Source organism: Aggregatibacter actinomycetemcomitans (assembly GCF_003130205.1).
Taxonomy (GTDB): Bacteria; Pseudomonadota; Gammaproteobacteria; order Enterobacterales; family Pasteurellaceae; genus Aggregatibacter; species Aggregatibacter actinomycetemcomitans_A.
Window position 1 is genome coordinate 1 of sequence record NZ_NRDF01000003.1, and the last position, 115,343, is coordinate 115,343.

Annotated in this window: 105 protein-coding genes, 3 pseudogenes and 1 riboswitch; of the genes and pseudogenes, 58 read left to right on the plus strand and 50 right to left on the minus strand. The window is 45.1% G+C overall.

The features are described from left to right. The first annotated feature begins 1,194 nt into the window (after window positions 1-1,194). The 8 genes from modA (DK423_RS03580) (at window position 1,195) to pbpC (ending at window position 15,406) form a co-directional block, all read left to right on the plus strand. Window positions 1,195-1,932 (plus strand): molybdate ABC transporter substrate-binding protein, encoded by a 738-nt coding sequence (modA, locus tag DK423_RS03580; RefSeq protein ID WP_061886757.1) that lies wholly within the window; start codon window positions 1,195-1,197, stop codon window positions 1,930-1,932. Then, entirely contained in the window at window positions 1,907-2,704 is a 798-nt protein-coding gene (locus DK423_RS03585; RefSeq protein ID WP_061886320.1) for an ABC transporter permease, read from the plus strand. The genes modA (DK423_RS03580) and DK423_RS03585 overlap by 26 nt, the downstream gene beginning before the upstream one ends. Window positions 2,705-2,706: 2 nt before the next feature. Continuing rightward, window positions 2,707-3,321 (plus strand): ATP-binding cassette domain-containing protein, encoded by a 615-nt coding sequence (locus DK423_RS03590; protein WP_005558897.1) that lies wholly within the window; start codon window positions 2,707-2,709, stop codon window positions 3,319-3,321. After that, window positions 3,318-4,163 (plus strand): ModD protein, encoded by an 846-nt coding sequence (gene modD, locus DK423_RS03595; protein ID WP_005558899.1) that lies wholly within the window; start codon window positions 3,318-3,320, stop codon window positions 4,161-4,163. Before DK423_RS03590 ends, modD begins: the two co-directional genes overlap by 4 nt. Before the next feature lie 312 nt (window positions 4,164-4,475). Then, a complete protein-coding gene (gene tldD, locus DK423_RS03600; protein ID WP_005558901.1) occupies window positions 4,476-5,924 on the plus strand; it encodes a metalloprotease TldD in 1,449 nt (482 codons plus the stop codon). Window positions 5,925-5,974: 50 nt separating this feature from the next. After that, the gene (locus DK423_RS03605; RefSeq protein WP_109043874.1) at window positions 5,975-11,746 is read left to right on the plus strand and encodes an alpha-2-macroglobulin; all 5,772 of its coding nucleotides are present in this window, start codon (window positions 5,975-5,977) and stop codon (window positions 11,744-11,746) included. Between the two features lie 165 nt (window positions 11,747-11,911). Further along, window positions 11,912-12,928, plus strand: a complete 1,017-nt coding sequence (locus DK423_RS03610) for a YeiH family putative sulfate export transporter (protein ID WP_005558907.1) — start codon at window positions 11,912-11,914, stop codon at window positions 12,926-12,928. A 120-nt stretch (window positions 12,929-13,048) separates the two neighbouring features. Next, window positions 13,049-15,406: a penicillin-binding protein 1C gene (gene pbpC / locus DK423_RS03615; protein ID WP_109043875.1), complete on the plus strand. Its 2,358-nt coding sequence runs from the start codon at window positions 13,049-13,051 to the stop codon at window positions 15,404-15,406. A 109-nt stretch (window positions 15,407-15,515) separates the two neighbouring features. Here pbpC and DK423_RS03620 read toward each other — a convergent pair whose 3' ends face one another. From DK423_RS03620 to DK423_RS03630, 3 genes are all read right to left on the minus strand, one after another. Beyond that, window positions 15,516-16,190 carry a 3-keto-L-gulonate-6-phosphate decarboxylase UlaD gene (locus DK423_RS03620; protein WP_005558910.1) on the minus strand — a complete coding sequence of 225 codons (675 nt, stop codon included), beginning with the start codon at window positions 16,188-16,190 and terminating at the stop codon, window positions 15,516-15,518. A 76-nt stretch (window positions 16,191-16,266) separates the two neighbouring features. Then, entirely contained in the window at window positions 16,267-16,728 is a 462-nt protein-coding gene (locus DK423_RS03625; protein ID WP_005558912.1) for a PTS sugar transporter subunit IIA, read from the minus strand. 54 nt (window positions 16,729-16,782) lie between these two features. Then, window positions 16,783-18,555, minus strand: coding sequence for a PTS ascorbate-specific subunit IIBC (locus DK423_RS03630; RefSeq protein WP_005558914.1), 1,773 nt, complete (start codon window positions 18,553-18,555; stop codon window positions 16,783-16,785). A 346-nt stretch (window positions 18,556-18,901) separates the two neighbouring features. Here DK423_RS03630 and ulaG point away from each other — a divergent pair, with 346 nt between their 5' ends. From ulaG to araD, 4 genes are all read left to right on the plus strand, one after another. Continuing rightward, window positions 18,902-19,993 (plus strand): L-ascorbate 6-phosphate lactonase, encoded by a 1,092-nt coding sequence (gene ulaG, locus DK423_RS03635; RefSeq protein ID WP_005558916.1) that lies wholly within the window; start codon window positions 18,902-18,904, stop codon window positions 19,991-19,993. Window positions 19,994-20,084: 91 nt separating this feature from the next. Further along, complete coding sequence (gene ulaR, locus DK423_RS03640; protein ID WP_005558918.1) at window positions 20,085-20,834, plus strand: HTH-type transcriptional regulator UlaR; 750 nt, start codon at window positions 20,085-20,087, stop codon at window positions 20,832-20,834. Window positions 20,835-20,872: 38 nt separating this feature from the next. Continuing rightward, window positions 20,873-21,733, plus strand: coding sequence for an L-ribulose-5-phosphate 3-epimerase (locus DK423_RS03645; protein WP_005558920.1), 861 nt, complete (start codon window positions 20,873-20,875; stop codon window positions 21,731-21,733). Beyond that, a complete protein-coding gene (araD, locus tag DK423_RS03650; protein ID WP_005558922.1) occupies window positions 21,727-22,422 on the plus strand; it encodes an L-ribulose-5-phosphate 4-epimerase in 696 nt (231 codons plus the stop codon). The genes DK423_RS03645 and araD overlap by 7 nt, the downstream gene beginning before the upstream one ends. 82 nt (window positions 22,423-22,504) lie before the next feature. Here the strand turns inward: araD and DK423_RS03655 are convergent, their stop codons facing one another. Both DK423_RS03655 and DK423_RS03665 read right to left on the minus strand, forming a co-directional pair. Continuing rightward, window positions 22,505-23,719, minus strand: coding sequence for an aromatic amino acid transporter (locus DK423_RS03655; protein WP_005558923.1), 1,215 nt, complete (start codon window positions 23,717-23,719; stop codon window positions 22,505-22,507). A gap of 667 nt (window positions 23,720-24,386) precedes the next feature. Continuing rightward, window positions 24,387-24,650: a GrxA family glutaredoxin gene (locus tag DK423_RS03665; RefSeq protein WP_005558927.1), complete on the minus strand. Its 264-nt coding sequence runs from the start codon at window positions 24,648-24,650 to the stop codon at window positions 24,387-24,389. Window positions 24,651-24,777: 127 nt separating this feature from the next. Between DK423_RS03665 and nfsA the strand changes: the two genes are divergently transcribed. The 3 genes and pseudogenes from nfsA to DK423_RS03680 all read left to right on the plus strand — a co-directional run. Further along, on the plus strand, window positions 24,778-25,512 hold the full coding sequence (nfsA, locus tag DK423_RS03670; RefSeq protein WP_005558929.1) for an oxygen-insensitive NADPH nitroreductase: 735 nt from the start codon (window positions 24,778-24,780) through the stop codon (window positions 25,510-25,512). Window positions 25,513-25,518: 6 nt separating this feature from the next. Further along, window positions 25,519-26,418: an ATP-grasp domain-containing protein gene (locus tag DK423_RS03675; RefSeq protein ID WP_005558930.1), complete on the plus strand. Its 900-nt coding sequence runs from the start codon at window positions 25,519-25,521 to the stop codon at window positions 26,416-26,418. A 14-nt stretch (window positions 26,419-26,432) separates the two neighbouring features. Further along, window positions 26,433-26,698, plus strand: a pseudogene (locus tag DK423_RS03680) (YqiA/YcfP family alpha/beta fold hydrolase); the annotation flags it as partial. Window positions 26,699-26,732: 34 nt separating this feature from the next. Here DK423_RS03680 and DK423_RS03685 read toward each other — a convergent pair. Continuing rightward, window positions 26,733-27,338, minus strand: coding sequence for a hypothetical protein (locus DK423_RS03685; RefSeq protein ID WP_005558934.1), 606 nt, complete (start codon window positions 27,336-27,338; stop codon window positions 26,733-26,735). Window positions 27,339-27,441: 103 nt separating this feature from the next. Then, window positions 27,442-28,836, minus strand: a complete 1,395-nt coding sequence (gene fumC, locus DK423_RS03690; RefSeq protein WP_005558936.1) for a class II fumarate hydratase — start codon at window positions 28,834-28,836, stop codon at window positions 27,442-27,444. 209 nt (window positions 28,837-29,045) lie between these two features. On the opposite strand from fumC, the gene DK423_RS03695 reads away from it, so the two are divergent. From DK423_RS03695 to DK423_RS03730, 9 genes and pseudogenes are all read left to right on the plus strand, one after another. Next, complete coding sequence (locus DK423_RS03695) at window positions 29,046-29,498, plus strand: DNA polymerase III subunit chi (protein WP_005558938.1); 453 nt, start codon at window positions 29,046-29,048, stop codon at window positions 29,496-29,498. A gap of 81 nt (window positions 29,499-29,579) precedes the next feature. Further along, window positions 29,580-29,750, plus strand: coding sequence for a hypothetical protein (locus DK423_RS11105; protein WP_005558941.1), 171 nt, complete (start codon window positions 29,580-29,582; stop codon window positions 29,748-29,750). Further along, window positions 29,740-30,327 carry a zeta toxin family protein gene (locus DK423_RS03700; protein ID WP_005558943.1) on the plus strand — a complete coding sequence of 196 codons (588 nt, stop codon included), beginning with the start codon at window positions 29,740-29,742 and terminating at the stop codon, window positions 30,325-30,327. Before DK423_RS11105 ends, DK423_RS03700 begins: the two co-directional genes overlap by 11 nt. Next, window positions 30,323-30,508, plus strand: a pseudogene (locus tag DK423_RS03705) (ASCH domain-containing protein); the annotation flags it as partial. The gene DK423_RS03700 and the pseudogene DK423_RS03705, both read left to right, overlap by 5 nt. A gap of 34 nt (window positions 30,509-30,542) precedes the next feature. Continuing rightward, window positions 30,543-31,613 carry a hypothetical protein gene (locus DK423_RS03710; RefSeq protein ID WP_109043876.1) on the plus strand — a complete coding sequence of 357 codons (1,071 nt, stop codon included), beginning with the start codon at window positions 30,543-30,545 and terminating at the stop codon, window positions 31,611-31,613. A gap of 9 nt (window positions 31,614-31,622) precedes the next feature. Next, window positions 31,623-34,487 carry a valine--tRNA ligase gene (locus tag DK423_RS03715; protein WP_061886756.1) on the plus strand — a complete coding sequence of 955 codons (2,865 nt, stop codon included), beginning with the start codon at window positions 31,623-31,625 and terminating at the stop codon, window positions 34,485-34,487. A gap of 51 nt (window positions 34,488-34,538) precedes the next feature. Continuing rightward, window positions 34,539-34,964, plus strand: a complete 426-nt coding sequence (locus DK423_RS03720; RefSeq protein ID WP_005558950.1) for a very short patch repair endonuclease — start codon at window positions 34,539-34,541, stop codon at window positions 34,962-34,964. Beyond that, complete coding sequence (locus DK423_RS03725; RefSeq protein WP_005558952.1) at window positions 34,945-36,024, plus strand: DNA cytosine methyltransferase; 1,080 nt, start codon at window positions 34,945-34,947, stop codon at window positions 36,022-36,024. The genes DK423_RS03720 and DK423_RS03725 overlap by 20 nt, the downstream gene beginning before the upstream one ends. Next, on the plus strand, window positions 36,021-37,097 hold the full coding sequence (locus DK423_RS03730; protein WP_005558954.1) for an HpaII family restriction endonuclease: 1,077 nt from the start codon (window positions 36,021-36,023) through the stop codon (window positions 37,095-37,097). The genes DK423_RS03725 and DK423_RS03730 overlap by 4 nt, the downstream gene beginning before the upstream one ends. Here DK423_RS03730 and DK423_RS03735 read toward each other — a convergent pair. The 6 genes from DK423_RS03735 to DK423_RS03760 all read right to left on the minus strand — a co-directional run bounded on the left by DK423_RS03735 (window position 37,092) and on the right by DK423_RS03760 (window position 41,397). Next, a complete protein-coding gene (locus DK423_RS03735; RefSeq protein ID WP_005558956.1) occupies window positions 37,092-37,283 on the minus strand; it encodes a hypothetical protein in 192 nt (63 codons plus the stop codon). The two genes, DK423_RS03730 and DK423_RS03735, sit on opposite strands and share 6 nt — an antisense overlap. Window positions 37,284-37,465: 182 nt before the next feature. Beyond that, window positions 37,466-37,852 carry a HipA domain-containing protein gene (locus DK423_RS11280; protein WP_316245598.1) on the minus strand — a complete coding sequence of 129 codons (387 nt, stop codon included), beginning with the start codon at window positions 37,850-37,852 and terminating at the stop codon, window positions 37,466-37,468. A gap of 152 nt (window positions 37,853-38,004) precedes the next feature. Then, the gene (locus DK423_RS03745; RefSeq protein WP_233114996.1) at window positions 38,005-38,196 is read right to left on the minus strand and encodes a HipA N-terminal domain-containing protein; all 192 of its coding nucleotides are present in this window, start codon (window positions 38,194-38,196) and stop codon (window positions 38,005-38,007) included. A 115-nt stretch (window positions 38,197-38,311) separates the two neighbouring features. Further along, complete coding sequence (locus tag DK423_RS03750; RefSeq protein ID WP_005558967.1) at window positions 38,312-38,593, minus strand: helix-turn-helix domain-containing protein; 282 nt, start codon at window positions 38,591-38,593, stop codon at window positions 38,312-38,314. A 116-nt stretch (window positions 38,594-38,709) separates the two neighbouring features. Beyond that, complete coding sequence (locus DK423_RS03755) at window positions 38,710-40,227, minus strand: DHA2 family efflux MFS transporter permease subunit (RefSeq protein ID WP_005558968.1); 1,518 nt, start codon at window positions 40,225-40,227, stop codon at window positions 38,710-38,712. Between the two features lie 9 nt (window positions 40,228-40,236). Beyond that, window positions 40,237-41,397, minus strand: coding sequence for an EmrA/EmrK family multidrug efflux transporter periplasmic adaptor subunit (locus DK423_RS03760; RefSeq protein WP_005558970.1), 1,161 nt, complete (start codon window positions 41,395-41,397; stop codon window positions 40,237-40,239). 185 nt (window positions 41,398-41,582) lie between these two features. Between DK423_RS03760 and DK423_RS03765 the strand changes: the two genes are divergently transcribed. Further along, window positions 41,583-42,065, plus strand: a complete 483-nt coding sequence (locus DK423_RS03765; protein WP_005558972.1) for a Dps family protein — start codon at window positions 41,583-41,585, stop codon at window positions 42,063-42,065. Between the two features lie 115 nt (window positions 42,066-42,180). Here DK423_RS03765 and rnb read toward each other — a convergent pair whose 3' ends face one another. The 9 genes from rnb to prfB form a co-directional block, all read right to left on the minus strand. Next, window positions 42,181-44,160 (minus strand): exoribonuclease II, encoded by a 1,980-nt coding sequence (rnb, locus tag DK423_RS03770; protein WP_061886468.1) that lies wholly within the window; start codon window positions 44,158-44,160, stop codon window positions 42,181-42,183. Between the two features lie 71 nt (window positions 44,161-44,231). Continuing rightward, window positions 44,232-45,020, minus strand: a complete 789-nt coding sequence (locus DK423_RS03775; protein ID WP_005558978.1) for an enoyl-ACP reductase FabI — start codon at window positions 45,018-45,020, stop codon at window positions 44,232-44,234. A 66-nt stretch (window positions 45,021-45,086) separates the two neighbouring features. Further along, entirely contained in the window at window positions 45,087-45,221 is a 135-nt protein-coding gene (locus DK423_RS11645; protein WP_005558981.1) for a helix-turn-helix domain-containing protein, read from the minus strand. Continuing rightward, window positions 45,190-45,399, minus strand: a complete 210-nt coding sequence (locus DK423_RS03780) for a hypothetical protein (RefSeq protein WP_005558983.1) — start codon at window positions 45,397-45,399, stop codon at window positions 45,190-45,192. Before DK423_RS03780 ends, DK423_RS11645 begins: the two co-directional genes overlap by 32 nt. Window positions 45,400-45,501: 102 nt before the next feature. Next, window positions 45,502-46,257: a Nif3-like dinuclear metal center hexameric protein gene (locus DK423_RS03785; RefSeq protein WP_005558985.1), complete on the minus strand. Its 756-nt coding sequence runs from the start codon at window positions 46,255-46,257 to the stop codon at window positions 45,502-45,504. Between the two features lie 224 nt (window positions 46,258-46,481). Next, a complete protein-coding gene (locus DK423_RS03790) occupies window positions 46,482-47,090 on the minus strand; it encodes a 7-carboxy-7-deazaguanine synthase QueE (RefSeq protein ID WP_269822091.1) in 609 nt (202 codons plus the stop codon). A 26-nt stretch (window positions 47,091-47,116) separates the two neighbouring features. Next, window positions 47,117-47,542, minus strand: coding sequence for a 6-carboxytetrahydropterin synthase QueD (gene queD / locus DK423_RS03795; RefSeq protein ID WP_005558989.1), 426 nt, complete (start codon window positions 47,540-47,542; stop codon window positions 47,117-47,119). Between the two features lie 105 nt (window positions 47,543-47,647). Next, a riboswitch (PreQ1 riboswitch) is annotated at window positions 47,648-47,692 on the minus strand. A gap of 40 nt (window positions 47,693-47,732) precedes the next feature. Beyond that, on the minus strand, window positions 47,733-49,241 hold the full coding sequence (gene lysS / locus DK423_RS03800) for a lysine--tRNA ligase (RefSeq protein ID WP_005558990.1): 1,509 nt from the start codon (window positions 49,239-49,241) through the stop codon (window positions 47,733-47,735). 210 nt (window positions 49,242-49,451) lie between these two features. Continuing rightward, a protein-coding gene (gene prfB / locus DK423_RS03805) for a peptide chain release factor 2 (RefSeq protein WP_187371776.1) occupies window positions 49,452-50,550 on the minus strand; the annotation gives its coding sequence in 2 pieces (ribosomal slippage) (window positions 49,452-50,474 and window positions 50,476-50,550; 1,098 coding nt in all). A gap of 169 nt (window positions 50,551-50,719) precedes the next feature. On the opposite strand from prfB, the gene dsbC reads away from it, so the two are divergent. From dsbC to hypE, 12 genes are all read left to right on the plus strand, one after another. Then, a complete protein-coding gene (dsbC, locus tag DK423_RS03815) occupies window positions 50,720-51,403 on the plus strand; it encodes a bifunctional protein-disulfide isomerase/oxidoreductase DsbC (protein WP_005557153.1) in 684 nt (227 codons plus the stop codon). 12 nt (window positions 51,404-51,415) lie between these two features. After that, window positions 51,416-53,137 (plus strand): single-stranded-DNA-specific exonuclease RecJ, encoded by a 1,722-nt coding sequence (recJ, locus tag DK423_RS03820; protein ID WP_005557155.1) that lies wholly within the window; start codon window positions 51,416-51,418, stop codon window positions 53,135-53,137. A gap of 8 nt (window positions 53,138-53,145) precedes the next feature. After that, window positions 53,146-53,817, plus strand: coding sequence for a thiol:disulfide interchange protein DsbA/DsbL (locus tag DK423_RS03825; RefSeq protein ID WP_032996647.1), 672 nt, complete (start codon window positions 53,146-53,148; stop codon window positions 53,815-53,817). 16 nt (window positions 53,818-53,833) lie between these two features. After that, entirely contained in the window at window positions 53,834-54,526 is a 693-nt protein-coding gene (locus tag DK423_RS03830) for a 5'-methylthioadenosine/adenosylhomocysteine nucleosidase (protein WP_005557159.1), read from the plus strand. A gap of 182 nt (window positions 54,527-54,708) precedes the next feature. Next, window positions 54,709-55,404, plus strand: a complete 696-nt coding sequence (locus DK423_RS03835) for a DUF4198 domain-containing protein (protein WP_005557160.1) — start codon at window positions 54,709-54,711, stop codon at window positions 55,402-55,404. A 6-nt stretch (window positions 55,405-55,410) separates the two neighbouring features. After that, a complete protein-coding gene (locus DK423_RS03840; protein WP_005557163.1) occupies window positions 55,411-55,914 on the plus strand; it encodes a hypothetical protein in 504 nt (167 codons plus the stop codon). Next, entirely contained in the window at window positions 55,914-56,558 is a 645-nt protein-coding gene (gene cbiM / locus DK423_RS03845) for a cobalt transporter CbiM (protein ID WP_005557165.1), read from the plus strand. The genes DK423_RS03840 and cbiM overlap by 1 nt, the downstream gene beginning before the upstream one ends. 5 nt (window positions 56,559-56,563) lie before the next feature. Continuing rightward, window positions 56,564-57,229: a CbiQ family ECF transporter T component gene (locus DK423_RS03850; RefSeq protein WP_005557167.1), complete on the plus strand. Its 666-nt coding sequence runs from the start codon at window positions 56,564-56,566 to the stop codon at window positions 57,227-57,229. Then, window positions 57,226-57,849 (plus strand): energy-coupling factor ABC transporter ATP-binding protein, encoded by a 624-nt coding sequence (locus tag DK423_RS03855; protein WP_005557170.1) that lies wholly within the window; start codon window positions 57,226-57,228, stop codon window positions 57,847-57,849. Before DK423_RS03850 ends, DK423_RS03855 begins: the two co-directional genes overlap by 4 nt. A 79-nt stretch (window positions 57,850-57,928) precedes the next feature. Further along, window positions 57,929-58,741: a hydrogenase nickel incorporation protein HypB gene (hypB, locus tag DK423_RS03860; RefSeq protein WP_005557172.1), complete on the plus strand. Its 813-nt coding sequence runs from the start codon at window positions 57,929-57,931 to the stop codon at window positions 58,739-58,741. A gap of 26 nt (window positions 58,742-58,767) precedes the next feature. Further along, window positions 58,768-59,880 (plus strand): hydrogenase formation protein HypD, encoded by a 1,113-nt coding sequence (gene hypD / locus DK423_RS03865; RefSeq protein ID WP_005557174.1) that lies wholly within the window; start codon window positions 58,768-58,770, stop codon window positions 59,878-59,880. Further along, window positions 59,880-60,893: a hydrogenase expression/formation protein HypE gene (hypE, locus tag DK423_RS03870; RefSeq protein WP_005557176.1), complete on the plus strand. Its 1,014-nt coding sequence runs from the start codon at window positions 59,880-59,882 to the stop codon at window positions 60,891-60,893. Before hypD ends, hypE begins: the two co-directional genes overlap by 1 nt. A 328-nt stretch (window positions 60,894-61,221) precedes the next feature. Here the strand turns inward: hypE and DK423_RS03880 are convergent. The 4 genes and pseudogenes from DK423_RS03880 to lptF form a co-directional block, all read right to left on the minus strand. Beyond that, a pseudogene (locus DK423_RS03880) lies at window positions 61,222-62,033 on the minus strand (shikimate 5-dehydrogenase). A 150-nt stretch (window positions 62,034-62,183) separates the two neighbouring features. Then, a complete protein-coding gene (metF, locus tag DK423_RS03885) occupies window positions 62,184-63,068 on the minus strand; it encodes a methylenetetrahydrofolate reductase (RefSeq protein WP_005557182.1) in 885 nt (294 codons plus the stop codon). Window positions 63,069-63,242: 174 nt separating this feature from the next. Then, window positions 63,243-64,310 (minus strand): LPS export ABC transporter permease LptG, encoded by a 1,068-nt coding sequence (gene lptG / locus DK423_RS03890; RefSeq protein ID WP_005557184.1) that lies wholly within the window; start codon window positions 64,308-64,310, stop codon window positions 63,243-63,245. A 4-nt stretch (window positions 64,311-64,314) separates the two neighbouring features. Then, on the minus strand, window positions 64,315-65,421 hold the full coding sequence (lptF, locus tag DK423_RS03895; RefSeq protein WP_218015650.1) for an LPS export ABC transporter permease LptF: 1,107 nt from the start codon (window positions 65,419-65,421) through the stop codon (window positions 64,315-64,317). A 148-nt stretch (window positions 65,422-65,569) separates the two neighbouring features. Between lptF and DK423_RS03900 the strand changes: the two genes are divergently transcribed. Next, the gene (locus DK423_RS03900) at window positions 65,570-67,060 is read left to right on the plus strand and encodes a leucyl aminopeptidase (RefSeq protein WP_109043877.1); all 1,491 of its coding nucleotides are present in this window, start codon (window positions 65,570-65,572) and stop codon (window positions 67,058-67,060) included. A 144-nt stretch (window positions 67,061-67,204) separates the two neighbouring features. On the opposite strand, the gene modC is transcribed toward DK423_RS03900, so the two are convergent. The 3 genes from modC to modA (DK423_RS03915) form a co-directional block, all read right to left on the minus strand. Then, window positions 67,205-68,266 (minus strand): molybdenum ABC transporter ATP-binding protein ModC, encoded by a 1,062-nt coding sequence (modC, locus tag DK423_RS03905; RefSeq protein ID WP_005557192.1) that lies wholly within the window; start codon window positions 68,264-68,266, stop codon window positions 67,205-67,207. Next, window positions 68,253-68,981: a molybdate ABC transporter permease subunit gene (gene modB, locus DK423_RS03910; protein ID WP_005538273.1), complete on the minus strand. Its 729-nt coding sequence runs from the start codon at window positions 68,979-68,981 to the stop codon at window positions 68,253-68,255. The genes modC and modB overlap by 14 nt, the downstream gene beginning before the upstream one ends. A 78-nt stretch (window positions 68,982-69,059) precedes the next feature. Beyond that, complete coding sequence (gene modA, locus DK423_RS03915; protein ID WP_005557194.1) at window positions 69,060-69,824, minus strand: molybdate ABC transporter substrate-binding protein; 765 nt, start codon at window positions 69,822-69,824, stop codon at window positions 69,060-69,062. Between the two features lie 228 nt (window positions 69,825-70,052). Here modA (DK423_RS03915) and DK423_RS03920 point away from each other — a divergent pair, with 228 nt between their 5' ends. Next, a complete protein-coding gene (locus DK423_RS03920) occupies window positions 70,053-70,832 on the plus strand; it encodes a TOBE domain-containing protein (RefSeq protein WP_005557197.1) in 780 nt (259 codons plus the stop codon). A gap of 218 nt (window positions 70,833-71,050) precedes the next feature. Beyond that, window positions 71,051-72,394: a DASS family sodium-coupled anion symporter gene (locus DK423_RS03925; RefSeq protein WP_005557201.1), complete on the plus strand. Its 1,344-nt coding sequence runs from the start codon at window positions 71,051-71,053 to the stop codon at window positions 72,392-72,394. 66 nt (window positions 72,395-72,460) lie between these two features. Here DK423_RS03925 and yfbR read toward each other — a convergent pair whose 3' ends face one another. The 6 genes from yfbR to DK423_RS03955 form a co-directional block, all read right to left on the minus strand. Beyond that, window positions 72,461-73,057, minus strand: coding sequence for a 5'-deoxynucleotidase (yfbR, locus tag DK423_RS03930; RefSeq protein WP_005557202.1), 597 nt, complete (start codon window positions 73,055-73,057; stop codon window positions 72,461-72,463). An 8-nt stretch (window positions 73,058-73,065) separates the two neighbouring features. After that, window positions 73,066-74,094: an outer membrane-stress sensor serine endopeptidase DegS gene (gene degS, locus DK423_RS03935; protein ID WP_005557204.1), complete on the minus strand. Its 1,029-nt coding sequence runs from the start codon at window positions 74,092-74,094 to the stop codon at window positions 73,066-73,068. 8 nt (window positions 74,095-74,102) lie between these two features. Next, the gene (ribD, locus tag DK423_RS03940) at window positions 74,103-75,227 is read right to left on the minus strand and encodes a bifunctional diaminohydroxyphosphoribosylaminopyrimidine deaminase/5-amino-6-(5-phosphoribosylamino)uracil reductase RibD (protein WP_005557206.1); all 1,125 of its coding nucleotides are present in this window, start codon (window positions 75,225-75,227) and stop codon (window positions 74,103-74,105) included. Continuing rightward, window positions 75,227-75,679 carry a transcriptional regulator NrdR gene (gene nrdR / locus DK423_RS03945; protein ID WP_005538258.1) on the minus strand — a complete coding sequence of 151 codons (453 nt, stop codon included), beginning with the start codon at window positions 75,677-75,679 and terminating at the stop codon, window positions 75,227-75,229. The genes ribD and nrdR overlap by 1 nt, the downstream gene beginning before the upstream one ends. Before the next feature lie 117 nt (window positions 75,680-75,796). Beyond that, window positions 75,797-76,885 carry a 23S rRNA (cytidine(2498)-2'-O)-methyltransferase RlmM gene (gene rlmM, locus DK423_RS03950; protein ID WP_032996650.1) on the minus strand — a complete coding sequence of 363 codons (1,089 nt, stop codon included), beginning with the start codon at window positions 76,883-76,885 and terminating at the stop codon, window positions 75,797-75,799. Beyond that, window positions 76,878-77,783: a transcriptional regulator GcvA gene (locus tag DK423_RS03955; protein WP_005557211.1), complete on the minus strand. Its 906-nt coding sequence runs from the start codon at window positions 77,781-77,783 to the stop codon at window positions 76,878-76,880. The genes rlmM and DK423_RS03955 overlap by 8 nt, the downstream gene beginning before the upstream one ends. A gap of 461 nt (window positions 77,784-78,244) precedes the next feature. On the opposite strand from DK423_RS03955, the gene DK423_RS03960 reads away from it, so the two are divergent. Next, a complete protein-coding gene (locus tag DK423_RS03960) occupies window positions 78,245-79,264 on the plus strand; it encodes a branched-chain amino acid aminotransferase (protein WP_061886216.1) in 1,020 nt (339 codons plus the stop codon). A gap of 366 nt (window positions 79,265-79,630) precedes the next feature. Then, window positions 79,631-80,371, plus strand: coding sequence for a hypothetical protein (locus tag DK423_RS03965; protein WP_005557214.1), 741 nt, complete (start codon window positions 79,631-79,633; stop codon window positions 80,369-80,371). Between the two features lie 148 nt (window positions 80,372-80,519). Here the strand turns inward: DK423_RS03965 and mdh are convergent, their stop codons facing one another. Further along, complete coding sequence (gene mdh, locus DK423_RS03970; RefSeq protein ID WP_109043878.1) at window positions 80,520-81,455, minus strand: malate dehydrogenase; 936 nt, start codon at window positions 81,453-81,455, stop codon at window positions 80,520-80,522. Window positions 81,456-81,710: 255 nt separating this feature from the next. On the opposite strand from mdh, the gene argR reads away from it, so the two are divergent. The 10 genes from argR to DK423_RS04020 all read left to right on the plus strand — a co-directional run bounded on the left by argR (window position 81,711) and on the right by DK423_RS04020 (window position 91,139). After that, entirely contained in the window at window positions 81,711-82,178 is a 468-nt protein-coding gene (argR, locus tag DK423_RS03975) for a transcriptional regulator ArgR (protein WP_005557218.1), read from the plus strand. A 23-nt stretch (window positions 82,179-82,201) separates the two neighbouring features. Then, entirely contained in the window at window positions 82,202-83,089 is an 888-nt protein-coding gene (locus DK423_RS03980; protein ID WP_005557220.1) for a TIGR01777 family oxidoreductase, read from the plus strand. A gap of 189 nt (window positions 83,090-83,278) precedes the next feature. Continuing rightward, complete coding sequence (rsxA, locus tag DK423_RS03985) at window positions 83,279-83,860, plus strand: electron transport complex subunit RsxA (RefSeq protein ID WP_005538237.1); 582 nt, start codon at window positions 83,279-83,281, stop codon at window positions 83,858-83,860. After that, a complete protein-coding gene (gene rsxB, locus DK423_RS03990; RefSeq protein WP_005557222.1) occupies window positions 83,860-84,450 on the plus strand; it encodes an electron transport complex subunit RsxB in 591 nt (196 codons plus the stop codon). The genes rsxA and rsxB overlap by 1 nt, the downstream gene beginning before the upstream one ends. Beyond that, a complete protein-coding gene (gene rsxC, locus DK423_RS03995) occupies window positions 84,451-86,463 on the plus strand; it encodes an electron transport complex subunit RsxC (protein WP_109043879.1) in 2,013 nt (670 codons plus the stop codon). It begins immediately after the preceding gene. Window positions 86,464-86,473: 10 nt separating this feature from the next. Then, the gene (gene rsxD / locus DK423_RS04000) at window positions 86,474-87,553 is read left to right on the plus strand and encodes an electron transport complex subunit RsxD (RefSeq protein ID WP_005557227.1); all 1,080 of its coding nucleotides are present in this window, start codon (window positions 86,474-86,476) and stop codon (window positions 87,551-87,553) included. Between the two features lie 9 nt (window positions 87,554-87,562). Next, a complete protein-coding gene (rsxG, locus tag DK423_RS04005) occupies window positions 87,563-88,174 on the plus strand; it encodes an electron transport complex subunit RsxG (RefSeq protein WP_005557229.1) in 612 nt (203 codons plus the stop codon). After that, window positions 88,174-88,959: an electron transport complex subunit E gene (locus DK423_RS04010; RefSeq protein ID WP_032996662.1), complete on the plus strand. Its 786-nt coding sequence runs from the start codon at window positions 88,174-88,176 to the stop codon at window positions 88,957-88,959. The genes rsxG and DK423_RS04010 overlap by 1 nt, the downstream gene beginning before the upstream one ends. A 146-nt stretch (window positions 88,960-89,105) precedes the next feature. Then, window positions 89,106-89,741, plus strand: coding sequence for an endonuclease III (nth, locus tag DK423_RS04015; protein WP_109043880.1), 636 nt, complete (start codon window positions 89,106-89,108; stop codon window positions 89,739-89,741). A gap of 24 nt (window positions 89,742-89,765) precedes the next feature. After that, window positions 89,766-91,139 (plus strand): sodium-dependent transporter, encoded by a 1,374-nt coding sequence (locus DK423_RS04020; RefSeq protein ID WP_005576458.1) that lies wholly within the window; start codon window positions 89,766-89,768, stop codon window positions 91,137-91,139. A gap of 381 nt (window positions 91,140-91,520) precedes the next feature. Here the strand turns inward: DK423_RS04020 and znuB are convergent, their stop codons facing one another. Continuing rightward, window positions 91,521-92,306, minus strand: a complete 786-nt coding sequence (znuB, locus tag DK423_RS04025) for a zinc ABC transporter permease subunit ZnuB (RefSeq protein WP_005557237.1) — start codon at window positions 92,304-92,306, stop codon at window positions 91,521-91,523. A 12-nt stretch (window positions 92,307-92,318) separates the two neighbouring features. Beyond that, complete coding sequence (gene znuC, locus DK423_RS04030) at window positions 92,319-93,092, minus strand: zinc ABC transporter ATP-binding protein ZnuC (protein ID WP_005557238.1); 774 nt, start codon at window positions 93,090-93,092, stop codon at window positions 92,319-92,321. A gap of 187 nt (window positions 93,093-93,279) precedes the next feature. Here znuC and mepM point away from each other — a divergent pair, with 187 nt between their 5' ends. Continuing rightward, window positions 93,280-94,812, plus strand: a complete 1,533-nt coding sequence (gene mepM, locus DK423_RS04035; RefSeq protein ID WP_061886122.1) for a murein DD-endopeptidase MepM — start codon at window positions 93,280-93,282, stop codon at window positions 94,810-94,812. A 119-nt stretch (window positions 94,813-94,931) separates the two neighbouring features. Here mepM and DK423_RS04040 read toward each other — a convergent pair whose 3' ends face one another. The 4 genes from DK423_RS04040 to DK423_RS04055 are packed head-to-tail and all read right to left on the minus strand — an operon-like array spanning window position 94,932 to window position 98,557. Further along, on the minus strand, window positions 94,932-95,690 hold the full coding sequence (locus DK423_RS04040; protein ID WP_005557241.1) for an iron ABC transporter ATP-binding protein: 759 nt from the start codon (window positions 95,688-95,690) through the stop codon (window positions 94,932-94,934). Window positions 95,691-95,701: 11 nt separating this feature from the next. Continuing rightward, the gene (locus tag DK423_RS04045) at window positions 95,702-96,643 is read right to left on the minus strand and encodes an iron chelate uptake ABC transporter family permease subunit (protein ID WP_109043881.1); all 942 of its coding nucleotides are present in this window, start codon (window positions 96,641-96,643) and stop codon (window positions 95,702-95,704) included. Beyond that, a complete protein-coding gene (locus tag DK423_RS04050; protein ID WP_061886121.1) occupies window positions 96,633-97,598 on the minus strand; it encodes an ABC transporter permease in 966 nt (321 codons plus the stop codon). The genes DK423_RS04045 and DK423_RS04050 overlap by 11 nt, the downstream gene beginning before the upstream one ends. 59 nt (window positions 97,599-97,657) lie before the next feature. Further along, window positions 97,658-98,557: a siderophore ABC transporter substrate-binding protein gene (locus DK423_RS04055; RefSeq protein WP_005557247.1), complete on the minus strand. Its 900-nt coding sequence runs from the start codon at window positions 98,555-98,557 to the stop codon at window positions 97,658-97,660. A 225-nt stretch (window positions 98,558-98,782) separates the two neighbouring features. Here DK423_RS04055 and cpdB point away from each other — a divergent pair, with 225 nt between their 5' ends. After that, window positions 98,783-100,759 carry a 2',3'-cyclic-nucleotide 2'-phosphodiesterase gene (gene cpdB / locus DK423_RS04060; RefSeq protein WP_005557249.1) on the plus strand — a complete coding sequence of 659 codons (1,977 nt, stop codon included), beginning with the start codon at window positions 98,783-98,785 and terminating at the stop codon, window positions 100,757-100,759. Between the two features lie 78 nt (window positions 100,760-100,837). On the opposite strand, the gene fdhE is transcribed toward cpdB, so the two are convergent. Beyond that, window positions 100,838-101,755: a formate dehydrogenase accessory protein FdhE gene (gene fdhE / locus DK423_RS04065; RefSeq protein ID WP_005557251.1), complete on the minus strand. Its 918-nt coding sequence runs from the start codon at window positions 101,753-101,755 to the stop codon at window positions 100,838-100,840. A 373-nt stretch (window positions 101,756-102,128) separates the two neighbouring features. On the opposite strand from fdhE, the gene DK423_RS04070 reads away from it, so the two are divergent. The 3 genes from DK423_RS04070 (at window position 102,129) to qseC (ending at window position 104,779) form a co-directional block, all read left to right on the plus strand. Then, on the plus strand, window positions 102,129-102,545 hold the full coding sequence (locus DK423_RS04070) for a YgiW/YdeI family stress tolerance OB fold protein (protein WP_005557254.1): 417 nt from the start codon (window positions 102,129-102,131) through the stop codon (window positions 102,543-102,545). 199 nt (window positions 102,546-102,744) lie between these two features. Continuing rightward, complete coding sequence (locus DK423_RS04075; RefSeq protein ID WP_005557257.1) at window positions 102,745-103,425, plus strand: response regulator; 681 nt, start codon at window positions 102,745-102,747, stop codon at window positions 103,423-103,425. Further along, a complete protein-coding gene (qseC, locus tag DK423_RS04080) occupies window positions 103,385-104,779 on the plus strand; it encodes a quorum sensing histidine kinase QseC (protein ID WP_050542437.1) in 1,395 nt (464 codons plus the stop codon). Before DK423_RS04075 ends, qseC begins: the two co-directional genes overlap by 41 nt. Before the next feature lie 87 nt (window positions 104,780-104,866). On the opposite strand, the gene ggt is transcribed toward qseC, so the two are convergent. The 4 genes from ggt to DK423_RS04100 form a co-directional block, all read right to left on the minus strand. Further along, entirely contained in the window at window positions 104,867-106,636 is a 1,770-nt protein-coding gene (gene ggt, locus DK423_RS04085) for a gamma-glutamyltransferase (protein ID WP_005557260.1), read from the minus strand. A 233-nt stretch (window positions 106,637-106,869) separates the two neighbouring features. Further along, window positions 106,870-107,115 (minus strand): YgjV family protein, encoded by a 246-nt coding sequence (locus DK423_RS04090; protein ID WP_005557262.1) that lies wholly within the window; start codon window positions 107,113-107,115, stop codon window positions 106,870-106,872. Window positions 107,116-107,308: 193 nt separating this feature from the next. Further along, entirely contained in the window at window positions 107,309-108,646 is a 1,338-nt protein-coding gene (argG, locus tag DK423_RS04095; protein ID WP_005557264.1) for an argininosuccinate synthase, read from the minus strand. An 88-nt stretch (window positions 108,647-108,734) separates the two neighbouring features. After that, a complete protein-coding gene (locus DK423_RS04100; protein ID WP_005557266.1) occupies window positions 108,735-109,562 on the minus strand; it encodes a Rossmann-fold NAD(P)-binding domain-containing protein in 828 nt (275 codons plus the stop codon). Between the two features lie 364 nt (window positions 109,563-109,926). On the opposite strand from DK423_RS04100, the gene prfC reads away from it, so the two are divergent. Further along, window positions 109,927-111,510 (plus strand): peptide chain release factor 3, encoded by a 1,584-nt coding sequence (prfC, locus tag DK423_RS04105; RefSeq protein ID WP_005557269.1) that lies wholly within the window; start codon window positions 109,927-109,929, stop codon window positions 111,508-111,510. 75 nt (window positions 111,511-111,585) lie between these two features. Here the strand turns inward: prfC and DK423_RS04110 are convergent, their stop codons facing one another. The 3 genes from DK423_RS04110 to glnE all read right to left on the minus strand — a co-directional run bounded on the left by DK423_RS04110 (window position 111,586) and on the right by glnE (window position 115,189). Next, window positions 111,586-111,885 carry a HigA family addiction module antitoxin gene (locus DK423_RS04110; protein ID WP_005557271.1) on the minus strand — a complete coding sequence of 100 codons (300 nt, stop codon included), beginning with the start codon at window positions 111,883-111,885 and terminating at the stop codon, window positions 111,586-111,588. 9 nt (window positions 111,886-111,894) lie between these two features. Further along, a complete protein-coding gene (locus DK423_RS04115) occupies window positions 111,895-112,173 on the minus strand; it encodes a type II toxin-antitoxin system RelE/ParE family toxin (protein ID WP_032996652.1) in 279 nt (92 codons plus the stop codon). A gap of 82 nt (window positions 112,174-112,255) precedes the next feature. Continuing rightward, window positions 112,256-115,189 carry a bifunctional [glutamate--ammonia ligase]-adenylyl-L-tyrosine phosphorylase/[glutamate--ammonia-ligase] adenylyltransferase gene (gene glnE, locus DK423_RS04120; protein WP_061885820.1) on the minus strand — a complete coding sequence of 978 codons (2,934 nt, stop codon included), beginning with the start codon at window positions 115,187-115,189 and terminating at the stop codon, window positions 112,256-112,258. Window positions 115,190-115,343 lie beyond the last annotated feature (154 nt).

Sequence of the window (115,343 nt, forward strand, 5' to 3'; positions counted from 1 at the left end):
TTTTGTTTCCTATTTTAACCCCGTTTTCTAATAGGTTTCTTTCAATATACTTTCTCCATATCTTTATTTTTTGTTTCAATATAATTTAGAATTATAATTTCCACTATATTAAAATTCATAAGGTATCTTATCTAAATCAAAAGTTAGGTATTTACTCGCATTTTTTCGTTTATCTTTTTTATTCACCCCTTCTATTTGATTCCTTAGCCGCTCTTTATCTGTTTCAGAATAAAAATATATTATAATATCTCTTGAATTCGAGCTCTTTGTAAACTGCCTCTTTGTATTAAATAACTTTTTCTAATATAGTGTTTTTTTATCATATTTCAAAATAACAATGTGAATATGAGTCTTGATAACAGGAATAGTAAAACTTCTTATCAGGAAAATTTATTCTAAATAGTTTAATTCACTGATTTCACGAGTAGACTTATAGCTATCTTTTCTTGAAAAAATAATTTTAGCCGTTTTTCGACGATCTTGCTTATACCTAACTATACTTATTTTATACCAAGATCGATAGTCGTTTCTCTTAAATTAACCACATCACTATTTTTATCATATAAAGGCGACTCATTATTTCTTGTAATATATTTAGAATTATTTTTCATAATTTTATCATTTTTAGCTATACCAGTTATTTTAACAACAATATGATTCGAGTTTCTTAGGTTAATATTGGGCTAAAATTTTTGCTTTCTGGATATTATATAAATGTGATTATTCTTTGTCTCTTTATGTTTTTACTTGGTGTTATTCTTTTAATTATAACCGCAGTAAGATTTTCTTTATCGTGCCTTAATTAAAGTATAATTGCAATATTATTTTATTAATACTAATAAGGTATTTTGTCAAATTCTACGTTAGTTTCTAATAATAATTGTCTCATTTCATCTAACTTTCATTCTTCCACTGGAATATTTGATTTGATTGCAAGTCGGAATAAATTTCCTAAACTATTTAGATTATTTCTGGCTTGCTGAAGTTTAGAAAATTTTTGTTTTAAAAAAATAGGGATAATGGATAAATCATTAAAGAATATAAAATCATCAAAATTTACGCACCATTGCGCGTCAGACTTTGAAAGCACATGATAAAACACCAAAAAAATCCACCGCACTTAAAAAATCATCGCTATAATTAAATTTATATAACCAATGTGCTATATTTACTTTCTTTGTAATGGAGGATGAAATGAAAAAATTAGCAATAGTAGCAGCGGTGATGATGACCGCATTTTCTGCGCAAGCGGCGGAATTATATTTGTATGCCGGCGCGGGGTTGAAAGATCCGGTTGAGAAAATTGTGCAACAGTTTGAAAAAGACACGGGCAACAAAGTAACGGTGGAATATGGTGGTTCGGGGCAGATTCTGGCGCGTTATAACACGGTGAAAAGCGGTGATTTGTTTTTGCCCGGTTCGGCAGATTATGTTGAAAAACTTACACAGGCAGGGGAAACCAAAGCCACCGCGCCGGTGGTGTTGCATATTCCGGTGATGGCAATTCGTCGGGATAAAAGCGCCAGCATTGATTCTTTTAAAGCCTTGGCGGAAAGCAAGTTACGTTTAGGCATTGGTGATAGCAAAGCGATGGCGTTGGGCAAAGGCGCGGAGAAGATCTTTGAATTGTCGGGCTATCAACAACAGTTGAATGATAAGGTTGTGGTGAGAGCCGCGACGGTAAAACAGTTGATGTTATATTTATTGAATGGGGACGTGGATGCGGCGGTTGTCGGACGTTCAGGAGCATGGAAAGTGCGCGATAAAGTCACCATTTTGCCTAATCCGCAAGGCACACTGGAAGAAAAAGTGACGGTGGCTTTGCTTTCTTCTTCGAAGCATACGGCGGAAGCGCAACAATTATTTGATCTTTTTAAATCCGAGCAAGGTGTGAAATATTTTGTTGATGAAGGCTTCTTACCTGTTAAATAAAAGCCTTGGTTTAAAGTTAGCACTGATTCCGTTGATGATTTTATTATTGATCGTGGTAGGTTCGGTGCTTTATTTAATGGCGCAGCTGGATTTTCATTTTTTCAAACAGGTGCTCTTTGATGCGGAGCTTCATTTTGCGTTGGGAATGTCATTGGGATCGTCTTTAATTTCTCTGTTTCTCGCGTTTTGTCTTGCTGTGCCGAGTGCGTGGTTGATGAGTCAAGTGCGGTTACCTTTGCAGAAAGTTATTGATACCTTTCTTGATTTACCCATGGTTTTGCCGCCTTTGGTCACCGGGTTAAGTTTATTGCTTCTATTTAATTCACAAGGCATTTTGAGTCAGTGGATTCCTTCGATCAGCCAATGGATTTTCAGCCCCGTTGGCATTGTGGTGGCGCAAACGTATATCGCGTCGTCTATTTTATTGCGCGGCACAAGAGGCATTTTTTCGTCTTTTGATCAAGGTTATCGGTTTGCAGCATATAGCTTGGGATTATCGCCTTTCAAAACCTTATGGAAAATTGAATTACCTATGTGCTGGAAGCCGTTATTAGGCAGTGTGATTTTGGCATGGTCGCGGGCGATCGGGGAATTTGGTGCCACGCTAATGCTTGCCGGTGCAACCCGATTTAAAACGGAAACTTTGCCGATGGCGGTATACTTGAATATTTCCAGCGGTGATTTTGAAATTGCTATTGGCGCATCATTGTGGCTACTGTTTATTTCTGCTTGTTTGTTGATGCTTCTACGAATTGTAAATCGAAATGTGTAATGATGCTGAAGATTGAACATTTATCTGCCGGTATTCTGCAAAATATTTCCCTGTCAGTGCAGGCGGGCGAATGTGTCGCCATTGTGGGGGAATCGGGCAGCGGCAAAACCACGTTGTTAAACGCCATTGCCAGTTATATGGATTATTCCGGCACCATCAGATTAGCCAATCAATCGCTGGATAACTTGGCGCCATGGCAACGAAATTGTCGTTATTTAAATCAACGACTCTATTTGTTTCCCCATAAAACCGTTAGCGGCAATTTAACGCTGGCGAACCCCCATACGTCATTTGAAGTGCAAATGGCATTATTGGAAAAATTAAAAATTGCCCATTTAATCGATCGCTATCCTGGTCAGTTATCCGGTGGTGAACAGCAACGGGCTGCGTTTGCCCGGGTATTAATCAATCCGCCGAATTTGTTACTGCTCGATGAACCTTTTTCTTCCCTGGATTGGCAAACCCGCGTCCATATTTGGCGAATGTTAAACACATTAAGGCGGGAATATCAAATAACCACGCTTTTGGTGACGCACGAACTCAAAGAAGCAGAGTATTTAGCAAACCGAACAATTTCGCTTAAGCAAGGACAATTCCCTGATAAGGACAACCCATGATTTACTTTTCAGACAAAGAATTTAATGATTTTTTATTGGAAGATATTTATCGCGGTGATCTCACCACCCATGCTTTGGGGCTGGATGACGTTTCTGCAAGAATATTATTTAAACGTAAAAACACAGGGATTGTAGCGGGGATGGCGATTGCGGAAAAACTGTTACGTAAGCTAGATGTTCAAGTAAAGGTTCATGTTGCGGACGGCGAGAATGTGACCGCCGGTACATTACTGTTAAGCGCCGATGGAAGAGCCGATAAATTACATCAGGCGTGGAAAGTAGTTCAACTGGTGCTGGAATGGTCTTGTGGCGTGGCGCAATATACCGCCGAAATGATTGCCAATGCGAAAGCAATCAACCCACAGGCGGTCGTGGCATGTACCCGTAAAAGCATTCCGAATACGCGTAAACTGGCAACTGCTGCGGTGCTTGCCGCCGGCGGACATATTCATCGCCAGGGGCTAAGCGAAACCTTACTTGTGTTTACCAACCATCGTAATTTGCTGGATAATCCGACCGATTATCAAGAAATCGTTTCCCGCTTGAGACGAGAAGCCCCGGAAAATAAAATCACATTGGAAGCCGATGATTTCCCGCAATTTGAACAAATGCTTGCAGCAGAACCGGATATTATTCAGTTGGATAAATGGTCGCCTGAACAGGTTCTACAGGCATTGGTTTTGGTTAAAGAACTGGGCAAAAAAACGCTGCTCTCCGTTGCCGGCGGTGTGAATAAAAACAACGTGGCAGATTATGCCAAGTTAGGGATAAATTTATTTATCACCTCCGCGCCTTACTATGCCCCGCCGGAAGATATTAAAGTGGTGATTGAACGGAGATAAATAAAAACACCCTTAAACATGACCGCACTTTTATTTTAAAATAGTTAAAAAACACAACGCAGAAATTCTTAAAAAACATTATTAAAAGTGCGGTTAAAAAACACATTAAATTTTCACCGCACTTTTTATTCCCCCTCTGCAATTCAACAAAATAGAATTTATACCCTTAAATAAATTGCGGATAACCCTCTCTTTTTTCTTTGGAAAATATCGGATTTATTGCCATTTTCAGGTAACTTTCCTTTTCGGTTTTGGCGGAAAATACGTTATAATCCCGACCAATTTTTTATCGATAAAATGACCGAGATTTCTATGTTAAAAAAAGTGACCGAAAGTTTATTGGCGCAGAGCCATTTGACGCTTGCGGATTTGCCGAATGTGTTTGATACCTTAGCGCAGCGCAATGTGGATTATGTGGATTTGTATTTTCAGCTCAGTCAGGACGAGAACTGGGTGCTGGAAGACGAGATTATTAAGGAAGGCGGGTTTCATATTGATCGCGGCGTGGGCGTGCGTGCGGTGAGTGGTGAGAAAACCGGTTTTGCCTATTCCGATCAAATTAATTTAGCCAATTTGCAGCAATGTGCGCAGGCAGTGCGCGGGATTGCGCAACCTTCTCAATGTAATTTTATTCTGCCGGTGAAGTTTAACCCGGTGGACGCGCCTTTGCGTTATCAGCCGATTAACCCGTTGCACAGTTTAAGCCAGGAACAAAAAATCGAGCTCTTGCATTTGGTGGACAAAACCGCCCGTGTGGCGGATCCGCGCGTGGTGCAGGTGAATGCCGGTTTAAGCATGGTGTATGAAGAAATGCTGGTGGCGGCGACCGACGGCACGTTGGCGGCGGATATTCGTCCGCTGATTCGTTTGTCCGTTTCCGTGTTGGTGGAACAAGACGGTAAGCGTGAACGGGGCGGCGCAGGTGCGGGCGGGCGTTTCGCTTTGGATTGGTTCTTTGAAAACTATAACGGCGAGCAAAGAGCGGTTTATTTTGCCAAAGAAGCGGTGCGCCAGGCGTTGGTGAATTTAAGTGCGATGGCAGCGCCGGCAGGGTTAATGCCGGTGGTGTTGGGCGCAGGTTGGCCCGGCGTGTTGTTGCATGAAGCGGTTGGACACGGCTTGGAAGGCGATTTTAATCGCAAAGAAAGCTCTTTGTTTAGCGGCAAAATCGGTGAATTGGTGACATCACCACTGTGTACCATTGTGGACGACGGCACGTTAATGGATCGTCGCGGTTCCGTTACGGTGGACGATGAAGGCGTGCCTAGCCAACATAACGTTTTGATTAAAGATGGTATTTTGCAGAAATATATGCAGGATAAAATGAATGCCCGCTTGATGGGCGTGCAGCCGACGGGGAACGGTCGCCGTGAATCTTATGCCCATTTGCCGATGCCGCGCATGACCAACACTTATATGCTGGCGGGCAAAGATAAATTTGAGGATTTGGTGGCATCGGTAGAACACGGGATTTTTGCACCGCACTTTGGTGGCGGGCAAGTGGATATTACCTCCGGCAAGTTCGTGTTTTCCACCTCCGAAGCCTATTTGATCGAAAAAGGCAAAATCACCAAGCCGGTGAAAGGGGCAACCCTTATCGGCAGCGGCATCGAAGTGATGCAAAATGTGTCTATGGTTGCTGATGAAGTGGAATTGGATCATGGTGTGGGCACTTGCGGTAAGGAAGGTCAAAGCGTACCGGTAGGCGTGGGGCAACCGGCGTTGAAAATCGATCAGATTACCGTGGGCGGCACAAACTAACAGACGTGAAATTGATTAGCAGAATATTATTTTAGGAACGGAGAAGTCCTATGCAGGGAAAAATAAAATTTTCAGTACTTAGCGCACTCGTGCTGGCTGCCACAGCAGGCGGCGCTTATTGGTATCAACACCAAAAAACTGATGGCAGCAATGCGATTAAAGTGAAATTTAATCCTATTGAGCAAACGTCTTACAGTCAATCCGGTGAAGGGCAAACGACAAATACAATTTACCCGTTGAACGTGGAATTTAGCGGCGCGGCAGCACCTATTGACAAAGTAAAAAGCGAAATCACCCAAGGTATAAAAATGGAACCTGTCATTGAGGGGAAATGGATTTGGTCAAGCGACTATTTGCTTAGCTTTACCCCGACACAGGACTGGCCGACAGGGCAAGAATATAAAATTACCTTGGATAAGAAAGTATTAAATCCAAGTTTGACTTACGCCAAATCCGTTACGGATACCCATTCCGTGAAAACTCAGCCTTTTAGTGTGGTGGAATCCGAATCGGAGTTTTATCAGGATCCGAATTTATCCCATATTCGCCATGCGTTGACCCATTTGGTATTTTCCAATCCGGTAGATCCGAAAGACTTGGAAAAAGCGGTTGAAGTGAATTTGGTGCATAAAAATCAAGATCAGTCGCTGAATTTGATTAACCCGCTGAAGTTTAAAATTCGTTATTCCGATAATAGGCTGGAAGCTTGGATTAGGTCCGATGAACTTTCTTTATCCACCCAGCCGAATCAATTCGTACAGACCAAAATCAGCCGGGCATTACGCGCGAAAACCGGAGTGAATACTTTAGAAAGAGAAATTACCAAACTGGTGCAGGTGCCGTCGAAATACAGTCTGCAAAATTCCTACAACAGCTTCAAAATCGTTAACAATCAGAAAAATGAAGCAGATCAGGTACTAACTTTCAACTTTAATTATGGGGTGAAAGGGAAAGACATTGCCGATAATTTAAGCGCGGTGTTACTGCCTGAACCGCTGGAAGGTAAAAGCTGGGAAGTGGAAAAATTAACTGAGGCCGTAGTGAAGGGCGGTGAACGCATTCAACCTGAACTTATTCCAAGCGAACGTCCGTATGCCAACAATCAATCCTTCCGTTTTAATATTCCGGAAGGGCGTTGTCTTTATTTGCAGTTGGATAATAAATTCACCGCATTGGGTGGTTACCAATTGAAAAAAGCTATCGGTAGCCTGGAATGTGTGCCAAATTATCCGACGTATGTGAGCTTTGTGGGCAAAGGTTCCTTATTGTCTCAATATGGCGATGGCAAAGTTACACTTGCTGTGCGCAATACAGACCGTGTGCGATTGGATATTGGTCGTGTGCAAGCGGAACAATTGCGCCATGTGGCAAATTTGAACAGCAACAATTTCCAAAAACCGGATTTGGGCAACTTGAAATTTGACGATATAGCAACCTTTAAAACGGAAACCCTGACCGTTGCCAATCGCGATCCGCGCAAATCCGATTATCTCAGCGTGGATTTATCACAAAGAGGCTTACCGAAGCAAGGGATCTTCTGGGTGAAGGCAAGTGCGGTCAATGCTAAGGATAAATCTGAAGGCGGTGGTTTAAAAGACAGTCGTGATGGCGATGGCTACTATTTTGATGTTGATCCGGATTCACAAAAAAGTGATTATCGTTTAATCATCTTGACAGATTTAGGTATCATCGCCAAAAAAGCGGCGGACGGCACACAATCCGTATTTGTACAATCAATTGCAAGCGGAGCGCCGGTTTCAAGTGCTCTGGTGAAAGTGATTTCCCGTAATAACACTATTATCGCCAGCCAATACACTAACAGGCTTGGCGTTGCCCAACTCCCTTCTTTAGAGAATTATAAGCAGGAGCTTGAGCCGGTGATGTATTTGGTGACACGCGGGCAAGATCAGTCATTCTTGCCGATTGATAAATCCGACCGTACATTAGATTTCTCCCGGTTTGCTATTCACGGCCAGGAAATGTCACAGGAACAAAATGCTATTAAAACGTTCCTGTTTAATGATCGTGGCATTTATCGTCCGGGCGAGTCTGTCTATATTGGCATGATCAGTAAGGCTTTGGATTGGAAAAAATCCTTAGCCAATGTGCCGTTGACACTGGAAATCACCTCGCCATCCGGCAAAACCCAGTGGCAAAAGAATATTCGTGTGAGCGAAAGCGGGTTTAATGAGCTGACTTACCCGTTATCGGATAGTGCGGAAACCGGCGAATGGCTGGCACATATTTATATTGGCCAGCAACAGGAAAAAATTGATGTAGGTTCCATGACATTCCAAGTGCAGGAATTTGAACCGGATACCTTAAGAATAAATACGATGTTTGATAACAGCCAACAGCTCGGCTGGGTTTCACCACAAGATTTGAATGCTACCGTGCATTTAACCAATTTATTCGGCACACCGGCACAAAAACGCAGAGTGGCAGCGAATATTATGTTGCACGCTATTTTCCCAAGTTTTCCGCAGTATAAAAATTATCAATTCTATGATAATCAACGTAACAAAAATGCAATCCTGTTAGAAACTGAATTGCAGGATCAAACGACAGATAATAACGGTAATGCGATTTTTGCCTTGAATTTGGAGCATGAAGCGGAAAATACCGTACAAATGTTGTATTTCACTGCGGACGGTTATGAAAATAATAGCGGTCGCGGTGTCTCTAAAGTGCAATCGATATTGGTTTCTGCGCAACCTTGGTTAGTGGGCTACAGCAGCGCGCAAGACTTAAATTATTTAAGAGAAAAGCGCGAGAGCAAGGTAAATTTAATCGCCATTAATCCAAGCTTGCAAAAAACCTCAGTGCGAGGGTTAAGTGCGGTGTTAATGGAACGTAAATATGTTTCCGTGCTAACCGAGCAACGTTCCGGTGCCTATAAATATGAATCCAAAATGGTAGAAAGCCAGCTGGATGAAAAACCGCTTAATATCGATCAGAACGGTTCGGATTTTGCTTTGAATACCGAGCGTAGCGGCGATTTCGTGTTAGTGATTAATAATCAATACGGCGAAACCGTCAATCGCATTCCTTATACGGTTATCGGTAACAGCAACGTTACGGTTGCCATGGATAAAAACACCGAACTTAAGTTGAATCTGAACAAAAAACAATTTATGCCGGGTGAAGAAATCGAAGTGGCAATTAACGCGCCTTATGCGGGCAGCGGTTTAATCACTATCGAACGCGAGCGTGTGTATACTCATAAATGGTTTAAATCCACAACCAATCGTTCGGTACAACAAATCAGAATCCCGGAGAATTTTGAAGGCAGCGGTTACATTAATGTGCAATTCTCCCGCGATATGCAATCTGATGACATTTTCACCAGCCCGCTAAGTTATGGTGTGGCACCATTTAGTGTTAATGTCGATAACCACCGTTTGAATGTAAATCTGAGTGCGCCGCAACAAGTGAAATCCGGTGAGAAAGTCAAATTTACGTTATCTACTGATAGACCAAGTAAAGCCGTGATTTATGCGGTGAACGAAGGCATTTTGCAGGTGGCGGGGCATAGACAGGAAGATCCGTTACAATTCTTCTTCCCGAAATATGCGTTGCAAGTGGAAACCTTGCAAATTCTGGATTTGATTTTGCCGGAATTCCGTAAAGTGTTGCAGTTTGCGCAAACCGGTGGTGACGCCGAAGAAACTGCAGCACTAGAAAAGGCCATCGCAGCGAATACCAATCCGTTTAAACGTAAAACCGACAAACCGGCGGTGTTCTGGTCGAATATTATCGATGTGGACGGCACAAAAACTGTGAATTATCAAGTGCCGCAAGGTTTTAACGGCAATCTTAAAGTGATGGCGATTGCTGTGACAAACGATGGTTTGCAAATGAATATCGGTCAAACGGAAACCTTAGTGCGTGATGATATGGTGTTGTCACCAACCGCCCCGATTACTTTAGCGCCGAACGACGAAACCAAAGTGAGTCTGACTGTTTCCAATAACACGAAAAGCAAGCAAAACGTTCTGGTTCAACTCAATGTGGCGCCGCAATTCCAAGTGTTGAGTAATGCGCAAACCGCGATTATGTTGGAACCGATGAGCGAAGGTGTAGTGAATTTCCAATTGAAAGCTACGGACCTGCTTGGCAGCGGTATTTTATACTTCACTGCCGCGTATTTGAATGAACAGCAACAACCAGCGCAGGTTGAGCGAAAATACGGTATTTCCGTTCGTCCGTTAACGGCAAAGCAGCAGTTCATCAAAGTGGGTGAAGTGGCGGCAAACCAACAGGCTCAAAGCGGCTTTCCGAATGTGTTATTCCCGCAACTACGCGAGCAAAGCGCGCTGATTTCGCCTGCACCGTTAGCCTTGGCGCAAGGCATAAGCAGTTATTTAGGCAATTACGACAATTTATGCACGGAGCAGATTATCAGCGCCGCTATGCCGAATTTGTTATTTACCAATAATCCTGAATATCAAAGCTTGCTGGGGATCTTGTCGCAAGTGGGAGATAACACTGCGACACAAAGTAGCAAACAGCAAATTCAGAGTAATCTGAACCGCGTCTTTAGTTTGTTACCGGCACGTCAAACTGTTAACGAAGGTTTTGGCTTGTGGTCGGGATTAGATGAGGATGACGGATTCTTAACCGCTTATGTGGCGCATTTTCTAATTGAAGCGCAAGAACACGGTGTGCAATTGCCGGCGGCCTGGATCACGCCAAATGGCTTGTTTAATAAATCCATCACAGCGTTAGAGCGTTTAAGCCGCCCTGAAAGTGAAGATGATTTAGCCATGTTGCGCCAGCGCGCTTATGCCACTTATCTATTAGCACGTTTAGGGCAAGTGCCAAGTGACAGTTTGCTGTCTATTCGCAGCCTATTGGAACAAAATTTCAAAGCGGAAGAATGGCGATTCGATTTAACCGTAGCTTGGCTGGCAGGCGCTTATCAGTTGGTGAAACAGGAAGAAGATGCGGATAATCTAATTAGCAATGTGATGGCGAAATTCAATAATCCGCAGCCTAAAAACACGTGGTTCTACCGAGATTATTTGGATCCGTTGATTGAGAAGGGGGCGGTTTTGTATGTATTAGCGCGTCATTTCCCTGAGCAGGCGGAACAATTATCCGACACCCTATTAAGTAGCATCGTGCAGGATTTAAACGACAATCGTTATAATACCTTGTCTTCCGCTATGGTGTTGTTGGCGTTAGATGCTTATAGTAAGCAACACGCCGAACAAGTTGCAAACCTGCAGATTCAGCAGGACGGGCAAAATATTGGCAGCGTGCAGGGTGCTTTTGTGTTGGCCAATATCAATGCGGATAACGCGCAATTAAATTTTGTCAACCAAGGCACGCAAAAAGCCTGGTATACCATTAGTCAATCCGGTTATGTGCAGCAGGCGCCTGCTGAAGCTATTAAAAACGGCGTAGAAATCGACCGCACTTATTTAGATCAAGAAGGCAAACCGGTGACTTCCGTGAAACTTGGCGATGTGATTAATGTACAAGTTAAGGTGCGTTCATTACAAAATGAACTGGATAATATGGTGATTACTGATCTCTATCCGGCCGGTTTTGAAGTGGTGAACAGTAATGGTGATGAAACCGTGAATGTCAAAGAAGGTGACATAATTTATATGTTTAACTTCATTCATCGCGATTTGCGTGAAGATCGTATGTTGAGTTACGGTTCAGTGGGTGACACTACTACGGTGATTAACTACCAATTAAAAGCCGTAAACACGGGTAAATTCCAAATTCCTCGCGCCTATACGGAAAATATGTATAACCGCACGGTGAACGCACAGTCTGCCGATAAAGGTTATATTGAAGTTATACAATAACTGTTTGAAAAATAAAAACTCTCCTTCAGTTCGACGGAGAGTTTTTTATTTTCTGCAATAAGCCATACTTCTAGTTTTATGCATTAAAGTGCGGTGAGAATCAACTGCATTTTTTTATTTTCTCGGCGTATAATGAAGCCTCTTTTCCCTTTTATAACATATAAGATGAAAAATCGAACATTATACTTAGGGCTAATTTGTGTCGCTTTTTTAGCACTTATAGCCGAAAAAATAAGCCAAACGACATTTGCTCTTCAGTTACATTTAAGTGCATTAATCATCGCAATTTTGCTGGGGATGATATTTGGCAATAGCGTTTATAAAGGATACGAGCAGCACCTTGAAAAAGGCATTTTATTTGCAAAAGGACAAATTTTACGGATAGGGATTGTATTGTATGGCTTTCGGCTTACTTTGCATGACATTGCGCAGGTCGGTGTAAACGCGATTTTAACGGATGCTCTGATGTTACTCTCTACATTTTTTCTGACCTGCTCCATCGGGATCCGTTACCTTAAAATGGATAAGCAACTTGTTTATCTCACAGCTTCCGGTTGTAGTATTTGTGGCGCTGCTGCAGTGATGGCGGCAGCGCCGGTCACCAAAGCGGAATCTCATAAAGTTTCGGTCGCAATTGCTGTGGTGGTGATTTTTGGTACACTTTCCATTTTTCTTTATCCGTCTTTATATTCTTGGGTAAATGTATTGGTTACCCCGCACCAGTTTGGCATTTATGTGGGTTCCAGTGTGCATGAGGTAGCTCAGGTGTATGCCATAGGTGGCAATATTAGTCCCGTTGTAGCGAACACGGCAGTCATCACCAAAATGATTCGGGTAATGATGCTGGCGCCCTTCTTGCTGGGATTGTCTTGGTTGCTTAACAAAGATTCTCAAGGCGGGGAACAACGTAAAATTACTATTCCATGGTTTGCCCTTTGGTTTATTGCGGTTGCAGTATTCAATTCTTTCAATTTATTGCCGGATTTTTTAGTGAAACTTTTAGTCGAACTGGATGCTTTTTTACTTGTTGCTGCGATGGCGGCATTAGGATTAACTACGCACCTCGGCGCAATTAAACAGGCAGGATTAAAACCATTAATTCTCGGCACATTGATTTATATTTGGTTAATCGTCGGCGGCTTCCTTTTGAACTATGAAGCAGATCTCTTTTTCTCGTTGTAGGAAAAGTGATTTGGTTGTGGGTTGTTTAATTCAAAAGTACATTATTATTTTTAATATTTTATTAAAGTATATCAAGAATATACCACACTTTTCTTAGTGTTTTTATCCATAATTGATTTTATGTCACAGATATCCCGTAAAAGTCTTTATTTTGTTCTATGCGGCTTATTGCTTACATGCATAGGGGGGCGTTTTTTACCTCACATTCCGTTAAAACAGCGTTTCCCTTATTCCATCGCAGTATATGACGAACAGCAGAATCTGTTACGCCTGACCACGGCAAAAGATCAGAAATATCGTCTTTGGACGCCGTTGGAAGAACTTTCGCCGCAATTGGTAGATGCGGTGTTATTTCAGGAAGACGAATGGTTTTATTATCATTTCGGGGTCAATCCTTACGGTTTATTGCGCGGAGCGACACAAACCTATTTATTCGGCGGCTCACCACAAGGCGGTTCGACCATTACCATGCAACTGGCGCGGATATTGTGGAAGATTGATAGCCGCACCATCGGCGGAAAAATCGAGCAGATTCTGCGCGCCATTCAGCTGGAATTACAGTATTCCAAACGGGAAATTCTGGAAGCCTATTTCAATTTTGCTCCTTATGGACGAAACATTGAAGGGGCGGGTACGGCGAGCCTGATTTATTTTAACCGGGCCAGTAAGAACCTGAACTTGGCGGAAGCCATGACTTTGGCGATTTTGCCGAAAAATCCGAACGCTTACATTCAGCAAAACAATCAGCAACTTAATGCGCAGCTTTTTAATGCGCGTAATAAACTCTATGCTCGCTGGGTGGAAAGTCATCCTAAAGATCGTCAATGGCAGTCGCATTTTAAATTAAATTATCCGTTACGCCCCCTTGAAAAACTCCCGTTTTTTGCACCGCATTTTACCGATCAAGTATTGCAACAATACGCTGAAAGCGAGGCGATTCAAAACGGACGAATCGTTACCGGCTTAAACAGCGGTTTACAGCGTTTGGTGGAGCGTATTAGTCTGCGTTATCTGCAACAGCAAAAGCCGTATGGCGTGAACAATCTTGCCGTTCTGCTGGTGAACAATCGCACCATGCAAATTAAGGCGCTGGTGGGTTCCGGCGATTATTTTAATCAACATATCAGCGGGCAGATTAACGGCACGCTGGCAAAGCGATCTTACGGTTCCACGTTAAAACCGTTTATTTATGGCTTGGCGTTTGATCAGGGTTTGGTACATCCCAAAACAATTTTAAAAGACCTGCCGACCACCTTCGCCGATTATCAACCGGAAAATTATGAAGGCAATTTTCTGGGCCCGGTGAGCGTCACGCAGGCGTTGCTGCAAAGTCGTAATATTCCGGCGGTGGACATGGCGCAACGGTTGAAATATCCCGATCTTTACGATTTGCTTAAACAGGCAAAAATCACCTTGCCGAAGGAAAAAGCACACTACGGGTTGTCATTAGTGCTGGGCGGTGCGGAGCTTTCCATGCAACAACTGGCGGGGCTATATGCCGCTCTTGCCAATGGCGGGCAATGGCGACCGTTACACACGTTAAAAAGCGCGCTCGCAACGCAAAGCGCCACCTTATTAAGCCCCGAAAGCAGCTATATGTTGGGCGATATTTTATCGCAGAACATTCGCACCGATATTTACAACAAAGCCATCAAAACCAAACTGCCCATTTACTGGAAAACCGGCACGTCGAATGGCTTGCGAGATGCCTGGACGGCGGGCTATTTCGGTAATTACACGCTGGTAGTGTGGCTCGGCAATTTTAACAATAAAAGTAACCCGCACTTTATCGGTCGCCGCCTTGCCGCACCGTTATTTTTACAACTGGCGGACGGCATCATTGCGCAATACCCGAACATGAAAAATCCGCTTAGTCGTGACAAATTGAAATTAACGGAAGTCCCTGTGTGTGCCGCCGACGGCAATCTGCCGAACAAATATTGTCAGCAGCTCACGAAAACCTTGTTTATCCCGGGTAAGTCGCCTATTCAGGTGAGCAATACCTATCAACAATTACGCGTGCGCAAAGGCACAGACGTCCTGGCTTGCGCAACGGATCCGAATGCGCAAACGGAGCAAAAAATTTATGAAATCTGGGGCAGTGACTATCAAAAAATGTTTGCGCAGGCGGGCATCATAAAACGCAATCCCATCGTCAACGTCGAATGCCCTTACGAGCAACAAAACCAATCCTTGCAACAAATTACGTATAATCCACTGAAGATGACATCGCCACTGGAAAACCGCACTTACTACATCAATATGAACAGCCCGGAAAACCACATTCCGCTGACCGCCACAACCTCCGGCGAAGTTCAACACCTTTATTGGTTTGTGAATAACGTCTACTTAGGCGAAAGCCCCGCATCCAAAGCCTTCTTATGGCAACCCGCCAAAAGCGGCACCTACCAAATCACCGTCGCCGATGAACAAGGACACAGAACCGGTGTGAGCGTGGTGGTGAGTGTGGTGAGGTAGGGGGAAAATAAGGAAGAGGGGAAGCGATAAACGTTAAAATTCGCTGTAAAAATAGACCGCACTTGACGTTGCTCGATCAAAGTGCGGTCATTTTTTTCAGTGTTTTTAATTACCAGTATTGATTGATTTGTTCGCGAATGGCTTCGGCGGTGGCTTTGCCGTTTTCGCCTACTAATGCGCGGCCTGCGATGAAGGCTTTGGCGTTTTTGATGTCTTTGAATAAATGAATGTCTTTTGGCACGATGCCGCCGGTGATGGAGAGTTCAAGCCCTAAAGCCGATAATTGTTTCATGAGTTCTAAGTCTTCCGCTGTCCAACTTTTGCCGGCGAGTTCGGCATCCCGTGAGCGGTGGTAAATGGCTTGTGTCACACCCAACGCAACCCAGTCTTTAGCATCATCTAATGTCCAGTTGCCGTAAATTTCAATTTGGATTTCTTTTTTCACTTTGAGATTCGGGTGTTCTGCATTGAATTCATCGGCAACTTTTTTGCATGCCGCTTTAGTGGCAGGGTGGGCAGCGGCGGAGACGGTGAGCCAGTCGGCACCGGCTTCAAATGCCATTTTGGCTAGAATTGCGCCGCCGTCGGTGGTTTTCAGATCGCACACGATGATATGGTCCGGGTGTAATGCGCGTAGGGTGGAAACTGCTTTCATACCTTCAGCGCAGGCAAGAATCGTGCCTACTTCAATGATTTCCACTAAATTTTCCGCTTGTTTGGCATCTGAGACAGCTTTTTCCAGATTGAGTGAATCTAAGGCGATTTGAAGTAATGGTTTATTCATTTTTGTTTTCCTCTGTTAATTTTCATTCATAAAAGTGCGGTTGATTTTGGCGATGTTTTTCAACCTTGAAGTTAGGTTACGCATTTAATGCGGCATCAATAATGGCGAGAACTTCTTCCGTGGTTTTGCAATCCAGGAATTTTTGGATATTCACGCCGTCATCGCTGTCGGGATCGTCGAAAATTTGAGTGATTTCCATGATGCCTTCCATGTGGGAATTGGAATCGCTACCGGCAAGGGTGAGTAGCACGGAAATGGATTCGCCGTCGAGATCTACCGGCGTGCTTAATGTGGTTAAGCCGAATGCGGTTTTGATTACGCCTTCTTCCGGGCGGGCGTGCGGCATAGCAAGCCCCGGGGCAAGAACGATATAAGGTCCGAACTTTTTGATGTTGTTTACAATATTGTCGTAATAACGCGGTTCGATGGCACCTGAAGCGACTAGTAAATCTGTACCGATTTTAATGGCTTCTTCCCAGTTGGATGCAGATTGGTCGAGTCTGATGGAATTATTTTCGATAAGGGATTCTTTTAGCATGACGTTACTCCTTTTGAGGCCTAACTTCCCCTACCTTGCAGGGGAAGTCAGTGATTAGGCAGAATGATGTTTATTGATTAATTCGACCAATTCATCGCCGAAAGAGCCGGGGTTAAGCATATTTTGCACGCCGAGTACGGCTTTGCCTTCGCCCACTTCAATTTCGCCGGCTAAGTGTTTGGATGCAACGATAATATCTACTTCGTTGAGTTTACCTTTGTAGTCGGTCACTGCGCAGGAATCCATAATATTCGGAATGCCACGTTTGTCCAGATAACCTTTGATCTTCATTTTCATCATCATGGAAGAACCTTGACCGGAACCACATACGGCTAAGATACGAATCGGGCGCTCGCCGCTTTGTTCGGCAGGTTGAGCTTCACGTTGTATTTCGGTGACAGGTTCGTCGTCTAAGTTGTAACCGTCCATTTGCTCTAAGGTTCTGCCTGCAGCAGTTGCAGCGGCTTCATCAGCACGCAATTTTTTAGAGGCAAAGAACATATAAACCAGGGAGAGTGCGACGATAATAAAGAAGAAGAATCGGATGCTCACAATACCTTGCAAAACAGGCGGGAATAATAACGCCCAGTCTGCCATACCCATCCAGCCATTAAAGGTAGTGCCTTGGGTTGCGAAGAGTTGAATAACCCAGGCGGAACCCAATACTTCAATGATCCCCATCACAAAACAGATTTTCATGACCGCTTTCCAACCGCCGAAGTGGTTGGCGAAGACGCCGATGGTGGCGTTAGAGAAGAACATCGGGATAAAGCCCGGAATGATTAAAATCGGTGCGCTGAAGCCGAGCAGGATACCTACCGCCACGAATTGACCGATGGCACCCCACATGAAACCGAATACCATGGCGTTCGGGGAGAAAGCGTAAATCGCCGCGCAGTCAATGGCGAGTACCGCATTTGGAATCACCCGTTCGGAAATCCCTTTAAAGGCTTCCGATAACTCGGCGACGAACATACGCACACCCATAACGATAATTTGAATGGCAACGGCGAATTTTAAACCGGTTTCTAAAATGTAAATTGACCAGTGGGTTTTGCCCGCCATGGTCTGCAGATTATCCAATCCGAAGGAAAGTAAAATAATGCCGAAGAATACGGACATAACAATGGCTGTGGCAGAGATGCTGTCGTGGAAAATGTGTAACCATTTCGGTAAATCCATGTGATCCACGTTGTTGTTTTTGTCACCCAGTTTCGGTGCGATTTTAGTGGCAATCCATGAGGCGACCTGTTGTTGGTGACCAATGGAGAAGCCGGCACCGCCGGTAACGGATTGGGTGGCTTTATACATAATATTGGAGGAAATACCCCAATATAACGCCATGATGACTGCTGTATAAATAATGGTTTCCCACATAGAGGCGCCGATGATCATATAGAACACCGCAACCAAACCCGCCTGCTGGAACATGATATGGCCGGTAAGCATGATGGTACGAATACCGGTAAAGCGTCGGAATACCACTAATAAAATGTTCAATGCCAGCGCCAATAATACGGCATAGCCGACCCAACCGTAGTTATCGCCCATGGTTTGGATGGTCGCTTGCATACTGGTGTAAGGGTCAATGACCGCACCGGTTAAATTATGGAACTTCGCCAGATTTTCAATAATTGGTTTAAAACCGGCAACCAAGGTCGCTGCTCCCACTTGTACCAACATAAAGCCTACGATGGTTTTAATCGTGCCTTTGATAATGGTTGCCGTGTCTTTTCTTAACAGAATATAACCGATACAGGCTACGATACCGAGCAGTAAGGGCGCTTTAGATAGGATCTGTTCGTTGATCCACATGAAGATTTCCATGGTAATGCTCCTTGAAATGTAGAGTTAATATAAATATTCATGCGTAAACTTCGTTTGTTGGCGGCGGATAATAAATATTTATAATGATTTTTCAAAGATTTTTTTTGATAAAATGTGAGCGATGTCACGATTTATTTTATTGAAATACTTATGTGTGATTAAAAATTTAGAATCAAGAGTTGGCGTTGTTATCTAAGGTTAAAACGTTAGCTAAGTCTGGAATTTAATAAATTTTTAACATATTTTAATAGAAAAATTTAAAAAAAAGATTCCATTAATGAAAATGATTGTTTATGATTATAAATGATTAAATTATTCTACTAAACCTAAAACAAGGAGTTATTGTATGGCTAAAGTTAATGAAATTACCCGTGAAAGCTGGATCCTTTCTACTTTTCCTGAATGGGGCACTTGGTTAAATGAAGAAATTGAGAACGAAGTCGTTCCCGAGGGCAATTTTGCCATGTGGTGGTTAGGTTGCGTCGGTGTGTGGATAAAAACTCCCGCGGGCGCCAATATTTGCATGGACTTATGGTGCAATCGTGGTAAGAGTACTAAAAAAGTAAAAGATATGGTGCGCGGTCACCAAATGGCGAACATGGCGGGCGTGCGTAAATTACAACCGAACCTGCGTGCCCAGCCAATGGTTTTGGATCCGTTTGCCATTAACGAAGTGGATTTCATTTTAGCTTCCCATTATCACAGCGATCATATTGATGTAAACGTCGCGGCAGCAATCGTGAATAACCCGAAATTGGATCATGTGAAATTTGTTGGTCCATGGCATTGCGCTGAATTATGGAAAAATTGGGGTGTACCGGAAGAACGCATCATTATCGTTAAACCGGGTGATATGGTGAAATTAAAAGATGTTGAAATTTATGCCTTGGATTCTTTCGACCGCACTTGCCTGGTGACATTGCCGGTGGAAGGTGCGGAAGAGAGAGGTGGCGAATTAAAAGGGCTTTGCCCGTCTGATGAAGAAATGGGGCGTAAAGCGGTGAACTATGTGTTCAAAACACCAGGTGGTAATATTTACCATGGTGCAGATTCGCATTATTCCATTCAATTTGCCAAGCACGGTAAAGATTTCGATATTGATGTGGCATTGAATAACTATGGTGAAAATCCGGTGGGTATTGCCGATAAAATGACTTCAATTGATTTACTCCGTATGGCAGAATGTTTGCGCACCAATGTTATCATTCCTGTTCATCACGACATTTGGACCAACTTTATGGCGAGTACCGATGAAATTCTTGCGCTCTGGCGTATGCGTAAAGATCGTTTGCAATATAAATTCCATCCGTTTATCTGGGAAGTCGGTGGTAAATATGTGTACCCGCGTGATAAAGATTTGATTGAATATCATCATCCGCGCGGTTTTGATGATTGCTTTGAGCAGGAACCGAACATTCAGTTTAAATCCATGCTTTAGGTTAAATAAAATATTGCCGTCGCTTTTTAGCGGCGGCAATTCTCAGGCGGTTCATTAGGTTATGGATGTAGGAAATGAAAAGGAAAACATAATGAACGAACGTTATCGTCATAATCAAATATTAGATTTACTGAAAGAGCGAACCCTTCTTTCGACCAACGAAATTATCGATACCTTTAACATCTCGCCGGCAACAGCACGTCGCGATATTAATAAATTAAATGCGCAAGGGTTGCTTAGGAAAGTCCGCAACGGCGCCGAATACCTTGCCCTTAACGGTAAAAAATATGCACAGCCCCGTGTTGTTAATAATGCCGAAGAAAAACAACGCATTGCCGAAGCCGCAGCAAAACTTTGTGAAAATGGGCAAAGTGTCGTACTGACTTGCGGCACCACCATGCAAATGCTGGCGGATAGCCTGTGCGGACGCAATGTACAGATCATTACCAACTATTTGCCTTTGGCTAATTTCCTCATTGAACATAATCATGACGATGTCGTCATTATGGGCGGTCAATACAATAAAAATAAAGCGGTGACTCTATCCCTGAACTCCACTAACGAACCGGCTTATGCCGCCAATATTATGTTTACCAGTGGCAAAGGCATGACCACAGACGGCTTATACAAAACGGATATGATTATCGCTAATTCGGAACAGCATATTTTATCCAAGGTCAGCAAACTGGTTGCGTTGGTTGACAGCTCAAAGCTCGGACGTGAAGTAGGCATGTTGTTTAGCGAATTGAAAGATATTGATTTACTGGTGACTGGAAAAGAAGCCGATCCAAAGATTATTCAAGAATTAAGAGACAAAGGATTAGAGGTTATTCTTGCCTGATGTGGCGTACTGCTGATCCATAAGTAAAGGAGTGTATTGTGAGAAAACATAAATTGGGTATTTATGAAAAAGCCCTGCCGAAAAATATTAGCTGGCAGGATCGCCTGTCCATCGCCAAAGCCTGCGGTTTTGATTTTGTCGAAATTTCTATCGATGAAAGCGATGAGCGTTTGGCGCGTTTGGATTGGAGCGAAAAAGAACGCATTCAGTTGGTGCAAGCCATTATCAAAACCGGCGTCACTATTCCTTCCATGTGCCTTTCCGGGCATCGTCGTTTCCCTTTCGGCAGTCGTGACGAAGCAACCCGCGCTAAAGCTCATGAAATCATGGAAAAAGCCATTAAATTAGCCGTCGATTTAGGCATTCGTACCATTCAGTTGGCGGGTTATGACGTATATTACGAAGAGCAGGACGCAGGCACTATTCAACGCTTCCAAGAGGGCTTGCAATGGGCGGTGGAACTGGCGGCAAGTAATCAAGTGACTATGGCGGTGGAAATTATGGATACGCAATTTATGAGCTCCATCAGTCGCTGGAAAAAATGGGATGACATTATCAAATCGCCGTGGTTCACCGTGTATCCCGATCTCGGCAATTTAAGTGCGTGGAACGATAACGTGGCGGAAGAATTGAAGCTGGGCATCGACAAAATCTCCGCCATTCACCTGAAAGACACTTACAAAGTCACCGACACCTGCAAAGGACAATTCCGTGACGTACCGTTCGGTGAGGGGTGTGTGGATTTTGCCGCCTGTTTCAGAACATTGGCAGAATTGAATTATCGCGGTGCATTCTTAATTGAAATGTGGACGGAAAAAGCGGAAGAACCGATTGCGGAAATTATTAACGCCCGTCGTTGGATTGAACAAAAAATGAAAGAAGGTGGTTTTCCATGTTAGAAGCACTTAAAGAAAAAGTCTTAAAAGCGAATATGGCGTTACCGAAATACAATTTGGTGACTTTCACTTGGGGCAACGTTTCCGCCATTGAGCGCGAAAAAAATCTGGTAGTGATTAAACCATCCGGCGTGGAATACGATGTCATGACCGCCGAAGACATGGTGGTGGTGGATTTATTCACCGGCAAAGTGGTTGAAGGCAGCAAAAAACCGTCTTCCGACACGCCGACCCACTTGGAATTGTATCGCGAGTTCCCGACCATCGGCGGCATCGTGCACACCCATTCCCGCCACGCCACCATCTGGTCACAAGCCGGCGAAGATCTTATCGCCGCAGGCACCACCCATGCCGACTATTTCTACGGTGCCATTCCTTGCACCCGCAAAATGACCCCGGCGGAAATTCAAGGCGAATATGAATTAGAAACCGGCAAAGTTATCGTGGAAACCTTCCGCAAACGCGGTATCGAGCCGAAAGATGTCCCTGCCGTATTGGTGCATTCCCACGGCCCATTCGCCTGGGGAACGGACGCCGACAACGCCGTGCATAACGCGGTGGTGCTGGAAGAAATCGGCTACATGAACCTGTTCAGCCGCCAACTCCGCCCGAATCTACAACCGATGCAACAAGAATTGCTGGATAAACATTATCTGCGTAAGCACGGTAAAAACGCTTATTACGGGCAGTAATACGCCTCATTAAAATCCATCTTAAAAACCGACCGCACTTTGATCTTCCCGAGCAAAGTGCGGTCGGTTTTTTCAGTGTTTTTTACCCCACCACAAACGGCAAGTAGCCCGCGCGGATGGCGAAGGGGATGGAGGTGATAATCACGCCTAAGACCAAAACCACCATCAGCGTTAAATTGCCGCCCCAGACTTTGTATGGCAGGTTCGGGTGGATTTTACGTGCTTTCCAGACGAGGGCGACCGGTAGGACGACGGCGTAGAAAGCGAACATTTGTCCGGCGTAGCCTAAGGCTAAAATGAAGCCTTGCGGGTAGAACAGGGCGAAGATGATAGGCGGAACGAATGTGAATAAACCCAGAGAAATGCGTCCTGCGTGAACATTAAATGAACGTTTCAGCAAGTCTTCGATACATTCCAATAAGCCGATGCCGACGCCTAAAAATGAGGTGATTAGCGCCAGGGTTGAGAAGATTTTTACTGCGTTTGCGATGATGCTGCTTTGCGTAATGGTTAAGGTGGCGGTGACCAAACCGTTCAGCGTAGCATCCTGTTGTAAGATTTGTAAAAACGCGTTTTGGGTCAGCAAGCCGTGGGTGGAAAGTTGCCATAACATGTAGGCGAATAAGGTGATACCCGAGCCGACCAAAATGGAGATTCTCAGGGCTTTCACATTGCCGCCGAGGTATTTGTTCAGGCTTGGAATGGAGCCGTGGAAGCCGAATGCGGTGAAAAATACCGGACCGGCGGAAATGATGAGGGCGTTATCAATGGGCATTGCCATGAGATTATCGAATTTGATCGCCGGCAACATGAGTGCCAATACCACGATGAATGTGCCGAGCATGGTGAAAAATAATAAGCGGTTGATTTTATCGACGCTGTGCGTACCGATGACGATAAATGCGCCGAAGAAAAGTGTAAAAATTAATACGGCGATTTTGCCGGTGGTGTCGCCGTCGGCGATGGTCGGCAGTGTGTCAGCCAATAAGGAGCCGCCGCCACTGATGTAAGCGGCGATGAGGGCGTATAAGAAAATGATTAATACGGCGGTGGCGATAATGCGTCCCGGGCGACCGAAATATTGTTCGGCAAGGGTGCCGATGCTGGCGTCGCTCGGTGCGGTTTGGTAAAGTTCTACGAATAACAGCGCGGTAAAGGTAAGTAATCCCCACAAGCCTAATAATAAAAGTAAAGTGAAACTAAATCCGATGCCGGCGGAGGTGAGCGGCATTGCCAGCATGCCCGCGCCAATCATGGTTCCTGCCACTAGCAGCGTACTGCCTATGGTTTTGTTCATAGATTTTCCTTGTTGTGTATTTAAAAGTTGACGAAGATTGTATTTTAAATTTTACATTCTGTAAAACAAAGATCGTGATATAAGTCACAAAATCTTAATCTTAGGTGAAATTTATTAAACATTTTCATTCCACTGTAAGGATTTTGTCATGATATTATCTAATTGTTTTCAGGATTTATACACATCACCACCACGCCTATTTTATTCCCCGGGCAAATCACCAAATGTAGATTATAGCCAAATCAGTTATTGCATCTCTGAATCTTATGTAACGAATTATTTACAGTTAGGCTAGGATAGCCTCACCGTTATCGTGCCGAAATGGTGTGATGGCAGTTACCGGGGGATCAGGATAAATTCCGTATACCAGGGATTTTTCGTGATGTTTATCTGTTGGAACGGGACGCGCAGTATTTGCAGGATTTTTTCATTAAAATGGAACTGAAGGAGGATTTCAACGAAGCGAAAATCTCGGTGGAGTGTGACTTTTCCGACGGCGCGGCGCGTGAGGTTCCGTGACAATTATTTGACCCGCGGCAGCGTTTGGCGGCGGAAAATCATTGTTCGGGATTTGAGCAAATTATTCTAGCGGAGTAGACTGTACTATTGTTTTATCATACAGAAAAATCTAAATGTTTTTCTCACCGCACTTTTTTATTAAGCGAAATTAATCAATATCGCCAAACTGCTCGTTCATTAAGGCTTCAAAATCGGTGCAACCGCCGATGGGGTTGTCATCAATCAGAATCTGCGGCACGGTTTGTACCGGCTTGCCGATGATCTTGGCAATGTCTTCTTTGCTCATGCCTTGTTCAATAGTGTCGATGTAACGATAATCAAAATTTTCCACGGCATTTTTTAATTTTTCCGCTAAGGTTTTGGCGCGAACGCAATAAGGGCAACTTAGGCGACCATAAATTGTAACGAACATAATGTTTCCTTTTTGAGTGAATTTGTGCTGATTTTAAGGATTCGCGAAAAAAGAATAAAGTGTTTTTCGGCATTATTGTAATTGGTGTAAGATATGGCGAGTTTAATGTGCTACACAAGGAATTTTTATGTCTGAGAAAAAATATACCTCCGAAACCTTAGATTGTATTTTAGCCCACCGTTCTATTCGTCGTTTTACCAATGAACCCGTTGATGACAAAATTATTGAGCGTTTGGTCAACGCGGCGCGTTTTGCTTCTACCTCCAATCATTTGCAATGTGTTTCCATCGTGCGTATTACTGATCCGGCAATTCGTGAACAAATGATGGTGTATAGCTCCAATCAGGAATATGTGAAATCCGCCCCGGAATTTTGGGTGTTTTGCGTCGATTTTAATAAGCACAAACAAATTTGCCCGACGGCGCAGCTGGATTATGCGGAAGTGTTGCTGATCGGCGCGGTGGATACCGGCATTATGTCGCAAAACGTGCTGTTGGCGGCGGAAAGTCTGGGATTAGGCGGGGTGTATATCGGTTCCTTGCGTAATGAAATGGAAGCGGTGGGCAAATTGCTGAATCTGCCGGAACATTGTCTGCCGATAGTGGGAATGTGTTTGGGTTATCCCGATCAGGATCCGCCGAGCAAACCGCGCTTACCGAGAGAGACCCTGTTCTTTGAAAACCGCTATCAGCCGTTGGATACCGCCAAACTTGACGAATATAACGCAACGGTCGCCGACTATTATCGTCAGCGCAGCAACATTGACATGGATTGGTCGCGCAATGTGATTAAAAGTCTGGATAAACCGGTTCGTCCGAACGTGTTGACTTATTTGCAGCAACAGGGCTTCGTGAAAAAATAATTCTATATGAAATTCTTAATGTTGTGTCGTGAGCCACGTTTATATAGTTGCCAACGGCTCAAGGATGCGGCGGAGGAAAACGGGCATCAAATGGATATTTTGGATCCCAATCGTTGTTTGATAAAACTCCAAAAAAATCCACCGCACTTTGCGTTGTACTATCAAACGGACGCGGAAAGTGAGGCGCAGCTTTTGCCACATTATGACGCGGTGTTACCCCGCTTCGGCACCACCAGTACGCTTATGGGCTGTCGCGTGTTGCATTATTTCCAAGCGCGGGGCGTTCCTTGTTTGAATAACGCTGATGCCTTCCGTAATGCCCGTGATAAATGGCTCAGCCTGCAAATGTTATTGCAACAAGGCGTTGCCGTGCCGGATTCCTTACTTGCCGGCATTGAAGTGAATGCCAATCATGCGGTGCAACATATCGGTGCGCCGACCATTTTGAAAACCCTGAGTGGTTCGCAGGGCATCGGCGTGATTCTGGCGGAGCGGGCACAAAGTGCGGTCAGTATTTTGGAAACTCTAAAACAGGCAGACGTGCCGGTGTTGTTGCAGGAATTTGTAACGGAAGCCGACGGCACGGATTTACGCTGTTTTGTGATTGGCGGGCGGGTGGTTGCCGCCATGCAACGGGTCGGGCAAAACGGTGAATTTCGCGCCAATTGTCATCGTGGCGCAACGGCGGAAAAGGTCATATTGACCGAGCAGGAAAAGCAGATCGCATTGCAAGCTGCCAAAGCCCTGGGGTTAGATGTTGCCGGTGTGGATTTGATTCGCTCGGCAAAAGGTCCGCTGGTGCTGGAAGTGAACGCCAGCCCGGGGCTTGAGATGATTGAGAAAACCAGCGGTATTAATATCGCGTTACAAATGATTTTATATTTAGAGCAGAAAATCCGTAATTAAGTCGGGGTAATAAAATGATTATTTATTTACACGGTTTTGATTCCGGTAATTTTGTAATCATGAAAAAGTGATGGAATTAAAATTTATTGACGACGATGTGCGTTTTGTTAATTACAGCACGTTGCACCCACGTCACGACATGACGTTTTTGCTCAATGAAGTGCATAAATTAGTGTCCGAATCCAAAGACGAAAATCCGCTCATTTGCGGTGTTGGTTTTGGGGGTTATTGGGTGAAACGTATCGGCTTTTTATGTGGCATTAAACAGGCGATTTTTAACCGAATTTATTCCTGTAGGGAAGCATAACAGGCCGTTAACCGAATTCCGGATTTTGATCCTGAAATTGAAAATTCGGCGGCAGTTGAGGGCTGGCGTCATCTTCGCCCAGCGGATCCACTTCCGGCGTGCGTTTAAACTTCTCCGGTGAGTTTGCATTTTTTTCTTTGCCCAGTAACTGCGGTTGTAATTGAATAAAGTTGCTGTTCGGCGACAACCAAATGCTAATCAGTGCTTGTGCAAATTGCGGCTCGAATTCATGATCCAAAATGGTGTCGTTTAAAATGAAATAGCTTTTTTCCGGCAGGGCGACAAAACGCAAAATGTCGTTAGGCGAGAAGTCGGGAAAAATCTGCTGCATTTGCTTCAACCACAAATCGCCTTGCGCTTTATCCACTTTGAGATGTTCCATTTCTTTCGCCAGGCTGATGGCGAAATTTTTGCCCTCAATAGGTTTTTCGTATTTAAAGGAAAGCATGAACGGCAACTGATTGGCTTCATAAGCCCCGTTTTCCGTTTCTAAATCGATGGTATAAACGAGGAACGGACCCCAGTTATAATCGGCGTTTCCGACATTAAGCCAGTGCGCCGAAAGTGCGGTAGGAAATAAAGTTAAAATGATTAACAGCGATTTTAATTTCATAAAAAGTCCGTCATAAAAATTTATGTGGGCGATTATAGCAAAAAAGACGAGAAATTGATCCCGTCTTTATTTATTATTAATGGCTTAATTCAAAGGGTAAGCCTTATTTTAAGCTGCCCACCATGTCTTCCGGACGCACCCATTTGTCGAAGTCTTCGGCAGAAACCAGACCGAGGTTAATGGCTTCTTCACGCAAGGTGGAACCGTTTTTGTGTGCGGTTTTTGCGATTTTCGCCGCATTTTCGTAACCGATATGGGTATTAAGTGCGGTCACCAACATCAATGAATTTTCAAGTTGTTGTTTAATGCGCGGATAGTTCGGTTCGATACCGCTTGCACAGTGTTTGTCGAAGGAAACGCAGGCGTCCGCCAATAATTGGGCGGATTGCAGGAAGTTGGCGATCATTACCGGGTTGAACACGTTCAATTGGAAATGACCTTGTGAACCCACGAACGCGATGGTGGTGTCGTTACCGAACACTTGTGCGCACACCATGGTCATGGCTTCGCATTGGGTCGGGTTCACTTTACCCGGCATGATGGAAGAGCCCGGTTCATTTTCCGGAATCAGGATTTCGCCGATACCGGAACGCGGACCTGATGCCAATAAACGAATGTCGTTGGCGATTTTGAACAGGCTCGTGGCTAATTGACGTAATGCGCCGTGTGTTTCCACGATGGCATCATGCGCCGCCAAGGCTTCAAATTTGTTTTCGGCGGTGATGAACGGCAAGCCGGTGAATTTCGCGATGTATTCCGCCACTTTCACGTCATAACCTTTAGGCGTATTCAAGCCTGTACCCACAGCCGTACCGCCGAGGGCTAATTGGCGCAAATGCGGCAGGGTGTTTTTCAACGCGATTAAACCGAAGTGCAATTGCGCCGCATAAGCGGAGAATTCCTGACCTAATGTGAGCGGGGTTGCGTCCATTAAATGCGTACGACCGATTTTCACCACATCTTTGAAAGCTTCGGATTTCGCCGCAAAGGTTTTTTGCAGACGTTCTACCGCAGGAATGGTGGTTTCCACCACTTTTTTATAAGCCGCAATGTGCATTGCTGTCGGGAAAGTATCGTTGGAGGATTGGGATTTATTCACATCATCATTTGGGTGAATAATGGATTTTTCACCTAATTTACCGCCGTGTAACACGTGTGCGCGGTTTGCCACCACTTCGTTCACGTTCATGTTGGATTGCGTACCGGAGCCGGTTTGCCAGATAACCAACGGGAATTGATCGTCTAATTTGTTGGCTAAAATTTCATCGCAGGCTTGCGCGATTAAATCGCGTTTTTCCGCAGGCAATACGCCGAGATCCGCATTGGCGAACGCCGCCGCTTTTTTCAAATAACCAAAGGCTTCGAGAATTTCATGTGGCATAGATGCCGCAGGACCGATTTTAAAATTATTGCGGGAACGTTCGGTTTGCGCAGCCCAATATTTGTCTGCCGGAACTTGAACTTCACCCATAGTGTCTTTTTCAATGCGAAATGCCATTGTGATTACCTCTTAATGATTAACAAGATTAGCCGAATTCTAGCATTGGTAAATGGATCTATGAACCGAAATTGTAAACAGAAAAATGGTTTTGTGACCTAGATCATAAAGTGCGGTCCGTTTGCAAAACGTTTCGGAAATTAACATTTTCTATTTGGGCTGATTTCCGCTAAAATCTTGCGATTCATTTTTCATATTTGGGGCTTTTTATGCCAAAAAACGCGCAATTTTACCTGCTTTCTGATGCCTCTCCCGCACTGTCGAATTTGTCGGCGGTGGAAAGCCTTGCCTGTAATTTGGCGGCATCTGCCTGGCGTTTGGGAAAACGGGTTCTGTTGGCGTGTGAAAACGAAGCCCAGGCGCTCAATATTGATGAAGCCCTTTGGCAACGGGAACCGGACGAATTTGTCCCGCACAACCTTTCCGGCGAAGCCACCACGTATGCTACGCCCATCGAAATCAGCTGGACAGGCAAACGTAACGCACAAAGCCGCGATTTGCTGATTAATTTACAACCGCAACTGCCGGAATTCATCAACAGCTTTAACCAAATTATCGATTTTGTACCTGCCGAAGAACAACAAAAAGCCCTGGCACGGGAGCGTTATAAACAGTTGAGACAATTGGGTTGGGAATTGAGTACGGAGCAGGCGGGAATATAAAATAAAGCGTGAAGTTATAGGATAGGCAAAAAACACTAAAAAAAATAACCGCACTTTTAATATGATAGAGAAGGTGGACGAATGACATCGCGTGAACAGTTACTAAAAAAGCAGCATGAATTAGATGTGCTAATGACGGCTTGGATGGCTGAAAAGAAAAAGAATGAAGTGGTTACTTTTCAACGTTCTAACGGGGATATTATTGAACATCATCCGGATGGAAAAATTCGTGTAATTGAGTATGCCAAATAATCTTGCAATTTTTTACTGCGGAACAAACGGTGCCGGTAAATCTACATTACGTGGTTTTGGGCATGATTCTGTGCAGATTGTTATTGATTCCGACAATATTGCCATGCAGTTAAACCCTGAAAATCCTCGTCTTGCCGATATTGAAGCTGGAAGAAAAGCGATTGAATTATTTAATTTTGCCATTAAGCAACATATTGATTTTTCAATGGAGTCAACACTTTCCGGAAAGTCTGTTTTACAACGTATGCGAAAAAGTAAAGAGAGCGGCTTTACGGTTCGACTTAATTATATTGGTGTGGATAGCCCCAAAATTAATATTGCGCGGGTAAGAGCCAGAGTAAAAACAGGCGGACATTTCATTGATGAAGAAACGATTAAGAGACGTTATTTAATTAGTCTGGAAAATTTAATTAACGCTGTATTGCTAAGCAATGAAACTATTATCTGGGATAATTCCGGCGAAAAACACAGAATGATTTTTCAGGTGTTAGACACAAAAGAAATCATTTTACTTTCAGAAAATATCCCTAACTGGTGTAATCGTCTTTTGGAACAACTTATCCGATTAGGATTTTAAAACAGGTGATATTTTGCGTGTGGGGCGGTTTGAAGATAATCAATATTTCTGCACCATTGAAGTATTAAGCGTTTTCCCGATTACCCTTGATGAATTGACGGAAGAGCATGCCAAGCAGGAAAATATGACGTTGGCGGAGTTGAAAGAGGTGATTCTGGGGATTTATCCGAGTTTTATATAATCAAATTTAATTTGGCAGTATAAAAGGAATTGTTATGAATAAAGTTGAATCAACAATTAAACAAGTTCTTGATAATGGTGATCTTATTATTAACAAAATAGATAAGAATCAATCAAGAGACTTTTTGTGTAAGAAATCTTCTTATGAGGATAAACTCTTTGAGAAAGACATAAAATCCTTAGTAGAAGGTGCATTAGTTAAATTTACTCCTAAAATTACAGAAACAGGAGCTTTTGCCAATGATATAGAACTTGCTGAGAAACGCTTAGAATCAACTATAAAGAAGATACTAGACGATGGTAACTTTATAATTAATAAAGTTAATGAGAAGCAAGGAAATGATTTCTTTTGCAAGAAGGATTCTTACAAGACCTCATTATCAGAGGAAGAGGCTAAAGAATTAAAAGAAGGAGATGCTGTTAGTTTTATTCCTAAATTTATTGATGATAAATGTTTTGCTAATGAATTAAAATTAATTAGAAAAAATGAAACTAAATCTTGTGTTGCAAAAGAAGAATTAGATACAAAAGCATTAACTGATATGTTTTTTGTAAATTTAGAATCAAGCTTAGAAAAAATTTATAGCGGATCTGATTTCGAAGATTTTACTTTCTTTGTGTTGAAATCTTTAGGGATTTCAGAAATTTATGCTGTTCCAAAGCATAATGCAGGAGGAAGAGCTGATGGTATATTTAAAGTATCAAGTGTATCTACAAATGGACATAAATTGGAGGTTATTTATGATTGTACTTTAAAACCTACATCTGTATGGGAGCAAGAAAAAATGATTCAAATTAATAATTATGAATCTCAAATCATAAGAAGCTCTACGAATATTAACTATAATTTTGGTTCTACATACAGTGGTAAAATAGTAAAGCAAACTATTTCATTTAATGAAAATGCAGATAAACAAATTTGGATCATAACTAAAGGTGAAACGAGATTAATAGAAGATAAGCAGTCTCCAGATATTTTAATTAAAGAAATTAGTATTTATGATTTAATGAAGCTAATGAGAGAGCGATATCTAGATTCAGCTTTCGTTAAATCTGATGAAATAGCTGATAATTTAAAAAATTTGGGCTCAAAATTAATTAAATAGAGAAAAACAATGACACAAAAATTCGAAATGGCAGACCGTTTTAATCCGTCTGCGGTAGAACAAGCCCTTTATCAACACTGGGAAGAAAGCGGTTATTTTAAACCATCGGAAGAGGTGAATGCGCCGAGTTATTCTATTGCCATTCCGCCGCCGAATGTGACGGGTAGCCTGCACATGGGGCACGCGTTTCAGCAAACCTTGATGGATACCTTAATTCGTTTTAACCGCATGGAAGGGCATAACACCCTCTGGCAAGCGGGAACCGACCATGCGGGCATTGCGACCCAAATGGTGGTGGAGCGCAAAATTGCGGCGGAAGAGGGCAAAACCCGTCATGATTATGGTCGTGAAGCCTTTATCGACAAAATTTGGGAGTGGAAAGCACAATCTGGCGGCACCATTAGCCAACAAATTCGCCGTTTGGGTAACTCCGTGGATTGGACGCGTGAGCGATTCACAATGGACGACGGTCTTTCCGACGCAGTGAAAGAAGTGTTTGTACGTTTGCACGAAGAAGGCTTGATTTATCGCGGCAAACGTTTGGTGAATTGGGATCCGAAATTGCACACCGCCATTTCCGATCTGGAAGTGGAAAATAAAGAATCCAAAGGCAGCCTGTGGCATTTCCGTTATCCGCTGGTGAACGGCGCGAAAACGGCGGACGGCAAAGATTATTTAGTGGTGGCGACTACCCGTCCGGAAACCATGTTGGGCGATACCGCCGTTGCCGTTCACCCGGAAGACGAACGTTATCAATCCTTAATCGGTAAAACTGTTGTACTGCCGTTGGCAAACCGTGAAATTCCGATTATTGCCGATGACTATGTGGATCGCGAGTTCGGTACAGGCGTGGTGAAAATTACCCCGGCGCATGATTTCAACGACTACGAAGTAGGCAAACGCCATCAGTTACCGATGGTCAACGTGTTGACGCTGAACGCGGATATTCGTGACGAAGCGGAAATTATTGGTACTTATGGTAAGCCGATGACAGGCTATGAAGCCATTATTCCTGCAGATTATCGAGGCTTGGAACGTTTCGCCGCGCGGAAGAAAATCGTGGCGGATTTTGAATCCCTTGGTCTTTTGGACGAAATCAAACCGCATGATTTGAAAGTGCCTTACGGCGATCGCGGCGGCGTGCCGATTGAGCCTATGCTGACCGACCAATGGTATGTTTCGGTGAAACCGCTCGCGGAAGTGGCGATTAAAGCGGTGGAAGACGGCGAAATTCAATTTGTGCCGAAACAATACGAGAACCTGTATTTCTCCTGGATGCGTGACATTCAGGATTGGTGTATTTCCCGCCAACTTTGGTGGGGACACCGCATTCCGGCGTGGTATGACGCGGAAGGCAACATTTATGTGGCGCGCAGTGAAGCGGAAGTGCGGTCAAAATATCAGTTAAATTCTGATGTGGAACTTAAGCAAGATGAAGACGTGCTGGACACCTGGTTCTCCTCCGGTTTATGGACGTTCTCCACCCTCGGTTGGCCGCAACAAACCAAAGAATTGAAAATGTTCCATTCCACGGATGTGCTGATTACCGGCTTTGACATTATTTTCTTCTGGGTGGCGCGCATGATTATGTTCACCATGCACTTCATCAAAGACGAAAACGGCAAATCGCAAGTGCCGTTCAAAACCGTGTATGTGACGGGCTTAATTCGTGACGAAAACGGGCAGAAAATGTCGAAATCCAAAGGTAACGTTATCGATCCATTAGACATGATTGACGGCATCAGCCTTGAGGATTTAGTGGCAAAACGCACGGGCAACATGATGCAACCGCAGTTTGCGGAAAAAATCGCCAAATCCACCCGCAAAGAATTTCCGGAAGGCATTGTGGCGCATGGCACCGACGCTTTACGTTTCACCCTCGCCGCCCTTGCAACGAACGGTCGCGACATTAACTGGGACATGAAACGTTTGGAAGGCTACCGCAATTTCTGCAACAAATTATGGAACGCCAGCCGCTTCGTGCTTACCAATGAAAAGCTGGATTTAAGCCAAGGCGAAATTGAATTTTCCGTCGCCGATCGCTGGATTCAATCTGAATTCAATCGCACTGTGGAAACTTTCCGCAACGCATTAAGCCAATTCCGCTTTGACTTATGTGCCAACGCGCTTTATGAATTCACTTGGAACCAATTCTGCGATTGGTATTTGGAACTCACTAAGCCGGTATTCGCAAACGGCAATCAAGCACAAATCCGCGCGGCAAGCCAAACCTTGGTGCTCGTGTTAGAAAAATTATTGCGTTTAGCGCACCCGGTGATCCCGTTCATTACCGAAGAAATTTGGCAGAAAGTGAAAGGTTTCGTCGGCATTGACGCCGACAGCATTATGTTGCAACCATTCCTGCAAGTGGACATGACGGCGTTTGATGCAGACGCAGAAGCGGAAATCGCGTGGCTGAAAGAGGTCATCGTCTCTGTGCGTAACATTCGCGCCGAATGCAACATTGCGCCGAGCAAAGGTTTAGATTTATTATTCCGTAATATTCCTGCGGGCGAGCAAAAAATACTGGAAAAACAGACCGCACTTTTACAATCTATGGCGAAGTTGGATAGTGTCGGCGTGCTTAAGGAAGGCGAACAAGCCCCGTTAGCGGTGGCAAAATTGGTCGGCAACACCGAAATCCTCGTACCGATGGCGGGTTTCATTAACAAAGACGCCGAACTCGCCCGTTTGACCAAAGAGATTGAAAAATATCAAAACGAAGTCAAACGCATCGAAAGCAAACTCAGCAACGATGCCTTTGTCGCTAAAGCCCCTGAGTCCGTCATCGCCAAAGAACGCGAAAAAATGGCTAAATATCAATCCGGATTGGAAAAAATCCGTGAGCAGTATAAGGCTATTGAGGCGTTGTAGTCAGTTTATACAGGATAGTTAAATTTACTTCCTGTTATAGGGATATCAACTATGGATAAATTAACTCCTGAACAGCGTAAAAAATGTATGAAGGCAAGTAGTAAGAGTAAGGGAACTAAGCCCGAGCTACTGTTAGCTAAGCATTTGTGGAATCTGGGATTAAGGTATCGTAAGAATGATAAAAATATTTTTGGCACTCCTGATCTGAGTTTTAAAAAGTATAAAATTGCCATTTTTATTGATGGTGAGTTTTGGCATGGAAAGGATTGGGAAATTCGAAAATATGATATTAAAAGTAACCAAGATTTTTGGATTGCGAAAATTGAGCACAATATGGAGAGAGATAGGAAAGTAAATGAGCATCTTATTTCTGAAGGTTGGGTAATATTTCGATTTTGGGGAAAGGATGTATTAAAAAATCCTGAAAAGTTTAGTTTGGAAATACAGAAAGCAATTTATGAAAGATGTGTTAGATAATAGCTTGGTGGAAGAACCTGCTGCACAATATAGCTTATTTGAACAAGATGCCATATTTAAGTCAGACATAAAGGAAAAATTTACCTTTATTGATTTATTTGCCGGTATTGGCGGTTTCCGAATAGCTATGCAAAATTTAGGGGGGAAATGTGTATTTTCCAGTGAATGGGATGAGCAGGCACAGAAAACGTATGAAGCTAATTTTGGTGATTTACCTTATGGTGATATTACGTTGGAAGAAACAAAAAGTGTTATTCCTAAAAAGTTTGATATTTTGTGTGCAGGTTTTCCTTGTCAAGCCTTTTCTATTGCAGGAAAACGTGGTGGATTTGAAGATACCAGGGGAACTTTATTTTTTGATGTAGCAGAGATTATTCGACGTCATCAACCTAAAGCATTTTTCTTGGAAAATGTAAAAGGATTAACGAATCATGATAAAGGTAGGACACTAAAAACTATTTTGAATGTATTAAGGGAAGATTTGGGGTATTTTGTCCCTAAGCCGGAAATTATTAATGCTAAGAATTTTGGTGTGCCACAAAATCGAGAAAGAATTTATATTGTAGGGTTTCATAAAAAAACTGGTATCAATAGTTTTAATTATCCTGAAGCTTTAAATAAAACCGTAACATTCGCAGATATCAGAGAAGAAAACCCGGTTCCTACTAAATATTATTTATCAACACAGTATATTGATACGTTAAGAAAACATAAAGAACGACATGAAAGTAAGGGTAATGGCTTTGGTTATGAAATTATTCCCGATGATGGAATAGCTAATGCGATTGTAGTAGGTGGTATGGGACGTGAACGCAATCTTGTGATTGATCCTAGGATTACAGATTTTACGCCAACTACAAATATTAAAGGAGAGGTCAACCGTGAAGGAATTCGTAAAATGACTCCGAGAGAATGGGCTAGATTACAAGGATTCCCTGATAGTTATGTTATTCCTGTTGCAGATGCTTCAGCGTATAAACAATTCGGTAATTCGGTGGCTGTACCTGCTGTTCAAGCTACTGGTCAGCAAATCTTAGAAAAGTTAGGAAATTTATTATGATGGAATCCTTTTCCGGTAATAGAGGCGAGTGGAGTGAGCCTTATGCTCTTTTTAAGCTGTTAGCCGATGGGCAGCTTTATTTAGGCGATGCTCAATTAAATAAACTTGGGATTGTAATGCCTATTTTATCTATCCTTCGAAAGGAAAAAAATTATAATGGTTCATATATAGTTGATAAAGAGCATAAAAATATTGTAGTTAAATATAATAATAGAAATTTAACAGTTCCGATCTCTAAATTTAAGGAACAAGCAGTATTTCTTTTATCAGAAATAAAAAACTCTTCAGGAAATAGAGCGTTTTCTATTCCTGGTATTGAAGAATTCTTGCAGTCTCTTGGGTTTACTCATCTTAGCGCAAGCTCTTTGTCAAAAAGCGATATACATATTGTTGTCCATGACTTAAGAACAGGTATTACTCCAACTTTAGGATTTAGTATTAAGTCTCAACTTGGAAGTCCTGCAACGCTATTAAATGCAAGTAAAGCTACTAACTTCATATTTAAGATAAATAATCTAAAAGAAAATAGTGTTAAAAATATTAATTCTATTGAAGGGATAAAAAATAGGGTAAAAGAAGTTTTCAACCAAGGTGGTAAGTTAGAGTTTATCAATGTTGAAAGTTGTAAATTTTCAAATAATCTTACATTAATAGATAGCAAATTACCTAATATTTTTGCTGAGATGGTAGTAGCTTATTACTCTACTAAATTAAATAAAATAGAAGGTGTAACAGAATATATTAATAAATTAAATCCATTAAATTATAATTTGAATTGTAATCATAATTATTACGAATATAAGATAAAACATTTTCTTAATGATGTAGCTTTAGGTATGCGTCCTGATGATGTTTGGTTAGGAAAATATGATGCTACAGGCGGGTATTTGGTTGTAAAAGAAGACGGAGAGCTTCTTTGTTATCATATTTATAGTAAGAATGCTTTTGAAGATTATTTATACTGTAATACAAAATTTGATACGCCTAGTTCATCAAGACATGATTTTGGTCATATTTATGAAAAAGATGGCGAGTTTTTTATTAAATTGAATATACAAATTAGATTTTTATAGTAAAAGTACGGTGAAAATCCATCGCACTTTTAGTTTATCTTTTTTATCTGCTTTTCTAATCCCGTTTAAAATCTCTTCTACGGTTTCTTTTGCTAATCCTGCGAGTTTGGCAGTGTTGAATATGTGGCTAAGTTGGATTTTACCCCATAAATAATGTTTATTTTCACCGTACCACGACATTGCCATTTTGACTTTTGTTTTTGCAGTCCGTTACGTTTAATTAGCGGATAAGCGGATATCACATTATAAAAAGGTGTCGGCCGATAACGATTTTCTTGTTCTAGAAACAGGCTAAAAATTTTTGCCGTGTTCATCAATGGTGCAGAGTAGCCAAAAAATGATTTGAGCTTGAAAAAATTGCTTCCGATCTATTTGGGCATAAGAAGAACCGTTGAGCAGCGACATAATCTGGAGAATGCCGGGGTCCCGTCATTTTCATATTTTCGAGCCGGGGCAATATTAAGTGCCTGGCACATATCCTCCTGTGGTAAGCGAATAAGCAAGTTTCCTTTTTCTGACCAACGACGATCAAAGCGTTCTACAATCAGCACCTTGGTGTCGCCGAAATGATGAATTTTGCTATTAGGTACAGGCAAGCCGAACGCTTTCATGATATTTAAATAAATCCATTCATTTTCACAACTGCTGGAAAGATCAAGTTGACCTTGGGCCACCATACCAATAGGAAGTTTAAAAATATGGCTGGTTGCTGTAGAGTGCAGAGGGTGATGCCATTGATTTTGGTAATACAGCAGTGCTGTCTTTTCCTGTACGCCGAAGAGATTCGGAAATCTTCGCTTTCCTCCATGCCAAGGAGAAAAGTGCGGTAGTTTTTCAACACGTTTTCCACTTCTTTATCATTTAATGGTTCCGTGTAAATTTGCCGAATGGAGCGACTTTCACCGTGCTAAGGTTGAATCGCCCCAACGCAATCCTGCCCAATAGCCGAAAGCAAATCAAAGGGGGATTTGGTCGAGGTCTGGAAACGTTGTTGAATGCGCGAACGAATTTGTTCATTGTCGGGCAAAAGGTTATCGAAGAAATTGTAAACCGGATCCCCTCGATAAACCCTATGGGATAAAGACAATGATAATGAAATTGGACGGGAGCGCGCAGAATCAAGCCATTTTGGGGCATATTGAAATTCCGTCGCGCTCTTCACCATTCGCCGACCGGCAAGTCATTCATTACGACTTTTAAGATAGTACTCTTCATTACCATGCCTCGTCATCATCATAAAATGCTGGTGTTGGTTCGCTGATTAAATTCTCCGTAACAGCGGATTTTTTGCGTGGTTGCACGATAAGTTCTAACTCTAATCCTGCCAAAATTTTAAATAATGTTTCTAATTTCGTGCGTTCCGGCTCATTTTCAAAAGCCGATATTCTGGCTTGGGTGGTGCCGGCAAGTTTGGCGACATCTGTTTGTGCGAGGTTGCCTTGATAGCGAAATTCCCGAATAACATGAGAAAGCATTTTTGCGGTGGTAATAACCATTTTTTTCTCCTTATACGCTATGAAGTATAGAGTTTGCTTTATATCTTCTAAAGTATAAATTATGATTTATATCTTATGCGATATAAAATAAAACGATCAAAGTTTCTACCGCACTTTTAATGACGGCCGCCAAAAGGCGGTTTGGCGAACCAAACTAAGATGAACAAGATAAGGAACATAATCGCAGACAGCCAAAAGATTTCGTTAGCACCGATAATAAAGCCTTGCGAAGTAATATTGCGGGCAAGTAGGGAAGAGGTTTGTTCTTCACTCATGCCGAAACGTTCCATCATGTGATAATACTGTTGTGCGATAGGGTTGTACGGCGTAATGGCTTCGGTGAGTTGGGTGTGATGAACGGCTTCACGGTTGTACCATAAAAACGTAGTGAGCGAGGTCCCCACAGAGCCGGCAAGCGTGCGCAAAAAGTTGAATAAACTTGAAGCCGACGCCATTTTATGTGCCGGTAAGTCCGATAACGTAATGGTTGTCAACGGCATAAAGAAACAGGCAACCGCCAAGCCCTGCACCGTTTGCGGTAATATCACATCAATGAATGTCATATTAGGTTCAAAGGTAACGGCGCGCCAATAAAAGGTGATGGCGTACACCACAAAACTGATGGTGACCAAAATTCGCATATCTATTTTATAACCGAATTTGCCGATGAGTGGAGACAGCAAAATCGGAAATAAACCCACCGGTGCGGAAGCCAGGCCTGCCCAAGTGCCGGTATAGCCGAACACTTGTTGAAGCAATAACGGGATTAGCACGACAGAGCCGAGGTAGATCAAAAATGCCAGGCTGGTGGATAAACAACCGACGGTAAAATTGCGTTGCTTAAACAAGGAAATATCCACCACAGGGTTGTCGTCCGTTAGCTCCCAAATCACCAACGCGGTTGAGGTAACGGTGGAAACTACGGCAAGAATAATGATTTCATTGGAATTGAACCAATCCTGTTCGCGCCCTTGATCCAGCATTAGTTGCAAACAGCCGACACCTAACACCAACAAGACTAAGCCCACGGTATCTATCGGTTGATGCTGAATTTTACTTTCCCGTGGGGCTAAAATTTTCCAGCTTAAACCAATCACGATTAAACCGATGGGCACGTTAATAAAGAAAATCCAGCCCCAATGTAGGTTGTCGCTAATCCAGCCGCCGAGAATCGGGCCGAAAATCGGCGCCACAACTACCGTCATCGCCCAAAATGCCAGCGCCATTCCGCGTTTTTCCGGCGGATAATTATTGAGCAGTAAACTTTGTGATAAAGGAATAATCGGGCCTGCCGCCAACCCTTGGAATATGCGGCATAAAATCAACATTTCCAAACTGTGGGAAATGCCGCATAGCCAAGACGCGAAGACAAAAAGTGCGGTGGAAATTAAGAATAATTTTACCTCGCCGAAGCGTTTAGCAAGCCAGCCGGTGATAGGAATGGAAATGGCGTTCGCCACCCCGAAAGATGTGATGACCCAAGTGCCTTGGCTGAATGACGCGCCGAGATCGCCCGCAATGGTGGGAATCGCTACATTGGCGATGGTGGAATCCAACACTTGCATGAATGTGGCGAGGGATAACGCCAAGGTGATTATGCCAAGGGCGACGCCTTCAATCGGTTTTTGCATCATTCCAAAACCTTAGTTGGTATTGTCTTTGATGATTTTTTCAATCAGATTTTCCACCGCACTTTGGTCGTAATCTAAGGTGTTGGTGGCGTAGAGCGGCGTGGTGCGTTTCTTCTGCGATAACATTTCACCGCTTGTGTCGGCAATATTCACCTCAACCAAGGTTGATAAGCCGATTCGCAAGGGGTAAAGGGCGAGTTGTTGTGCATCTAAGCTAATGCGTACCGGTACCCGTTGCACCACTTTGATCCAGTTGCCGGTGGCATTTTGTGCCGGTAATAAAGAAAATGCGCTGCCGGTGCCCATTTCAATGCCTTCCACTTTGCCGTCAAATTTCACATCATGACCATATAAGTCAAAAGACAATTTTACCGGCTGCCCGATTCGCATATCTTTTAGTTGGGTTTCTTTAAAATTGGCATCGACCCACATTTGGTCGCTGGCGATGACCGCCATTAATGCACCGCCCACAACGACTTTTTGCCCGACTTGCGTGCTTCGACGCGCCACATAACCGTCCACCGGGCTGACAATTTTGGTGCGTTGTAAATTTAGCCAAGCCTGTTTTAGCGAACTAATGGCTTTTTGAATTTCCGGTTGTTCTTTAAGCGGCACATTCAGAAGTAACGATTGATTAGCGGCAAGTTGATTTTTAACGGCTTTTAAATTGGCTTCTGCCGTAATCACCGCCTCTCTGGCGTGTTGTAGCGATTCTTTATCAATGGCGCCGCTTTTCCCGAGCATTTCGCGACGTGCTAAATCGCCCTGTGCTTTATTCAGCCCAATTTGGTTGGCTTGAACGGTAGCTTCAAGCTGTTTGACGGTATAACCCAGTTGTGAAATTTGACGTACGGCGCTTGCCAACGTGTTTTGTGCCTGGCTGAAACTCAGTTGATAATCGGCGTCATCAAGCTCCAGCAACACATCGCCGGCGTGCACGAAATCCATATTTTCCGCGTTAATTTGTCGCACGTTACCGGCAATTTGTGCGGAAATCATCACTTGATTGCCACTCACATAGGCATCTTCGGTGGTTTGGTAGTTTTTTACAAAAAAGAACCAATACAGTCCTGTCAGGAGGCTAATAAGAATCAAAATAAAAAAGAAAACACCTAATGCTTTTTGGCGTGTATTTTTTGATTTTTCAACTTGCGGTTGGCTGACTTCGCTCATTTATTGTCCTTAATTTAATATTATTTTTAAAATCTATCAATTCTATTTAGTGTAACAACTTGCTCTATTATGAACTTTTTTCTATACTCAGACCAATAAAATACTCGGTCTTGTGATTTAGATCGTTTATCTTTTTTATTACTTAATAAGATTAGCAAACCATAAAAAAGTAGAGGAGAAATATTATGTCAAAAACATTTATTGGTTTAGATACTGCTCAATCAGAAATGTTGGCTTCAAAGTTAAATGAATTATTAGCGACTTACCAAGTTTTTTACACCAACGTGCGTGGCTATCACTGGAATATTAAAGACGTCAATTTCTTTGAATTACATGCAAAATTTGAGGAAGTTTATACTGACCTTGTGGAAAAAGTAGATGGAGTTGCAGAACGTATTTTAACTTTGGGTTATACACCAAATAACGCATTCAGTCAGTATTTAACTCTCGCACGTATTAAAGAAGATATCGCTGTAAGCAGCGCAATTACTTGTTTAAAAGGCACGCTAGAAGGCTTTAAAGTGTTGCTTGCACAACAGCGGGAGATTTTAGCCCTTGCCGGCGAAGCCGGTGATGAAGGCACTGTTTCACAAATGAGTGATTACATAAAAGAGCAAGAAAAACTGGTTTGGATGTTCCAGGCAGCTTGTCAAGCTTGTGCAAGCTAATTAATTCGCTAAAAAAATAATCCTGCTTAAATAACGTTAAGCAGGATTTTTTTGATCAAAAGTGCGGTGATTTTTTTGAGTGTTTTGAAAACATCTTTAAGAATCACCGCACTTTTTACTTGATGACCATCCCCACAATGCTACGCGTTGCTTCTTTCACTTCTGTGAGTTGCACGCGTAAAATATCTCCGATCTTATAAAGGCGTTGATCTTTGATATAAAAGGCGATTTCCTCGGTATTGATGACGATGTCTTCTTTGTTGTCGTGCAAGGTTGAGGCAGGAATAAACATGGATGCGCCATTTGCCAACAATAAAACACGCAAACCGCCACGGGTAACATCTTGTACTTCCGCTTCAAATTCCGCATTTTCGGCAACTTTATCCGTAAGATAACGACAATATAGCCAATCGGCAATGTCACGTTCCACCAGACGATTTTGGCGACGTGCTTCTTGCAAGCGCACCAGCACGCTTTCTTCCGGTTTTTCATAAGGGCGATTGGCTAAATAAGCTTTAATCAGACGGTGGTTCACCATGTCGGAATATTTCCGAATCGGTGACGTCCAAGTGGCGTAACCGTTCAATCCCAGCCCAAAGTGCGGTGCCAATTCCGCTTTAAATTCGGCAAACGTTAAGAATCGACGCAGGCGGAATTCCAAATAATCCCCTTCAATCGGTTCAATATCGTGACGCATTTGGCAGTAGCCGTTTAGCGTTGCTAAATGCTCTACGGCATAGCGGGCTTGTAATTCCGCTTTGTTTTCGTCGTTCGCTAAATTGGCTAGCAGAAAATGATGGGCGTTTTCCAGGAATTTTTTGTCGAACCCACTGTGTGTGTTGAAAATGCCACATTGCAGGTTTTCCTGTAAAAATTGAGCGGCGCAAATATTGGCGATAATCATGGATTCTTCCACGATCTGGTTGGCAATACGACGATATTCCGCCTTAATTTCCTGCACCTTGCCGTTTTCCCCCAACACGAAAGAATAATCCGGTTTTTCTTTGAATAATAGCGCATGGGTTTTGCGCCATTGTGTTCTGGCGAGGGTAAATTGATGTAACCAATGAATTTGCTGTGCCGTTTCCGGGTTTTCCGGTTGCCAGGCATTTTCTTTGCCTTCTAAATAATTGGAAACCCAACTATAAGCCAATTTTGCTTTCGATTGCACATTCGCTAACACAAATTTTGCCGGCGCGACGATATTGCCCTGTAAATCAGTTTGAATATAACAAGCCAATGCCGGACGGGTTTCGTTTGGTTTTAAGGAACAAAGCTCATCGGAGAGTTCACGTGGCAACATAGGAATGTTGAAGCCCGGCAGATAATTGGTGAAACAGCGCTGTTTGGCATCTTTCTCGATTTGCGAATCCAAGCTGATGTAAGCCGTCGGATCGGCAATCGCCACAACCAATTGCCAGCCGGTTTGTTCACCATTGGAGGTTAACGGCTCGATATACAAGGCATCATCCATGTCCTGCGTGGTTTCCGAGTCGATGGTGACGAAGTGAAGTGCGGTCAGATTTTCGCGCATTTCTTCATCCTGCATTTCGTATTGATCTTGCCCCTGAACAGGCTCTCGTGGTTGCTCGTGACGGGCAAGGGTCACCCACCAAGGCGCTAGCTCATCATCGGCGCGGCAAATGAATTGAGTGATTTGCGCATAGAAAAAACGATCATCACGCAGCGGATGGGTTTTCAGTGTTGCCACCACCCAATCGCCTTCCTGCAATTCTTCTTTTACGGATTTGTTTTGCGCGGCACCAATGGGTTGATTGATGTTCGGGTGATCTACCAATACCTGTAATTTCTTGTCTTTATTGAACCGCACTTTAGCGATGAAACGGGTGAGCATGGGTTCGAGCAGGGTTTCCGGTTCCGCTTGTTCTTTGTCGCCCTGTTTTTCAATGGTGGCGGTGATTTTGTCGCCGTGCATCACTTTTTTCATTGCCGGCGGCGCAATAAAATAGCTTTTTTTATCACATTCTAGAAAACCGTAAGCCTTGTCGGTGCTTTTCACTGTGCCTTCCACGCGTTCTTTGCTGTCGTGAATTTGTTGTTTTAATTGGGCGAGTAGGGGATTATCTTGAAACATAACATCTCATAAGTGGTGTAAAAACTAAAAAGGCAGGTTAAAAAACCTGCCGATAAATAAGGAAGAAAAAATTATTCTTCGCCTAATTCGCCCATGGCGGTGATGCTGAAACCGGCATCCACGTGGACGATTTCGCCGGTGATGCCGGAAGCTAAATCGGAGCATAAGAATGCGGCGGAGTTACCCACATCTTCAATGGTTACGGTGCGGCGTAACGCGGCGGTTTTCTCGAAAGCGGAAAGCATTTTCTTGAAGTTTTTAATGCCGGAAGCCGCTAAGGTGCGAATCGGACCTGCAGAAATGGCGTTCACACGAATGCCGTCTTTGCCTAAATCCGCCGCCATTACGCGGGTTGCCGCTTCAAGAGAGGCTTTGGCTAAACACATAACGTTGTAGTTCGGAATCGCACGTTCTGCACCTAAATAAGAAAGGGTGAGTAATGCCGCATTCGGATTCAAATAAGGGCGAGCCGCTTGCGCCATTGCCACGAAGCTGTAAGCGCTAATGTCGTGAGCAATGCGGTAACCTTCACGGGTTGCCGCGTTCACATAATCACCATCGAGTTGATCGCCCGGTGCGAATGCAATGGCGTGCACGAAACCGTCAAATTTATCCCAGTGTTTGCTTAATTCCGCAAAACAGTTTTGGATGCTTTCATCAGTGGCAACGTCTAATGGAAGTACGATGTTCGCACCGAATTCTTTGGCAAATTCTTCTACGCGCGGTTGTAATTTTTCATTTAAATAAGTGAAAGCCAATTCCGCACCCTGTTCTTTCATCGCTTTCGCAATGCCGTAAGCGATAGAACGATTGCTGGCGAGGCCAGTGACTAAAATACGTTTACCTGTTAAGAAACCCATAGTTATTCCTATTTGTTTTAGTGAAAAAATTGGCGAGATTATACTTGTTTCAAGAGGATTGAGCAATTACGCAATGGCTTCAATGCCTTTATGTTGGACCAGTGTTAGCAGTTTTAATGCGGCGCCGCTGGGTTTTTTGATACCGCGTTCCCAATCGGAAACCAGATTTTTACTTACATTTAAATAATGGGCAAACACCATTTGCGATAACTGTTCTTTTACGCGGATATGATATGTCTTCCGGTGCAAGCGGTTTTATTTCGGTTAAACACTGTTTATCAAATTTTTGCATAGTTTTTTTACTGATTAATCCGCTTTGATGAATATCTATCATTAGCGAATGAATCGCTGCATTTGCTTCGCTTTTATAATGTTTCATCAACATTCTCCGATTTTTCTAACATGATTTCAATAAACGCACCATCGTTCACTAACTTATTGAGTTGTTGCGTGTTGTTTTTGCGATCCGCCTCGCAGATTTTTACGCCGGGTTATCCATATCCTTAAATTCCACTTCAAAACCATATTCCTTTGCCAGCCATTCGCCTAGTGCTTTCACCCCGTAACGTTCGGTGGCGTGATGACCGGCGGCGAAGAAATGAATCCCTTGTTCTCTGGCAGAATGGATGGTTTGTTCTGAAACTTCACCGGTAATAAATGCGTCACAACCTTGTGCGGCGGCAAGATCGATATAACTCTGTCCGCCGCCGGTGCAAATGCCGACTTTACGAATAAAGTGCGGTCCGTTTTCCGTGCAAATTAACGGCTTGCGGGCGAGTGTTTGTTCAATGCGTTGGGCAAATTGTTCGGCGCTGAGCGGGGTTTTTAATGTTCCCCAAACAGGAATGCTGACATTGCTTTGTTCCAGCGGTTGGAGGTTCTCAATATCAAGCAATTGGGCGAGTTGAACGTTATTGCCCAGTTCGGGGTGAACATCCAGCGGCAGATGGTAGCCGTATAAATTGATGTCATTTACCAGCAATGCCTTAATACGTCTGCCTTTCATGCCGCGAATGCAAGGATTTTCGCTTTTCCAAAAATAACCGTGGTGAACGAGCAGCGCGTCGGCTTTTTGCGCAATGGCGTAGTCAATTAAGGCTTGGCTTGCGGTCACGCCGGTAATGATTTTTTTGACTTCGGGTTTGCCTTCCACTTGTAATCCGTTAGGCGCGTAATCATTAATAAGGTGGCTGTTGAGTTTTTGATTAAGCATATTTTCCAGCGCTAAATTTTGCATAACTATTCTTTGAGTGAAGAAAGGAATGGCGTAATGATAATGGCTTTGGAGAGGAATAAGAAGAAAAAAATGACCGGTGCGAAGATCTTTTGGTAAAGACGTGGGGGAGTTGTTTGCACCGGCCACTGTGTTTAAGAATGACGACCATCTTAAATAAAAACAGCCTCATTATACAAATTAATATATAACGATCAAGCAAAATCTGCTTATTTTGTTAAAAAAGTTTATTCAATGCCAATTAATTTATGTGTTTGCACACTTAATAACCATTTTGGTTTGTTTGCGCGTTGATTTAATTGCCCAAGTTGGGTGATGGTTTCCAGCAAATTCATTTTGCCGTTAATTTCGCAAGGAGAAAGGTAATAGCGCTCGGCGCAGATTCTGTCTTCAATAAGTTCACAAAATGCCATAATGTTTTCATCTGCAACGATACGAACTTCATGGGCAAAATCAGTACAACGTTGTTCATATTTATGGCGGTATAAACGTTTGGGGCTGGTGGCGATGTAATCAATTTGAGGTGGGATCGGTTTCAGTCCATTGGTTTCAATGGCGAGAAAATAACCTTCCGATTTCATTTGTTCAAGCAGGATTTCAATATTTGCAACAATCGTCGGTTCGCCGCCGGTGATGATAATATTCTTTGAAGAAAACGACCGCACTTCTTCCATCACTTGCGCCAAGGTCATGCGTTCGAATTGATTATAATTGGTATCACACCAAGGACAGGCGAGATTGCACTTGCCGAAGCGCACGAAAATGCACGGCATACCGGTGTTAAAACCTTCGCCTTGCAGGCTTTCAAAAATCTCAACGATGTTGTAAGAAGGCATAAAAACACTGCTATTTTGCACCGCACTTATTCCCCATATTCGCAAAATGAGGTAGGCGTTTCCCATAGGCGAACGGCGGAAACGGGAAGGTTATTCTGATATTTCAATTGATTAAAAATAAATTGAGCCAATTGTTCCGCCGTAGTACGAAAAGGGACGCCGAAGGTTTTGGAATCAAGCTGTTGCAATAGGGCGGCGATTTTGCTTTCCCGTTCACTGGTTTGATCGTAAATAAAGGCGTGATCCATGGGTTCCAGAATGGCGTGATTCACTGTTTTCTTTAAATCGCTGAAATCAATAACCATGCCTTGTTTTGCGCTTTCCTGATATAAATTCCCACGCACTTCTACCTGTAATTTATAGGTGTGCCCGTGCAAATTCTGACACTTCCCATCATGCCCATCCAACAGATGCGCCATATCAAAGCTAAATTCTTTAGAAACTTTAAACATAGTAAGCCCATTAATTCGGTTAATCGTTATTTAGGCATTGCCGCCCGAATAAAATTCAATCGGTGATCACAAATGTGTTTTGAAAGGAAAAGTTGAAATGTCATGTGATACCTAGTTTTTTTATGTAGGAGGTTTGCGAACTACAGAAAAAGCGATGATCTTTTCAGATCATCACTTTTTACCAAGGTTATTACTTCTGCCGCATTGCCGGGAATAAAATCACATCACGGATAGACGGCGCGTTGGCGTAGAGCATTGCCAGGCGGTCGATGCCTAGGCCTTCGCCGGCAGTCGGCGGTAAGCCGTGTTCAAGTGCGACCACGAAGTCTTCGTCTTTAAACATAGCTTCGTCATCACCGGCTTCTTTGGCGGCGACTTGTGCGTCGAAGCGGTCGTTTTGGTCTTCGGCGTCGTTTAATTCTGAGAAACCGTTGCCGATTTCACGACCGCCGATGAAGAGTTCAAAACGGTCGGTGACTTCCGGGTTTTCATCATTACGACGGGCGAGCGGTGAAATCTCTGCCGGATGTGCCATTAAGAAGGTCGGCTGAATTAAGTGATGTTCTGCCACCTCTTCAAAGATGGCGTTCACAATGCTGCCTAAGCCCCAGGATTTTTGTACTTCGATGCCTAAGCGTTCTGCGGTGGCTTTGGCGCGGTCGAAGTCGTATAAATCTTCTTTCACAATGCCTTTTTCGGCGCCGTATTTAATGGTGGCGTCGTGTAAGGTGATTCGTTCGAACGGTTTGCCGAAATCAAATTCTAAATCGCCGTATTTCACGATCGTCGTGCCTAAAATATCAAGGGCAAGTTTACGCAATAATTCTTCGGTGTTGTCCATTAAATCGTGGTAATCAGCGTAGGCTTGGTAGTATTCCAACATGGTGAATTCCGGGTTGTGACGCACGGAAACGCCTTCGTTACGGAAGTTGCGGTTCAGTTCGAATACGCGTTCAAAACCGCCCACCACTAAACGTTTTAAGTAAAGTTCAGGAGCGATACGCAGGTACATATCCACGTCTAAGGCATTATGGTGCGTGACGAACGGACGTGCCGCTGCGCCACCCGGAATCACTTGCAACATTGGGGTTTCCACTTCCATGAAACCTTTGGAAAGGAAATATTCACGAATGCCGGCCACCACTTTGGAACGAATAATGAAAGTGCGGCGGGATTCTTCGTTAGAAATTAAATCCAAATAACGTTGGCGATAGCGCACTTCCTGGTCGGTTAAGCCGTGGAATTTGTCCGGCAACGGACGAAGGGCTTTGGTTAATAATTGAATTTCAGTGGCTTTTACGGTGAGTTCATTGGTTTTGGTTTTGAACAAAGCGCCTTTAATGCCCACAATATCGCCCAAATCCCAGTGACCCACATCGTCTTTATACACACCTTCAGGCAAGTTATCGCGTGCTACATAAAGCTGGATTTTACCGCTCATATCCTGAATGGTGATAAAGGTGGCTTTGCCCATGGCACGGCGGGTCATGATACGTCCGGCAATGGCAACTTCAATGTGTTTTTCTTTTAATGTTTCGCCATCTTCGGCATCGTATTTATCGTGCAAATCCTGTGCAAGCGCATCACGACGGAATTGGTTCGGGAAGGCATTGCCTTTGGCGCGCAAGGCGGCTAATTTTTCACGACGTACCAACATTTCGCCGTTCAGGTCTAATTCTTTGACTTCTTGTTCTGACATTTTTGTTTACCTTTCTTAAAATTAATAATTTCTTGGCTCCACCCGTTTACGGGGGGAGCTGCCGAAGGCTGAGGGGGGATTTTGTTTGCCCCCTTCCGTCCCTTCGGGACACGTTACTCGCTATGCTCGCCCCTTCTGGGTCGTTGGCAAAGCCAACGCTCAAAACACATTGTGTTTTGTCCCCCGCAAGCAGGGGAAGGAAAGTGTTATTTACAATCCCGCTTTCAAACTCGCTTCAATAAAACGATCCAAATCGCCGTCTAACACCGCTTGTGTATTGCGGTTTTCCACGCCGGTGCGTAAATCTTTAATGCGGGAATCGTCCAACACATAAGAACGAATTTGGCTACCCCAGCCGATGTCGGATTTATTGTCTTCCATGGCTTGTTTGTCGGCGTTTTTCTTTTGCAATTCCAGCTCGTACAACTTCGCTTTCAACTGCTTCATTGCCTGGTCTTTATTTTTGTGTTGGGAACGGTCGTTTTGGCATTGCACCACAATACCGCTTGGCATATGGGTAATTCGCACCGCACTTTCGGTTTTGTTTACGTGCTGACCGCCCGCGCCGGACGCGCGATAGACGTCGATACGCAAGTCCGCCGGATTGATTTCGATGTCAATGTCGTCGTCGATTTCAGGATACACAAAGGCGGCGCTGAACGAAGTGTGGCGACGGTTATTGGAATCGAACGGGCTTTTGCGCACCAAACGGTGAATGCCGGTTTCGGTACGTAACCAACCGAAGGCGTATTCGCCGCTCACTTTGATGGTGGCGGATTTTAACCCCGCCACATCGCCGTCGGAAACTTCCATTAATTCGGTTTTGAAGCCTTTGCTTTCCGCCCAACGCAAATACATGCGCAACAACATTTCCGTCCAGTCTTGCGCTTCCGTACCGCCGGAGCCGGCTTGCAAATCCACATAGCAATCGCAGGCGTCGTGTTCACCGCTGAACATACGGCGGAATTCTAATTTTTCGAGTTGTTGTTCAAGTTCATCGAGTTCGGCAACGGCTTCGTTGAAGGTGTCTTCGTCTTCCGCTTCCACGGCAAGTTCCAACAACCCGTCCACATCTTCCAAGCCTTGTTTCAGATTTTTGATGGTGTTCACCACCTGTACTAAAGAAACACGTTCTTTGCCGAGCGCCTGCGCTTTGTCTGCGTCATTCCACACGTCAGGCTGTTCCAGTTCGGCGTTGACTTCCTCTAAACGCTCCACTTTGGCGTCGAAGTCAAAGATACCCCCGAAGCACGGAAGTGCGGTCGGTTAAATCGGTGATTTTATTTTTGATAGGATTAATTTCAAACATGATGATAATGATGTAATAAAGGAATAAAGTAAGTGCGGGATTATAAGGGATTTTGCGGGAATTGGGTAGAGCGAACGAAACTCCAACTGTGAAATTCTGTGAATTTTGCATAACGCGCCAATTACTTTTATAATTCACGCTCACTTTCACTTATTTAGGAACAACAGAAATGAAGAAAATTATTACTACGCTTTCTCTTTTGGCTATATCTATGAGTGTAACGGCAAATGATGTTGCACTGAAAAGTAAATTGGAAAAACTTGGCGTGAAAGATATTGATATTCAAACTTCACCGATTAAAGGTTTGAAAACTGTCGTGAGCGACCAAGGCATTTTTTACGCAAGCGAAGACGGCGAATACTTATTACAAGGCAAAATCTACAAATTAACCGATAAAGGCATTAGCAACGTCACTAATAAAGTGTTGCTGGATAAATTAAATGCGCTGAAAAATGAAATGATTGTATATCCGGCGAAAAATGAAAAACACGTCATTACTGTATTCATGGATATTACCTGCCATTACTGCCATTTGTTACATCAGCAAGTGAAAGAATATAACGATTTAGGCATTACCGTACGTTATTTGGCGTTCCCGCGTGCAGGTATGGAGAGTCAAACGGCAGGGCAAATGGAAGCGATTTTTACCGCAAAAGACCCGACATTCGCCTTAAATGAAGCGGAAAAAGGCAATCTTCCAAAAGAATTAAAGACCCCGAATGTGGTGAGAAAACATTATCTGCTTGGCGTTCAATTTGGTGTAAACGGAACGCCGACTATCATTACCAGTGAAGGCGAGGTTATTGGTGGTTATCTGAAACCTGCGGATTTATTTGCGGCGTTAGAAGGATAATAAAGATCAGCTGTGCAAAAACAAATCTTACGCCGTGAAGTGCCGGCAGGTAATAAACTCTGTGACGATCAGCTCCTGGATCGTCTCTATCGTTCTCGGCACATTAAAAACGCTTGCCAATTAGACCGCACTTTAGCTTCCATTCACAACCCGAATTTGATGTCCGGCTTAGATGCGGCGGTGGAGCTTCTGCGGGAAACCTATGAAAAACAGCAAAAAATTGTTATCGTCGGCGATTTTGACGCGGACGGCGCGACAAGCACGGCATTGTCGGTGTTGGCATTGCGTCAGCTCGGTTTTGCCAACGTCGCTTATTTGGTACCGAATCGCTTCGAGCAAGGTTACGGTTTAAGTGTTGCGGTGGCGCAAGAGGCATTGGCGTTGGATGTTGAACTGCTCATCACAGTGGATAACGGTGTGTCTTCCCATGAAGGCGTGGCGTTTCTAAAAGACCAGGGCGTGAATGTTATCGTCACTGACCATCATTTGCCGCCGGAAAGCTTACCGAGTGCTGATGCCATCATCAATCCGAATCTTGCCCATTGCGGTTTTCCGTCGAAAAATCTCGCCGGTGTGGGCGTGGCGTTTTATCTTATGCTTGCTTTGCGGGCGAAATTTCGTGAATTGGGCATGTTTGACGCCAAAAATCAGCCGAATTTCACCGAACTGCTGGATTTGGTGGCGTTAGGTACGGTGTCTGATGTAGTGCCGTTGGATCAAAACAATCGCATTCTGGTGTATCAGGGTTTGGCGCGCATTAAAGCGCAGCGTTGCCGTTGCGGCATCCGTGCCTTGGCGGAAGTGGCAAAACGGGATTTAGCGGGGTTTTCCGCATCGGATTTGGGTTTTTCTATTGCACCGCGATTAAATGCAGCGGGGCGTTTGGACAATATGTCCATAGGCGTTGAATTATTGCTGGCGGAAGACATGGAAAACGCCCGAATCTTGGCGTTAGAATTAGACGGCTTAAATCAGGCGCGCAAAGAAATCGAACAGGGCATGAAGCTGGAAGCCTTAAAAATATGCCAAAATCTCACCGCACTTGAAAACCAACTGCCACATTCCATCGTGCTGTATCAGGCAGATTGGCATCAAGGTGTACTGGGTATCGTGGCGTCGCGTATTAAAGACCAATTTCACCGCCCGGTGATTGCCTTTGCGCAGGATCACGATGGTATTTTAAAAGGTTCCGCACGCTCCATTCCGGGATTGCACATTCGTGATGCGCTGGAACGGGTTTATTCGCAACACCCGGATTTAATTTTAAAATTCGGTGGTCATGCAATGGCGGCGGGCTTAAGCATTAGTGAAAACTATTTTGCCGATTTCCAACTCATTTTTAACGAGACGGTCAGTGAACTGTTGGCGCAGGAACAACTCCAAGGCAGTATTTGGACGGATGGCGAACTGAGCGTGAATGAGCTGAATCTGAATACAGCGGAGCGTTTAAAATCTGCCGGCCCTTGGGGGCAAGCCTTCCCTGAACCTTCATTTGACGGCGAGTTTAAAATCCTGCAACAGCGCTTGGTAGGGGAAAAACATTTAAAAATGGTGGTGGAACCCAAACTGGGCGGACCATTGATGGATGCTATCGCGTTTAATGTGGATACGCGCTATTATCCTGATTTATCAATAAAAACAGCAAAACTGGTATATAAGTTAGACATTAATGAATTTCGCGGCAATCGGGATATTCAGTTATTAATTGATTATATTGAACCTTTAGAGAATTAGAGTCAGCCATGTTGCGGGTCGGATTGTTTATCATGCTATTATGCGTAGGTGGGTTCGCTGCGGCACAAGCCGGCGACGAATCCGTTGCGCCTGATCCTGCTGTTTTGCTTGATGAAGAAAGCCCGGAATTTGAAGATGGCAAAGATTATTTCTCTTACGAATATCCTATCGCCATGCCTGCCCGCAATGATCACCGCGTTATCATTCAGTTCTTTTTTGATTATGATTGCCGTGTTTGTTCCTCCGCACAAGATATTTTAGAACTTTACACACAAATCAACCGCGACCGTGTAGTGTTGGAAGAATTCCCCGTCGCTACTAACAAAGCACGTTTCACTGCCGGTGTTTTCTTCAGTTTACAAGCCTTAAAGGCGGAACATCTGTCTTCCGCATTACTGTTTGAAACCTCGGAACGGCAGCGTTATATCAAATTATCTCGCATGGAAAATCTGGTACATTGGCTACAAAAACAAGGCATTGATCGCGATAGCTTCTTGGAAATGTATCATTCCGATCAGATTCACCAACAAGTGAATGATGCCGTGCTGATGACGGAAGAGTACGGCGTGTTCACCTTCCCTTATGTGATTATCAACGGCAAATACGTTTTGACTGCCAGCACGCTGTATAACGATGATTATGCGCTCGCCGTGTTGGATTTTTTAGTAAACAAAAAATAATAACGCAAGGATAAACATGAAAATTGGTATTGTCGGCGCTATGGCGCAGGAAGTGGAAATTTTGGTTGGGTTAATGAACGATAAAAACGTCACAAAATTGGCTTCCGGTACGATTTATGAAGGCAAAATTCACGGCAAAAATGTTGCCTTGCTGCAATCGGGTATTGGCAAAGTCGCTGCTGCCATGGGCACCGCCGCTTTATTGCAACTTGCTAAGCCGAACCTGGTGATTAACACCGGTTCCGCCGGTGGTGTGGCGGAGGGATTGCACGTCGGCGATGTGATTGTATCCACCGAAACCCAATACCACGATGCCGATGTGACCGCCTTCGGTTATGCCAAAGGACAGCTGCCCGCATGCCCTGTCACTTTTGTTTCTGACGCCCGTTTGGTCGAACTGGCGGAACGTACCGCAAAACAACTTGGGCAACAGGTAAAACGCGGTTTGATTTGTTCCGGCGACAGCTTTATTCAAGGCGGAGAACGTTTGGTGCAGATTAAACAGGATTTCCCAAACGTTATTGCGGTAGAAATGGAAGCCACCGCCATTGCGCAAGTGTGTCACGCTTTTAATGTGCCGTTCGTGGTGGTGCGCGCCATTTCCGATGCGGGCGACGGCAAAGCCAATATGTCTTTTGAAGAATTTCTACCGCTCGCCGCCAAACAATCGTCCGCCATGGTTGTCGCCATGTTGACGGAGTTGAATTAACGCTTTATTTTCGCTCTGCATTGTTGCCGCGTACGCTTTTGCCGTACGCGGAAACCTAATTATCCACACACTTATCTCTCTCATTTTTCCCGTTTTTTCTCAAAAAAAACTTGATTCTAAAGTTACTTCATATTTTATTATGGTAGCAAATTTTAATTGATAATGATAAAAGGAGAGATCACATGAAATTCAAAAAAACAACCGCCATGTTGACCGCACTTTTCGTGGCATCCGTCGCTAACGCTCACAACATATGGCTGGAACCCGTCAAGGAGGCAAATTCCGCCGGGCAATATGTGGTGAAATTCGGTCATGAACAAACGGAAATTTACCCGGAACACAAACTAAAAGCCGTTAAATTGCTGGATAGCAACGGCAACCTCACTAACGCAACCCATCAATTCAAACAAGGCGAAGCCTATCTCAATGTCGACAATGCCTCACAAGTATTTGTCCGTTTCGATAACGGCATTTGGTCGAAGCTGCCAAACGGTAAATATGTGGAAAAAAGCAAACAACAAGAACCGACGGCGGAATTTGCTGTGAACCCAGTGAAGTTCGGCAAAGCGTTGTTGCGTTGGGACGCGCAGGCGTTGAAAGCCCATGGCATGAAATATGAACTGGTGCCGCAGGAAAAAGCGCAAGCGGGTAAACCGCTACCGATTTTGGTGTTACACAACGGCAAGCCGGTGAAAGACATTAAAGTAGGATTGGGTGAAGACGCACCGTTCAATTTAACCAATGAAAATGGCATTGCCGAATTTACACCGCAAAAAGGCAACAACAAAGTGTGGGCGGAATTTGCGGAAAACGTGAAAGACAACCCTGATTACGATCGCCGTTTGGTGGAATATATGCTGACCTTTGAGGCGGAGTAGGGCGTAATGAAAAAAACGCCGTATTTTTTGACCGCACTTTTAGGCTTCTGTGTTGCGCCTTATGCCATGGCGCACGCCCTTTACGTGTTTGCCCAGTATGACGGGCAAGCCGTGACGGGAAAATCCTATTATTCCGACATGACCCCCGCCGCCGAAACCTATGTGGAGGTGTGGCGTCAAGGGGAAAATCAGCCGTTGCTCATGGGCAAAACCGACAATGAAGGCTATTTTCGTCTACCGTTAAAAGCGGATCCGAATATCGCGTTGAAAGTGGTCGTGGAAGGCGAGGAAGGGCATCGAGCGACGGTCGTGGCGGACAGAATTACGACGAATGCTGGCGCAACAACACAAATCGGTGATGAAAGCCTGCTGTTGCTGCGCGGCGACATTGCACAGTTGCGCGATAAAATTTATCTGCACGATATTTTAGGCGGAATCGGTTACATTGTGGGAATTGCGGGTATTGCCGCTTGGCTAAAAGCCCGTAAGTTAAGAAAAGGACATCAATAATGCATTTATCGGAAGGCGTGTTGCATACGCCGGTGCTGTTGGCGGGAGTGGCTTTGGCAGTGGTCGGTGTAGCGGTGGGGCTGCACCGCCTGGATAACGAACGTTTGCCGTTAACGGCGCTGTTTGCCGCCGCTTTTTTTGTCGCCGGCACCATTCATGTGCCGGTAGGCATCGGCAGCGTACACTTGATTTTAAACGGCATAGCGGGATTATTTCTCGGTTGGGCGGTGTTTCCTGCTTTTCTCATCGCCTTATTGTTGCAGGTGCTGTTTTTCTCCTTCGGCGGGTTTGCCGTGTTAGGCGTGAATTTGTGTGTGATGGCGCTGCCGGCAATGGCGGCGTATTATTTATTGCGCGGCTATTTGCAGCCTGACATGGGAAGCATGGCGAAATTACTCACCGGCGTGGGTGTCGGCGTCATCGGCGTAGGGGGCGCGGGCGCGTTGGCATCTTTCGTTTTGGCGTTGGACGGCGGTAAACATTATCAGGATTTAATCGCCCTATTGTTGCTGTCCCATTTGCCGGTATTTGTATTGGACGGCATTATCAGCTACGGTGTGATTTCCTTGCTCGGCAAAATGTATCCCGTCGCACTGCAACCTGTTGCCGCTTCGCAAAAAACCGTTGGTTACAGCAAACGGTAGGCGCAATGAAGGCTATTTTTCGCCGTTTTTTTGCACCGCACTTTTGTGCGCCACATTTGCGTCTGATTTATCTGTTTCTGTGGGGCTTGGTGATCAGCGCGTTGCAACAACCGCTTTTGTTGCTATGGCTGAACGGCGCGGCGTTGGTGCTGTTGGCGGCATTCATTTACGGCAACGCAGAACCTTATTTCCCCTATATAAAACGCTGGCTGGCGTTAAATGGCTTCACGTTGTTGCTTTGGTTGACGTTAAGCTGGCGTATCGGCACCGAGGGCATGGAGCTGAATCCCGAAGGCATGGAAACGGCATTGTTAATCACGTTACGCATGAATTTATTGCTGTTTTCCTTGTGGCTGTTGTTGTGGAAAATGAATGACTCGGTGTTGGTGCAGGCAATAGGCAAACTGCCGTTGCCGCCGAAGCTGATTTGGCTTTTTGTATTGACCGTGCGTTACATTGCGCTGTTGGGCGAATTACGGCAAAAAATGGATCTGGCAATGCGCGCGCGCGGGTATCGCGCCGGGCTGAATCGCCGCACCCTGTATGTCACCGCGCAACGGGTGGCACTGTTGCTGGTTCATGCTCTGTTAAAAGCGGAAACGGCACAAATCGCGCTGAAATGTCGCGGTTTTCGCTTCGGCGAACAACAAACGCTAAGCGAGGAAAAATGACGGTTTTACAAGTCAACGGATTGCAAATTAAGCGGGGCGAACGGCGGATTATTGATAATCTGTCCTTTCAACTTGACGTGGGGCAGCGTTTTTTTATCCAAGGTGAAATCGGCACGGGGAAAACCACATTATTACTGGCTTTGTTGGGCTTTGTTCCTGTGGCGCGAGGGGAGATTCGCCTGTTCGGGCAGCTTTGTCGGGAAGAACGGGATTTTGCCCCTTTTCGTGGCACGGTGGGCTTTTGTTTTCAGCACTCCGACGATCAGTTGTTCGGTCCGACGGTGTTGGACGATGTGGCGTTCGGTCCGTTAAATCAAGGCTTGCCGCGCCAGCAGGCGTATGCTGTCGCACGGCAGCAACTGGAACGCTTGGGCATCGCCCATTTGCAAGACCGCACGGTGCATACCCTGTCCGGCGGCGAAAAAAATTTCACCGCGTTGGCGGGCGTGTTGGCGATGCAGCCGAAAATGTTACTGTTAGATGAACCGACCAACGGCTTGGATAGCAAAAATACCGAAAAACTGACCGCACTTTTACGCGAGTTGTCATTGCCCATGCTGGTGGCGTCCCATCACCACGGCTTTACCGCACAATTGGCGGACGAAGTTTTGACTTTATGATCTCAATCAAAATCCCGTGCGGGCGTTGTGCTATCCTAATGACATTCTTATCTTATCGCGATAAATCAGGGGGAATAATATGTGTACGACTTGTGGTTGCGGGCATCCCGAACAGGTCAGAATCGGCGAGGTTGCTCATTCTCACCATCATGATAGCCAAGAGACCGCGCAAAGTGCGGCCAAAAATCCGGACTTTTCTCATTTCAAATTTCACTCGGCGCAGCAACCGACCGAGACATCGGACACGCAAAAACGCCTGTTGAAAGTAGAGCAGGACGTGTTGGGTAAAAATAATCAAATCGCGACACACAACCGTTTTCTTTTCCAACAACAGCACATTTTGGTGCTAAATTTGGTGTCCAGCCCGGGTTCCGGCAAAACCACCTTGCTTACCACCACGTTAAACGCGCTGAAAAATGACCGCACTTGTTATGTGATTGAGGGCGATCAACAAACGGAAAACGACGCCGATCGCATTCGCGCTACTGGCGTGTCGGCGATTCAGGTGAACACCGGCAAAGGCTGCCATTTGGACGCACAAATGATCAATGACGCGCTGTTCAAACTGGAACCGAAACAACACAGCCTTTTGTTCATCGAAAATGTCGGCAATTTGGTTTGCCCGTCGGAATTTGATTTGGGCGAAAAAGCCAAAGTGGTGATTTTGTCCGTCACCGAGGGCGAAGATAAACCGCTGAAATACCCGCACATGTTTGCCGCGTCCAAACTCATGATTTTAAATAAAATCGACTTGTTGCCTTATCTTAATTTCGACGTGGAAAAATGTATCGCCTACGCCAAACAGGTGAACCCGCAAATTGAGGTGATTCAACTTTCCGCCACTACGGGCGAAGGCTTAAAAGACTGGCTGAACTGGTTACAAAACGCCTAGTATTCTTGCGTAGTCAGGAGGCTGTGATGCAATTCATTGATGAATTTCGTGATCCCAAACTGGCGAAAAGTTTGGTGGAGCGTTTGCAAAAACTCATGGAAAAACTACCGCACTTTACGCCGGAAAACCCGTTGTATCTTATGGAAGTCTGTGGCGGTCATACTCATACGATTTTTAAATTCGGTTTGGATCGTCTGTTGCCGAAAAGCATTGAGTTTATTCATGGTCCGGGTTGTCCGGTGTGTGTGTTGCCCATGGGGCGCATTGATGTGTGCATTGAAATCGCGCAAAAGCCCAATGTGATTTTCTGCACCTTTGGCGACGCCATGCGGGTGAAAGGACGGCGCGGTTCTTTGCTGGAGTCAAAAGCCAAAGGTGCCGATGTGCGGATCGTGTATTCGCCGTTGGACGCGCTGAATATCGCCGTGAACAATCCCGAAAAAAAGGTGGTATTTTTCTCCCTCGGTTTTGAAACCACCATGCCGAGCGCGGCGGTGACCCTTCAACAGGCGAACAAACTGAATCTGCAAAATTTCTGGGTGGTGTGCCAAAACATCACCATTATCCCTACGCTGCACAGTCTGCTTTCGCAAGATTATGTGAAAATCGACGGCTTCATTGCACCCGGTCATGTGAGCATGGTGATCGGCGCCTCGCCTTATCAATCCATTGTGGATAAATACCACAAGCCTTTTGTGATTACGGGCTTTGAGCCGCTGGATCTTCTGCAAGCCATCGTGATGTTGGTGCAGCAATTTGTGGACGGACGTTGTGAAATCGAAAACCAATATAAACGTATCGTGCATTCCGAAGGCAACCTGCTGGCGCAACGCGCCATGCGTGAAGTGTTCCAATTGAAAAAATCCAGCGAATGGCGCGGTTTGGGCGAAATCGAAGAATCGGGCGTGGAACTCACCGACGCGTACAAGCGCTTTGACGCGGAAGTTTATTTCCACAGCCACCCGCAACAGGTGGCGGACGACCCCAATTCCCGCTGCGGCGATGTGCTCACCGGCAAATGTAAACCTTGCGATTGCCCGTTATTCGGCGCCCAATGCAACCCGGATAACGCCTACGGCGCCTTAATGGTGTCTTCGGAAGGGGCGTGCGCCGCCTATTATCAATATCGGAGAGAGTAATGACAGATTTTATTACCATGGCGCACGGCAACGGCGGCGCGGCAATGCAAAAGTTGATTCAGGATTATTTCGTCGGAGCCTTTGACAACCCGATTCTCGCCCAAGGGGAGGATCAAGCCCGTTTGCCCTTGGCGGAATTGATGGCGCAGGGTGAACAGCTGTCTTTCAGCACCGACAGTTTCGTCATTGACCCGATTTTCTTCCCCGGCGGCAACATCGGCAAGCTCGCCGTGTGCGGCACATTAAATGATGTGGCGGTATGCGGCGCCATTCCCAAATACCTTTCCTGCGGCTTTATTTTGGAGGAAGGCTTGCCGTTGGCAGCGTTGAAAGAGATCATTCAAGCCATGGCGCAAGCCTGCAAAGCTACCGGTGTGCAAGTGGTGACGGGCGACACCAAAGTGGTGCAAAAAGGTGCGGTGGATAAAGTTTTCATTAACACCAGCGGCATCGGCGTGATCCCGCGAGGTATCGATTGGGGAATGCACCGCATTGAAGCGGGCGATAACATCATCGCCAGCGGCACCATCGGCGAGCACGGCGCCACTATTTTGAACTTGCGCGAAAGCCTCGGCATTCAGACCGATCTGCAAAGCGACTGCGCCGTTCTTGCCCCGCTCATTGATTTATTGCGCCCTATTGAGGGCGTGAAAGCCGTCCGCGACGCCACCCGTGGCGGGGTGAACGCGGTGCTGCACGAATTCGCCGCCGCCCAACAATTAGGTATGCAAATCAACGAAGAAGACCTGCCGCTTCGCCCTGAAGTGCGCGGCATTTGCGAGCTACTCGGCTTAGAAGCGCTGAATTTTGCCAACGAGGGCAAGCTGGTCATCATCGCCGCCCCTGAAAAAACACCTGAAATTCTGACCGCACTTCACACCCACGAATTAGGGAAAAATGCCGCAGTTATCGGCGAAGTGACTACCGATAAAAAGGTGAGATTGTTGGGCAGTTTCGGGCAGTCACGGTTATTGGATTTGCCGGTGAATGAGCCGTTGCCAAGGATTTGTTAGGTTGTTATCGGGTTTCGCCCGATGGGCGCCTTACTTTCTTTTACTTGCATAAAAGAAAGTAAGCGAAGAAAAGTGCACCCCAGCTTCACCGCTTGTCCTCGCTCACTTGCAATTTTCTTAACGAAAATTTTCGAACTCGCTACGCTCAAACAAAGCGAAAATTTCCTAAAAATTGCAAATCGCTCGGGCGGCTCAGATGGGGCCCCATTTTATCCCTGATAGCTGTGGTTTCCCGACGCGTGCCTTATTTCTTGTTTCAGCACGCGTCGGGGCACGCGCTATCAATAAATTATCAATATTGTAAAACACCCCAAAAACCCACCGCACTTTACGCGTTCTTTCTTGCATATTCCGCGGCTTCGGCGATAAGTTCTTCGTTTGGTCGTTTGCCGGTGTAGAGTTCGAATTGTTCGACGGCTTGTAAGACGATGACTTCGGCGCCGGAAATGGTTTGTTTGCCGAGTGCTTGGGCGGTTTTGATTAATGGCGTGTCGGCGGGTTGGGCGACGACATCAAAGGCGGTTTTGGCGTGGCGGATCATGGTTTCTGGGAAGGCGAGATCGAATACTTCTTTAGCGCCATGCCGATGGGGGTGACGTTAATGAGAATGTCGGCGTTTTGGTTGTCGAGGGAATTGATGTAGTCGTAGCCATAAAGTGCGGCTAAATAATTGCCTGTTTTTTCGTTACGGGCGAAGATTTTGACGTTCTCAAAACCCGAATTTTTAAAGGCGGCAACCACCGCTTTTGCCATACCGCCACTGCCGTGCACGATCACGGAATCGTTTTTATCCAGTTGATATTTATCGATAAGTTTTACGATGGCGATGTAGTCGGTGTTGTAGGCGCGTAAAAATCCGTTATCGTTGACGATGGTATTTACCGATTCGATGGCTTGCGCGGAAGGGGAGATTTCATCTAAAAACGGCATGCAACTTTCTTTGAACGGCATGGATACCGCACAACCGCGAATTCCCAGCGCCCGTACGCCTTTCACCGCGTGTTCGATGTCGTTGGTGGTAAAGGCTTTATAAATGAAATTCAAACCGAGTTTTTGATAGAGGTAATTATGGAATTGCGTACCGAAATTGCCGGGACGACCGGACAGGGACATACAGAGTTGGGTGTCTTTATTGAGCATAGTCAGCCTCTTCGTTGGTGTTGATAGAAGATAATGCGGTGAGTATAGCAGTTCCTGATGGCGCGCACCTTGTGAGACATGTGAGCAAGTTGATAAAAACACTTGGGATAGAGATCAAAGTGCGGTTATTTCTTTTTGTGTTTTTTTTATTTACAAACCGGGGCGAATACCTAACGTGTGGCAAATGGCATAGGTGAGTTCGCTGCGATTCAGGGTGTAGAAATGGAAATCTTTTACTCCTTCGCGGGACAACACGCGCACCATGTCCATGGCGATGCTCGCCGCCACCAGATTGCGGGTGGTTTGGTCATGATCCAGGCCTTCGTACATTTTGCTCATCCAAGCTGGAATTTTCACGTTGGTGATTACTACCATTTTTTGTAATTGTTTAAAGTTGGTCACCGGTAGAATCCCCGGCACGATTTCTGCATCAATACCGATAGACGCGCAGCGATCGCGGAATCGCAGATAGCTGTCAATATCAAAGAAGAATTGTGTGATCACATGATTAGCACCGGCATCAATTTTACGTTTTAAATTAATTAGATCCGCTTGCGCCGATTTGGCTTCCGGATGAACTTCAGGGTACGCCGCCACGGAAATATCAAAATTTGCCACGTCACGTAGCAATGCCACTAAATCGGCGGCATAAAATGGCTTTTTCTCGTAGCCTTTCGGTTCGTCACCGCGCAGTGCCACAATGCGACGAATGCCGCTATCCCAATAACCTTTGGCGATGCGACGCAATTCGTCCGAGCTAGCGTCAATACCGGTTAAATGCGGCGCAGCTTCCAGACCGGTTTCCTGTTTAATACGTTTCACCACGCAGTGAGTACGTTCACGCTCACCGGAATTGGCGCCGTAAGTCACGGACACAAATTTCGGTTTTAACGCTTTTAAGCGATGGATGGATTCCCACAGAAGATTTTCCATTTTTTCATTTTTCGGCGGGAAAAATTCAAAAGAGACATTAATTTTACCGTTTAAATCGGCTAAGTGTTGGTTTAGATTATCAATTTCTTTTGCGTAACTCATAAAGTCGCCTCGTGTTTTCATCGGTCGGATATGTTGATTCAAATTAAAGCGAAAAGGAATATGTGTCAATTTCAAATATTTCATTCATTTTATGAATTGAATTAATGTGCAAAACAAAAGCCCGCGATGTATCACGGGCTTTAAAAACAGCATTTTTTATGACCGCACTTTTGCCTAATTACGTCGTCGCGCCAACAACCACCAGGTGATGATCAGGAACATTACACTCGGCATCAATGCGCCGATAAGCGGCGTGGTGTTATAAACCAGGCTGAATTTACCGAATAATTCATTCACCACATAAAACAGGAAGCCGAAACAAATCCCGATAAGGATACGGGCGCCTGCGGTCACGCTGCGCAACGGTCCGAAAATAAAGGACAGCGCCAGCATCATCATGACGCCCACCGAAATCGGCTGGAATAATTTACGCCAATAGGTCAGCTCGAAATTTTTGGAATCCTGCCCCGTTTCTCTTAAGAAAGTAATGTAATTGGATAAACCGGAAATAGATAAAGACGTTGGGCGTAACGATGCCACGCCAAGTTTATCGGGCGTTAAATTGGTTTGCCATTCTTCGTTTAAACGATTGGTGGTTTGAATGTTCTCCGGCTGAATACGCGATTCGTTGACTTGCTGTAATGTCCATTTACCGCTGTTAAAGGTTGCACGGTTAGCGTGTTTGAGCTTCTCCAGCTGACGCTGCTCGTTAAAGGTGTAAATATAAATATCATTTAATTCCACGTCATCGGTAATACGACGCACATACACGAAATTGTTGCCGTCTTTTGCCCAAATGCCGTTTTTCACCGATAGCATCGAACCGCCGGAAATGGCTTTGGAGCGCATATCACGGGCGAATTGTTCCGTTTGCGGAATGCCCCACTCGCCGATCACCATGGTGAGTAGCACTAACGGAATCGTGGTTTTCATCACTGCAAAACCGATACGCATACGGGAAAAGCCGGAAGATTGCATCACCACCAGTTCACTGCGGCTGGCAAGATTACCCAAGGCAATCAGCGCGCCAAGCAACGCCGCCATAGGGAAGAAGGTTTCCACGTCTTTCGGCATGGTCAGCACGGTATAAGCGACGGCTTGCAAAATATCATAAGTGCCTTTGCCGACACTGCGGAACTGTTCCACGAATTTAATGATGGCGGACAACCCCACCAACATTAACAAGGTGGCGAAGATCGTGCCTAAAATACTTTTACCGATATATCGTTCTAATGTATTCATCGAGTTATCCCTGTGTTACCGCTTTTTTATTGAACGAATAACGAATGCGATACATAAATGCGCTATCCCAGCTATTCAGGAAAATCGCCAGCAAGAAAAAGACAATATTGACCAACGGTATAAATAACCCCGCATCCAATTTACCTGCCCCGCCGGCGGATTTTAACGAGCTTTGTAATAAGAAATAAATTAAATACAACAACAATGCTGGCAACACTTTGGCGAAACGCCCCTGGCGCGGATTCACGCGGCTTAGCGGCACGGCAAGCAACGCCATAATCGGCACGGCGAGGATTAAGGTTAAGCGCCAGTGAAGTTCGGTTTTCGCCGCCGGTGTTTTGGCGTTTAACAACTGACTTAAGCTTAACTCTTCCGCTTCGGCAGAATCATCATGCACCGCTTTATGCCCTAAATACGCCTGATATTCATCGAAATGGGTAATGCGAAAATCCGGCAGCGCCGCCGTGCCTTCAAAGCGTTCGCTGTTTTGCAGATTCAGCACTTGATCGCCGTTCGGTAGCGCCTTTAATTCGCCTTTTTCCGCCACGATCACCGACGGCTTGCTTTGTCCGTGCGGTTGCGTTTGGAACACATAAACATTATTGATTTGATTATTTTGAATATCATCGATGAACAGCACGAAATCGCTGTTATTGGCACTAACGAATTGCCCGGCGGACAATGCGCCTACATTCGGATTGGCTTTGGCATCTTCCACAATTTCTGTCTGTTTGTGAATCGCCCAAGGTGTCAACCAAAGTGCGTTGTAAGCCGCCACACCTGACGTTAATAAGGAAAGCAGCAGTACAACTTTGACTAAAATTGGCTGTCCCACACCGCAGGCACGCATCACGGTAATTTCACTTTCTGCATACAAACGCCCCAGCGTCAGCAAAATGGCAATGAATAAACAGAGTGGCAACATGAGCTGTGCCATGGTCGGCATACCTAAGCCGAGTAAAGAAAAGACTAAATCCGCCGGCACTTTACCGTTTGCGGCAGAACCCAGTACGCGAACTAATTGCTGACAGAAAAAGATCAGCAGCAAAATAAACAAAATCGCAATCTGGCTTTTAAAAATTTCTTTGGTTAAATATCGGGTTAAAATCACTTTATCGTCCATTTTTCTCTTGCAATTTGAGCAAAAGAGATTAAATTCGTTGTAATTAAAATAGGTGAATTACTTGATTTGCCTAAATAATAAGTAAGGTATGATACCTTAATTTAGCATTTAAAACAGCAAAATAAGCGAGGAAAAAATGAAGTATAGTGCTCAACAATGTGCCATTAATCAGCCTGCGGACTGCCTGATTGTGGGCATTTTTGAAGAGAAAACCCTATCTAAAAGTGCGGTGGAAATTAACAACCTTTCCGGCAATTATCTAAGTGATTTGGTGGAGAGCGGCGAAATCAGCGGTAAATTAGGGCAAACCGCCTTGTTGCGCCACGTGCCGAACATCGCCGCCGAACGCGTGCTGGTGGTAGGTTGCGGCAAAGCCGGTGATCTCAATGAACGTCAATACAAACAACTGATTCAAAAGACCGCACAAGCGTTAAAAGAAACGCAGGCAAAAAGTGCGGTCAGTTTTTTAACTGAAATTCCGCTTAATCAACGGGCGCTTTACTGGAACATTCGCTTCGCGATGGAAACCATCGAACAGGATTTATACCAATTCACCCAATTCAAAAGCCAAAAAACAGCGGAAAAATCCACCGCACTTTGTGAAGTGATTTTTAATATGGAGGCCAAGGATCAAACTGTTACCGAACAGGCAATTCAGCACGCTTCTGCCATTGCACTGGGCGTGCGCGTTACCAAAGATGTTGCAAATTGCCCGCCAAATGTGTGTACCCCAAATTATCTGGCGGGTAAAGCCTTAGACTTGGCAAAACACTCACCGCTCATCAAAACTACAATTGTCAACGAAGCCGACATGGAAAAATTAGGCATGGGCGCTTATTTAGCGGTGTCTCGTGGTTCCCGTAACGAAGCAAAACTTTCCATTATGGAATACCGTAATGCGTCGAATCCGAACGCCAAACCGATTGTGTTGGTGGGCAAAGGCTTAACCTTTGACGCAGGCGGGATTTCCCTCAAACCCGCCGCCGATATGGACGAAATGAAATACGATATGTGCGGTGCGGCATCCGTTTACGGCGTGATGAGCGCATTGGCGCAATTACAGCTGCCGCTAAACGTTATCGGCGTGATGGCGGGCTGTGAAAATTTGCCTGACGGCAACGCTTATCGCCCAGGCGATATCCTCACCACCATGAACGGCTTAACCGTGGAAGTGTTGAACACCGATGCAGAAGGGCGTTTAGTGTTGTGCGACACCTTAACTTATGTGGAACGCTTTGATCCGGAAGTCGTCATTGACATCGCCACCCTAACCGGCGCGTGTGTGGTGGCATTAGGGCAACACAACAGCGGTTTGATTTCCACTCATGATGACATTGCTGCCGCTATTGAAAAAGCGGCGCAACAAAGTGCCGATAAGGCGTGGCGTTTGCCGTTAAGTGAAGAATATCAAGAACAGCTTAAATCTAACTTTGCCGATTTAGCTAACCTTGGCGGACGCTGGGGCGGTACGATCACCGCCGTTGCATTTCTTGCCAATTTCACCAAGAAATACCCATGGGCACACCTCGACATCGCCGGTACCGCGTGGTTACAAGGCGCCAACAAAGGTGCCACCGGCAGACCGGTTTCCTTGCTGGTGCAATTCCTGTTGAATCAAGTGAAATAAATACCGAAGAAAGTGACCGCACTTTGCTCTGTACCTTAAAACTTAGGTTTGTTATCTGTCTAAGTTTTGGGGAGATGGTAGAGTACTTTTCTTTTCAGAAAAAATGCGCCCCTATCTAATCTACTAAATATAGGGGCGCTCAAACTATGCAGACATCACGGAAATGGCTTTAATCTGCGCATAAACCAGTTGTCCCGGTTGCAATGCCAAATCATGAAACGACCATTTACTGATACTCGCCCAAATATGCTTGCCACCAATATCCAGTTTGAGATCGACACGGTTTGCCTGTTCCTGAATTTTCACAATGCGCCCGTATAAAATGTTCCGAATGCTGGATTTTTCCGCTTTATGCAGGCTGATGGACACGTCGGAGCTATGAACGCAAATACGGACATTTTCATTCATTTCCGCTGCCACTTGGTTAATCCAAATATTCTGATCACCGATAGAAAGTGCGGTCATTTTATAAGATGGATTGTGTATAAAAACAGGCAGAGAAAGCACCGCACTTTGTTCGTTTTCCTGTTTCCAAGGCAAGAACTGCGGGCTTTCCCAAATGTTTTCCAACATATCGTAAGCCTCCACGTTGCCGTCGGTTAATAATACGACCCGCTCCGCCAGGCGCAACAGTTCATCAATGCTGTGCGTCACATACAAAATCGGAATATTAATTTCCTTGGATAACCGTTCCAGGTAATTCAGCAATTCCCACTTGCGCGGCAAATCCAAGGCGGAAAGTGGTTCATCCATTAATAAAATTTCCGGATCCGTTAACAACGCCCGCCCGATTGCCACGCGTTGTTTCTCGCCACCGGATAAGGTGATCGGATAACGTTTTAATAAATGCCCGATTCCCAGCAATTCCACAATGTAGTCAAATTCATCCTTGCTGGTGTTTTTCATGCCGTAGCGCAAATTGCCTTTCACCGTGTAATGAGGAAACAAGCGTGCGTCTTGAAAAACATAACCGATATTGCGCCGATTGGCGGGAACACAAATTTCTTCTTCCGCCTCAAATAACACACGGTCATTTAATGAAATTACGCCCTCATCCGGATTAATTAACCCGCTTATCAAATTGATCAGGGAAGATTTCCCCGAGCCGGACAAACCGAAAAGTGCGGTCACGCCTTGCGATGGAATTTCAAGTTTCGCCTGTAGGAATAAATTGCCTAATTGTTTTTTTACATCAATGTACAGCATCGCTTTGTCCTAATCTTTTCTGCATTCGTTTTGCCAGCCACTCCGATAATAATAGGGAAACCAAGGATAAAATGATGGCAAAAACACATAAACGGGCGGCTTGTTCTTCCGCGCCGGGCGTTTGAATGAAAGAATACATTGCCAAAGGAATGGTTTGTGTTTCACCGGCGATATTGGAAACGAAAGTGATGGTTGCACCGAATTCACCCAAGGAGCGGGCAAATCCTAATACGATGCCGGCTAAAATTCCCGGTAAAGATAAGGGCAAGGTGATGGTAAAAAATACCCGCCAAGGGGAGGCGCCCAAGGTTCTGGCGGCTTGTTCCAATTTTAAGTCGATGCTTTCCAGCGAGAGACGAATTGCCCGAACCACTAACGGAAATGCCACCACGGCAGCGGCTAACACTGCCCCACGCCAGCTAAAGCCGAAAGTCAGCCCGAACCATTGGTATAAATATTTGCCGATGAAACCGTTGCGCCCCATAGCCACCAGCAGCAGGTAACCAATCACCACGGGCGGCAACACCAAAGGCAAATGGATGATACCGCCGACGATGGATTTTCCGTAAAATTCTTTACGCGCTAACAGCCACGCCACAAAAATCGCAAAAGGCAGGCTCCAAATCATCGCACTGACAGACACTTCCAGGCTCAACCGAATGGCGTCGATTTCTAATTGGCTTAAGCCTAATAACGTCAGAAACTGTGTAAGCAAAATCCCGATTCCCTTTATAAATAGCCCATAAACAAAGCGTAGCACAATGGCTACGCTTCAGACGTCAATTGAGTGCGGTTATTTTACCGAGAAACCGTAATCTACAAAGACTTTTTTCGCTTCAGGCGATTCTAAATATTTTAAGAAGGCTTGCGTTTCCGCATTATTGTGATCTTTTAAAATGGCAACCGGATAATTTGCCGGTTTGTAAGAATCTTGTGGGAAGACGCCGACCGTTTTGACTTCTTTACTCACTTTCGCATCGGTTGCATACACGATACCCAACGGAGATTCACCGCGTTCAACCAAGGCTAATGCGGCACGCACATCTTTGCCACGGGCTAATTTATCTTTCACTTTGTCCCATAAGTTTAATTTGGTTAAGGCTTCTTCGGCATATTGACCGGCAGGCACGTGCGCCGGGTCGCCAACGGACAAATAAGCATCTTTTAATTGCTTAATCCATTCGCCTTTAGCAATATCGACATTTTCTAATTTGCTGTCTTTTTGTGAAATGAGCACCAGTTCGTTACCCACCAACAATTTTTCACTTTCTTTTACGGTTAAATCTTTATCGGAAAGGTATTTCATCCATTTGCCGCTGGCGGAAATAAATAAATCGGCAGGCGCGCCTTCTTCAATTTGTTTGGCTAATGTGGAAGAGGAAGCAAAGGAAAACACAATTTCTTCTTTCGGATTCATTTTTGAATAATCGGCGGCGACCTGTTTTAAGGAATCGGTCATGGATGCCGCAGCAAACACGGTTACCTTAGCTTGAGCGGAAAGTGAAAAGGCAAAACAAGCGGCGGCGAGACCGGCGGCAATTTTTGAATATTTAGACATAATGCAAACTCCATTTTTTGGTTAGTAAATAAATTATATATCGCGCAGATTATACAACGATGAACGCAATATAAAAATATGTTTGCACAAGAAAAGATCACAATATTGCGTACGCGCCAAACGATTTATCGGCGTTCTTATTCCGGACAAAATATAGTATGATGTGTAACCGATAAACCATGTCATAAAACGACATATTCCACAGCGAATTTTGAGGGGGAAACCATCATGCGAAGTACCGAAATTTTACTCACTATCAAACTGAAACAACAACTCTTCGCAGATCCAAAGCGAATCCGTTTATTAAAAGAAATTGAAAAATGCGGTTCCATTAACCAGGCGGCAAAAAATGCCAAAGTCAGCTACAAAAGCGCTTGGGATCACCTTGAAGCCATGAATAAAATCAGCCCGAAACCGTTACTGGAACGTAATATCGGCGGCAAAAACGGCGGCGGTACGGCACTCACCGTTTATGCACAGCGGTTGCTGCAACTTTATGATCTGCTTGAACAAACCCAAGAAAAGGCCTTTAGTATTTTGAAAGACGAAAAGGTTCCGCTCAACAGTTTGCTTTCCGCTACCGCGCGCTTTTCGCTGCAAAGTAGCGCACGCAATCAGTTTTTCGGCACCGTTCAGGCATTACGTTTTGAAGATGTACATTGTTTTGTGGATATTGCTCTGGAAGGCTTTTCCGAGCCATTAACCGTGTCGATTACAGAAAAAAGTGCGGTGCGTTTAAAACTTGAATTAAATAAGGAAGTTATGCTGATGTTTAAAGCACCTTGGGTAAAAATCCGCGCTAAACAGGCAAGAAATATGCCGAATCAATTCCGTGCAACGGTAAAATCCATTATTGACAAAGGGGAGGCAGGAGAAGCAATTTTAGTCTTAGAAGATTCAAGAATTGAGTTCTGTGCTACACTCACCAAAACTCAACATATTGAGCTTGAGCAACAGGTTTGGATTTCCGTCGATCCGGAGCAAATCATTCTTGCTACCCTTTATTAGCTTTTTTCCATGAAGAGCAGCTACGATGAATCATCATTTTGAACACTTTTGCAGTACACGGCATAAAAGTCGCATTTTGTTGACGTAGCACATAGTCTCTCGGGTATGTTCCTGTTGTAGTATGTTACTTTATGATTTTTGTCTTTTTATTTTTAAGGTGATTTATGATTACACCACTTTTTACTCCATCGCAGAAAAGCAAAATAAACAAGAAAGGCATGATTTTTATTATTGATGTCATTCTTTTTGTCATTCTTCTTAATGCGCTTCCCTTTGATGCACAAGCCAATCGCGGTTTGGCATTATTAGCGTTTGTCGGCATTTTATGGTTAACCGAAGCCATAAATGTTAGCGTAACCGCCCTTTTTGTACCGATTTTATCCGTAGGGCTTGGCTTGGTGAACAGCCGAGAGGCACTGGTAGCATTTGCCGATCCGACGATTTTCCTGTTCTTTGGCGGTTTTGCATTGGCAACAGCGTTAAATGTACAGAAAATCGATAAAATGATTGCCAATAAAATCATGCAATTGGCGAAAGGACGTTTATTTATCGCTGTTATGTACCTTTTCTTCGCTACCGCCTTTCTGTCCATGTGGATGAGTAACACCGCCACCGCTGCCATGATGATCCCGCTTTCCATGAGTATTCTGAGCCAAATGGATCGCCAAAAAGAGCATAATACTTATGTATTCGTATTACTCGGTATTGCTTACAGTGCCAGTATCGGCGGCATGGGTACCTTGGTAGGTAGTCCGCCAAACGCTATAGCTGCCTCCCAATTACACCTCAGTTTTGCCGATTGGTTAAAATATGGCTTACCCGTGATGTTATTACTGTTTCCAATAATTATCGGTTGGCTTTACATTATTTTCCGCCCACGTTTGAATTTACGTTTTGATGTTCAATTTGAACAAATGAAAATGGATAACAAACGCTGGTTAACCTTAGTGATTTTTGCCCTTGTGGCTTCACTATGGATTTTCAGTAAACAATTGAATTCTGCATTGACTGCATTACTCGGCTTACCGAAAACTATCGAAAGTATAGACAGCATGATTGCCCTATGTGCCGCCGTGGTTATTTGTGTTAGCGGTATTGCTACTTGGAAAGAAATTCAATCGAATACCGAATGGGGCGTGCTGTTTTTATTCGGCGGCGGCTTAACCCTGAGTTCTGTCTTGGAAAACTCCGGCGCAAGTAAAATTATGGCGGATGGCATTGTTTATTTAATCAACGGCGGACACACTTATGTTATGGCACTGATTATCGCTGCCTTTATTGTTTGTTTAACCGAATTTACTTCTAACACTGCCAGCGCGGCGCTGTTAGTGCCTATTTTCATTTCCATTGCACACGCGCTAAATATGCCACCGCTCGGATTTGCCATGATTATCGGTTTGGGCGCATCCTGTGCTTTTATGTTGCCGGTAGGTACACCGCCGAATGCCATTGTATACGGTACAGGTAACGTAAAACAAAGTGATATGATTCGGGTCGGCAAATATATTGATATCACTTGTATACTTGTTATTGCCACCATCGCGTGTATTTTCTGGATGTAACATCATTTCTCGACAATGAAAAATCTCCTGCCGTTTTCACCGCAGGAGGTTTTTTATGAATGTGATTTACAGGGTAATTTCATCAATAGACTTACCAAAACTAGGCACAAACACCTGTAAAAAATAATCCATTTCCGGGCTCCGCCACTGATCCATCAGATTTTCTAACCGCACTTTTGCCGATCTAAATTCCTGATTGCCATTTTCCAGTTCAAATTTCACCTTAATATAAGCACAGATTAAATCTGCCTGCTTCACAATATGTTTTTCTTCATCGGAAAAATAATGACTATCCAGATAAGGTAAAAAATCCGTCTGCAATTCTTCCGGCAACAAACTGATCAAATGCAGCTCGGCAGCGGTTTCAATTTGTTTGTAAGCGTGGGTGATCTCATCATTGAAATATTTGATCGGTGTCGGCAGATCGCCGGTAAAAATTTCCGATGTGTCGTGATACATCGCCATCACCGCAATGCGCTCCGCATTCAGTTGCGCACCATAAAAGCGATTTTTGATTAAGGCTAAGGCGTGCCCGACAAATGCCACCTGTAAACTATGTTCCGCCAGATTTTCCCGTTCAATATTGCGCATGAGCGACCAGCGCTGAATCAATCTCAAACGATCCAAACAGGCAAAAAAATGACTGGTCTTAATCTGTTCCATTTAACAACCTATTGATTAAACGTATATTCTTCAATAATAACCGGAGTTTTATAGGTTTTGCCCAAGCGGGAAATTTCCACTTCAACTTTCGTATTCGGACGCACATCGGCAATCAGTTTCATCATTTCTGTCGGCGAATGGGCCTCTACCTTATTGATTTTCAAAATAATATCGCCGGCTTGTAATCCGGCTTTCGCCGCCGGGCTGTTTTCAATGACACCGGTAATTAAAATCCCGCGTTCGGAAGAACCTTGTCCGTTACTAAACAAAATATCCGTTTGTACGCCGAAATAGCCGCGAATCACTCGTCCGTCACGAATAATTTTTTTCATCACATCATTTGCCAAATCAATAGGAATGGCAAAATTAAGACCTTCGGCAATTTCATTTGAGGTTTTACCGATACTCAAGGTGCTGATGCCCACCAGTTCGCCGGCGGAATTAATTAACGCCCCACCGGAATTACCTCGGTTAATGGAGGCGTCCGTTTGAATGAAGTTTTGTCGTCCGAGCGCCTCGCCCACCGCGCTACGTCCCACCGCACTAATAATCCCCTGTGACACGCTTTGTCCCAGGTTATACGGATTGCCGATTGCCAGCGCCACATCTCCCACATGCACCGGACGGCTAAGATTTTGCGGAATCGTCGATAAATTATCCGCTTTAATTTTTAATACTGCTAAATCCGTTAAAGAATCGGAACCAATGAGTGCCGCATCAAAAATATGCCCGTTTTGCAACGCTACTACAATTTGATCGGCATTTTGGATAACGTGTTTGTTCGTCAGAATATAACCGTCTTTTGACATGATCACGCCCGAACCGAGGTTGTTCACTTGCAATTGCGCGGACGAAGAAGTAAACGCCTGATTATAAACGTTTACCACCGCCGGCGAAGCAATACGCACCGCATCTTTATAAGACGCGATTTCTTGCTCCGGTAACACGGATTTCCCGGTGATTTTGGGTAGCACAAATAAAATCACACCTGCCGTAACCAAACCGATGAGCGCGGAATGTAAGATTTTTTTTAACATTGTGTTCCTTATTTTCTTATATAAATTAATTTAAGATCGTCGCCGACGGGTTCACAAGATTGCAGTTGCCATAAAGGCGCATCGGCGAGTCGGGTTAAATGAGGCAGATGACATAAATCTCTGGCGTGATCGCCTAACAGTTTCGGCGCCATGTAAATGATTAATTCATCCACCAGATTTTCGGCAATCAGCGCACCGGCTAAGGTGGCGCCCGCTTCCACCCAAAGGGTATTGATTTGACGTTTGCCTAATTCCGTCATCAGTGCCTGCAAGCGACTTTCGCCATGGTTTCGATCTAATTTTAAATATTCCGTTGACGCCGGAAAACCCGTTAATTGAAAGTCATCTTCACCTGCCAGCCAAACGGGGGCATCCGTTAAAAACACCTGAAAATCCGACCGCACTTTATGGGCGGAATCCAAAATAACGCGCACCGGTTGGCGTAAATGTTCCTGCGCATAGCGGGCTTGTGTTTCATTTGGCAATTCAGCCCAACGCACATTTAAACTCGGATTGTCCGCCAACACCGTTTGCGAGGTAGATAACATCGCCGAGGCTTTGGCACGATATTGCTGCACATCCATTCTTGCCTGTGCACCGGTGATCCATTTGCTCTCGCCGCTCGCCATAGCGGTTTTGCCATCAATGCTCATAGCAAGTTTTAATTGCACGAAAGGCTTGCCGGTGCGCATCCGTTTTAAGAAACCTTTGTTAAGCACTTCGGCTTTTTCTGCCAATAAACCCACCGCACTTTGAATGCCGGCATCCGCTAAAATCTGCAATCCCTTGCCCGCCACCTGCGGATTCGGATCGCACATGGCGGCAATCACCTTACTTACGCCTGCTTCCACCAACCCTTTGGCGCAAGGCGGTGTTCGCCCGAAATGGGAGCAAGGTTCAAGGGTAACATACGCCGTGGCACCATGGGCATTTTCACCGGCTTCACGCAATGCCATCACTTCGGCATGGGGTTCGCCTGCTTTAAAATGGAAACCTTTGCCCACAATGTTGCCGTCTTTCACCAACACGCATCCCACGGAAGGATTCGGTGTGGTGGTAAATTCGCCCTGTTTGGCTAAATCCAGGGCGAGTTGCATAAAAGCGGCATCTTGCGGGCTAAATTGTGCGTCCATTATTGATCCTTGAGGTTTTCGATTTCTTGGCTAAATTCATTAATGTTATCAAAGCTCAAATACACGGACGCAAAACGGATATATGCCACTTTATCCAGATTTTTTAACTCGTCCATCACAAGCGTACCCACCAATTTGCTCGGTACTTCACGCTCGCCGGTGGCGCGTAATTGGTGAATAATGCGGCTAATTGCCTTTTCCACGTCGTCGGAGCTGACCGGGCGTTTTTCCAGCGCGTGCTGAATGCCGCGACGTAATTTATCTTCGTTAAACGGCTCGCGATTACCGTTATTTTTAATAATTTTCGGCACGATCAATTCCGCCGTTTCAAAGGTGGTAAAACGCTCGTGACACTGACCGCACTCTCTGCGCCGACGCACCTGAAAACCATCGGAAACCAAGCGACTGTCGATGACTTTGGTTTCTTCCGTTGAACAAAAAGGACAACGCATATTTGCCTCCAATAAAAACACTGAAAAAAATAACCGCACTTTAGCTCATCTGCAGGCGGTTATTTTACAAGTAATTTGTGTAAAGTGCGGTATAAAAAATAAAAATTTTACCGCCTTTTACAACAACCGAAGATAAACGGTGATTTCTTCACGATCATGATACAGATGTTTCGCCTGTAACCGATATTTTAAGCCTTGTTGCGACAACTTATCCGCAATTGACTGCAGGCATTGTTGTACCTTCGCATAGCGTTTTTTCATCGGCAGTTTTAGGTTAAAAATCATGCTGTGGCACCAGCCATTAAGCAGCCATTTGGTCATTAATTCCGCAATTCGGCTCGGTTGTTCCACCATGTCGCACACCAACCAATCAATTTTACGTCGCTTCGGCGGCTGAAATTTAAACCCGTCTTCCGCACAATGTTCAATGCGGCCCGTCTCGTGCAGACTTGCCGCCATTTTGCCGTGATCTACCGCATACACAAATAAACCGCGCTTCACCAATTGATAGGTCCAACCGCCAGGGCAAGCACCGAGATCCACGGCATACATGGTCTCATTAAGCAGTTCCGGTTCTTTATGGCGCGGAATGAAGGTCAAAATCGCCTCTTCCAGTTTCAACGTAGAACGACTTGGCGCCTCGGCAGGAAATTTTAAGCGCTGAATGTCCATCAAATGCGCAGAATGGTTGTGATTATAGGAATAGCCCACATAGCAGGCGTTATTGCGTAAGAAAAAAAGATGCAATGTCAGACCGCACTTTTGATTGTGCTTGGCACTCAGCCAGCCCTGCTTTTTTAATGCCTGGCGTAGTGGCACGGTGAATTTGCGACAAAATCCGAGTAATTCCTTCGCTTCGTTGGTGTCGGCGGTTTCCACCCACAATTCACCGCTGTTTTCCAATGAAATCCTGTCGGCAATTTGCTGGTATTGTTGAACAATCGGCGTGATGCGATCCTGTTGCGGTAAATCCGTTAATAAATCGGAAACCACCAACATTTGACGGGCGAAAATCAGCTGCTGAAAAGGCAATTCACGTGCCAATAAGTCGGCATCGCCGGGCTGATAACATTCAAATATCACATAGCCGCTGTTTTCCGCCACGCGGGCACACCCAAATACGCCTTTTTCTGCCGCTTTATCGGTCATTTCCGCCGCCAATTCGCGCTCAAACCCCATTCGACAATATAATGCCAGCTTATTCATTTTCTTGTTTATTTTCTTCTTGATTAATGGCTTGAATAATCCAGGAACGGAATGCGACGATTCGTTCATCTTTGCTGTTATCCAAATGATTGACCACATAAAAGGATTTCGGATCGCGTAAATTCGTGTCAAAAACCGGCTGTAAATTGCCGTTATCCAGTTCTTGCTGCGCTAAAATTCGGTTGGCAAGCACAATGCCTTGCTCATGAATCGCCGCCTGTAACGCCATAAATGTGTGGCTGAAAATCGGGCCTTGCTGAATATTTAAATCTTCCAGTTCCAGATAATTCGCCATGTGTTGCCAATTGTCACGGGCGTGAATATGCAACAGCGTGTGATGTTTTAAATCTTCTCGATGATGAATCGGTTTTTGCGCCAATAATTTCGGCGAGGCAAGAATCAATAAATCTTCTTCCACCAGACGATCCAGCTGTAAGTTATCCCAATTGCCTTTGCCGTAATAAATGGCAATATCAATATCCTGGCTAAGCAAGCCTTCATCCTGATCCACGCCTTTTAACCGTACTTCAATATCAGGGTGTAGCTTATTAAAATCACTCAAACGCGGCACTAACCATTGGATCCCGAAGGTTTGCGGCACACTGATGGTTAAGTGTTTATCGGCTTTTAAAGCAAGCAGTTTATCGGTGGCTTCCACCAAACGGAAAAGGATTTTCGTAATATCGGCATAATAGGCTTTGCCGAAATCCGTAAGTTCCAAGGCGCGGTTTTTCCGTTTAAAGAGTTCCACGCCTAAAAAATCTTCCAGTAGTTTAATTTGGTGGCTAATCGCCGCTTGGGTAACAAAAAGCTCATCCGCCGCTTTGGTGAAACTTAGAAATCTGGCGGCGGCTTCAAAGGCTTTCAGCGAGTTTAACGGTGGCAAACGCTTATACATGATAATTCCTAAATGGTTTATTTATAAATGTGGTTAATCAGATTATTTTTTTTTATAAATCCAATAAAAAAATCTCTTTTGCCTAATATTTCCATTTTACATACAATACAGCCATACTTAGTGTTTGGTACTTTCTTATTGGTTGAAGAGTTTCCAATTAAGTATGATGTTGTGTTTGCATATTGTTTGGTTGTTCCAAACGAAGTAACAAAAGTTACTATTTTATTTCCTGTATATTAGGCTTATTCGCCGGACACCGCTCCCTAAAAAGAGCGGTGTTTTTTATGGCTAAATTCTAACATAGTTACCCGCCGATTTCCTGCCCTCGCTCACAAATCCGAGTGCGCTTCGCTTCTTCGCCCAAAATTTCATTTATTTTTGTGATTAAAATATTTTAAATCCTTATGGAATAAGGTAGATTAAAAATGACCTAAATAACAACATACATATAAGGAAAAACCATGTCAGACTTACTTGATTGGAAAAATCTCGGCTTCAGTTATATCAAAACGGATTATCGTTTCATTGCCCACTGGAAAGACGGCAAATGGGATAACGGTGAATTAAGTACCGACAGTACACTCCATATTCACGAAGGATCCACCGCACTTCACTACGGTCAGCAATGTTTTGAAGGCTTAAAAGCCTACCGTTGTAAAGATGGTTCAATTAACCTTTTTCGCCCCGACCAAAATGCCAAGCGTATGCAAAAAACCTGCGATCGTTTATTAATGCCGCAAGTGCCTACCGAATTCTTTATCCGCGCCTGTAAAGAAGTGGTGAAAGCCAATGAACGCTGGGTGGCGCCTTACGGCACAGGGGCGACCTTATATTTGCGTCCGTTCGTGATCGGCGTGGGTGAAAACATCGGCGTGCGCCCGGCACCGGAATATATTTTCTGCGTATTCTGCTGCCCGGTCGGTGCGTATTTCAAAGGCGGCATGAAACCGTCTAATTTCCTGGTGACCGATTATGACCGTGCCGCACCGCACGGCACCGGTGGCGTGAAAGTCGGCGGAAACTACGCGGCAAGTTTATTACCGCATGAACTCGCTGCCGAACGCAAATTCGCCGATGCCATCTACCTTGATCCGAAAACCCACACCAAAATTGAAGAAGTGGGTGCGGCAAATTTCTTCGGTATTACTCGTGATAACAAATTCATCACCCCGCTTTCTCCGTCCATTTTGCCAAGTATCACAAAATACTCGCTACTTTATTTAGCCAAAGAACGCTTGGGCATGGAAACCATTGAAGGCGATGTGTATATCAACGAACTGGATCAATTTACCGAAGCCGGCGCCTGCGGAACCGCAGCCGTCATTTCGCCAATCGGCGGAATCCAATACGGCGATGATTTCCATGTTTTTTACTCCGAAACCGAAGTAGGTCCAGTCACCAAACGTCTTTACGACGAACTCACCGGCATCCAATTCGGTGATGTGGAAGCACCGGAAGGGTGGATGGTAAAAGTGGATTAATTCTCGGCTACGACAGAACACAAAAGTGCGGTGGAAAAACACTGTATTTTTCTACCGCACTTTTATGTCAGTTTAAATTGACCATACTAGATAACATACGAATTAAAAATCAATTTAAAATCCTCCTTATGCTTTTGCATTCACGAATCTAACAACTTACTTTATAGAAAATAGTTACCCTAAAATTTTATTTATCCTTATCTATTATTCTGGGAATGTTATAGCTTCCTGATAAAAAATCCCAATGAGTAAATAGGCAACATGTGAATAAATTCTGTTCAAACAGACCCGTAAAACTTGAACTAAGATAATTTTTTCATAAAATGATTTTCACTTTTATCTTATCAACAATAAATCAAAGTCTTTATGTTAAAAACCTTAAGTAAACTTATCTCATCTTCGATTTCTATGGCTTTTTTAGTCGTTTTGGGTTGGTCAGTAGCTTACGGCTATGGCTGGGGACAATCTTATTTTTATGGCTTCCCATGGTGGTATGTGGATGTGGGCACCGGTAATGTAGCTCGTAGTTTCGGTTATGTAATTTGGGTAAGTATTATCCTCTTGGCTACTTATTTAGTTGGCTTGTTTGGGTTAAAAAAAGCCAGACCGTTCATTACCGATTACTGCATGAACCTGTTGCGGACTTATATTCTATGTAATGTCTTCTTTATTCCGGTTATTCTTGCTTACATCCTGACAGTTGGAAAAGTTAATTATCTTTTCGCAATCTTCTACATTGGCATTACTTTTATTTTTACTCTGTTGTTTAAAAATTATATTCGTAAGCACATCGGTACGATTTCTATCAACACGACGCTCGCATTTTTATATAAAAATAAAATTTATGTGATGTTGTCTACCTATTGTTATTTTGTAATATGTGCGTTTATCGTCGGATATTCACGCCCACATTTCAAAACAGTATTTGACTCATTAGAAATTGAAGGCAAAGCTTATTACGTATTAGCAAAATACAGTGATACTTTTATCTTAGCGAAAAGTACTCGCGCTACTAATGACAGTTTTTATCTTTACAAAATGAATATTAATTTTTTATGTCGTGTCAGAGTGGTTAATACACAGAATGTTTTAACACAACCTGACTAAAATAGCTGCCTGTGCCTTTTAGCCATTTCTTATATTCTACGTATTCCCGGACAGATAAAATCCCCGTTCAAGCGGGGATTTTATCTATAGGGAACAAAAAAACGCAGAAAATATTCACTGCACTTTTTATGCTATGTCCAAGGTCAGCTTATGGATTAACAAACTTCTCACCCAACTCAATATCTGCACGCAATGTCGGTAACATGGTTTCTAAAGCCTGTTGTTCAAAGGCGCTGAGTTTACCGATTGGCAGGATTTCTTCCACACCTTCTTTACCGAAGCGAACCGGTTGTGCGAAGAAGCGGGCATATTTGCCGTCGCCTTCTACATAGCTGCATTCCACTACGTTTTCACCTTGTAAACCGCGCACTACAGCATTAGCAAAACGGGCTGCCGCCTGTGCCATGGATAAGGTTGCGGAACCGCCGCCGGCTTTCGCATTTACCACTTCGGTACCGGCGTTTTGAATGCGTTTGGTTAACGGTTCAATTTCGTCCTCTTTCCATTCAACATATTGCACTTGAGATAATAACGGAAGAATGGTCACGCCGGAGTGTCCGCCGATGACAGGCACGATGGTGCGATAAACATTTAAGCCTTTTAATTCGGAAACGAAAGTTTCGGAACGAAGCACGTCCAAGGTGGTCACGCCGAATAATTTACGCTTGTCATAAACACCGGCTTTTTTCAACACTTCCGCCGCGATAGCAACGGTGGTATTTACCGGGTTGGTGATGATACCGATACAGGCTTTCGGGCAAGTTACCGCCACTTTTTCGATTAAATTACGCACGATGCCCGCATTAATATTGAATAAATCGGAGCGATCCATACCCGGTTTACGCGCCACACCGGCAGAAATTAACACCACATCCGCACCTTTAAGTGCAGGGGTCGGATCTTCACCGCTAAAGCCTTCAATTTTCACCGCTGTAGGAATGTGGCTCACATCCACCGCAACACCCGGAGTCACCAGCGCAATATCATAAAGTGATAATTCGGAACCTGCCGGTAGCTGTAACTTCAGTAATAATGCCAATGCTTGGCCGATACCGCCTGCGGCACCTAAAACAGCAACTTTCATTTCATTCTCCTCATATAGTAAAAAATGGGTAGTTAAAAAATCTGAAAAAATTGTACGCTCATCAATTTTTAAATTCAAACAGGCAGGTGCAAATGTGCGATCTAACTCAAATTTTTTATTTTCTATTGAACATAAGAATCACAAAAAACATAATTTTTTATGACCGCACTTTTCCGTTTTAAATAAATATTTATTTGCTAAAAATACTATTTTTATGCAAAATTCAGCCACTCATGTTCCACAAGAGACTAACTTATGCTGAATAAAAATCCGGACAATCTGGTTAAAGCATTTAAAACCTTATTACGCGAAGAAAAATACGGTTCACAAACGGAAATTGCCGCTGAGCTTCAAAAACTTGGTTTCTGCAGCGTAAACCAATCGAAAGTATCCCGTATGCTCAGCAAATTTGGCGCCGTGCGCACTCGTAACACGCGTATGGAAATGGTGTATTGCCTGCCGAGCGAACTCAGCGTGCCGAATACGCAAACGTCATTAAGAGATTTGGTGCTGGACATTGATCATAACGGCATATTAATCGTCATTCGAACTTCCCCCGGTGCGGCACAACTGATCGCCCGTCTGCTTGATTCAATCAGTAAAGTGGAAGGTATTTTGGGTAATATTGCGGGCGACGATACGATTTTCGTCACGCCGACCAAAAACACCGACATCAACAACTTAATGTTACGCATTCAGGATTTATTCGAAAACGCCCTTTAATTCATCAACCACGGAGGAAGCACATGAAAATTTTTATGACAGGTGCCACCGGTTTTATCGGAAGCGCATTAATTCCTTCGCTCTTGGCACAACATCATCAAATCACCGCTTTGGTACGCGACCCCGCCAAGGCGCAAAAAAAACTTCCCGAAAACATTGAATTGATTAATACGTTGAACTATTTTCAGCATTTCAATCAATTTGACGCCATTATTAATCTGGCGGGCGAGCCGATTTTTGCCCGCCGTTGGACGGCAAAACAAAAAGAGCGGTTGGAATCCGGTCGCGTTTCTTTAACGGAAAAGCTGGCGCAGCTCATCAACCGCAGCGAAGCACCGCCGCAATGTTTTATTTCCGGTTCGGCGACGGGGTATTACGGCGATTGCGGCGAACCGATCATTGACGAACACACCCCGCCCGCAGACAATTTCGCCGCCCGTTTGTGTCGGCATTGGGAAGCGGCGGCGCTGAAAGCCAATACGCGGGTTTGTTTGGTGCGCACGGGCATTGTGCTCGGCATACAAGGTGGCGCGCTGGCACAAATGCTGCCGTTATACCGTTGCGGACTGGGTGGAAAATTAGGTTCAGGCAAGCAATATTGGGGCTGGATTTCACTGGCGGACATGGTGCGTGGAATTTTATTTTTACTGGAAAATCCCGATTGTCACGGCGCCTTTAATTTTGTTGCACCGCACGCCGTACGTAACGCCGAATTTAACGCCTTATTAGGCAAAACCCTGCGCCGACCGCACTTTGCAACAGTGTCGGCATTTATCCTGAAACTCATGTTCGGCGAACGTGCCGGTTTGTTGCTAGGCAGTCAAAATCTCGTGCCGCAACATTTGTTGGCGCACGGCTTTCAATTTGCGTATCCGGACCTAGGCGAATTTCTTGCGCAAGAAGTACCATAATTCATTCCTTCCCGCCTAAGGGCTGCCGGCGTGCAAAATCCATCAAAATTTTTGACCGCACTTTTCCAAAATACGCTTTTCGGCGTATAAAAAGTGCGGTCGTCTTTGCTAGAATTTATCCCAATTTTTTATTGTTCTTAAGCCCGTAAATAGCGATAATACACCGCTTACACGAACGAATCGAACTCTATGACACATTATATTTTACTGATCATCGGCACGGCGTTAATTAATAACTTCGTGCTGGTGAAATTCCTTGGACTTTGCCCTTTTATGGGCGTTTCAAAAAAAATCGAGACCGCCATCGGCATGGGCTTGGCAACCACCTTCGTGCTGACGGTGGCGGCGCTCTGTTCTTATTTGATCGATAATTATATTCTCGCGCCCTTAAACGCCACGTTTTTACGCACCTTGGTGTTCATTTTAGTGATCGCCGTGGTGGTACAATTTACCGAAATGGTCATCAATAAAACCAGCCCGACTCTATATCGTTTACTGGGTATTTTCCTGCCGCTGATTACCACCAACTGTGCGGTGCTTGGCGTGGCATTATTGAACGTTAATCTTGCCCATAATTTAACGGAATCCGTGGCTTATGGCTTCGGCGCATCCGCCGGTTTTGCTTTGGTTTTAGTGTTATTCGCCGCCTTGCGTGAACGTTTGGTTGCCGCCGATGTGCCCATGCCGTTTCGTGGTGCGTCCATCGCTCTGATTACGGCAGGCTTAATGTCCCTTGCCTTTATGGGCTTCACCGGATTAGTGAAACTATAATGACTACCTTCCACTACGTACTCATTGCCATAGCTGTATTGGCGCTGATTTTCGGCGCCATTTTGGGCTTTGCGTCGGTTAAACTGAAGGTGGAAGCCGATCCCATCGTCGAAAAAATTGATGCTATTTTGCCACAGAGCCAATGCGGGCAATGTGGTTATCCCGGTTGTAAACCTTACGCGGAAGCCATCGCCAACGGTGATGTGATTACCAAATGTATTCCGGGTGGTCGCCCGACAGTGATTAAAATTGCCGAATTGTTGGGGGTTGATGCGCCAGAAACGGATTTAGCGGAAGATCCTGAACCGAAAGTGGCGTTTATTGATGAAAATATGTGTATCGGCTGCACCAAATGTATCCAAGCCTGCCCAGTGGATGCCATTATCGGCACCAACAAATCCATGCACACCATTATTCCCGATTTGTGTACAGGCTGCGAACTTTGCGTTTTGCCCTGCCCGACCAGTTGTATTTCTATGATTAAAGTGGCAAAAAATATTGATAGCTGGGATTGGAAATTCGATCCTAATTTAGTCATCCCGATTGTTGACACTACATCGGCCGAAAAGAAAATCATTGTGGGGAAATAAATGGCTGATGTATTAACCCGTTTCAACAGTGGCAAACTTTGGGAATTCGACGGCGGCATTCATCCGCCTGACATGAAATCCCAATCCAACAGCGCGCCTATTCGCACCTTGCCGTTGCCCGATAATTTCTATGTTCCTGTGAAACAACACGCCGGCACAGCAGGTAATTTATTGGTAAAATGCGGCGATCGCATTTTGAAAGGTCAACCGCTCACCCAGGGGGACGGTTTACGTTCGCTGCCGGTTCATGCGCCTACTTCAGGCACGGTTGTCGATGTGATGCCTTATGTTGCCGCCCATCCTTCCGGGCTGCCGGAAACTTGTGTGCACATTAAAGCGGACGGATTGGATCAATGGCGTGAGCAAACCCCGTTGGAGGATTTCCTTAGCCAAACGCCGGAACAGTTAATCGAAAAAATTTATCAGGCGGGCATTGCCGGTTTAGGCGGCGCAGTGTTCCCGACCGCAGCAAAAATTCATTCCGCCGAAAAACAGGTGAAATTACTGATTATTAACGGTGCGGAATGCGAACCTTACATCACCTGCGACGATCGCTTAATGCGTGATTATGCCGATGAAATTATCGAAGGCGTGCGCATTTTGCGCTACATTTTACGCCCTGAAAAAGTGGTGATCGCCGTTGAAGATAATAAACTGAAAGCGGTGAAATCCCTGCAACGCGCCTTACACGGCGCCAACGACATTGAAATCCGAGTGATTCCGACCAAATACCCTTCCGGCGCGGCAAAACAATTAATTCAAGTGCTGACCGGTATGGAGGTGCCGAGCGGTCAACGCTCCTCCAGTATCGGTGTGCTGATGCAAAACATCGGCACCGCTTTTGCTATTAAACGCGCAGTGATGGATGATGAACCGCTGATTGAGCGCGTCGTTACCCTCACCGGTGATAAAATCGCCGAGAAAGGCAATTATTGGGCGCGTTTCGGCACGCCGATTTATCACTTATTGCGCGAAACAGGCTATCAATACGACGATCGTTTCCCGGTCTTCATGGGCGGTCCGATGATGGGCTTTATTCTGCCCGATTTAAACGCGCCGATGACCAAAGTGACCAACTGCCTGCTGGCGCCGGATCATTTTGAATACGCCCCGCCGGAAGAAGAAAAAAATTGTATTCGCTGTTCCGCCTGTTCCGATGCCTGCCCGGTAAAACTCATGCCGCAGCAATTGTATTGGTTTGCACGCAGCGAAGATCATGAAAAATCCGAAGAATATTCCCTCAAAGATTGTATCGAATGCGGCGTGTGCGCTTATGCGTGCCCGAGCCATATTCCGCTAATTCAATATTTCCGCCGGGAAAAAGCTAAAATCTGGGAAATCAAACATAAAGCCAAATTGGCGGAAGAGGCCAAAATACGTTTTGAACAACGCCAAGCCCGTTTGGAACGGGAAGAACAGGAACGCAAAGATCGCTCACAACGTGCCGCAGCCGCCCGTCGCGAAGAATTGGCACAACAAAAAGGTGTGGATCCGGTGGCAGCTGCCCTGGAACGTTTAAAAGCGAAAAAAGCTGAAACAGCGCAAACGCCCCAAACAGAACAGAAAACCATTGTCGATGAAAAAGGGCAAATTTTGCCGGACAATAGCGACATCATGGCACAACGCAAAGCTCGTCGGTTAGCCCGTCAGGCAGAACAGGCGGCACATCCGCCATCTCAGGAAACAGAAAAAACCACCGCACTTGAGGATAAAAAATCGGCTGTTGCCGCTGCCATCGCCCGCGCGAAAGCCAAGAAAGCGGCGCAGCAAACGGAAACCGTCAAAGCAAGCGAACTCGAAACGGCAAAAAGTGCGGTCGACAAAAAACAACGTTTTTTGAACGTTGGTTCAGCCAACGGCCCCGAAGGGGTGAATAAGCGAACAAGTGAGCTTATGAATAATATTTCCGATGAAAATGCGGCGGAAACCGATCCGCGCAAAGCCGCCATTGCCGCTGCCATCGCCCGTGCAAAAGCGAAAAAAGCCCAACGCGAGAACACGCAACAAGATTAAGGAACGATAAATGTTTAAGATGATTAGTTCACCCCATACCCATTCCGGCAAGCTCACGGCGCGCGTGATGTTTTGGGTGATTTTCGCCATGATTCCGGCAATCGTTTTGCAAATTCATTATTTCGGCTTTGGTGTGTTGATTCAATCGGCGTTGGCAATTGGGTTTGCGTTGTTGCTGGAGTTGGCGGTAACGTTGTTACGCAAAAAACGGGCGTTAAGTTACATTTCCGATGTTAGCGTGATTTTGACCGCACTTATTCTCGCCGTTGCCATTCCGCCTTACGCGCCTTACTGGGTCATTCTGATCGGTACGTTTTGTGCGGTGATTCTCGGCAAGCACGTTTACGGTGGTTTGGGGCAAAATCCGTTTAATCCTGCTATGGTGGGTTATGTGGTGTTGCTCGTGTCGTTCCCGTTACAAATGACTACTTGGATGCCACCTATAGCGTTATTGGCGGAGCCGCCGACCTTTCATGATGCGGCATTGTTGATTTTTTCAGGGCTGACTTCCGACGGCTTTAGTCTTCACCAATTAACGGCGTCCATTGACGGCATTACACAGGCAACTCCGCTCGACAGCGCACGAACCTTCTATTCAGCCCTTTGTTCCGATTGCAGCGCCGATGTGGCATTTTACGATTTGGTGAAATTACCGATTTTCATGCAAAATGGTTGGGACCTTGCGCAAGGTTGGTGGCAAATTAACGTGGCGTTTCTTATCGGTGGTGTATTCTTAATTCTGAAAAAAGTCATTCACTGGCAAATTCCCGCCGCCATGTTAGGCAGCTTTGTGTTATTGGGTTTACTGACCGAATTATTCGGCAACGGTGCGCAATTAAGCTTGCCGGCCCAGTTATTGAGCGGCGCTATGATGTTCGGTGCGTTTTTTATCGCCACCGATCCGGTCACCGCTTCCATCACGCCGCGCGGCAAATTGGTTTTCGGTGCGTTGGTGGGAAGCCTGTTGTATTTAATCCGTTTTTACGGCAACTATCCTGATGGTGTCGCCTTCGCGATTTTACTCAGCAATATTTGCGTGCCGTTAATTGATCACTATACCCGCCCGCGGGTTACCGGTCATCGGAGGTAGGGGGAGAGTATGCAAACCATTAAAGTCACATCTAAATCCGCTATATTGTTGGCGTTTGTGGCATTTTGCTGCACAATAATTTCCGGTGGCATTCACTTTTTAACCAAAGATAAAATCAAGCAGGCAATACAGGCACAGCAACAGGAACTGTTGTTGCAAGTGATTCCTCAGGATTATTTCAATAATGATCTGACGCAGGCTTGTTATGCACCGCAAGCGGGGGCATTACAAGCCGTGGAGATAAGTAAAATATGTACGGCAAAGAAAGACGGCGTGACTACTGCCTACGCCTTTGAAAGCACGGCGCATGATGGCTATTCCGGCGATATTCATATTCTGGTGGGCATGAAACCTGATGGCGAAGTGCTTGGCGTGCGCATTACGGAACACCATGAAACCCCGGGGTTAGGTGATAAAATCGAAACCCGCATTTCCAACTGGATTTTAAGTTTTGATCATCAGGTTATCAGCAACGAAAATGCCGCAGAATGGGCGGTGAAAAAAGACGGCGGTAAATTCGATCAATTTGCCGGTGCCACCATCACGCCGCGCGCGGTGGTTAACCAAGTGAAACGGGCGGCACTGGCTATGTTGGATAATCTGTCGAAAGAGAAAGAATGATGGATAAATTAGACGAAACACAAGAGCTGCAACAAACCGAAGCCAAAAGTGCGGTCGACAAAAAACAACGTTTTTTGAACGTTGGTTCTGCCAACGGCCCCAAAGGGGTGAATAAGCGAACAAGTGAGCTTATGAATAATATTTCAAATGAAAAAAGCATTTGGAAAACGATCTTCATTCAAGGCATCTGGACCAACAACTCCACCGTGGTACAACTGCTCGGGCTGTGTCCGCTATTGGCGGTGTCCAACTCTGTGACCAACGCCCTCGGGCTAGGTTTAGCCACCATGCTGGTGCTAACTTGCACAAACACCGTGGTTTCCGTTTTCCGTAAACACATTCCCAACGAAATCCGCATTCCGATTTATGTGATGATCATCGCAACCACGGTAACCGTCGTGCAATTATTGATGAATGCCTATACCTATGCGCTTTATCAATCCCTCGGGATTTTCATTCCGCTCATCGTCACCAACTGTATTGTGATCGGTCGTGCAGAAGCCTTTGCTTCCAAGAATAGCATTTCCCATTCCGCCTTTGATGGTTTTTCCATGGGATTAGGGATGTTATTCAGTTTAGTAGCGCTCGGCGGCATGCGCGAAATCATCGGCAACGGTACTTTATTTGACGGCATCGAAAATTTGCTGGGCGATTGGGCTAAATTCATGCGGATTGAATTTTTCCACAATGACAGTAATCTGTTACTTGCGATTTTGCCTCCCGGTGCATTTATTGGTTTAGCTTTGTTGTTAGCCTTAAAAAATGTAATAGATACAAAAAAGTAGTTTAAAAGAAATAATGCTCAGGTAATTTATCCTCATCTAATTTGTCTGAGCGACTTTGAATTTTTAGGAAAATTCTAACCAAGCTCAGATAAGCAAATTAGCTTGGTGTGTATTTTTTGCACAAGCAAAAAAGTAAAAGGAAACTTATGAATAAAGAAAAAAGAATTGAAATCCTAAAACGCCTACGCGCTGCTAATCCGCACCCAACGACGGAACTGAATTTCAGTTCCCCTTTTGAACTGTTAATTGCGGTGATTTTGTCGGCACAAGCTACCGACAAAGGAGTGAACAAGGCGACGGACAAACTGTTTCCCGTCGCCAATACTCCACAAGCGATTTTGGCGCTGGGCGTGGACGGTTTGAAGGGATACATTAAAACCATCGGTTTGTTTAACAGCAAAGCGGAAAATATCATCAAAACCTGCCGTGATTTAATTGAAAAACACAATGGCGAAGTGCTGGAAGATCGCGCCGCCTTAGAAGCCCTTGCCGGCGTCGGCAGAAAAACCGCCAATGTGGTGCTGAACACCGCCTTCGGGCATCCTACCATCGCCGTGGACACCCACATTTTCCGCGTGTGTAATCGCACTGGTTTTGCGCCCGGCAAAGATGTAGTGAAAGTGGAAGAAAAATTGATTAAAGTGGTGCCCGCCGAATTTAAAGTGGACGTACACCATTGGCTGATTTTGCACGGGCGTTATACCTGTGTGGCGCGCAAACCCCGTTGCGGGGCGTGCATTATTGAAGATTTATGCGAATATAAAGAGAAAACGGAATATTAAGATTTAAGAGATACAGGAAAACTTATGACAACAAAGAAACCGGAACGACAAACCTGGTCCAGTCGCTTAACTTATGTGCTTACCGTTGCCGGTGCAACCGTAGGCTTTGGGGCAACATGGCGCTTTCCTTATTTGGTAGGCGAACACGGCGGCGGTGCCTATGTGTTGTTATTCTGCTTAGCCATGATTTTAATCGGGATCCCGATGATCTTAGTGGAAAACGTCATCGGTCGCCGTTTGCGGGTTAACTCTATTGATGCCTTCGGTGACAAAATCCTCGATAAAGGCAAAGGCATTTCCAAATATTGGAAAATCATCGGTTATATGGGGTTGCTCGGCGCCTTCGGTATCATGGCGTATTACATGGTGCTTGGTGGTTGGGTAATCACCTACATCATCAATTTAATCACCGGCACCTTAGACATTTCCACCCCTATCACGAAAGAGGTTGCCAAAGATTTCTACGAAGTACACATCAGCAACAGCCCCTTAGAAGTCATTATTTACACCGCACTTTTCGCGTTCGTGAATTATATTATTTTGGCAAAAGGCATTATCGGCGGCATTGAACGCGCTGTGAGGTACCTTATGCCGTTGCTCTTTATTTTCTTAATCGGCATGGTGATCCGCAACATAACCTTACCGGGCGCTATGGAAGGGATCACCTTTTACCTAAAACCTGATTTCTCCAAAATCACCGCCGAGTTATTTATTTTCGTATTAGGGCAGGTTTTCTTCGCGTTAAGCCTTGGCTTCGGCGTATTAATCACTCTTTCCAGCTACTTAAATAAAGAAGAAAATCTTATTCAAACCGCCATCATCACCGGTTTCACCAACACCATTATTGCAGTACTGGCGGGATTCATGATTTTCCCCTCATTATTCACCTTCGGCATTGAACCGAACGCCGGACCGACCTTGGTATTCCAAAGCTTACCGATTGTGTTCTCCCATTTATGGGCGGGTAAATTCTTCGCCATTATTTTCTTTGGGCTATTGCTTATCGCTGCACTGACCACCGCCATCACCATTTACGAGGTTATCATCACCACCTTACAGGAAAAACTCAGAATGCGTCGCAGCAAAGCCATTATTTTAACCCTCGGTGGCATTTTCTTATTAGGCAACGTGCCGGCGATTCTTGGCGATAATGTGTGGAAAAATGTCACCTTCTTCGGCAAAAGTATTTTCGATGCCTTTGACTTCGTCAGCGGCAACATTCTGTTTATGCTTACTGCACTGGGTTGCGCTATTTTCGTCGGTTTCGTGTTAAAAGACGAAGCGAAAAAAGAACTCTCTCCAGCACTGAATTCCACCTTTATCAAGGTTTGGTTTAATTATGTGAAATTTGTCGTTCCGTTTATTATTTTGGTGATTTTTATCAGTAACCTGATTTAACCAAAAAGTGCGCTGTATCTTAAAGTAGGACATCTACAACCCATGATTGTTGGTTATAGATGTGGCTGACTTTCGGTTGAGTCTTGTCAATGCTGAAAATATACCGGCCCAATTAAACAAAGCGGATTTATTGATTATGCATACTGATCTAGTCTGCCTTCATGGACTTACCCGTTGGCGTGAGATGATAATTCGCAATGACAGTTCGCCTTATGCTATACAGAGCATGCACTAATATAGAAATTGAATGCGGTAATAGAGCGTTTTTTCAGCATGTTAACATCAGATGTTTTTATGCCTGACAATTTAAAGATAGAACAGGCAATACATGAATATTTTCGCTATTAGGAGATAAAGTGCGGTTACTTTTTTCGGTAAATTTTAACCCTGTTGTTTTTTAAATAAAGAACAAAGAAACAGGAATGTGGAGCAGATGACCACGGAAGGACCGGCAGCAGTGTCGTAGTAGGCGGATAAGGTCAAACCGAGGGAGACAGCGATCATGCTGATGAAGACGGCGATAATGGCCATAGTTTCCGGCGTGCGGGCAAAGCGTCGGGCGGTGGCAGCGGGAATAATCAGTAGTGAGGTGATGATCAATGCACCGACAAATTTCATGCTTAGGGCGATGGTTAAGGCGGTTAAAATCATCAGAATAAAACGCATTTTTTTCACGTTAATGCCTTCCACTTGCGCCAGTTCCGGGCTGATGGTCGCGGAAATTAACGGCTTCCAGAAATAGCATAGTGCTGCTAATACAATAAGTGCGCCAATGCCGATATACCATAAATCCTGATAGTTAATTGCCAGTAAATCGCCGAACAAATAAGACATTAAATCCACCCGCACATTTTTCAGCAAGCCGACCGTAACCACGCCGATAGAAAGGCAACTGTGGGCGATAATGCCGAGCAGGGTATCGATGGAAAACTGAGTGTTATTTTCCAGCCACACCAGCGTGATGGAAAGCAACAAGGTGAGTGCTAAAATGGCAATGTAAGGATTGATTTGCAGAAAAATTCCTAATGCTACACCGAGGAGTGCCGAGTGCGAAAGGGTGTCGCCGAAATACGCCATTTTGCGCCACACGACAAAAGCCCCTAATGGTGCGGTAATCAGTGAAAGAATGATGCCTGTCAGCCAGGCGGGAAAGAGAATATCAAACATAATATCAAGTCGTTATTGAGATTGTTTTGGTTCCACACGGTAAATGTTACCGTGCATATCGTGCCGGTGATTGTGATGGTGTGTATAAACAGCAATATTTTTGGAAAATTGATCGCCGAAAAAGTGAATAAAGGTCGGATCGTTAGAGACGGTTTCCGGCGTGCCGGCGCAGCAAATATGTTGATTAATGCACAACACTTCGTTGGTGTCTGCCATCACAATATGTAAATCGTGCGACACCATGAGAATCGCACAATTCAAGTTTTTGCGGGTTTGGTGAATGAGCTGATACAGCTCAGCCTGTCCGGTGATGTCCACACCTTGAGTGGGTTCATCTAATACCAATAAATTCGGTTTATTTAAAATGGCACGCGCCAGCAAAACGCGTTGCATTTCGCCGCCGGAGAGCTTTTGCATACTGTTGTGGATGAGATGGCTAATGGATAATAACGCCATTGCCTGCTGAATATCCTGCGGGCGAATGCCTTTTTTCAGGGATAAAAATTTCTCCACGGTGATCGGCAGATTGGGATCCAGATAGATCTTTTGCGGCACATAACCAATGCGAATACTTTTATTGTAAATCACGTTGCCGGAAGTCGGCTGTTGCAGTTTTAGCAGTACTTTCAGTAAGGTGGATTTACCGCCACCGTTCGGTCCGACAATAGTGATGATCGAATTGGGATAAACAGTCAGGTTAATGTTTTGCAAAGCGGTTTGTTGTCCGAATTTCACATTGATGTTTTTTAATTCGACTAAAGGCAGTCTGATTGCACTAATTTGCATTTTTAGGTTCTTTTGAAGAAAAATTGCGCTAAAAATAACTTATTTTTTATCATTTAACAAGTTACCCGCCGATTTATGTGTATAATTACACTGTTTATTTGGCATTTAGTATTTTTGCTGAATTTTTTAATATTTGCTTGGTCATAAATACACTTAAACCACAATATGCAGTCAAGGAATCAACGTCGTGCAACATGTAAAACTGGCAAGAGATCGTCGCAAAAGAAAATCGCGTCTTAAAGCGATTGTTTTTTTTATTGCGCTTTTTTCTATTTTTGCCGGTTTTTTTTTGCATTTGAATGATTCTGCCTCCCAAAAAATTGACACTGTCAATAATCCGACTTACTCCTATTCCTACTCAAAAGGTAAAGGCTTTTCTAATGGCAGTGATCAATTTCAAGATATTTTATCCGACAATCTTTACCCGGCTTCTGCCTACACTATGTCGTTCGCCAACGAAGTTTCCCATGAATTACGGATTCTGGCTGATACTCTAGGCATCAGCACGATTGATAATGACGCTACCTCTTATGACGATGATGTCGGCAAAGATGATGAAGTGGAAGAAGTTAAAACTCACGACGAATTTGATGATTTGGATAAATTGCCGGACGATGCGAAAAATGCGATCACCAATATTTTAGATGTTGCCGATCAGGCGATTCGGATTAAAGATCAGTTCAGCCACACCGTCGTCAAAGGCGATGCCTTAAAAGACGTGTTGGAGCTGTCCGGTTTGGAGGACAACACCAGCAAACAGCTTATCGCTTCTTATCCGGAGCTGAAACATTTACAGGCAGGACAACAATTTTACTGGATTTTAAATAATGACGGAGAACTGGAATATTTGAACTGGTTGGTTTCCCAGAAAAAAGAACATATTTATGAACTTCAGGCGGACGGCAAATTTAAACGCCAAATCGTGGAGAAAAAAAGCGTTTGGAAACGTGAAGTATTGCGTGGCGAAATGGAGGGATCTTTCGTCAACAGCCTGAAGAAACTCGGTTTGGATAATCGTCAGATTTATCAACTATTCTCTGCGTTACAATGGCAGGTCAGCCTGAAACAACTGAAAAAAGGCACGAAGATTTCGATTTTGGTTTCCCGTGAATATCTGGAAGACAAACGTACCGGACAAGGTAATGTGGAAGCTATTCATATTGTGAGCGGCGGCAAGAGTTATTATGCGATCCAAGCCAGCAACGGTCGTTATTACAATCGCCAAGGGGAAACCTTAGGCAAAGGTTTCGCCCGTTACCCGTTGCAACGTCAGGCGCGTGTTTCATCTCCGTTTAATCCGCGTCGTCGTCATCCGATTACGGGACGCATTGCACCACATAAAGGGGTGGATTTTGCGATGCCGACAGGAACGCCGGTTATTGCGCCGGCAGACGGCACGGTAGAGAAAATCGCCTATCAGGCTTACGGCGCCGGTCGTTATGTGGTGCTACGCCACTCCCGCGAATACCAAACCGTGTATATGCACCTCAGCAGACCGCTGGTAAAAGTGGGGCAAACGGTGAAGAAAGGAGAACGTATCGCGTTATCCGGTAACACCGGTGGCTCCACCGGTCCGCATTTGCACTATGAATTCCACATTAACGGGCGTCCGGTTAACCCGCTCACTGTTAAACTTCCGGGGGGGAGCAGCGGCATGGGTACGGCGGAACGTAAACAATTCCTTGTTAAAGCCAACGAAGTAGAACGCTTGTTGCGCTGATTTCAAACCTCTCTCTAAACTCTCTCTAAAAAAGTGCGGTGAATTTTTTAAGTGTTTTTTAAACACCTCAAAAAAACCACCGCACTTTTCTTTGCATTAAATAAAGAAAGTAGCAAATACTACATATGATGCACCACCAACCGCTTCCCTTGATGTTCCAGCACTTCCGCGTCCAGATTAAATACCTTTTTTAAATTCGCTTTGGTGATGATGTCTTCCGGTGTGCCGATCATGGTAATTTCGCCGTTTTTCATGGCGACGATGGTGTCCGCGTAGGCGGCTGCCATGTTGATGTCGTGGACCACCATCACGGTGGTGAGCGCCAGTTCGTCGGTGAGTTGGCGCAACAGGCGCATGAGTTCGCGGGCGTGGAACATATCCAGATTATTGAGCGGTTCGTCCAACAGAACATGATTGGTTTTTTGGCAGAACGTCATGGCAATCAGCGCCCGCTGCCGTTGCCCGCCGGAAAGTTCGCTTAAGAAGCGGTAGGCGAACGCATCCAAATCAAAGCGTTTTAGCGCCGCCTGAATAATGCTTTTGTCTTCTTCCGTCGGTCTGCCTTGATGGTGCGGATAGCGTCCGAAAAAGAGCAGATCCTGCACGGTAATGCGGCTGTGAATCACATTATCTTGGGTTAAAATCGCCAGATTTTGTGCAATGGCGCGCGATGGCGTCGTGGCAATATCCATCTCATTTAACCAAATTTTACCCTGCTGAATAGGATTGAGACGGGCGATTAAAGATAACAGGGTTGATTTCCCCGCGCCATTGGCGCCGATGAGGGCGGTGATTCCGCCGTTGGGAATGGTAAGGTTGATGTTATTTAGAATGGTGGCATGACCGATCTTGTAGGTTATATTTTCAATTTTTATCACAATGAATTCCTTTATTTTGCCCGTCTTAACATTAAATAGATAAATACCAAACCGCCGACGAATTCAATGACCACACTGAGTACGCCTTGCATTTTCATAACCTGCTCAAATAAGGTTTGTCCGCTCACTAGGGTGATGGCGGATACCATAAACGTCATAGGAATACGTTGGCTGTGGTGCATGGTTGGGCTGATGGCGTTGACGATGGCGCACACCAATAACCCTAAAAACAGAATCGGGCCGACAAGTGCGGTGGAAACGGAGACCAAAAATGCGCAGCAAATCAGAAGTTGACGGCTGAATTGGTGGTATTCCAAACCGAACCCGATGGCGCGATCCCGTCCGAGTAATAACACGTCTAATTTAAACCGTTGCCGCCAAATCCAGATGGCGCTGATAAGCGCAATTACCGTGCCGATCAAAAGTAAAGTCGGGTTGACCGTGTTAAAGCTGGCAAAGGAAGAACCTTGTGCCACGGCAAATTCGTTCGGGTCGATCATGCGTTGCAATAAATTATTCAGGCTGCGGAACAGCACGCCGAAAATAATGCCCACTAAAATCATGCGCGCTAAGTCGCTGTTGTTTTTGGTTAAGGTGCGGAATAACAATAAGGCACCGAACAGCATTAACAGCGTTTCAAAGGCGAATTTGCCGGCGATATTTAATTGCGTGAAGCCGATGCCGCCAAAGGAGAAAACTAAAATGCTTTGCACCAATAAATATAATGAATCGAAACCTAAAATGCTCGGGGTAAGAATCGGGTTATTGGTCAGGGTCTGGAACAATAGCGTGGAAACGCCGATGGTGTAAGCCATGATGAGCAATAATAGGAGTTTTTTGCCGCGGAACGGTAACACGAAATCCCAGTTGCCGTTGGCGTTGTAGCTCATGAAAAATATACAGGCGAACGTCAGTAACAGGCAAAGGAGGGTCATTCTACGATTATTTCCCATGGGCGTTCCCCTTAAATAATAAATAGAGGAAAATCAAGGTGCCAACAATGCCGAACACCGTTGAAATCGGTACTTCATAAGGCGCATTGATGACCCGTCCCGCAATGTCGCACATCAATACCAAATTCGCGCCGAGTAACACCACGGAGGGTAAATTATAACGCAGGCGATCGCCGGAAAGGCGGGAAATAATGTTCGGTACGACTAAACCGATAAACGGAATTTGCCCGACGGTCACCACTACAACTGCCGTGATCATCGCCACGACGATTAGGGCAAACCACGTCATTTGGCGATAATTAATACCTAAAGCGGTGCTGATATTGCGTCCCAAGCCGGTAATGCTTAGCTGATCCGCCATAATATACACCACGACGGCAAGAATGGCGGTAAGCCACAGGAGTTCGTAACGCCCCGCCAGAACAGCGGAAAAATCCCCGGCAAACCAGATGGAAAGAAGCTGTATACTGTCCGTTTCATAGGCGATGAACGTTGTAACGGCTTCAATGATGTTACCGAACACAATCCCCACCAACGGTACCATCAGGCTTTGGTGTGGGGGAAGTCTTTGCAGAAATAACATAAAGACGCCCATACCGATGAGTGCGCTCAGCGTGGCTATCGACATTTTGAGAAGCAGTGCGGCACTAGGAAATAACAGGCTGACCAATAATACGCCCACTGCTGCGCTTTGGCTGGCACCAATCATGCCGGGTTCAATAAAGCGGTTTTTCAGCACGATTTGTAACACCATTCCCGCAACGCCAAGTGTAGAGCCCACTAAAATCACGGCGGCGGTTCTCGGCAAGCGGCTGATAAGCAAAACCTGCATTTGCTCCGGTTGAGAAAAAAACTGTGACCAATGAAAATCTGCAACGCCGACGGTAATGCTGATGACGGCGAGTAAAAGGAGAACGACAAAATTAATTCGATTCAGGGTAAAAATATTCGGCATGGTATTAATACGAAAAAGGTTCTCTCCCGTAGGAGAGAACCGTTAAAAGATTCGGTGGGTTATTTTTTCTCAAAGGCAGCTTTGATGTTATTCAAATCCATTTTTAATTGTTCCGCACCACCCGGCGCAAGGTAAGAAGCGCTGCTTAAATACACAATATTGCCGTTTTTCCAGGCTTTGGTGTGAAGAATTAATTCGTTATCCAATACTTCCTTGGCGCTTTTACCTTCCTCTCCGATGGCAGAAATGCGATCTAACACAAACAACCAATCCGGATTGGTTTTCTCAATAAATTCAAAACTGACCGGTTGACCATGGCCGCTGACGTTTATGCTTGGATCTGCCATTGGCACGCCGAGATCTTCATGAATAAAGCTTAAACGATAGCCTTTACCGAAGGCGGAAATCTTGCCGCCATTAACCAAAATAATTAAACCGTTGCCCTTGCCTTGAACCGCTTCTTTGGTTTGTTTAAACAGGGTTTCGAGCTCCGCTTTTAATTTATTCGCTTCCGTTTGTTTATTAAATAATTTGCCGAAGCTATCAATACGTTGAATGCCGCTTTCAATCAATTTGTCGCCGTTATCCGTTAAGTCAATAGTTTTGGCAATGGCACTCACATCATCAAATTTTTTCGCCGTACGGGTGCCGACAATAATTAAATCCGGCTTTAATTCATTTAAGGCTTCCAGGTTCGGTTCAAAAATCGTACCGACATTTTTGGCTTGCTCCAACGTCGGTTTTAAATAAGGGAGAACCTTGCTCACATCTGCTGCACCATCTACCTTCACACCTAAGGCTTGCAGGGTGTCCAAACTGCCGGTATCAAACACCGCAATTTTTGCCGGTGGCACATCTAATGTTACCCCACCACGCGCAGTAGGAATCGTGACTTCCTTTGCCAAAGCGGATGTCGCCACCGCGAGACAGGTTAACGCTAATAATGTCTTTTTCAACATTTTAAATCTCCTCATTTTTTGATTGAAAACTATTATCATGTATTCTAGCGGAATTTGGCGGAAGGTAAATGTTAATTTTGTAGGAAAGCGATTTGTTTTCTGTCGATATAAGGATTAAAGTGCGGTCATAAAATCCGATGAATTTTATGACCGCACTTTTCCTTTCAAAGCCCCGCCAATTTTCTTACAATAACGCCAGTTATTCCCAAAACGAAGGATCTTATTATGATGAATCGAAGACGTTTTATTCAAATCGGTGCGGGCAGTATTCTGGCGCTGAGTTGTCAGTCCATGGTGTTTGCCAAAAGCGGGAATCAGGTGGATTTGCGTATTATCGGCACCACCGATATTCACAGTTTTTTGACGGATTTTGATTATTATAAAGACGCGCCGACGGAGAAATTCGGCTTTACCCGCGTGGCAAGTTTGATTCGCCAAGCCCGTGCGGAAGTGAAAAACAGCGTGCTGGTGGATAACGGCGATTTGATTCAGGGCAACCCGATTGCCGATTATCAGGCGGCGGTGGGATATAAGGAAGGTAAACCCAACCCGGCGGTTGCCTGTTTGAACGCCTTGCATTATGAAGTGGGTACGCTGGGCAATCATGAATTTAACTACGGCTTGGATTATTTAGCCGACGCCATCAAACAGGCGAATTTCCCTATTGTGAACGCCAATGTGGTGAAAGCGGGAACCGATGAGCCTTATTACACACCTTATGTGATCCAGGAAAAAACGGTAGTGGACAATAATGGCAAATCCCATCAGTTAAAAATCGGTTATATCGGTTTTGTGCCGCCGCAAATTATGGTGTGGGATAAAGCCAATTTAACGGGCAAAGTGGAAACCCGCGATATTGTCAAAACTGCAAAGAAATATGTACCGGAAATGAAGCAAAAAGGCGCGGATATTATCGTTGCCTTGGCGCATACCGGTCCGTCCGATGAGCCGTATCACGAAGGTGCGGAAAATTCCGCTTTCTATCTCGCCGATGTGCCGCATATTGATGCGGTGATTTTCGGTCATTCCCACCGTTTGTTCCCGAATAAAGAATTTGCCAAATCACCGAATGCGGATATTGCCAAGGGCACGGTGAAAGGCGTGCCGGAAAGTATGGCGGGCTACTGGGCGAACAATATCAGCGTGGTGGATTTGGTATTGAGCGAATGTAACGGCAAATGGATTGTAACCGACGGCAAGGCGGTGTTGCGCCCGATTTATGACGCGGAAAATAAAAAGCCGCTCGTAGAAAATGACGCAGAAATGACCGCACTTTTGCAAGAAACCCATGACGCCACCCGTAAATTCGTGGCGCAGCCGATCGGTAAAGCCACCGACAATATGTATAGCTATTTGGCGCTGGTGCAGGATGACCCGACTATTCAAATTGTCAACCAAGCGCAAAAAGCCTATGTGGAAAAGGTCGCGCCAAGCGTACCGGCAATGGTGGGCTTGCCGATTTTAAGCGCGGGTGCGCCGTTTAAAGCCGGCGGTCGAAAAAACGATCCGACGGGTTACACCGAAGTGAACAAAGGCGAATTGACCTTCCGCAATGCAGCGGATTTGTATTTGTATCCGAACACCTTGGTGGTGGTGAAAGTCAGCGGCGAACAATTGAAAGAATGGTTGGAATGCAGTGCGGGGATGTTTAAACAAATCGACCCGAGCAGCGACAAACCGCAATCTTTATTGGATTGGGAAGGTTTCCGCACCTATAACTTCGATGTTATCGACGGCGTGAATTACGAATACGATTTAACCCAACCGCCGCGTTATGACGGCGAATGTAAGCTTATCAACCCGAATGCGCATCGCGTGGTGAACTTGACTTACCAGGGCAAACCGGTGGATCCGAAAGCGGAATTTTTAATCGCCACCAACAATTATCGTGCCTATGGCGACAAATTCCCGGGCACCGGCGATAAGCACATTGTTTATGCGTCGCCGGATGAAAATCGCCAGGTGCTGGCGGATTACATCAAAGCCACCAGTGAAAAAGAGGGTGCGGTGAATCCAAGTGCCGACAAAAACTGGCGTTTTGTGCCGATCAAAGGCAACGCGAAATTAGACGTGCGCGTTGAAACCTCACCAAGTGAGCAGGCGGCGCAATTCATCAAAGAAAACGCACAATACCCAATGAAACAGGTGGGCACCGATGAAGTAGGGTTTGCCGTATATCAAATTGATTTATCGGGCAACTAATTTCTCAATAACAAAAGGCATCCGACGGATGCCTTTTTTATCACGAAAGTGCGGTGGTTTTTACGAGTGTTTTTTTAATTATTCCGCCGGGAACACAAACGGGTTTAAGCCGCTTTTCATGAACCCTTTTTTTTCCATTTCCATATCCAGAAAAATGGATGCCAAATCGTCGGCGATGACTTCCATTTTCGGATCTTTTTCTTGATATAAGGCTTTTAAATAGCTGTGACAATTGCCGCAGCTTTCACTTCGAATTGCCGCTAGATAGTCATCAAAAGACCAATAATCCAAGTCGCTGCTTTGTCCGCAGTTGGTGCATTGGTTGCGCACCATGTTCCATTCGCTTTCGCATAAGGAGCAGTGCAGGTAACGCAACCCTTGCTTCGCGCCGAAATGAATTATGCTGGCGGTCGGTGCGGATCCGCAAACAGGGCAGATGTGCAGATTTTCGGTGCTTTCCTGTTTCGCATTGTGAGGGATTTGTTGTACTAATTGTAGCCAATATAGCGATAATACCGCCCACACGAAAACCGCTTTGTCGCTGGAAATGACGGCAAATTCCTGCGCAAGAACCCTGTCGGCGAGCTCTTCCAGTTCGCTGTCCGCCACTTTTTCCAGCCATTCGATGGTGGTCAGGATTTGCTCGTTGGCGGAAGGTTTTAATTTCGCCAAAAGTGTGGTCAATAATTCACGCCAAATGGGATCCCGTTGCCAGGTTTTCACATCTAACGGTTTGTTTCCCGATGGTTCGGCAGAGAATGCCTGCAAGCGCGGATCTTGCGGAATCGGCATGGTTTCAAAGAGTTCCAGCTGCGCATCGGCAATGGTGGCGGCGAACAGCAAATAATCGGCAAGGGGCTGATCTTGCGCCAATTCTCTTAGGCGTGCGGCGCGGCGTTGATATAAATTTTTCGGATTGGAGAAAAGGAGCGGCGGGGTGACATAAGACGCCGCCGCTTGTTTAATTTCGTTTTCGGGGAGAATTCGAATGCTCATAATTTTGTGGTTAATAGAAAGTGAAAATTCGTGCTTATTATAGGCGCATAAATTTGCCGTTCAATGACCCTAACGGGTATTTTTATTCTTCGCTAACCATTGCTTAATGCGATTTACGCCTTCCTGCAAATGCTCGATATTGCGGGTATAGGTCGCAGTTTGGTGAATTTATAGCTGTCATTGGTATAGTTCGCCGCTTCCCGTACAATATCTATCACAATGACGGCGGACATTTGGTCATAACGCATAATTTTTCCTTTTTTTATAAAAAAGCGTTGCGCTTAATACTTTCTTAATTTTTGTTTTGTTTAATAGCTCGCAACAAAGCAAGGCTTTGTTATTTACAAAATGAATTTAATTGAGGAGATTTCAAATGAAGAAACGCAGTTTAGCAACAATTTTAGTATTATCAACCATCGCTGCTACCGGTGCCTTTGCACAAGGCGGTTTCCAAGACCCGAATGCGCCGAAAATGGAACACCACAAAAAAGGTGATTTCAAACGCGGCGGTTTTGTGAATACCGATCAAGCGGTGAGCAAAGCCTCCGAAGCCGGTTCCTGGCAAGATGATCAATACATTATTTTGCAAGGTAACATTGTGAAACAAGTGGGCAAAGATGACTTTATTTTTAAAGATGCTAGCGGCGAAATCCAAGTGGAAATCGAACGCAAAGCATGGCGCGGACAGGATATTTCCCCAAGCGATGAAGTGAAACTTTACGGCGAAGTGGATAAATCCCGGAATAAAACCGAAGTGGATATTGATCGCGTAGAAAAAATTGTAAAATAATCCAACCCCCAAAATAGAAAGTGGCGATGAGCCACTTTTTGTTTGTTTTTATAGAACGAATACCTAATGTTGAAATTGCCTTTGCGGAGTTATTGAAGCATTCGCGATTTCAACTGTTATACGACATAAGATTTCCGTTTCGATGAGCTCAATGATCGTCTTGTGTTATTCTCCCTCCAAAAAGTGCGGTAGGTTTTTTATGCGGATTTTATTAATTGAAGACGATCCTTTAATCGGTAACGGCATTCAAATCGGGTTAACCAAATCCGGTTTTGCGGTAGATTGGTTTACCGACGGCAAGACCGGATTGGAAGCGGCGCAGTCGGCGCCTTATGATGCGGTGGTACTGGATTTAACCCTGCCCAAAATGGACGGGCTGGATGTGTTACAGGCGTGGCGTAAGAACAGGCAGGATGTACCAGTACTGATTCTTACCGCGCGGGATACTTTGGACGAACGCATTACCGGCTTGCAACGCGGTGCGGATGATTATTTGTGCAAACCTTTTGCGTTGGCGGAAGTGGTGGCGCGTTTGCAGGCACTGATTCGTCGTCGCTACGGACACGCCAACCCGATTATTCAACATAGCCGGGTGAAATTCGATCCGAACCAGCGGAAAGTTTTTTTAGGCGAGCAGGAAATCGCTTTAACCACCCGCGAATACAAACTTCTGGAACTCTTTATGCTGAATAAAGAACGCGTGCTGACCCGCGATTTTATTGAAGACAAACTCTATAACTGGGATAATGAAGTGAGCAGCAACGCGTTGGAAGTCCATATTTACAACCTGCGCCAAAAACTTGGCAAACAATTTATTCGCACCGTTCACGGCGTGGGCTATGCACTGGGAAAAAATGATGAAACTGAGAAAGTGGAATAATTACAGCCTGCGTTTTCGCCTGATTGTCACGCTGTCTTTGGTGTCGGTATGTGTGTGGCTGATTTCCACGGCGGCTGCTTGGTTTCAGGTGCGCAAAGAAGTGAATCAACTGTTTGACGCACAACAGATTTTATTTGCCCAACGACTGGCGTCTTCCGATTTACGCACCATTTTGGTTGGTCAGCATCGGGGTAAGCCGTCGAAAAAACGCCATGGGTTTAAAAGACCGGATTATGAAGATGATGCCTTAGCCTTTGCGATTTTTGCACCGGACGGCGATATTTTATTAAGTGACGGCGAAAATGGGGAAAACTTTATTTTCGCGCCGGCGCGTGGCTTCAGCAAATCCCGCCTACGGGAAGATGATGATGAGTGGCGCATTTTCTGGCTTCCGGTGGGAGACGGACCGCTCATGATTGCGGTAGGGCAGGAACAGGAATATCGCGACGATTTAGTGAATAAAATGGTGTTCGGGCAAATGTGGATTTGGTTTGCCGGCTTGCCGTTTTTATTGCTCGCCCTTGGATTGATTATTCGCAAGGAATTAAAAAGCCTGAAACAAATCGGCGAACAAGTGGCAAAACGTACGCCTGATGACGCATCTTTGCTGAAAACCGAAAATATCCCGACGGAAATTCTGCCGCTCATTCAAAGTTTGAATCAATTTTTTGACCGCACATCTTCCATGTTATTGCGCGAACGACGTTTTACTTCCGACGCTGCCCACGAATTGCGCAGCCCGCTTGCCGCTTTGCGTATTCAAACGGAAGTGGCGCAAATTGCCGGCGATGACGCCAATATGCGTGAACAGGCGTTGGGTAATTTGACGCAAGGTATCGACCGCGCGACGCAATTAATTGAACAATTATTGACCCTTTCCCGTTTGGACAGTTTGCAGGAATTGGACAACTTACAGGAAATTCATTGGGAGCAAATCACTCCGTCGCTGATCGGCGAACTGTATTTCCACGCAGAAAAACGCCAAATCACCCTTGAATTTGAAGAAATTGCTGTGCCGGCGATGAAATTAGGGCAACCGTTATTGCTTTCTTTAATGTTGCGCAACCTTATCGACAACGCCATTCGTTATTGCCCGCAAGGCAGCTACATTAAAGTGCGGTTAGAAAAAAACAAGATTTCGGTGGAAGACAATGGCGGGGGCGTGGAAGATGCCGATCTCGCCAAACTCGGACAACGCTTCTACCGCCCGGCAGGGCAAAACGAAAAAGGCAGCGGCTTGGGCTTATCCATAGTCCACCGCATCGCAGAACTGCATCACTACAAAGTGCGGTTAAAAAATACCACGGATCCGAACGGCAACCGAATGGGCTTGTTGGCGGAGATTTTGTTATAGTCGGTTAAAAAAAACACTTAAAAAATAACCGCACTTTGCTCTTTTGAAGCAAAAAAAGTGCGGTTTATTTTTATCGCATTTTAATGATCAATACCCCACCGTTTTCCCTTCCGGATTGCGTGGGTCGGAGTAGCCGTAGAAGCCGTCTTCGCGGGCTTGGATGATTTGAACGCGTCCCATCGGGGCTTTTTCTTTGATGGTGTAGCCTTGGGCTTTCAGGATCGCTAAGGTATCCGGGCTTAGGCCTTCTTCCACGCGCAATTCGTCGGGCAGCCATTGATGGTGGACGCGCGGGGTGACGATGGCTTCTGCCGGGTTCATTTTGTGATCAACGGTGTTGACGATACTTTGCAGCACGGTGGTGATAATGCGTGCGCCGCCCGGGCTGCCGGTGACTAACCAAGGTTTGTTGTCTTTCATGACCAGGGTTGGCGTCATGGAAGAAAGCGGGCGTTTTTGCGGGGCGATGGCGTTGGCTTCGCCGCCGATTAAGCCGAAGCCGTTCGGTACGCCCGGTTTGGCGGAGAAGTCATCCATTTCGTCGTTTAACAAAATGCCGGTGCCTTCTGCCACAATGCCGCTGCCGAAATTGAAGTTCAGCGTATAAGTCACCGCCACCGCATTGCCGTTTTTATCCATGACGGAGAAGTGGGTGGTTTGGTCGCTTTCATAAGGCTGCGGTTGCCCCGGTTTGATTTCCGCCGCCGATTTTACCGCCGCTTCACTAATGCCTTGCGCCAATTGGTCAGCATATTTTTTAGAAGTTAAACCTTTCATCGGAATTTTTACGAAATCCGGATCGCCTAAATATTTGGAGCGGTCGGCATAAGCAAGTTTCATGGCTTCCGCCAAATAATGAATGGATTTTGCGCTGTTCACGCCATAATCGGCGAGAGGGTAGCGTTCCAGAATATTCAGAATCTGTACCAAATGAATCCCGCCGGAGCTTGGTGGCGGCATGGTGACCACTTTGAAACCGCGATATTCGCTTTCAACAGGTTTGCGTTCAATGGCTTTATAGCCTTTGAGATCCTCCATGGTAATTAAACCCTGGTGTTTTTCCATTTCGGCAACGATTTTTTTCGCAATGTCGCCTTCATAAAAGGCTTTGGCGCCTTGTTTGGCGATAAGTTTTAAGGAATCCGCCAGATCTTTTTGCACCAGCAGATCACCTTCTTTTAAGGGTTCTCCATCTTTAAAGAAAATGGCTTTGGATGATGCCCATTTACCCAAATTGTCTTTTTCTTCTTTCAGCGTTTTGGCGAGCATCGGACCGACGGTAAAGCCTTTTTCCGCTAATTGAATGGCGGGCTCAATGACTTGGGCGAGAGACAGGGTGCCCCATTTTTTCAGGGCGTATTCCATGCCCGCAATAGTGCCCGGCACGCCGACGGCGAAGTGGGTGTAAAGAGAACGTCCGTCAATGACATTGCCGTCTTTGTCTAAATACATATCACGATGGGCTTTCAGCGGGGCGGTTTCGCGGAAATCCACGGAGAAGTTTTCACCGCTTTTGGCATCATGTAGCACCATAAAACCGCCACCGCCGATGTTACCGGCGTTCGGTAATACCACGGCGAGCGCAAACCCAACGGCGACTGCGGCGTCCACCGCATTACCGCCTTGGCGTAAAATTGCCGCGCCCACTTCACTGGCTAAGCCTTGCTCACTGGCGACCATGCCATGCTTGGCGTAAACAGGATGAAATATGTCGTTAGCGCTGTCATAACGGGCTGCCGCCAGTTCCGTCGCGGTCATGGCAGGGGCTTGCTGATTCGCTATAGCCGGGCTGCCTACGGCGAGGGCAATGGAAAGGGCTAAGCTACTGAGTAAGCATTTTGTTGTGAATTTCTTCATATTTTCTCCTGTTGTGTGTGAAATAACCGCTTTGAGATTAACCTAATTTTGATGATTAAAACAACAAGAGATCACAAAATGAAGGGTAAATTTGTGATTTAGATCACATATTTTGATACTTTTTCTAATGTTTGAGATAAATAAATTTTATGAATAATGAATGACAGAAAAGCGCGCAGTCGTTCGTGTATATAAAAACACACAAAAAAACGACCGCACTTTTGAGAAGAGATTTATTCGATGCGGGCGATTTTGCTTGTGGTTTTCAGGCGCCAGAGCTGGTAAATATGTACGACGACTAAAAACGCGTTCAATAACGCCACAGGGTAGGTTTGGGTGATAAGCGCGTAAACGACGAATAACGCCGCGCCGATACCGTTTACAATACGAAGCGGTACGATAGACTTAAACAAAAAGGAGGCGGCGACAATTAAGGTTGCTACATAGCCCAGAATTTCAACGGAATCAATTTCAAGCATAGGTTACTCCAAATCAGGTAATAAGAAAGGGCGCTATGATATTGCAAATGGCAGGCGATTGCAAAATATATGCATAGGAGGGTGTGTCTTGGTTAATTTTCCCTCAAGTTCCGAAAGATAAACAGCCCCAATGGGGCTGAATTATGTTCAATAACTGAAGGCAATTTTGTTGTTACCTTGGCGAAAAAACGATTTACGCCTTTTTATATAACTGCGGTAATGCGGATTCTTTGTTCACCGCCAATAAACCGGTGCTGGAATAAATGCCCAATTTATCGCGGGTGTCAATAATATCCAGATTGCGCATGGTTAATTGACCGATACGATCGAGCGGATCGAACGGCGCATTTTCCACTTTTTCCATACTTAACCGTTCAGGATGATAGGTTAAGTTCGGCGATTCGGTGTTGAGTAAGGAGTAGTCGTTACCGCGACGTAATTCTAGCGTCACTTCACCGGTAACCGCACGTGCCACCCAGCGTTGGGAGGTTTCGCGTAACATTAATGCTTGCGGATCGAACCAGCGACCTTGGTATAACAAACGCCCTAAACGGATACCGTTGATGCGGTATTGTTCGATGGTGTCTTCGTTGTGGATGCCGGTCACCAAACGTTCGTAGGCGATATGTAATAACGCCATGCCCGGGGCTTCGTAAATGCCGCGTGATTTGGCTTCAATGATACGGTTTTCGATTTGGTCGGACATACCTAAACCGTGGCGGCCGCCGATACGGTTGGCTTCCAGGAATAATTCCACGATATTGTCAAAGGTTTGACCGTTTAACGCCACCGGTACGCCTTCTTCAAAGCACACGGTGACTTCTTCCGCTTTGATTTGTACATCTTCACGCCAGAACGGTACGCCCATGATCGGGTTGACGATACGAATGCCGGAATTTAAGAATTCCAGATCTTTGGCTTCGTGGGTGGCGCCAAGCATATTGGAATCGGTGGAGTAGGCTTTTTCCACGGACATTTTGTAGTCGAAACCGTTTTCGATTAAGAAGTTGGACATTTCAAAACGACCACCCAATTCGTCGATAAATTGTTGATCCAACCAAGGCTTATAGATTTTTAATTGTGGGTTGGTTAATAAACCGTAGCGGTAAAAACGTTCGATGTCGTTGCCTTTATAGGTGCTGCCGTCGCCCCAAATATGCACGTCGTCTTCTTTCATGGCGGAGACCAACATGGTGCCGGTGACGGCGCGACCTAACGGGGTGGTATTGAAATAGGTGGCGCCGCCGGTAGAAACGTGGAAGGCGCCGCATTGAATGGCGGCAATGCCTTCTTGGGCAAGTTGGGTACGGCAGTCGATTAAACGCGCCATTTCCGCCCCGTATTCTTTCGCTTTACGCGGGATGGCGTTGTAGTCGTCTTCGTCCGGTTGACCTAAATTGGCGGTGTAAGCGCAAGGAATGGCGCCTTTTTGACGCATCCAAAGCAATGCCGCGCTGGTATCTAAGCCACCGGAAAAGGCGATGCCGACTTTTTCACCTTTCGGTAGGTGTTGCAAAATGGTATTTGACATATTTTCTTTCCTTATTTGTGTTTATTTTGGTTAAACGGGTTTTAATTAAAAGTGCAATTGAAAAATAACTTAAAAACCGACCGCACTTTTATTCCTCCGCAAACATCAGATTCGGATCGGGATATTGATAAACGAAATTCAGTTCACGACAAATTTTGCCCGCCACAATAACGCGCTGCGGATCTTCCGGCGTGCTGATAAAGTGCGGTGGATTTAAACGGTGTTTTTCCGCAGCCAAGCGGTAATAGGCTGCGCGGGGCGGGTGCACGGGTGCCGCCAAATGATACAGGCGATAGCCGCCGGGCGTTTCCAGCAATAGTTGAATAGCGCGGGCGCAGTCATCCAAATACACTAAATTCACCGGCGAACCACCGCATTTGAGATCCTGTTTGTCGGCGAGGGAAAAAATCGGGTGGCGATCTTGCCCCACGAGACCGGCAAAACGAATAACATCGCAATCGATATTTTGTAACTGCGCCAGGTTATTTTCGATTTCCACCAAGGCACGCCCGACATCGGTTTCGGGTTGCGGTTGGATGGATTCGTCAAAATGCGCGGAAATCTCAGGGAAAACGGAGGTGGAACTAATAAAAATAATATGATGAACCCCGTGCAACAAGGCTTCATTCACCAGATTCTGCACGCCGACCACATAATGTTTAAGATCGAAAAAATATTGGCTCGGAGGAATATTGATAATCAGCGCATCAACGGATAACAGCGCGCTTAAATCGTCGGGATCGGCGTTAATATCGGGGGTGAGTTCCAAGTGGTAAGTTTCCAATCGCAGCAAACGCATTTGTTCCACACCGTCGTGGGTGCGTTTCGTGCCTTTCACTTCCCAACCCAGATTCTTTAAATGGCGCGCCAACGGCAACCCTAACCAACCCAAGCCGACAATCGCAACCGACCTCATATAACTCCTATTCGTGATAAAAAATCCCCGCTATTCTAATCCATAGAAGGGGGGCTTTAAAGCTATTTCGTTAATAAATCCAATGCTTCTTGATATTTCTGCAATTACCTTGGCGCCACTTTGCCGGAATAGATTTTTTTAAGACTGAGTTGTGTCATTTCATTACCTTTTATCCGGGCAAAAATCGTGGCGCGTATTGTACCGTAATTTTCACGCAAACGTTTGCATTTTTTGCGGTGATTGTTAGCATTATTTTCCAGTCTTGAAAAGATAGGCTAAAAAGCATATAGTTGCGCGATTAAATTCTCAGCCGTCGTAAGACGGTTTTCTCGATTATTCATAGGACAAAATAGACAAACAGCAGATGACACATCCTCAAGAACAAGTGAGCAAACGCCGCACGTTTGCGATTATTTCCCACCCCGATGCGGGTAAAACCACCATCACCGAAAAAGTGTTGCTTTACGGCAACGCCATTCAAAAAGCCGGTTCGGTGAAAGGCAAAGGCTCGGCGCAACACGCCAAATCCGACTGGATGGAAATGGAAAAACAACGTGGGATTTCCATCACCACCTCCGTCATGCAATTTCCGTACAACGACTGTTTAGTCAACCTGCTGGACACCCCGGGGCACGAGGATTTCTCCGAAGATACTTACCGCACGCTGACCGCCGTGGATAGCTGTTTGATGGTGATTGACTCGGCAAAAGGGGTGGAGGAGCGCACCATTAAATTAATGGAAGTGACCCGTTTGCGCGATACGCCGATTATTACCTTTATGAACAAGCTCGACCGTGATATTCGTGACCCGATGGAATTATTGGACGAAGTGGAAAACGTGCTGAAAATCCACTGTGCGCCCATTACCTGGCCTATCGGCTGCGGCAAACTGTTCAAAGGCGTGTATCACTTATATAAAGACGAAACCTATCTTTATCAAACGGGGCAAGGTCACATCATTCAAGAAGTGCGTATTATCAAAGGATTGGATAATCCCGAATTGGATAACGCCGTGGGCGATGATTTGGCGCAGCAATTACGTGATGAGCTGGAATTGGTAAAAGGTGCCAGCAATGAATTCGACTTGGAATTATTCCTGAGCGGCGAACTCACGCCGGTGTTTTTCGGGACGGCATTGGGGAATTTCGGCGTAGATCATTTCCTCGACGGTTTAACGGAATGGGCGCCGGCGCCGCAAGCCCGTCAGGCAGACACGCGTAAGATTTCCGCCGACGAAGAAAAATTCAGCGGCTTCGTGTTTAAAATTCAAGCTAATATGGATCCGAAACACCGCGACCGCGTGGCGTTCCTGCGTGTGGTGTCCGGTAAATACGAAAAAGGCATGAAACTCAAACATGTGCGCATCGGCAAAGACGTGGTGATTTCCGACGCCTTAACCTTTATGGCGGGCGACCGCGCCCATGCGGAAGAAGCCTACGCCGGCGATATTATCGGTTTGCACAATCACGGTACCATTCAAATCGGCGACACTTTCACCCAAGGCGAAGATTTGAAATTCACCGGCATTCCGAATTTCGCACCAGAATTGTTCCGTCGTATCCGTTTGAAAGATCCGCTCAAGCAAAAGCAATTGCTAAAAGGCTTGGTACAGCTTTCCGAAGAGGGCGCGGTACAGGTTTTCCGTCCGTTGCTGAATAACGATTTAATCGTCGGCGCCGTAGGTGTTTTGCAGTTTGACGTGGTAGTTTCCCGTTTGAAATCCGAATACAACGTGGAAGCCATTTACGAAACCGTTAATGTGGCAACCGCCCGTTGGGTCGAATGTGCTGATGCGAAAAAATTTGAAGAATTTAAACGCAAAAACGAGCAAAACCTCGCATTAGACGGCGGCGATAATCTTACTTACATCGCCCCGACCATGGTTAATCTGAATCTTGCGCAGGAACGTTATCCTGACGTCACCTTCTTCAAAACCCGCGAGCATTAATACCGCAAAACGTTAAAAAATAAGACCGCACTTTGGTTTTCTCGATCAAAGTGCGGTTGTTTTTTTGGGGAGTTTTTAAGCATGTATATATTGCTGAATATGATTTAAATCTTCGGCAATAGCTTGTCTCACTTGCTCTGTGTCATAATGATTTTGTAAATTCAGCCAACTTTGCGCATCCGTGCCAAAAAATGTTGCCAGTCTTAGTGCAGTATCTGGCGTAATTGCCCGTTTACCTTTTACTATCTCGTTAATTCGTCTTGGATGCACTCCAATTGCTTTCGCTAAGGCATATTGAGTGATTCCTAATGGTTTTAGCCATTCTTCCAGCAGGATTTCACCGGGATGGCTTAGGAGAATTTCTCTTTTATTCATCGTTAATCCTTAGTGGTAATCCACAATTTCAACTTCAGCGGCGTGTCCATTCAACCAAACAAAACAAATACGCCATTGATCATTAATACGAATACTATATTGACCTTCTCGATTTCCTTTTAACTGTTCTAAATTATTGCCGAGGGGAATGCGTAAAAAAGCGAGATCGGTTGCCGCATTTAATTGTTGCAGCTTGCGCATTGCGACTTTTTCAAAAGGAATAAACCGAGGAATTCTTTTCCCGTTAAAGAAAGATTGGGTATTTTTACAAGCAAAATGAGAAATCATAAAAAATAATAACGCCACACATTAATGTATGGCGTTATAATAATGTATAACGTTATTAATAGCAACCGCACTTTATCTAAATCTAATGAAACAGACGCGCCCAAGTCTCCCGCACAAACGTCCGTTCGGCGTGAAATTCCGAGGCGTCCACTACGGACGGCAAACCGAGTAGATTCAGGTGGTGAATGCGGTTGCGCAGATCCACATAACATCGTTTCAGACGTTCGCCGTCCGTTTCGGAAATTACGCCGTGTTCCGCCATGATGTCGAAAATTCGCACATTGTCAGACCAGCGGGTGAGCGCCGGTTGTTGTGGCGAATGCGCCAGCACTAGATATTGCGCGATGAATTCAATGTCCGTGATGCCGCCCGGGTCGGTTTTGATGTTAAATTGATTTTCCGATTGTTGTGCTAAATGTTGATACATTTTCTCGCGCATTTCACATACGTCCTGTTTGAGTTTTGCCGGATCCCGTGGTGCGGCAAGCACGTTGCGGCGAATGGCGTCAAATTCTTCCCATAGTTTCGGTTCACCGAAAACCGCACGGCTACGCACCAAGGCTTGTTTTTCCCATGTCCAGGCTTCGTTTAATTGGTAGTTTTCAAAGGCGGCGAAGGAGCAACCCAGTAAACCCGCATCGCCCGACGGACGCAAACGCATATCGACGTCATATAAAATCCCCGCGCTGGTGTTCATGCTGAAAATGCTGACGATTTTTTGTGCCAAGCGCAAATAAAACTGGTTGCTGTCGATGACTTTTTTACCGCCGACGGTTTGGCTGTTGGTAGCGGGATCGTATAAAAACACCAAATCCAAATCGGATTTATAGCCCAATTCAATGCCACCCAATTTGCCATAACCTACCACTAGGAAATTTTTCTGCTCTTCCGCCAAATGTTCGGGTACGCCGAAGCGAACGGCAATTTGTTGCCATGCCAGATTGACCACCACGCCGATAATCGCTTCCGCCAAATAGGTGAGGTGATCGCTGACTTTCATTACCGGCAGCACACCGAGAATATCGGCGGCGGCAATGCGAAGCAGGGCGGCGTGCTTAAATTGACGCAAACCGTCGATAAATTGTTCTTCGTCGTCTTGCGGCAGACGTAATAGATATTGCTGCAATTCGGAGGCATACTCGGTAAAGTGCGGTGGATTTCGCAGGGATTTTTGATCGAGCAATTCGTCCAGCAAAATCGGGTGGCGCGCCACTTGTTCCGCAATAAATTTCGATTGGGCGCAAAGCTCAATGAGTTGCGTCAGTGCCTGCGGGTTTTCTGCCAGCAATTCCAAATAGGTGGTGCGGGTCAGGATTTTTTCGATGATGGTCAGAATGCGCGGCAGCAAAATATGACAGTGGGGCGTATGCAAAACCTGTCGCAACACATGGGGCATCAAGCGATTGAGTACCGTCCGCCCGCGTACGCCGATAGCATAACGGGGCAGTTCGTTACGAAATTGCACCAGACGATCCAGCACCGCATCCTGTTCTGCCTCAGGCACGCCGTTTTGCTGCAAAATACCGAGCAATTCCTGTTCGTCAAAGTCCGTTTCGAGAAAATCTTCCCAATCGTTTTCTGAAATATTTTCCTCCTGCTCATTACCAATTAATGATTGGAAAACCGACCGCACTTTACGTTGATGATCGTGCAACACGGTAAGAAAACCCGCCCAATCGTGAATCGGATAACGGATGCCGACGCTTTCCCGCTGTGCATTCCATTGAGTAAATGCCGCGCAGGCGAAAATTAAACGTTGGTGATCCAATTCGTTATCGGGCAGTTGTTGCGTTTGCTGATCTTTGATGGCTTGCAGCACGTTTTCCGCACGGCGCAAAAATAAATAGGCTTGGCGCAACTGCGTTTCCTGTTCAGCGGAAATTAAATGGAGTTTGCTCAGTTCCGGCAATAAATTCAGTAGTTCGTGCTGTTGCAACGCGACTTCGCGCCCACCGCGAATAAGCTGAAAAACCTGCACGATAAATTCCACTTCGCGAATTCCGCCGGCACCCAGCTTAATGTTATCGGTGAGATTGCGACGACGCACTTCCCGCTCGATCTTTTGTTTCATGTCACGTAATGCCTGAATCACGCTGAAATCAATATAGCGACGATACACAAACGGGCGCAGTAAATTTTGCAATACGGCGACATTCGGATCCGTTGCCTGCGCGCCTAAAATCCGCCCTTTGATCATGGCGTAACGTTCCCAGTCGCGCCCCTGATCCTGATAATATTGTTCCATGGCATTAAAACTGAGCGCCAACGCGCCGCTATCGCCGAAGGGACGCAGACGCATATCGGTACGATACACAAAGCCGTCGGCGGTGTATTGATCCAACGCGTTAATCAGACGTTGTCCAAAGCGGGTAAAGAATTTCGCATTATCCACGCTGCGGCGCGCACCCACTGTTTCCCCTTGGCTCGGGTAAGTAAAAATCAAATCGATGTCGGAGGAAAAATTCAGCTCAAAGCCCCCCAATTTACCCATGCCGAGAATGTATAGCTGTTGTACGTTGCCCTGCGCATCCGTCGGCGTGCCCATCTCCTCACAGGCGCGCACATAAAGCCAATCGCGCGCCCCGATAATCAGGCTTTCCGCCAGTTGTGACAAACGGATGAAAATCTGTTCCACTGTGGCAAGATTCAGGCTTTGGCAAAAACTCAGCTTCACCATTTCACGAGTGCGAAATTGGCGTAACGCCCGATAAAATTCTTCTTCCGTTTGCACCTTTCGCAACACCGCATTCAGCCGTTCGGCATAATGATTGCAGTCATTAAAGTGCGGTGGATTTTGCCAGCATTTCGCCAAAAAGTGCGGTTGTTTTTGCCATACTTCCACCACAAAATCCGACATTGCTACCGCCACGGCAATTTGTCCGATATGGCTTGCTGGATCGTCTTTCTGCTGCCGGATTTGTGCAAACAGCGCAGAATCAAACTGTTCGGGAAAAGACTGAATTAACACTTCGGCAAGTGAGTTAAGTTTATCGCTGAATGACGCAACAAAAGACATGGTGAATCCTTATGAAAAATCGTACTTCAACTTTAGCACGAAATGGCGAATTTTCAGAGTGGGGGAAAATGTGAAGGACGTCGCAAATTTGAATTTATGTGTTTGGCGGCACTGAATGTTTTTTGCTATCCTCCTTCCATAATTAAAAAATGCT

Bases quoted from the DNA above. Each gene is read 5' to 3' on its own strand.
- modA (WP_061886757.1), top strand. From the start codon at position 1,195: ATGAAAAAATTAGCAATAGTAGCAGCGGTGATGATGACCGCATTTTCT.
- DK423_RS03585 (WP_061886320.1), top strand. From the start codon at position 1,907: ATGAAGGCTTCTTACCTGTTAAATAAAAGCCTTGGTTTAAAGTTAGCA.
- DK423_RS03590 (WP_005558897.1), top strand. From the start codon at position 2,707: ATGCTGAAGATTGAACATTTATCTGCCGGTATTCTGCAAAATATTTCC.
- modD (WP_005558899.1), top strand. From the start codon at position 3,318: ATGATTTACTTTTCAGACAAAGAATTTAATGATTTTTTATTGGAAGAT.
- tldD (WP_005558901.1), top strand. From the start codon at position 4,476: ATGTTAAAAAAAGTGACCGAAAGTTTATTGGCGCAGAGCCATTTGACG.
- DK423_RS03605 (WP_109043874.1), top strand. From the start codon at position 5,975: ATGCAGGGAAAAATAAAATTTTCAGTACTTAGCGCACTCGTGCTGGCT.
- DK423_RS03610 (WP_005558907.1), top strand. From the start codon at position 11,912: ATGAAAAATCGAACATTATACTTAGGGCTAATTTGTGTCGCTTTTTTA.
- pbpC (WP_109043875.1), top strand. From the start codon at position 13,049: ATGTCACAGATATCCCGTAAAAGTCTTTATTTTGTTCTATGCGGCTTA.
- DK423_RS03620 (WP_005558910.1), bottom strand. From the start codon at position 16,190: ATGAATAAACCATTACTTCAAATCGCCTTAGATTCACTCAATCTGGAA.
- DK423_RS03625 (WP_005558912.1), bottom strand. From the start codon at position 16,728: ATGCTAAAAGAATCCCTTATCGAAAATAATTCCATCAGACTCGACCAA.
- DK423_RS03630 (WP_005558914.1), bottom strand. From the start codon at position 18,555: ATGGAAATCTTCATGTGGATCAACGAACAGATCCTATCTAAAGCGCCC.
- ulaG (WP_005558916.1), top strand. From the start codon at position 18,902: ATGGCTAAAGTTAATGAAATTACCCGTGAAAGCTGGATCCTTTCTACT.
- ulaR (WP_005558918.1), top strand. From the start codon at position 20,085: ATGAACGAACGTTATCGTCATAATCAAATATTAGATTTACTGAAAGAG.
- araD (WP_005558922.1), top strand. From the start codon at position 21,727: ATGTTAGAAGCACTTAAAGAAAAAGTCTTAAAAGCGAATATGGCGTTA.
- DK423_RS03655 (WP_005558923.1), bottom strand. From the start codon at position 23,719: ATGAACAAAACCATAGGCAGTACGCTGCTAGTGGCAGGAACCATGATT.
- DK423_RS03665 (WP_005558927.1), bottom strand. From the start codon at position 24,650: ATGTTCGTTACAATTTATGGTCGCCTAAGTTGCCCTTATTGCGTTCGC.
- nfsA (WP_005558929.1), top strand. From the start codon at position 24,778: ATGTCTGAGAAAAAATATACCTCCGAAACCTTAGATTGTATTTTAGCC.
- DK423_RS03675 (WP_005558930.1), top strand. From the start codon at position 25,519: ATGAAATTCTTAATGTTGTGTCGTGAGCCACGTTTATATAGTTGCCAA.
- DK423_RS03685 (WP_005558934.1), bottom strand. From the start codon at position 27,338: ATGAAATTAAAATCGCTGTTAATCATTTTAACTTTATTTCCTACCGCA.
- fumC (WP_005558936.1), bottom strand. From the start codon at position 28,836: ATGGCATTTCGCATTGAAAAAGACACTATGGGTGAAGTTCAAGTTCCG.
- DK423_RS03695 (WP_005558938.1), top strand. From the start codon at position 29,046: ATGCCAAAAAACGCGCAATTTTACCTGCTTTCTGATGCCTCTCCCGCA.
- DK423_RS11105 (WP_005558941.1), top strand. From the start codon at position 29,580: ATGACATCGCGTGAACAGTTACTAAAAAAGCAGCATGAATTAGATGTG.
- DK423_RS03700 (WP_005558943.1), top strand. From the start codon at position 29,740: ATGCCAAATAATCTTGCAATTTTTTACTGCGGAACAAACGGTGCCGGT.
- DK423_RS03710 (WP_109043876.1), top strand. From the start codon at position 30,543: ATGAATAAAGTTGAATCAACAATTAAACAAGTTCTTGATAATGGTGAT.
- DK423_RS03715 (WP_061886756.1), top strand. From the start codon at position 31,623: ATGACACAAAAATTCGAAATGGCAGACCGTTTTAATCCGTCTGCGGTA.
- DK423_RS03720 (WP_005558950.1), top strand. From the start codon at position 34,539: ATGGATAAATTAACTCCTGAACAGCGTAAAAAATGTATGAAGGCAAGT.
- DK423_RS03725 (WP_005558952.1), top strand. From the start codon at position 34,945: ATGAAAGATGTGTTAGATAATAGCTTGGTGGAAGAACCTGCTGCACAA.
- DK423_RS03730 (WP_005558954.1), top strand. From the start codon at position 36,021: ATGATGGAATCCTTTTCCGGTAATAGAGGCGAGTGGAGTGAGCCTTAT.
- DK423_RS03735 (WP_005558956.1), bottom strand. From the start codon at position 37,283: ATGGCAATGTCGTGGTACGGTGAAAATAAACATTATTTATGGGGTAAA.
- DK423_RS03750 (WP_005558967.1), bottom strand. From the start codon at position 38,593: ATGGTTATTACCACCGCAAAAATGCTTTCTCATGTTATTCGGGAATTT.
- DK423_RS03755 (WP_005558968.1), bottom strand. From the start codon at position 40,227: ATGATGCAAAAACCGATTGAAGGCGTCGCCCTTGGCATAATCACCTTG.
- DK423_RS03760 (WP_005558970.1), bottom strand. From the start codon at position 41,397: ATGAGCGAAGTCAGCCAACCGCAAGTTGAAAAATCAAAAAATACACGC.
- DK423_RS03765 (WP_005558972.1), top strand. From the start codon at position 41,583: ATGTCAAAAACATTTATTGGTTTAGATACTGCTCAATCAGAAATGTTG.
- rnb (WP_061886468.1), bottom strand. From the start codon at position 44,160: ATGTTTCAAGATAATCCCCTACTCGCCCAATTAAAACAACAAATTCAC.
- DK423_RS03775 (WP_005558978.1), bottom strand. From the start codon at position 45,020: ATGGGTTTCTTAACAGGTAAACGTATTTTAGTCACTGGCCTCGCCAGC.
- DK423_RS11645 (WP_005558981.1), bottom strand. From the start codon at position 45,221: ATGGTGTTTGCCCATTATTTAAATGTAAGTAAAAATCTGGTTTCCGAT.
- DK423_RS03780 (WP_005558983.1), bottom strand. From the start codon at position 45,399: ATGAAACATTATAAAAGCGAAGCAAATGCAGCGATTCATTCGCTAATG.
- DK423_RS03785 (WP_005558985.1), bottom strand. From the start codon at position 46,257: ATGCAAAATTTAGCGCTGGAAAATATGCTTAATCAAAAACTCAACAGC.
- DK423_RS03790 (WP_269822091.1), bottom strand. From the start codon at position 47,090: ATGCCTTCTTACAACATCGTTGAGATTTTTGAAAGCCTGCAAGGCGAA.
- queD (WP_005558989.1), bottom strand. From the start codon at position 47,542: ATGTTTAAAGTTTCTAAAGAATTTAGCTTTGATATGGCGCATCTGTTG.
- lysS (WP_005558990.1), bottom strand. From the start codon at position 49,241: ATGTCAGAACAAGAAGTCAAAGAATTAGACCTGAACGGCGAAATGTTG.
- dsbC (WP_005557153.1), top strand. From the start codon at position 50,720: ATGAAGAAAATTATTACTACGCTTTCTCTTTTGGCTATATCTATGAGT.
- DK423_RS03825 (WP_032996647.1), top strand. From the start codon at position 53,146: ATGTTGCGGGTCGGATTGTTTATCATGCTATTATGCGTAGGTGGGTTC.
- DK423_RS03830 (WP_005557159.1), top strand. From the start codon at position 53,834: ATGAAAATTGGTATTGTCGGCGCTATGGCGCAGGAAGTGGAAATTTTG.
- DK423_RS03835 (WP_005557160.1), top strand. From the start codon at position 54,709: ATGAAATTCAAAAAAACAACCGCCATGTTGACCGCACTTTTCGTGGCA.
- DK423_RS03840 (WP_005557163.1), top strand. From the start codon at position 55,411: ATGAAAAAAACGCCGTATTTTTTGACCGCACTTTTAGGCTTCTGTGTT.
- cbiM (WP_005557165.1), top strand. From the start codon at position 55,914: ATGCATTTATCGGAAGGCGTGTTGCATACGCCGGTGCTGTTGGCGGGA.
- DK423_RS03850 (WP_005557167.1), top strand. From the start codon at position 56,564: ATGAAGGCTATTTTTCGCCGTTTTTTTGCACCGCACTTTTGTGCGCCA.
- DK423_RS03855 (WP_005557170.1), top strand. From the start codon at position 57,226: ATGACGGTTTTACAAGTCAACGGATTGCAAATTAAGCGGGGCGAACGG.
- hypB (WP_005557172.1), top strand. From the start codon at position 57,929: ATGTGTACGACTTGTGGTTGCGGGCATCCCGAACAGGTCAGAATCGGC.
- hypD (WP_005557174.1), top strand. From the start codon at position 58,768: ATGCAATTCATTGATGAATTTCGTGATCCCAAACTGGCGAAAAGTTTG.
- hypE (WP_005557176.1), top strand. From the start codon at position 59,880: ATGACAGATTTTATTACCATGGCGCACGGCAACGGCGGCGCGGCAATG.
- metF (WP_005557182.1), bottom strand. From the start codon at position 63,068: ATGAGTTACGCAAAAGAAATTGATAATCTAAACCAACACTTAGCCGAT.
- lptG (WP_005557184.1), bottom strand. From the start codon at position 64,310: ATGAATACATTAGAACGATATATCGGTAAAAGTATTTTAGGCACGATC.
- DK423_RS03900 (WP_109043877.1), top strand. From the start codon at position 65,570: ATGAAGTATAGTGCTCAACAATGTGCCATTAATCAGCCTGCGGACTGC.
- modC (WP_005557192.1), bottom strand. From the start codon at position 68,266: ATGCTGTACATTGATGTAAAAAAACAATTAGGCAATTTATTCCTACAG.
- modA (WP_005557194.1), bottom strand. From the start codon at position 69,824: ATGTCTAAATATTCAAAAATTGCCGCCGGTCTCGCCGCCGCTTGTTTT.
- DK423_RS03920 (WP_005557197.1), top strand. From the start codon at position 70,053: ATGCGAAGTACCGAAATTTTACTCACTATCAAACTGAAACAACAACTC.
- DK423_RS03925 (WP_005557201.1), top strand. From the start codon at position 71,051: ATGATTTTTATTATTGATGTCATTCTTTTTGTCATTCTTCTTAATGCG.
- yfbR (WP_005557202.1), bottom strand. From the start codon at position 73,057: ATGGAACAGATTAAGACCAGTCATTTTTTTGCCTGTTTGGATCGTTTG.
- degS (WP_005557204.1), bottom strand. From the start codon at position 74,094: ATGTTAAAAAAAATCTTACATTCCGCGCTCATCGGTTTGGTTACGGCA.
- ribD (WP_005557206.1), bottom strand. From the start codon at position 75,227: ATGGACGCACAATTTAGCCCGCAAGATGCCGCTTTTATGCAACTCGCC.
- nrdR (WP_005538258.1), bottom strand. From the start codon at position 75,679: ATGCGTTGTCCTTTTTGTTCAACGGAAGAAACCAAAGTCATCGACAGT.
- rlmM (WP_032996650.1), bottom strand. From the start codon at position 76,885: ATGAATAAGCTGGCATTATATTGTCGAATGGGGTTTGAGCGCGAATTG.
- DK423_RS03955 (WP_005557211.1), bottom strand. From the start codon at position 77,783: ATGTATAAGCGTTTGCCACCGTTAAACTCGCTGAAAGCCTTTGAAGCC.
- DK423_RS03960 (WP_061886216.1), top strand. From the start codon at position 78,245: ATGTCAGACTTACTTGATTGGAAAAATCTCGGCTTCAGTTATATCAAA.
- DK423_RS03965 (WP_005557214.1), top strand. From the start codon at position 79,631: ATGTTAAAAACCTTAAGTAAACTTATCTCATCTTCGATTTCTATGGCT.
- mdh (WP_109043878.1), bottom strand. From the start codon at position 81,455: ATGAAAGTTGCTGTTTTAGGTGCCGCAGGCGGTATCGGCCAAGCATTG.
- argR (WP_005557218.1), top strand. From the start codon at position 81,711: ATGCTGAATAAAAATCCGGACAATCTGGTTAAAGCATTTAAAACCTTA.
- DK423_RS03980 (WP_005557220.1), top strand. From the start codon at position 82,202: ATGAAAATTTTTATGACAGGTGCCACCGGTTTTATCGGAAGCGCATTA.
- rsxA (WP_005538237.1), top strand. From the start codon at position 83,279: ATGACACATTATATTTTACTGATCATCGGCACGGCGTTAATTAATAAC.
- rsxB (WP_005557222.1), top strand. From the start codon at position 83,860: ATGACTACCTTCCACTACGTACTCATTGCCATAGCTGTATTGGCGCTG.
- rsxC (WP_109043879.1), top strand. From the start codon at position 84,451: ATGGCTGATGTATTAACCCGTTTCAACAGTGGCAAACTTTGGGAATTC.
- rsxD (WP_005557227.1), top strand. From the start codon at position 86,474: ATGTTTAAGATGATTAGTTCACCCCATACCCATTCCGGCAAGCTCACG.
- rsxG (WP_005557229.1), top strand. From the start codon at position 87,563: ATGCAAACCATTAAAGTCACATCTAAATCCGCTATATTGTTGGCGTTT.
- DK423_RS04010 (WP_032996662.1), top strand. From the start codon at position 88,174: ATGGATAAATTAGACGAAACACAAGAGCTGCAACAAACCGAAGCCAAA.
- nth (WP_109043880.1), top strand. From the start codon at position 89,106: ATGAATAAAGAAAAAAGAATTGAAATCCTAAAACGCCTACGCGCTGCT.
- DK423_RS04020 (WP_005576458.1), top strand. From the start codon at position 89,766: ATGACAACAAAGAAACCGGAACGACAAACCTGGTCCAGTCGCTTAACT.
- znuB (WP_005557237.1), bottom strand. From the start codon at position 92,306: ATGTTTGATATTCTCTTTCCCGCCTGGCTGACAGGCATCATTCTTTCA.
- znuC (WP_005557238.1), bottom strand. From the start codon at position 93,092: ATGCAAATTAGTGCAATCAGACTGCCTTTAGTCGAATTAAAAAACATC.
- DK423_RS04045 (WP_109043881.1), bottom strand. From the start codon at position 96,643: ATGGGAAATAATCGTAGAATGACCCTCCTTTGCCTGTTACTGACGTTC.
- DK423_RS04050 (WP_061886121.1), bottom strand. From the start codon at position 97,598: ATGCCGAATATTTTTACCCTGAATCGAATTAATTTTGTCGTTCTCCTT.
- DK423_RS04055 (WP_005557247.1), bottom strand. From the start codon at position 98,557: ATGTTGAAAAAGACATTATTAGCGTTAACCTGTCTCGCGGTGGCGACA.
- cpdB (WP_005557249.1), top strand. From the start codon at position 98,783: ATGATGAATCGAAGACGTTTTATTCAAATCGGTGCGGGCAGTATTCTG.
- fdhE (WP_005557251.1), bottom strand. From the start codon at position 101,755: ATGAGCATTCGAATTCTCCCCGAAAACGAAATTAAACAAGCGGCGGCG.
- DK423_RS04070 (WP_005557254.1), top strand. From the start codon at position 102,129: ATGAAGAAACGCAGTTTAGCAACAATTTTAGTATTATCAACCATCGCT.
- DK423_RS04075 (WP_005557257.1), top strand. From the start codon at position 102,745: ATGCGGATTTTATTAATTGAAGACGATCCTTTAATCGGTAACGGCATT.
- qseC (WP_050542437.1), top strand. From the start codon at position 103,385: ATGCACTGGGAAAAAATGATGAAACTGAGAAAGTGGAATAATTACAGC.
- ggt (WP_005557260.1), bottom strand. From the start codon at position 106,636: ATGAAGAAATTCACAACAAAATGCTTACTCAGTAGCTTAGCCCTTTCC.
- DK423_RS04090 (WP_005557262.1), bottom strand. From the start codon at position 107,115: ATGCTTGAAATTGATTCCGTTGAAATTCTGGGCTATGTAGCAACCTTA.
- argG (WP_005557264.1), bottom strand. From the start codon at position 108,646: ATGTCAAATACCATTTTGCAACACCTACCGAAAGGTGAAAAAGTCGGC.
- DK423_RS04100 (WP_005557266.1), bottom strand. From the start codon at position 109,562: ATGAGGTCGGTTGCGATTGTCGGCTTGGGTTGGTTAGGGTTGCCGTTG.
- prfC (WP_005557269.1), top strand. From the start codon at position 109,927: ATGACACATCCTCAAGAACAAGTGAGCAAACGCCGCACGTTTGCGATT.
- DK423_RS04110 (WP_005557271.1), bottom strand. From the start codon at position 111,885: ATGAATAAAAGAGAAATTCTCCTAAGCCATCCCGGTGAAATCCTGCTG.
- DK423_RS04115 (WP_032996652.1), bottom strand. From the start codon at position 112,173: ATGATTTCTCATTTTGCTTGTAAAAATACCCAATCTTTCTTTAACGGG.
- glnE (WP_061885820.1), bottom strand. From the start codon at position 115,189: ATGTCTTTTGTTGCGTCATTCAGCGATAAACTTAACTCACTTGCCGAA.